The organism is Microcoleus sp. B5-D4 (assembly GCF_036705145.1).
In the GTDB taxonomy this organism is placed as follows: Bacteria; Cyanobacteriota; Cyanobacteriia; order Cyanobacteriales; family Microcoleaceae; genus Microcoleus.
In genome coordinates this window covers 1-87,940 of the sequence record NZ_JAUBTV010000022.1, presented here as the reverse complement: position 1 = coordinate 87,940, position 87,940 = coordinate 1, and the positions used below count along the sequence as shown (strand labels likewise).

96 protein-coding genes and 1 pseudogene are annotated in these 87,940 nt (G+C 46.6%); 71 read left to right on the top strand and 26 right to left on the bottom strand.

What is annotated here, in order from left to right; translation table 11 throughout:
• From QUB10_RS13400 to QUB10_RS13380, 5 genes are all read left to right on the top strand, one after another.
• Positions 1 to 592, top strand: a 592-nt coding sequence (locus tag QUB10_RS13400) for a hypothetical protein (protein WP_333202765.1), incomplete at its 5' end; no start/stop codon positions are given.
• A gap of 265 nt (positions 593 to 857) precedes the next feature.
• Entirely contained in the window at positions 858 to 1,397 is a 540-nt protein-coding gene (locus tag QUB10_RS13395) for a hypothetical protein (RefSeq protein WP_333202763.1), read from the top strand.
• A 283-nt stretch (positions 1,398 to 1,680) separates the two neighbouring features.
• A complete protein-coding gene (locus QUB10_RS13390; protein ID WP_333202761.1) occupies positions 1,681 to 2,892 on the top strand; it encodes an IS110 family transposase in 1,212 nt (403 codons plus the stop codon).
• A gap of 5 nt (positions 2,893 to 2,897) precedes the next feature.
• Complete coding sequence (locus tag QUB10_RS13385; protein WP_333202759.1) at positions 2,898 to 3,245, top strand: HNH endonuclease; 348 nt, start codon at positions 2,898 to 2,900, stop codon at positions 3,243 to 3,245.
• A gap of 39 nt (positions 3,246 to 3,284) precedes the next feature.
• Complete coding sequence (locus QUB10_RS13380; protein WP_333202757.1) at positions 3,285 to 3,536, top strand: alpha-glucosidase C-terminal domain-containing protein; 252 nt, start codon at positions 3,285 to 3,287, stop codon at positions 3,534 to 3,536.
• 35 nt (positions 3,537 to 3,571) lie between these two features.
• Here the strand turns inward: QUB10_RS13380 and QUB10_RS13375 are convergent, their stop codons facing one another.
• The gene (locus QUB10_RS13375; RefSeq protein WP_333202755.1) at positions 3,572 to 4,537 is read right to left on the bottom strand and encodes an S-layer homology domain-containing protein; all 966 of its coding nucleotides are present in this window, start codon (positions 4,535 to 4,537) and stop codon (positions 3,572 to 3,574) included.
• A gap of 50 nt (positions 4,538 to 4,587) precedes the next feature.
• Entirely contained in the window at positions 4,588 to 5,508 is a 921-nt protein-coding gene (locus QUB10_RS13370; protein WP_333202753.1) for a DUF2382 domain-containing protein, read from the bottom strand.
• Between the two features lie 490 nt (positions 5,509 to 5,998).
• Here QUB10_RS13370 and QUB10_RS13365 point away from each other — a divergent pair, with 490 nt between their 5' ends.
• The 9 genes from QUB10_RS13365 (at position 5,999) to QUB10_RS13325 (ending at position 16,867) form a co-directional block, all read left to right on the top strand.
• The gene (locus QUB10_RS13365; protein WP_333202751.1) at positions 5,999 to 6,610 is read left to right on the top strand and encodes a hypothetical protein; all 612 of its coding nucleotides are present in this window, start codon (positions 5,999 to 6,001) and stop codon (positions 6,608 to 6,610) included.
• 342 nt (positions 6,611 to 6,952) lie between these two features.
• Positions 6,953 to 8,224, top strand: a complete 1,272-nt coding sequence (iscB, locus tag QUB10_RS13360; RefSeq protein WP_333202749.1) for an RNA-guided endonuclease IscB — start codon at positions 6,953 to 6,955, stop codon at positions 8,222 to 8,224.
• Positions 8,202 to 8,918, top strand: coding sequence for a hypothetical protein (locus QUB10_RS13355; protein ID WP_333202747.1), 717 nt, complete (start codon positions 8,202 to 8,204; stop codon positions 8,916 to 8,918). Before iscB ends, QUB10_RS13355 begins: the two co-directional genes overlap by 23 nt.
• Positions 8,919 to 9,088: 170 nt before the next feature.
• Positions 9,089 to 10,093 (top strand): mechanosensitive ion channel family protein, encoded by a 1,005-nt coding sequence (locus tag QUB10_RS13350; protein ID WP_333202744.1) that lies wholly within the window; start codon positions 9,089 to 9,091, stop codon positions 10,091 to 10,093.
• Complete coding sequence (locus QUB10_RS13345) at positions 10,090 to 10,482, top strand: DUF2254 family protein (protein WP_333202742.1); 393 nt, start codon at positions 10,090 to 10,092, stop codon at positions 10,480 to 10,482. Before QUB10_RS13350 ends, QUB10_RS13345 begins: the two co-directional genes overlap by 4 nt.
• Before the next feature lie 149 nt (positions 10,483 to 10,631).
• The gene (locus QUB10_RS13340) at positions 10,632 to 11,843 is read left to right on the top strand and encodes a transposase (RefSeq protein ID WP_333202739.1); all 1,212 of its coding nucleotides are present in this window, start codon (positions 10,632 to 10,634) and stop codon (positions 11,841 to 11,843) included.
• A gap of 31 nt (positions 11,844 to 11,874) precedes the next feature.
• Complete coding sequence (locus QUB10_RS13335) at positions 11,875 to 12,834, top strand: DUF2254 domain-containing protein (protein WP_333202737.1); 960 nt, start codon at positions 11,875 to 11,877, stop codon at positions 12,832 to 12,834.
• Between the two features lie 398 nt (positions 12,835 to 13,232).
• A complete protein-coding gene (locus QUB10_RS13330; RefSeq protein ID WP_333202735.1) occupies positions 13,233 to 15,647 on the top strand; it encodes a bifunctional serine/threonine-protein kinase/ABC transporter substrate-binding protein in 2,415 nt (804 codons plus the stop codon).
• Between the two features lie 500 nt (positions 15,648 to 16,147).
• Positions 16,148 to 16,867, top strand: a complete 720-nt coding sequence (locus QUB10_RS13325; RefSeq protein WP_333202733.1) for a PHP domain-containing protein — start codon at positions 16,148 to 16,150, stop codon at positions 16,865 to 16,867.
• Between the two features lie 348 nt (positions 16,868 to 17,215).
• On the opposite strand, the gene QUB10_RS13320 is transcribed toward QUB10_RS13325, so the two are convergent.
• Both QUB10_RS13320 and QUB10_RS13315 read right to left on the bottom strand, forming a co-directional pair.
• Positions 17,216 to 18,382, bottom strand: coding sequence for a CO2 hydration protein (locus QUB10_RS13320; RefSeq protein WP_333202731.1), 1,167 nt, complete (start codon positions 18,380 to 18,382; stop codon positions 17,216 to 17,218).
• A 312-nt stretch (positions 18,383 to 18,694) separates the two neighbouring features.
• On the bottom strand, positions 18,695 to 20,209 hold the full coding sequence (locus QUB10_RS13315; RefSeq protein ID WP_333202769.1) for an NADH-quinone oxidoreductase subunit M: 1,515 nt from the start codon (positions 20,207 to 20,209) through the stop codon (positions 18,695 to 18,697).
• 128 nt (positions 20,210 to 20,337) lie between these two features.
• Between QUB10_RS13315 and QUB10_RS13310 the strand changes: the two genes are divergently transcribed.
• Positions 20,338 to 20,949, top strand: coding sequence for a Uma2 family endonuclease (locus QUB10_RS13310; RefSeq protein WP_333202729.1), 612 nt, complete (start codon positions 20,338 to 20,340; stop codon positions 20,947 to 20,949).
• A 134-nt stretch (positions 20,950 to 21,083) separates the two neighbouring features.
• On the opposite strand, the gene QUB10_RS13305 is transcribed toward QUB10_RS13310, so the two are convergent.
• Positions 21,084 to 22,958: an NAD(P)H-quinone oxidoreductase subunit F gene (locus tag QUB10_RS13305; RefSeq protein WP_333202727.1), complete on the bottom strand. Its 1,875-nt coding sequence runs from the start codon at positions 22,956 to 22,958 to the stop codon at positions 21,084 to 21,086.
• 624 nt (positions 22,959 to 23,582) lie between these two features.
• On the opposite strand from QUB10_RS13305, the gene QUB10_RS13300 reads away from it, so the two are divergent.
• The 7 genes from QUB10_RS13300 (at position 23,583) to QUB10_RS13270 (ending at position 30,491) form a co-directional block, all read left to right on the top strand.
• On the top strand, positions 23,583 to 23,894 hold the full coding sequence (locus tag QUB10_RS13300; RefSeq protein WP_006635059.1) for a carbon dioxide-concentrating mechanism protein CcmK: 312 nt from the start codon (positions 23,583 to 23,585) through the stop codon (positions 23,892 to 23,894).
• A gap of 96 nt (positions 23,895 to 23,990) precedes the next feature.
• On the top strand, positions 23,991 to 24,332 hold the full coding sequence (locus QUB10_RS13295) for a carbon dioxide-concentrating mechanism protein CcmK (protein ID WP_006635058.1): 342 nt from the start codon (positions 23,991 to 23,993) through the stop codon (positions 24,330 to 24,332).
• 280 nt (positions 24,333 to 24,612) lie between these two features.
• Positions 24,613 to 24,918, top strand: coding sequence for a EutN/CcmL family microcompartment protein (locus QUB10_RS13290; protein ID WP_172186882.1), 306 nt, complete (start codon positions 24,613 to 24,615; stop codon positions 24,916 to 24,918).
• Between the two features lie 104 nt (positions 24,919 to 25,022).
• Positions 25,023 to 26,660: a ribulose bisphosphate carboxylase small subunit gene (locus QUB10_RS13285; protein ID WP_333202725.1), complete on the top strand. Its 1,638-nt coding sequence runs from the start codon at positions 25,023 to 25,025 to the stop codon at positions 26,658 to 26,660.
• A gap of 289 nt (positions 26,661 to 26,949) precedes the next feature.
• The gene (locus QUB10_RS13280) at positions 26,950 to 27,639 is read left to right on the top strand and encodes a carbon dioxide concentrating mechanism protein (RefSeq protein ID WP_333202723.1); all 690 of its coding nucleotides are present in this window, start codon (positions 26,950 to 26,952) and stop codon (positions 27,637 to 27,639) included.
• Between the two features lie 587 nt (positions 27,640 to 28,226).
• On the top strand, positions 28,227 to 29,000 hold the full coding sequence (locus QUB10_RS13275) for a BMC domain-containing protein (protein WP_333202721.1): 774 nt from the start codon (positions 28,227 to 28,229) through the stop codon (positions 28,998 to 29,000).
• Between the two features lie 450 nt (positions 29,001 to 29,450).
• Positions 29,451 to 30,491 carry a tetratricopeptide repeat protein gene (locus QUB10_RS13270; RefSeq protein ID WP_333202719.1) on the top strand — a complete coding sequence of 347 codons (1,041 nt, stop codon included), beginning with the start codon at positions 29,451 to 29,453 and terminating at the stop codon, positions 30,489 to 30,491.
• Between the two features lie 597 nt (positions 30,492 to 31,088).
• Here QUB10_RS13270 and hemL read toward each other — a convergent pair.
• Complete coding sequence (gene hemL, locus QUB10_RS13265) at positions 31,089 to 32,387, bottom strand: glutamate-1-semialdehyde 2,1-aminomutase (RefSeq protein WP_333202717.1); 1,299 nt, start codon at positions 32,385 to 32,387, stop codon at positions 31,089 to 31,091.
• Between the two features lie 327 nt (positions 32,388 to 32,714).
• Here hemL and hisIE point away from each other — a divergent pair, with 327 nt between their 5' ends.
• A complete protein-coding gene (gene hisIE / locus QUB10_RS13260) occupies positions 32,715 to 33,365 on the top strand; it encodes a bifunctional phosphoribosyl-AMP cyclohydrolase/phosphoribosyl-ATP diphosphatase HisIE (protein ID WP_333202715.1) in 651 nt (216 codons plus the stop codon).
• 178 nt (positions 33,366 to 33,543) lie between these two features.
• On the opposite strand, the gene QUB10_RS13255 is transcribed toward hisIE, so the two are convergent.
• Entirely contained in the window at positions 33,544 to 34,806 is a 1,263-nt protein-coding gene (locus QUB10_RS13255; RefSeq protein ID WP_333202714.1) for an MFS transporter, read from the bottom strand.
• A 467-nt stretch (positions 34,807 to 35,273) separates the two neighbouring features.
• On the opposite strand from QUB10_RS13255, the gene QUB10_RS13250 reads away from it, so the two are divergent.
• Positions 35,274 to 35,780, top strand: a complete 507-nt coding sequence (locus tag QUB10_RS13250; protein ID WP_333202712.1) for a hypothetical protein — start codon at positions 35,274 to 35,276, stop codon at positions 35,778 to 35,780.
• Between the two features lie 438 nt (positions 35,781 to 36,218).
• On the opposite strand, the gene QUB10_RS13245 is transcribed toward QUB10_RS13250, so the two are convergent.
• From QUB10_RS13245 to QUB10_RS13230, 4 genes are all read right to left on the bottom strand, one after another.
• Positions 36,219 to 36,512: a TMEM165/GDT1 family protein gene (locus tag QUB10_RS13245; RefSeq protein ID WP_333082112.1), complete on the bottom strand. Its 294-nt coding sequence runs from the start codon at positions 36,510 to 36,512 to the stop codon at positions 36,219 to 36,221.
• Between the two features lie 60 nt (positions 36,513 to 36,572).
• Entirely contained in the window at positions 36,573 to 37,040 is a 468-nt protein-coding gene (locus tag QUB10_RS13240; RefSeq protein WP_333202710.1) for a TMEM165/GDT1 family protein, read from the bottom strand.
• Between the two features lie 413 nt (positions 37,041 to 37,453).
• Positions 37,454 to 38,104, bottom strand: a complete 651-nt coding sequence (upp, locus tag QUB10_RS13235) for a uracil phosphoribosyltransferase (RefSeq protein ID WP_333202708.1) — start codon at positions 38,102 to 38,104, stop codon at positions 37,454 to 37,456.
• A 252-nt stretch (positions 38,105 to 38,356) separates the two neighbouring features.
• Positions 38,357 to 38,596 (bottom strand): hypothetical protein, encoded by a 240-nt coding sequence (locus tag QUB10_RS13230; protein WP_333202706.1) that lies wholly within the window; start codon positions 38,594 to 38,596, stop codon positions 38,357 to 38,359.
• 24 nt (positions 38,597 to 38,620) lie between these two features.
• Between QUB10_RS13230 and crtH the strand changes: the two genes are divergently transcribed.
• Positions 38,621 to 40,165, top strand: coding sequence for a carotenoid isomerase (crtH, locus tag QUB10_RS13225; protein ID WP_333202704.1), 1,545 nt, complete (start codon positions 38,621 to 38,623; stop codon positions 40,163 to 40,165).
• A 297-nt stretch (positions 40,166 to 40,462) separates the two neighbouring features.
• Here crtH and QUB10_RS13220 read toward each other — a convergent pair whose 3' ends face one another.
• Entirely contained in the window at positions 40,463 to 40,903 is a 441-nt protein-coding gene (locus QUB10_RS13220) for a pentapeptide repeat-containing protein (protein ID WP_333202702.1), read from the bottom strand.
• A 530-nt stretch (positions 40,904 to 41,433) separates the two neighbouring features.
• On the opposite strand from QUB10_RS13220, the gene QUB10_RS13215 reads away from it, so the two are divergent.
• Positions 41,434 to 44,799 (top strand): EAL domain-containing protein, encoded by a 3,366-nt coding sequence (locus QUB10_RS13215; RefSeq protein WP_333202700.1) that lies wholly within the window; start codon positions 41,434 to 41,436, stop codon positions 44,797 to 44,799.
• 121 nt (positions 44,800 to 44,920) lie between these two features.
• Here QUB10_RS13215 and sipA read toward each other — a convergent pair whose 3' ends face one another.
• On the bottom strand, positions 44,921 to 45,160 hold the full coding sequence (sipA, locus tag QUB10_RS13210) for a regulatory protein SipA (RefSeq protein ID WP_333202698.1): 240 nt from the start codon (positions 45,158 to 45,160) through the stop codon (positions 44,921 to 44,923).
• A 70-nt stretch (positions 45,161 to 45,230) separates the two neighbouring features.
• Entirely contained in the window at positions 45,231 to 45,362 is a 132-nt protein-coding gene (locus QUB10_RS13205; protein ID WP_333155743.1) for a hypothetical protein, read from the bottom strand.
• A 211-nt stretch (positions 45,363 to 45,573) separates the two neighbouring features.
• On the opposite strand from QUB10_RS13205, the gene QUB10_RS13200 reads away from it, so the two are divergent.
• Entirely contained in the window at positions 45,574 to 45,780 is a 207-nt protein-coding gene (locus tag QUB10_RS13200; protein WP_333202696.1) for a hypothetical protein, read from the top strand.
• 68 nt (positions 45,781 to 45,848) lie between these two features.
• Here QUB10_RS13200 and QUB10_RS13195 read toward each other — a convergent pair whose 3' ends face one another.
• The gene (locus QUB10_RS13195) at positions 45,849 to 46,274 is read right to left on the bottom strand and encodes an NUDIX domain-containing protein (RefSeq protein ID WP_333155747.1); all 426 of its coding nucleotides are present in this window, start codon (positions 46,272 to 46,274) and stop codon (positions 45,849 to 45,851) included.
• A 288-nt stretch (positions 46,275 to 46,562) separates the two neighbouring features.
• Between QUB10_RS13195 and rbfA the strand changes: the two genes are divergently transcribed.
• The 4 genes from rbfA (at position 46,563) to QUB10_RS13175 (ending at position 49,604) form a co-directional block, all read left to right on the top strand.
• Positions 46,563 to 46,973: a 30S ribosome-binding factor RbfA gene (gene rbfA / locus QUB10_RS13190; RefSeq protein WP_333202694.1), complete on the top strand. Its 411-nt coding sequence runs from the start codon at positions 46,563 to 46,565 to the stop codon at positions 46,971 to 46,973.
• Positions 46,957 to 47,106, top strand: coding sequence for a hypothetical protein (locus QUB10_RS13185; RefSeq protein ID WP_333202692.1), 150 nt, complete (start codon positions 46,957 to 46,959; stop codon positions 47,104 to 47,106). Before rbfA ends, QUB10_RS13185 begins: the two co-directional genes overlap by 17 nt.
• Positions 47,107 to 47,133: 27 nt before the next feature.
• Positions 47,134 to 49,005 (top strand): glycoside hydrolase family 3 N-terminal domain-containing protein, encoded by a 1,872-nt coding sequence (locus QUB10_RS13180; RefSeq protein ID WP_333202690.1) that lies wholly within the window; start codon positions 47,134 to 47,136, stop codon positions 49,003 to 49,005.
• Between the two features lie 365 nt (positions 49,006 to 49,370).
• Positions 49,371 to 49,604: a DUF4327 family protein gene (locus QUB10_RS13175; RefSeq protein ID WP_333057778.1), complete on the top strand. Its 234-nt coding sequence runs from the start codon at positions 49,371 to 49,373 to the stop codon at positions 49,602 to 49,604.
• Between the two features lie 63 nt (positions 49,605 to 49,667).
• Here QUB10_RS13175 and QUB10_RS13170 read toward each other — a convergent pair whose 3' ends face one another.
• The 4 genes and pseudogenes from QUB10_RS13170 to QUB10_RS13155 all read right to left on the bottom strand — a co-directional run.
• On the bottom strand, positions 49,668 to 50,072 hold the full coding sequence (locus QUB10_RS13170) for a hypothetical protein (RefSeq protein ID WP_333082103.1): 405 nt from the start codon (positions 50,070 to 50,072) through the stop codon (positions 49,668 to 49,670).
• A gap of 355 nt (positions 50,073 to 50,427) precedes the next feature.
• Complete coding sequence (locus QUB10_RS13165; RefSeq protein WP_333202688.1) at positions 50,428 to 51,561, bottom strand: ABC transporter ATP-binding protein; 1,134 nt, start codon at positions 51,559 to 51,561, stop codon at positions 50,428 to 50,430.
• Positions 51,562 to 51,611: 50 nt separating this feature from the next.
• Positions 51,612 to 51,953, bottom strand: a complete 342-nt coding sequence (locus QUB10_RS13160; protein WP_445300763.1) for a hypothetical protein — start codon at positions 51,951 to 51,953, stop codon at positions 51,612 to 51,614.
• A gap of 134 nt (positions 51,954 to 52,087) precedes the next feature.
• Positions 52,088 to 52,324: pseudogene (locus QUB10_RS13155) on the bottom strand (HD domain-containing protein); the annotation flags it as partial.
• A 145-nt stretch (positions 52,325 to 52,469) separates the two neighbouring features.
• Here QUB10_RS13155 and QUB10_RS13150 point away from each other — a divergent pair.
• The 5 genes from QUB10_RS13150 (at position 52,470) to QUB10_RS13130 (ending at position 60,151) form a co-directional block, all read left to right on the top strand.
• Complete coding sequence (locus tag QUB10_RS13150; protein ID WP_333202686.1) at positions 52,470 to 53,093, top strand: Uma2 family endonuclease; 624 nt, start codon at positions 52,470 to 52,472, stop codon at positions 53,091 to 53,093.
• Positions 53,094 to 53,723: 630 nt separating this feature from the next.
• Positions 53,724 to 56,504: an ATP-binding protein gene (locus QUB10_RS13145; protein ID WP_333202684.1), complete on the top strand. Its 2,781-nt coding sequence runs from the start codon at positions 53,724 to 53,726 to the stop codon at positions 56,502 to 56,504.
• Between the two features lie 132 nt (positions 56,505 to 56,636).
• The gene (locus QUB10_RS13140) at positions 56,637 to 57,968 is read left to right on the top strand and encodes a response regulator (protein ID WP_333202682.1); all 1,332 of its coding nucleotides are present in this window, start codon (positions 56,637 to 56,639) and stop codon (positions 57,966 to 57,968) included.
• Positions 57,969 to 58,061: 93 nt separating this feature from the next.
• Complete coding sequence (locus QUB10_RS13135) at positions 58,062 to 59,612, top strand: thymidylate synthase (protein WP_333202680.1); 1,551 nt, start codon at positions 58,062 to 58,064, stop codon at positions 59,610 to 59,612.
• Positions 59,609 to 60,151: a dCMP deaminase family protein gene (locus QUB10_RS13130; protein WP_333202678.1), complete on the top strand. Its 543-nt coding sequence runs from the start codon at positions 59,609 to 59,611 to the stop codon at positions 60,149 to 60,151. Before QUB10_RS13135 ends, QUB10_RS13130 begins: the two co-directional genes overlap by 4 nt.
• A gap of 250 nt (positions 60,152 to 60,401) precedes the next feature.
• On the opposite strand, the gene QUB10_RS13125 is transcribed toward QUB10_RS13130, so the two are convergent.
• The 3 genes from QUB10_RS13125 to QUB10_RS13115 all read right to left on the bottom strand — a co-directional run bounded on the left by QUB10_RS13125 (position 60,402) and on the right by QUB10_RS13115 (position 62,181).
• Complete coding sequence (locus tag QUB10_RS13125; protein ID WP_333202676.1) at positions 60,402 to 60,908, bottom strand: salt stress protein, Slr1339 family; 507 nt, start codon at positions 60,906 to 60,908, stop codon at positions 60,402 to 60,404.
• Positions 60,909 to 60,980: 72 nt separating this feature from the next.
• Positions 60,981 to 61,586 (bottom strand): VWA domain-containing protein, encoded by a 606-nt coding sequence (locus QUB10_RS13120; protein WP_333202674.1) that lies wholly within the window; start codon positions 61,584 to 61,586, stop codon positions 60,981 to 60,983.
• 118 nt (positions 61,587 to 61,704) lie between these two features.
• Entirely contained in the window at positions 61,705 to 62,181 is a 477-nt protein-coding gene (locus QUB10_RS13115) for an NAD(P)H-quinone oxidoreductase subunit N (RefSeq protein ID WP_333059805.1), read from the bottom strand.
• A 431-nt stretch (positions 62,182 to 62,612) separates the two neighbouring features.
• Between QUB10_RS13115 and rplC the strand changes: the two genes are divergently transcribed.
• From rplC to prfA, 31 genes are all read left to right on the top strand, one after another.
• Complete coding sequence (gene rplC / locus QUB10_RS13110; protein ID WP_333160376.1) at positions 62,613 to 63,248, top strand: 50S ribosomal protein L3; 636 nt, start codon at positions 62,613 to 62,615, stop codon at positions 63,246 to 63,248.
• Positions 63,249 to 63,439: 191 nt separating this feature from the next.
• Complete coding sequence (gene rplD / locus QUB10_RS13105; RefSeq protein WP_190657994.1) at positions 63,440 to 64,072, top strand: 50S ribosomal protein L4; 633 nt, start codon at positions 63,440 to 63,442, stop codon at positions 64,070 to 64,072.
• The gene (locus tag QUB10_RS13100) at positions 64,065 to 64,373 is read left to right on the top strand and encodes a 50S ribosomal protein L23 (RefSeq protein WP_006634999.1); all 309 of its coding nucleotides are present in this window, start codon (positions 64,065 to 64,067) and stop codon (positions 64,371 to 64,373) included. Before rplD ends, QUB10_RS13100 begins: the two co-directional genes overlap by 8 nt.
• A 175-nt stretch (positions 64,374 to 64,548) precedes the next feature.
• Positions 64,549 to 65,412 carry a 50S ribosomal protein L2 gene (gene rplB / locus QUB10_RS13095; RefSeq protein WP_333057787.1) on the top strand — a complete coding sequence of 288 codons (864 nt, stop codon included), beginning with the start codon at positions 64,549 to 64,551 and terminating at the stop codon, positions 65,410 to 65,412.
• A 114-nt stretch (positions 65,413 to 65,526) separates the two neighbouring features.
• Positions 65,527 to 65,808: a 30S ribosomal protein S19 gene (gene rpsS, locus QUB10_RS13090; RefSeq protein WP_006634997.1), complete on the top strand. Its 282-nt coding sequence runs from the start codon at positions 65,527 to 65,529 to the stop codon at positions 65,806 to 65,808.
• 96 nt (positions 65,809 to 65,904) lie between these two features.
• Positions 65,905 to 66,264 (top strand): 50S ribosomal protein L22, encoded by a 360-nt coding sequence (rplV, locus tag QUB10_RS13085; protein WP_190657986.1) that lies wholly within the window; start codon positions 65,905 to 65,907, stop codon positions 66,262 to 66,264.
• Between the two features lie 114 nt (positions 66,265 to 66,378).
• A complete protein-coding gene (gene rpsC / locus QUB10_RS13080; RefSeq protein WP_242719701.1) occupies positions 66,379 to 67,107 on the top strand; it encodes a 30S ribosomal protein S3 in 729 nt (242 codons plus the stop codon).
• Between the two features lie 115 nt (positions 67,108 to 67,222).
• Positions 67,223 to 67,642 (top strand): 50S ribosomal protein L16, encoded by a 420-nt coding sequence (gene rplP / locus QUB10_RS13075; protein ID WP_333057788.1) that lies wholly within the window; start codon positions 67,223 to 67,225, stop codon positions 67,640 to 67,642.
• Between the two features lie 160 nt (positions 67,643 to 67,802).
• A complete protein-coding gene (gene rpmC, locus QUB10_RS13070) occupies positions 67,803 to 68,114 on the top strand; it encodes a 50S ribosomal protein L29 (protein WP_333101806.1) in 312 nt (103 codons plus the stop codon).
• Positions 68,115 to 68,152: 38 nt separating this feature from the next.
• Positions 68,153 to 68,401: a 30S ribosomal protein S17 gene (gene rpsQ / locus QUB10_RS13065; protein WP_006634992.1), complete on the top strand. Its 249-nt coding sequence runs from the start codon at positions 68,153 to 68,155 to the stop codon at positions 68,399 to 68,401.
• 116 nt (positions 68,402 to 68,517) lie between these two features.
• Entirely contained in the window at positions 68,518 to 68,886 is a 369-nt protein-coding gene (gene rplN, locus QUB10_RS13060; protein WP_006634991.1) for a 50S ribosomal protein L14, read from the top strand.
• 1 nt (position 68,887) lies between these two features.
• Complete coding sequence (gene rplX / locus QUB10_RS13055) at positions 68,888 to 69,250, top strand: 50S ribosomal protein L24 (RefSeq protein WP_333202672.1); 363 nt, start codon at positions 68,888 to 68,890, stop codon at positions 69,248 to 69,250.
• A gap of 173 nt (positions 69,251 to 69,423) precedes the next feature.
• Entirely contained in the window at positions 69,424 to 69,969 is a 546-nt protein-coding gene (rplE, locus tag QUB10_RS13050) for a 50S ribosomal protein L5 (RefSeq protein WP_006634989.1), read from the top strand.
• A 22-nt stretch (positions 69,970 to 69,991) separates the two neighbouring features.
• Positions 69,992 to 70,396: a 30S ribosomal protein S8 gene (rpsH, locus tag QUB10_RS13045; RefSeq protein WP_190657976.1), complete on the top strand. Its 405-nt coding sequence runs from the start codon at positions 69,992 to 69,994 to the stop codon at positions 70,394 to 70,396.
• A gap of 122 nt (positions 70,397 to 70,518) precedes the next feature.
• Positions 70,519 to 71,067, top strand: a complete 549-nt coding sequence (gene rplF, locus QUB10_RS13040; protein ID WP_333039622.1) for a 50S ribosomal protein L6 — start codon at positions 70,519 to 70,521, stop codon at positions 71,065 to 71,067.
• A 2-nt stretch (positions 71,068 to 71,069) separates the two neighbouring features.
• A complete protein-coding gene (gene rplR, locus QUB10_RS13035; RefSeq protein WP_333202670.1) occupies positions 71,070 to 71,432 on the top strand; it encodes a 50S ribosomal protein L18 in 363 nt (120 codons plus the stop codon).
• 162 nt (positions 71,433 to 71,594) lie between these two features.
• The gene (gene rpsE / locus QUB10_RS13030) at positions 71,595 to 72,143 is read left to right on the top strand and encodes a 30S ribosomal protein S5 (protein ID WP_190745441.1); all 549 of its coding nucleotides are present in this window, start codon (positions 71,595 to 71,597) and stop codon (positions 72,141 to 72,143) included.
• A gap of 146 nt (positions 72,144 to 72,289) precedes the next feature.
• A complete protein-coding gene (gene rplO, locus QUB10_RS13025) occupies positions 72,290 to 72,736 on the top strand; it encodes a 50S ribosomal protein L15 (RefSeq protein WP_333070037.1) in 447 nt (148 codons plus the stop codon).
• Between the two features lie 103 nt (positions 72,737 to 72,839).
• Positions 72,840 to 74,144, top strand: a complete 1,305-nt coding sequence (gene secY, locus QUB10_RS13020) for a preprotein translocase subunit SecY (RefSeq protein WP_333074732.1) — start codon at positions 72,840 to 72,842, stop codon at positions 74,142 to 74,144.
• A gap of 5 nt (positions 74,145 to 74,149) precedes the next feature.
• Positions 74,150 to 74,734, top strand: a complete 585-nt coding sequence (locus QUB10_RS13015) for an adenylate kinase (RefSeq protein ID WP_333059810.1) — start codon at positions 74,150 to 74,152, stop codon at positions 74,732 to 74,734.
• A 293-nt stretch (positions 74,735 to 75,027) separates the two neighbouring features.
• Positions 75,028 to 75,252, top strand: coding sequence for a translation initiation factor IF-1 (infA, locus tag QUB10_RS13010; RefSeq protein WP_006276978.1), 225 nt, complete (start codon positions 75,028 to 75,030; stop codon positions 75,250 to 75,252).
• A 368-nt stretch (positions 75,253 to 75,620) separates the two neighbouring features.
• Entirely contained in the window at positions 75,621 to 75,734 is a 114-nt protein-coding gene (rpmJ, locus tag QUB10_RS13005) for a 50S ribosomal protein L36 (RefSeq protein ID WP_015178722.1), read from the top strand.
• Between the two features lie 84 nt (positions 75,735 to 75,818).
• Positions 75,819 to 76,202, top strand: coding sequence for a 30S ribosomal protein S13 (gene rpsM, locus QUB10_RS13000; RefSeq protein WP_006634981.1), 384 nt, complete (start codon positions 75,819 to 75,821; stop codon positions 76,200 to 76,202).
• An 84-nt stretch (positions 76,203 to 76,286) separates the two neighbouring features.
• Positions 76,287 to 76,685, top strand: a complete 399-nt coding sequence (gene rpsK / locus QUB10_RS12995) for a 30S ribosomal protein S11 (RefSeq protein WP_332978136.1) — start codon at positions 76,287 to 76,289, stop codon at positions 76,683 to 76,685.
• Positions 76,686 to 76,859: 174 nt separating this feature from the next.
• Positions 76,860 to 77,804: a DNA-directed RNA polymerase subunit alpha gene (locus QUB10_RS12990; protein WP_333202767.1), complete on the top strand. Its 945-nt coding sequence runs from the start codon at positions 76,860 to 76,862 to the stop codon at positions 77,802 to 77,804.
• Positions 77,805 to 77,929: 125 nt separating this feature from the next.
• Positions 77,930 to 78,280, top strand: coding sequence for a 50S ribosomal protein L17 (gene rplQ, locus QUB10_RS12985; RefSeq protein ID WP_190657966.1), 351 nt, complete (start codon positions 77,930 to 77,932; stop codon positions 78,278 to 78,280).
• Between the two features lie 29 nt (positions 78,281 to 78,309).
• Positions 78,310 to 79,152 carry a tRNA pseudouridine(38-40) synthase TruA gene (gene truA / locus QUB10_RS12980; protein ID WP_333202667.1) on the top strand — a complete coding sequence of 281 codons (843 nt, stop codon included), beginning with the start codon at positions 78,310 to 78,312 and terminating at the stop codon, positions 79,150 to 79,152.
• 139 nt (positions 79,153 to 79,291) lie between these two features.
• Positions 79,292 to 79,747, top strand: coding sequence for a 50S ribosomal protein L13 (gene rplM / locus QUB10_RS12975; protein ID WP_015178725.1), 456 nt, complete (start codon positions 79,292 to 79,294; stop codon positions 79,745 to 79,747).
• Positions 79,747 to 80,157, top strand: coding sequence for a 30S ribosomal protein S9 (gene rpsI, locus QUB10_RS12970; RefSeq protein ID WP_106147490.1), 411 nt, complete (start codon positions 79,747 to 79,749; stop codon positions 80,155 to 80,157). The genes rplM and rpsI overlap by 1 nt, the downstream gene beginning before the upstream one ends.
• Positions 80,158 to 80,462: 305 nt before the next feature.
• Positions 80,463 to 80,771, top strand: a complete 309-nt coding sequence (gene rpmE / locus QUB10_RS12965; RefSeq protein WP_333202664.1) for a 50S ribosomal protein L31 — start codon at positions 80,463 to 80,465, stop codon at positions 80,769 to 80,771.
• 218 nt (positions 80,772 to 80,989) lie between these two features.
• Positions 80,990 to 82,084: a peptide chain release factor 1 gene (prfA, locus tag QUB10_RS12960; protein WP_333202662.1), complete on the top strand. Its 1,095-nt coding sequence runs from the start codon at positions 80,990 to 80,992 to the stop codon at positions 82,082 to 82,084.
• A 15-nt stretch (positions 82,085 to 82,099) separates the two neighbouring features.
• Here the strand turns inward: prfA and QUB10_RS12955 are convergent, their stop codons facing one another.
• Positions 82,100 to 82,537 carry a hypothetical protein gene (locus QUB10_RS12955; RefSeq protein WP_333202660.1) on the bottom strand — a complete coding sequence of 146 codons (438 nt, stop codon included), beginning with the start codon at positions 82,535 to 82,537 and terminating at the stop codon, positions 82,100 to 82,102.
• Between the two features lie 227 nt (positions 82,538 to 82,764).
• Between QUB10_RS12955 and QUB10_RS12950 the strand changes: the two genes are divergently transcribed.
• Genes QUB10_RS12950 through QUB10_RS12940 form a run of 3 tightly spaced genes read left to right on the top strand, consistent with a single transcriptional unit; the run spans position 82,765 to position 83,939 of the window.
• Positions 82,765 to 83,130, top strand: coding sequence for a helix-turn-helix domain-containing protein (locus QUB10_RS12950; protein ID WP_006634971.1), 366 nt, complete (start codon positions 82,765 to 82,767; stop codon positions 83,128 to 83,130).
• 51 nt (positions 83,131 to 83,181) lie between these two features.
• Positions 83,182 to 83,529 carry a helix-turn-helix transcriptional regulator gene (locus QUB10_RS12945; protein WP_333181016.1) on the top strand — a complete coding sequence of 116 codons (348 nt, stop codon included), beginning with the start codon at positions 83,182 to 83,184 and terminating at the stop codon, positions 83,527 to 83,529.
• Between the two features lie 44 nt (positions 83,530 to 83,573).
• Complete coding sequence (locus QUB10_RS12940; protein WP_333202658.1) at positions 83,574 to 83,939, top strand: helix-turn-helix transcriptional regulator; 366 nt, start codon at positions 83,574 to 83,576, stop codon at positions 83,937 to 83,939.
• Between the two features lie 241 nt (positions 83,940 to 84,180).
• Here QUB10_RS12940 and QUB10_RS12935 read toward each other — a convergent pair whose 3' ends face one another.
• Together QUB10_RS12935 and QUB10_RS12930 are read right to left on the bottom strand one after the other, a co-directional pair.
• Positions 84,181 to 84,987 carry a pentapeptide repeat-containing protein gene (locus tag QUB10_RS12935; RefSeq protein ID WP_333202656.1) on the bottom strand — a complete coding sequence of 269 codons (807 nt, stop codon included), beginning with the start codon at positions 84,985 to 84,987 and terminating at the stop codon, positions 84,181 to 84,183.
• A gap of 240 nt (positions 84,988 to 85,227) precedes the next feature.
• Entirely contained in the window at positions 85,228 to 86,088 is an 861-nt protein-coding gene (locus QUB10_RS12930; protein WP_333202654.1) for an Rpn family recombination-promoting nuclease/putative transposase, read from the bottom strand.
• Positions 86,089 to 86,287: 199 nt separating this feature from the next.
• Here QUB10_RS12930 and QUB10_RS12925 point away from each other — a divergent pair, with 199 nt between their 5' ends.
• Positions 86,288 to 87,544, top strand: a complete 1,257-nt coding sequence (locus tag QUB10_RS12925) for a UvrD-helicase domain-containing protein (protein WP_333202652.1) — start codon at positions 86,288 to 86,290, stop codon at positions 87,542 to 87,544.
• 42 nt (positions 87,545 to 87,586) lie between these two features.
• On the opposite strand, the gene QUB10_RS12920 is transcribed toward QUB10_RS12925, so the two are convergent.
• Positions 87,587 to 87,805, bottom strand: coding sequence for a hypothetical protein (locus QUB10_RS12920; protein ID WP_333202650.1), 219 nt, complete (start codon positions 87,803 to 87,805; stop codon positions 87,587 to 87,589).
• Between the last annotated feature and the right edge of the window lie 135 nt (positions 87,806 to 87,940).

The window sequence follows — 87,940 nt, the reverse complement described above, 5'->3', positions numbered from 1 at the left end:
GCCCTCTACTTCAGCACATCAGCCCCTCAAAACTTTTTCAACTTCCTCCCGTACAAATCAACATCAAAATCGGAGTCAAAGCATGAGCTTACAGTTACGACTTTTTGGCGGTGGTCAATCTGACGCTGGAAAAATGACCAGCAGCGGTAGCAACCACGCGATAGATAAATCCAAGGTGCTAGCAGCGACCGACGCAGCCACCATCTCGCCGACTAACCCCGGCAACTTTGACTCAATTCGATCGATTCCGGTCGTGCCGTCGCCGCGCTACTTCGATCGCGAAGAAGCCGACAAGCTCAAAGAGTTGGCAAAGCAAAAAACTGAGGACGCTCGGCACACAAAACGGAGTTACAAGGCACTGGGGAAAATTGAAGCAGCCGATAAGACAGTGCACAAAGAGCATCGGAAATACGAGGGAGTAGTTGCCGAAAACGAACTCGGCAAAGTGCGGGCCAATGCTGGATTAGCAAGGAAACTGCACGGACTGCGGCCCGGTTATGCACGACTGGGTTTAGGAATTGACAAAGCAGACAGCGATGCCCGCACCCGTATTGACGCCATTACTGCCAAACTCACCGGGGGAAATAACTAATGCGAGCGATGTACTTGGCTAATTATTTTCTTAGCGGGTGCATCGCTGCTAGCTTCCTTGGCTGGTTAGCGTCTTTGCACCCATCTGCGCTCCGAGTCGTTTTGTTTTTACTTGCGGCAGTTGCAATTGTTTGGGGGTTAAGTTGGTTGCTTGACTACTCTGTAAGCAATTTGCTTAAAATCTCAGTTGCCGATTTTCAAGCTTTGTTAATTGGTGGATTAGCTGTAATGTTAATCGGTTTTGGGGTGTTCTTATGCACTTAAAAATGTTTGCATTATCTGGAACAGCATTTGCTCTGTGGTTAACTCCTTTAACCGTACTTGACAAGCGCATCGGCTGGCACAAGTCATTACAAGGATTAAGTTTGTTTGTTGGTGTTGCTTGCGCCGCACAAGCGGCAAACATTGCCCGCCAACTTTCAGCACAAGAAGAAATTGAAACCATAAAAACGCGCGCAATCACTGCCGACGTTATTGATGAAATCTCGACATCTGCTTATATTTCCCAGCAAGAACGCCAACAGGAAGCAGAACAAATTTTGAACGGCGCGCCGGAACGTTCCGATGATGTGGGACGGCTAGAACGCTTGATGGCACTAACTTGTGAAGAGCCGGAACGACTAGAACGTTCCGAACAAATTTCGTTAACAAAGGAGGATTCCGACTTGTTAGAACGAATTTTGCAATTGAAGGCGCGCGGATACGGGAAAGCAAAAATAATTTTTGAATTGTGGGGAGTGAACAAAGGGGGAAGTGCTAAATACAAGCTTGCTGAATCTGAATACAATCGATTAACTCAAGAATAAACCGCCTGATGATGGCCGTTTGGAATCAGCGGCCGAAACTCCCCTTATTAAGGGGAGTCGCGGATCGATTCCAACCCGAACCGCCAATTAAACAGGATGCGGCTTAGGGCTTTCGGATGGAACCAAGCTGTTGTGGCTTTTGCACGTTCATAAGCTCGGCCGCCGCCAATTAATTGTTTTCTCGCGCACTTAGAAGCTTTAAGAGTGAAGTAGGCTCATGTGGCCTTTGGGTGATTCATAAGCTGCTGCTGCGAGATTTGGAAACCTCACCCTAAAAAATGGAATGACTCAAATTATTGGCTTGGATATTAGCAAAGCCTCGGTTTCGTGCTGCTTAATATCACAAAAAATTGACGAACCGCGCGAATTTTATTACCGCTACAATTTCCACAAATTCGCGGCTACAGCGCACGGGATTAGTGAGCTACTTGCACTAATTGGATCGGAATCAGATAGGCAAGACACGATCGCCATCATGGAACCGACCGGGATAAACTACCAGATTCTCTGGGGCACCCAATTGGCACGGGCGGGAGTAGAAGTGCGACTGGTCGGGCATAAAGAGCTTCGCTCGTTCCGTGAGCATCACCTGGGTTTGCCAGATAAAGATGATGATGCCGACGCGCTCGCCCTTGCGATTTACGGCTGGGATTACATCGACACGCCGCGCCGATTTGTGCAAATGCGCGATCGCACAATCGTACAAATTCGCCGCCTAGTCCTCAGACTCGCGCACCTCAACCGGGTGCAATCGCCGATCATTAACCGCGCCAGACAAGATTTAGCTTGGCAATTCCCAGAAGCGGCGCTGATTAAATCGCTACGGTCTGGTGAAAAAGTGCCATTGCTTTGGGGTTGGTTGTGCGGCGAGCGGCAGTCGGTAAAATACGATCTGCTGTTGGAGCGGTCGATCGGACTGGGGATAACTAACGAATTGAGGAAACACGCCGCCCGCATCTGCGACTTGCAGCGGGAAGAAATGATTTTAGAGTTTGAGCTGTCAAAACTTGTGGGCGAGGCAAAGTTCTTACCGTACCGTAAAGTATTTGCCCGGTTTGGTTTTGGCCGCCGCGTTGAAGCTTTGTTACTCAGTCAGATTTACCCATTTGAAAATTACCTCGCTGCTGACGGCAAACCCGATATCAAAATTCGCAAAGGCAGGCGATCGGGAAAACCGACAAAGCGGCATTTATCGCTTCGCCGATTCTGTAAGGCTTTGGGGTACGCACCGTCGCAAGAATCTAGCGGCGACTTGCAAAAGTCTAAAGTTGTTGGCGGCAGCGATTTATGCCGGAAAGCTCTTTGGCAGTGGATTTTTACCAGAATTGAAGTGAAGCGTGCTCGCATGGCTAACGATATCGGCGATCGGCTCGGCGAGATTATGGACGAGGAAAAAGCCAGCGGCCGACCGGTGCGGTTGGTGCGATCGCGCGTAGCGGCCAAAGCAGTCAAGCTGTTGTTTAAAGAACTTGTTCGCGAGCTCGTACACTCCTAAAATATATGCACAACGAGTCAAGAAGATTATTGGGTGAAAGCGATTACCTCCCAACACCAGAAGAGGAAGAAGACTTTATTTCTCAGTGGTCTGCTGAATATGATGACAGGCTTAACGATTTAGCGACTGGGGGGAAGTGGGGAGTCTATCAAAAATATTTGTACTCTTCTCACTGGCAGTTATTGAAAAACCAAGTTGTAGAGCGAGATAGATTTTGCCAACATTGTGCAAGTGGCGTAGATTTGCAGGTTCACCACTTAATTTATAGGGGTTGGTACCAAGAACAGTTGAGTGACTTAATATTGTTGTGTAAACACTGTCACGCCAAAATTCACAGCGAAAAGAATTACTAGAGTGAACGTGCAATCAGCATCCGCAAGCAATGTCCTGAGTTGGGTAGGGGCAAGTGGCAAATTCTGGAAACCGACTCTCCCTCGGTGTTAGCCCACTGCTGCGACTGGCAAGGCAGGACGGTGATTGCTGTCCACAATCTAGCCGACAAACCTTGTACCGCTACGCCCAAATCTCACGAATACAGCCATCTGTTCGATTTATTTGGCGATCGGCTCTATGAATCTCTCGATGCTGACTCGCCCTCTATTCCCTTAGAAGCCTACGGCTATCGCTGGTTTCGAGTCAATTGAATCCAGGCGTAAAAAAGTTAATCTTGAGGGGAGAACTAGCGACGTGGACTGTTAGGAATGTACTTAGCAGTATTCTTGTCTGGAAGCGGTTCTATCTGACCTTGATTGACCAAAGCTTGATGAATTAGGGCAGTAGCACTACCCCGACTGAGCAACTCGTTCGGATTAAGAACTCTGGGATCTGGATAGTTGACCACTATCTTTGCCTTTGTCGCTGCTGCCACTGGCTCAACCGCATATTTAGGAAGTTTCTCGGCATCTTTATAGTACGAATTGAGAAAATCTAATGCCGAATTTTTAGCAGGCGCAGTTGCAGCTTTTGTCGTTGTTGGTGGAACAGCCTTAGCCGGTTTAGGTGCGGGCGCAGCCGCAGGCTGCTGCCTTGCCACTACAGGTAATAACGGCTGCATCAAAACAGTCGCTGCCAGGGGAAATGCCAAACGGTTCCTAGCAATTCGACGTTTATTTACTGGAGTTGGCTTGGCTGCAGTTACAGCCGCTTGATCAGTTTTGACAACAGGGGGATTGTAATCCATATTTAAACCCCTCATTAACACAACTAATGCTTGTGCCTTAGTCAAGGGCTGCTTCGGACGAAACTCCTTTCCGGGAAAATCATTCATAAATCCCGTTTCATAAGCTTCTTTAATCGGAGTTGCTGCCCAGTAGTTTTGAGGCACATCCTTAAAGTAACTTCCACTGGGTATCTTTCTAATGCTTGCTCGATTAAAAGCTTGGTGGATCATCGCCGAAAATTCATCCCGATCCACAACCTGTTTTGGTCTAAAAGTTCCGTTTACATATCCGGTAACAATCTCTTTTTCAGCTAAGGAATCAATAAACGGACGCGCCCAGTAATTCGGCGGTACATCAGGAAATTTTGATTTAGCTTGTTGAGCAGCAACTTGCTGGGAACTTAGCACAAAACCAGTGCCACTGACACTAACGGCTAAAGCTAAAAAGGCTACGCTGATTGACGGTAAATACCTGCGAGTAGACATAATAAATTTCCTCCTGATTTTTGCATTTTTAACGATATTCTTTGGCTGAGTTAAAGCGGATTACTTTTTTTTGGCTCCGAATCCGATTCTGTTTTTACCTCTAACTCTTCGCGACGCAGAGTTTCCGTTGCCTCAACCGTATCTTGCTCAACTTCTTTTCTGACTTGCACTTCCTCGCGCACAAACGCTTGCTTTTTGATATCCACACTTTCTTCGTAGATTTCAAAATGTGCCATTTCTTCTTGCTTGAAGGCGGTATCTGGAGTTACTCGACTCCCTGCATATTCAGGAGTAGTGTGCTCAATCACAACTCGCTCTTTTTCTACAGGAACTTCCAGTTGTACCGTTTTGGTTTCAACTTGTTTGCCAATTATTACCTCGCCTGTTTTGCGACGGGTTTTATCTGCAACTAATCGTTCTTCGTACAGTTTGAGTTTTTGATGATCCTGTTCGTTCATCTGATACAATTCGGGCTCTCGCTCGTAAGTGTAGGTATCCCGGTCATAAGCAGCATTACGAGTTTGAGGCGAGACTGAATGCGTTCTCGAAACTGGAACAGGCCCTTCTAAAGGTAATGAGGCTTCTACTGGTACAGACGCTTCTACTGTTGAAGTACGATAAATACCCCGCACTTGTTCTTCATAATCGTAATCAACTGCTGTCCCATGCTCATACCTGGGTAGTTTTTCTACTTGGTCTTTACTCTGCAAACCTGTAGCGTAAACGCGCCGCCCATTAACATCAACGCGACAAAGAGCGATGGGAAGTAAAACTTTTTTGCCAAAAATCCAAGAACCAGTCTCTACCACAAAATAGCGGAAACGTCCTGTCTCATCTACTAGCACAGTATCGATCGTGCCCATTTTATCATCGGTATTTCCGGCATACACCTCCGCCCCTTTGATATCGTCGCCATCAAAAGCTGCTTGGCGGTAGTTGGGATTAAAATCCTCAATTTTGTAAAGTAACATTGTTGTTTCCTGTACTATCTACATCCACTTGTGTACCTACTTTAGATAGATATCAGTTCTAATACTTCCTTCTTATGAATGATTCAGCAAATTGAAAATCATCAAGATAGCGAGATTTTTTTATATTTTTCTATCTTTAGGTAGATGAATTTATATTTCCTGTACTCAAGGGGATAAATTTATCTAATGATTCGTAGGTTGGGTGGAGCCAACCTACAACGTTTCTGCCAGCAACTCTCACAAGGATTTATTAGGTTTTATGATCACCTTAACTAGGGGATATCCTACAAAGTTAAGGGCATCTATAAACGAGCTGCTGGTTTTTTTTTAAAGGAAATTTCCATTTTATGAGCGAAGTTACTACTTTTGATATTTAGAATTTTTAAGTTAAAAATATTATGCCCATCGGTAGATATTCTGGTAATGATGATTAAGTAAAATTAAATTACCTTCAAGAAAAAAAATGACTTAACGCAGGGGTTAATCTTTTATGACTTATCCAGATCGATCGGGCAGTCCACTCACTGATCCTACAATCGTCAATCCGCTGGTGGATTACCACGATCAAGTGAGGTGGGGGCCAATTTTGGCAGGAATTGCGATCGCTCTGGGCACTCAACTAATTTTAAGCGCTTTGGCAATGGCGATCGGATTAACCGCAGGTGCAACAGGGGCGGATGCAGGTTCCGTTGGTATTGGGGTCGTAATTTGGTCGATTATCAGTTTGCTGATTTCCCTATTTTTGGGCGGTTGGGTGATGGCTCAAAGCTGCGGCCCGATGACCAAGAAAACAGCATTTTTGAATGCAGCAATTCTTTGGGGAGCTACATTAGCACTTAGTGCTTGGTTATTAGGAAGCGGGATATCGGGTGCTGTTGGCGCTGCCGCTGCTAATGCTGGAGAAATTGCCAATCAAGTACAACAACAGGGCGGCGTTAATATACCCAATCAAGCGCCGAATGTAGACCCAAATCAAGTTCGCGATGTAGCTGGTAATACAGCTAAAGCTACTTGGTCATTTCTACTTGGCTCTTTGCTGAGTTTGGCAGCGGCAATGATTGGTGCAGCTCTTGGCGCTCGCAAACCTCGCGTTTATGCTTGATTAGCGATGATGAAACCTGAAAATTCAACAAGCACAGGAGCGAGTCGAAAGATTTTATACCATTGTGATGATGATTCATCCTTTCTTGGAGAAGGTCAATCACCCGGCGCTGCTCGGAGTACCGAGACAGCGCGGGCACAGAAATTGCCGAGTTGACCAGTCTAAGTGGTTCGCCCACTACGTTTAAGGTAAGCGTTCAAGTACCTACCAGAAAATGCGTGCTAGTTTTCTGCTCTAGAACTTAAAAGTTAAACAGGTGTAAGGGTTAAGCCAGTGCTTTTAAGATAGTTACCGACCTTAAACATTGACGAAGCAAACATTACCCCATAAGGGAGGACTTAAATGTCTAATTTGGTTTTTGTACTTGATACCAAAAAACGACCGCTCAATCCAATCCGCCCAGGATTGGCACGTAAATTGCTAACTAATGGCAATGCCGCTGTTTTTAAAAGGTATCCATTCACGCTAATTTTGAAAGTAGAGGTAACAGTACCGCAAAAACCAATCACTCTCAAAATAGATCCTGGCTCTCGAACTACTGGAATTGCCTTAATACAAGGACAAAACGTAATCTTTGGTGCAGAGCTAACACACCGAGGACAAGCTATTAAAGCCAGTCTGGAATCTCGCCGTTCATTGCGTAGAGGCAGGAGGAATCGCCATACTCGCTATCGTCGGGCCAGATTCTTAAACAGGACTCGCCCGAAAGGGTGGCTGGCACCAAGTTTGCAACATCGTGTCGAAACAACACTGACATGGGTGACTAGATTGATGAAACTAGCCCCCATTGCTTCTGTCGCTCAAGAGCTTGTGCGATTTGACTTACAGCAATTAGAAAACCCAGAGATTTCTGGGATTGAATACCAGCAAGGCGTTTTATGGGGCTACGATATCCGTGAATACTTGCTAAACAAATGGGACAGGAAGTGCGCTTACTGTGGTGTAATTAATACACCGCTACAAGTCGAACACATTCATCCCAAAGCCAAAGGCGGAGCTAATCGCATTTCTAATCTTTGCCTTGCTTGCGATGCTTGCAACAAAAAGAAAGGTACTCAAGATATTGAGCAATTCTTGTCTAAAAAGCCAGAGATTTTGAAGCGGATTCTATCTCAAGCAAAACGTCCGTTAAAAGACGCAGCAGCCGTTAACTCAACTCGTTGGACATTATTTAATCGACTCCGTACAACTGGCTTGCCTGTTTCTACAGGTAGTGGTGGCTTAACGAAGTTCAACCGCATTCAATTAAATTTACCTAAAACTCATTGGCTAGATGCAGCTTGTGTCGGAAAGGTTGAGTCATTGAAGATTTTAACAAGCAAGCCACTATCGATCAAAGCAACTGGTCACGGGACAGGTCAAATGTGCCGCACTGGCAAATTCGGCTTTCCATCTCGCTATGTTCCCCGGTTTAAGTTTGTTAAAGGTTTTCAAACGGGAGATATTGTCAAAGCGATTGTAACCTCTGGTAAAAAAATTGGTACATACGTTGGACGTGTGGCCGTAAGAACCAGTGGTTCATTCAATATTTCCGCATCAGAATTGGTGTCAGGAATTAGCCACAAATATTGTTCAATTATTCAACGAAAAGATGGTTACTCGTATGCAGCATAAACATTTTTTCCTCTCGCCGCTGACCTGGGTACAAGTACAGCGGGAGTCTCCAAGGGGGAAGAAAGATGAAATTGCCGCCGCTTATGGGATGGATTTGCAACAGCCAGCCCGAAAAGGCGAGGTTTTGGCAATTTTTGGGTTAGCGCTAGGCGGTAGCAACGCAATGAGAGCTGGTTTGGGCTTTTTACGCAACGTACCGCTGGCTGGCGCGATGATTGGTGCGAGTACGAATGCTACGATGCTGTACGCGCTGGGATATGCGGCGCGCCAGTTTTACGAAGCCAAACTGAGGGAAGAGACTGAAGAACCTGGAACCGAAACGCTGCAAGCGATCCAGCAACAAAGCGAGAAATATCTCGATGTTGCGATCGCCCAGCAAGCAGCGATGGATCAAATTATGGTTCACATGATTTTGGCAAGTTATCCCAACAAAAACTGGGAAGATATTCTGCCAGAATTGAAGGCATTGCAATTAAATGCTGATTCTCTCCAAAGGATTGCTGCTAACATCAAGTCCCCCAAACCATTGGGTGCATTGTTAGAGCAACTTAACCCCGACTTTGCAGTACCGCTATTAGCTCAATGCCGTCGCATTGCCGAAAGTAGCGGAGAGGTTTCCGAAGCAGAACAGAAGGTGCTGAATGCGATCGCACAAAAACTCAACGGTCAAGATGTGGCTGCGATATCCACTTGAAAAAAATTGTTGGTGCGTTAGCTTTCTGCGTAACGCACCATCCCCAATATTTACTGTGGCTGTGTAAGTCCTAAATTAGCCTCACATTACAGAAATCTACAGGCTTAAGATAGAGTTTGACATGGCTAATTTTAATACTATCAATAACGACTGATGCAAGAGGAACTTTTATGACAGCAGAAATATCTGGAGTCTGGGACAAGATTGAGAGCATGATCAATGACTTCATTGTCCTGCTGCCTAATATGGTACTAGCGTTCCTTGTTTTTGCAATCTTTTTCTTTGTTGGAAGGTCAATTAAGAGAGCGGTCAGGCGGCTTACCCGCAACCACCGCCAATCCCGAAATTTGGGACTGGTGTTGGGAAGGTTAGCGCAGGGTATTACTGTTTTGGTTGGTCTGTTTATTGCCTTGTCGATTGTAATTCCCACATTTAAAGCAGGCGATTTGGTGCAACTGCTAGGAATTAGCGGGGTAGCGATTGGTTTTGCCTTTCGCGATATCTTACAAAACTTCCTAGCTGGTATCCTAATTCTTTTGACGGAACCGTTCCAAATAGATGACCAGATTGTGTTTAAAAACTTTGAGGGAACGGTAGAAAATATTGAAACTCGCGCTACAACAATCCGAACCTATGATGGTCGCCGGATTGTAATTCCCAATGCCGAATTGTTCACCAATTCTGTTACTGTGAATACCGCCTTTGATCAACGCCGGATGGAATACGACGTTGGTATCGGCTACGGCGATGATATTCACCGAGCCAAGCAGTTAATGATGGAAGCTATGCACAGTGTGGATGAGGTTTTGAATGACCCTGCTCCTGACGTGTTGCTGATGGAACTTGCAGGAAGTAGCGTCAATATCCGCGCTCGATGGTGGATTGCTCCGCCGCGACGAATTGACGATCTGCGATCGCGCGACAAGGTACTTTCTGCGATTAAGGAAAAGCTGACTGCTAATGGCATCGACTTGCCCTTTCCTACGCAGCAAATTTTGTTTCACGACCAAACCGAAGAGACGGATGGCGATCGCAAACGTCAACGCGAAGGATGGCCCGCTGGTAATGGCGAAGTTCCTAAACCCCGCAGCATCAGCGGTTCTCTGCAAAAACTCATTGAAGTGCGATCGCCACAAGACGGCAACGGACAATCGCCACCCCACCACAACTCATGAAAAATGTCAAGTTAAGCAAACTTTGGGATTCGCTGCACTCTAGCTATTGGTTTATTCCGACGTTGATGGCTGCGGGGTCGATGATTTTGGCGATCGCCATGCTGACACTTGACCGCACGGGTAATATACCAAACTGGAGGTGGATTTACACGGGTGGGGCCGATGGTGCGCGATCGGTTCTCTCATCGGTTGCCAGTTCAATGGTCAGCGTTGTTGCTACAGCTTTTTCCATTACTATTGTGGCGCTTCAGTTGGCGAGTTCAAATTTTGGCCCCCGATTGCTGCGTAATTTTATGCAAGATACGGGCAATCAAATCGTGCTTGGCACTTTCATTGGCACGTTTATAACAATCGAACATGAAAACCCCGTGACTTTAGTCCGGGGATGAAAGGGAGAAGGAGGCTGTAGCCTCCCAGCATCTTTCATTAGATTTCAGGATTACGACCTAGGGTGCAACTATGTAAAGCTTTGTGAACAACTTTGGCGACCTTAAGCTGATGCTGGTAGCATAAGGAACATCGTGATGAGGTCGAAGTCATGCTAGTTTTTGAGTTCAAAGCCTACGGAAAAAAGCAGCAATTTGAGGCTGTAGACGAAGCAATTAGAACAGTGCAGTTCATCCGTAACAAAGCATTGCGCTTTTGGATGGAAAACGAAAAAGTCAACAAGTATGACTTGAATAAGTACAGTGCTGTTTTAGCTAAAGAATGGACGTTTTGCGATGAACTCAACAGCATGGCTCGACAATCAAGCGCAGAAAGAGCGTGGTCGGCAATCGCCCGATTCTACGACAACTGTAAAAAGAAAATCCCAGGAAAAAAGGCTTTTCCGCAGTTTCAGAAAGACAATCGGTCGGTCGAATATAAAACGACCGGGTGGCGGATGGCAACTGACCGAAAATCTATCACTTTTACCGATAAAAAAGGCATCGGAAAACTCAAACTAAAAGGGACGCGCGACTTACATTTTTATCAGCTTACCCAGATTAAGCGAGTACGCTTAGTCAAACGAGCCGATGGATACTACATCCAGTTTTGCGTTCAAGTTGACCGTTCCGAGAAGATTGAAGTTACAGGTAATGCTATTGGATTAGACGTGGGGCTCAAAGAGTTCTACACAGACTCTAATGGCGTTGCCGTCGAAAATCCGCGTTTTCTGGGCAAAGGAGAGCGCCGACTAAAGAAAGCTCAAAGGCGGCTTTCAAAGCGAGTCAAAGGTTCAGAAAATAGAAAAAAAGCTAGGGTAATTCTAGGAAAACGCCACCTCAAAATAAGTAGACAACGCAAAGATTTTGCCGTGAAGTTGGCAAGATGCGTTATCCAGTCCAACGACTGTGTAGTCTATGAAGATTTGAGGATCAAGAATATGGTGAAGAATCACTGCTTAGCTAAATCAATTAACGACGCATCTTGGTATATGTTTCGAGTGTGGATGGAATATTTCGGTAAAGTATTCGGAAGGATTACGATTGCCGTGCCAGCCCACGGGACGAGTCAAGAATGCTCTAGCTGCGGAACCATTGTCAAGAAAAGTCTATCAACGCGAACTCACGCTTGTCAGTGTGGATGTGTGTTAGATCGCGATCACAACGCAGGTAGAAACATCCTAAGTCGGGGATTGAGTACGGCGGGGCACGTCGGAACTTGGATCTTAGATCCGAACGCTTGTGGAGAGTTGACCGCTACCGATGTTGAAGTAATTCTGCATCGGCAAGTCGATTCTGCGAATCAAGAATCCCCTCGGCTTTAGCCAGGGGAGTGTCAATTACTGTTTACTCGTATTGCGAACCATTCATGCAGAAGGAGAAGGATACAGTCTCTTTGTACCCCAACTTTCGGTTACAGTTGGTACCGGATTGGCAATTGCCAGTATCGGCGTACTGATTTACTTTATCCATCACGCATCAACCATTATTCAAGCGTCCCATGTAATTACTCAGGTTAGTGGCGATTTAGACAAAGCTCTAGATCGTCTGTTTCCCGGAAAAATCGGAGAAGGTAAGGCGAAAAAATCGCGACAAGTGGGAGAAATTCCTGCAAATTTTGACTCGGAAGCAAGTCCAATCAAAGCCACTGGCGAGGGTTATTTGCAAGCAATCGATGACAACGAATTAATGAAAATTGCCCGTCATTACAATCTGCTTGTACGTCTTAAAACTCGACCGGGAAAGTTTATCGTCAAGGGCAGCGATTTAGCGATGGTTTTCCCGGAAAAACAGGTGAATCAAAGCCTGAACCAAAAAATTAATGATGCTTTTATTCTGGGCAAAGAACGGACTGAATATCAAGATGTAGAATTTCCGATCGATCAGTTAGTTGAAATTGCCTTGCGTGCGATTTCTCCTGGTATCAACGATCCGTTTACTGCGATTCGGTGTATCGATCGACTCAGCGCCGGATTATCCCGCCTCGCTCAAAGGGATTTTCCCTCCCCCTATCGCTACGACGATGAACATAATTTGCGCGTCATTGTTGAACGAGTGACGTTTGAAGGGTTAGTTGATACTGCATTTAACCAAATTCGCCAGTACAGTAAATCAGATGTGGCGGTAACAATTCGCTTATTGGAAGCTATAGCTTGCATCGCCACTTACACCCGCAATTCCAAACAACGAGAAGCTTTACGCCGTCACGCGGAGATGATTTTAAATAGTAGCCGCGAACAAATCTCTCAGGAGCAAGACCAGAAAGATGTCCAAGAACGGTATCACCAAGTCATTAAAGCTTTAGGAGAGGATTAATTGGGTAGAGCAGAATTATGGTAATAACAGCAGCTTTGCGATCGGCTCCTAATACTTTAGCTTTAACCGGGCTGATTGCCATTGGTTTAGCTCTGCGGTTTTTTTGCTGCTTTTGTACTCAGTAAGTTAGCAGAAAGATAATTGATAATTAGCGATCGGCATCACTAAAGTAATGTATAATTGCTGACAGTTAAGCTGTTCATCATTTAAATTTTCGAGGCTATCTAAGCAAGTATTGGGTTTCAACCTCTGAAACACGCATTTTAAATGCACAACAGCTTATAGTTTTTTGATATACAGAGAGACGAATTTGATATGTTGCTAAGCTGTATCTGACAGCAAAAAAGCTTATAATCAACATTAAAGGCCGCAGCCTGTCAAGAGGTGTTGGAAAATTTATGTGTGTCAACTTAGGGCATATCCTGCATGAAAGCTACGAAATTATCGCTTTGTTGGGAGAGGGAGGGTTTGCTAGAACCTACACGGCTGTACAAATAAACAAACCTAATAATCCTCTGTGCGTTGTTAAGGAAATTCCTTTTCCCCCATCGAACGATGCGCGCGTCTTGGAGAGGGCAAGGCAGCGATTTGAAAGGGAGGCTAGCGCTTTGTGCCGTCTCGGCAACAACTCGCGCATTCCCGAATTATTCGATCGCTTTGAAGAAAACGATTATTTTTACTTAGTACAAGAATACGTTAAAGGACACCCGCTTATTCAAGAACTCGCTCCTGGCGATCGGTGGAATGAGAAAAAAACTGTTGCTTTGTTGCGGGAAGTTCTGGAAATATTAAAATCGGTTCACCAAGAAAAAATTATTCACCGCGATATTACACCTTCTAACTTAATTCGGCGCGAAACAGATCAACAAATTGTTTTAATAGATTTTGGGGCGGTCAAAGAAATCAGCACTTTTACCTCTAACTCTACAGGTGAAATATTCACATCGCAGGCGATCGGCACCAGCGGTTATATGCCTGCCGAACAATACAAGCCACAGTCTCTCCCGCAACCCTACAATGATATTTATGCAGTAGGAATCATCGCGATTCAAGCCCTCACCGGGCGGCGTCCCACCAATCTGCCGCAAGACCCCGAAACTGGTGAAATTGTCTGGGATTATTTAACATCTGAACCGGTTAGCGACAAGCTTAAAAATATTTTAACCAAGATGGTGCGTTTCCACTTTCAAGACCGCTACCAATCTGTGGATGAAGTTTTGCAAGACTTGGATTTGTCGATCGTCCCAGGGCCCCAGGTACCCAAAACTTCGCGGAAGTTGCGATCGGGCTTTCGCTGGCTGCTGTTAGGCGTTGCGGGAATTGCGGCTTTTGGGGCGATCGTACTTTTAATCCCCAGAATTTCCCCGCTAATCCCCAGAATTTCCCCGCAACCAACGCTGGCTACACCCTCCGCAGATGGTGTAAGTTCCGGCGAAAAACTCCTCGTGCAAACCTCCGCCTTGTGGTCAAAACAAAGGGGAATCAATGAGTTTGCCGACTCAAATTATCCCGAAGCTTTAAAATTGCTCAAACAGTCCTGGCGGGAAGACCGCAGAGATCCAGAAACTTTAATTTACATCAACAATGCTTTACTGAAGGCAATCAATGCAGAATATTATACGATCGCAATTGTTGTCCCTATCCGCCGCAATCAGGACGGCAGCATCCTCAACGCAAATTTAGCAGAAGAACTGCTTCGTGGCATTGCTCAAGCTCAAACCGAAGTTAATTTAGGTCTTCTGGCTGCAAATGAGAACAATAAAGATTTTCCCGGTCAAGGCTTTCTCGAACCAAAAGCTATTAAAGGAAAAGGTCTCAAAGTCATCATTGCTGATGATGGCAATATCAAATCCTACGCCGTTCAAAGGGCTAATTATCTGGTCGCTCAGCCCGATATTCTAGCAGTTATCGGACACTACACCAGCGACATGACTGTGGAAACAGTAGATATTTACAATCGAAATCAACTCGTCGCCATTTCTCCGGGAAGCACCACAGAAGAACTGACGCGAAAACCTCGAAAATTTTTCTTTCGGACGGCTCCGACAACTAGCATAGAAGCTGAAGCTTTAGTAAATCAACTGCTCTTGGTCGGTGAGAAAAAAGCCGCAGTATTTTACAATCCCAACAGTCCGTTTAGCGCTTCTTTGTGGGAAGAATTCAAAAAGCAATTTGAAGCCAAAGGAGGCTCGACTTTTAGAATCAGGAAGTATTACGATTTATCTAAAAATAATTTAGACGCCGAAGCAGCAATCACAGAAGTTGAGAAAGCCGGAAAAACAGCCTTACTTGTCATTCCCGACGGTCAAGTCACTACAGCCCTAGAAAATGCGATCGAAATGATTAAAGCTAATGGCGATCGCAATTGGATTGTCGGGCCCTGGACTCTGTACGAGCCGAGAACGTTAGAAGTAGCCAAAGAGCTAAAGTCTGTTGAAAAACTGGGCATATCTGTGTTTTGGCATCCGTTAATAAGTTTTGACAAAAAATTTCCGCACAACGCTGAAAAATTGTGGGGAGGCCCGGTCAATACTCGATCGGCTTTAACCTACGATGCCGCCCGGACGCTGATTAAAGCCCTAGAAATGCAGCCGGAACCAAGCCGCGAAGGAATGCAAAAAACCTTAGCCGATCCAAACTTTAAAGCCGAAGGAGCCTCCGGTATAATTGAATTTGACTCGAAGACTGGAAATCGGAAAAACCCTCCTAAACGAGTGGCGCATATTGTGCCGTGTTCTAGAGAACAGTTTGGAGTTACATTTGTGCCGATCGAATTTCCCACAGCCGCAGCCGCAGGTTTAAAGTGCGATTGAATTGATATAGGAATCCTTGCAGGAGTCGTAAACTTTTTACCCCACCCCAACCCTCCCCTTATCAAGGGGAGGGAGTAAGAAATTCACAAATAATTTAGGATGGCTATATCTTGTGGCATTTTCCACAAACCTTTTAAGGGCGGGCAGGATGCCCACTCCACAATAAAATTTAGTCTTTGTGGAACAGGCCGGAAAGCCTGTTGTTAAGAATGATGCAATGTGTGGGAGGAATTGATATCTTGTGGCATTGTCAATGAACCCTCCGGGACGAGTTTTACCAAATATAATTGCCTGAAATCAATAATCTCATAACCCCACCCCCACCCGACAATAAAATTCTGGATAGAGAATTGTGCAAGATGTGCGAGTGAATTGATATCTTGTGCCGAACGCAACAATCCGCCAGATGTTTCAATCCTACAGCCGACTATTGCCACCGGTGCAACATATCAATTTATTAGATATATTAAACAAGGTTAGTTTTTTTTATAATAACGCTTATGGCTGTCAATCTCGCTTCCCCAACAAGTTCTAGTCTCAAACCAGAAGCCCAGAATATCTCAGCACTCAAACAAGTCTTTCAGACAATTGATGCCGATAGCTGTCCGGGTTCCTATAATTTTCATATGCACACAGTCTACTCCGACGGGCGATTGCAGCCAGAGAAATTGATGGAACAAGCCATAGCCCGCGGCCTCAAGGGCTTAGCTATCACCGACCACCACAGCACCGAAGGCTACGTTAAAGCTCAAATTTGGCTGGATAATTGGAAATTAAACCATCCTGACAAAAATAGTGAAGCACCTAGTCTCTGGACAGGCGCTGAAATTAATGCCGAATTACTCAACAATGAGGTACACATTCTCGGTTACGCCTTTGATCCGCAACATCCCAGTCTCAAACCTTACTTGCGAGGTAAAAGCACTGAAGGCACTTATTGTTATTCAGCAGCCAGGGTAATTGAAGCTATTCATGAAGCAGGAGGTTTAGCAGTTCTAGCACATCCTTGCCGGTATCGATCGACTGCAGATAAACTAATCCCAGAAGCAGCCCGTTTCGGCATTGACGGTCTAGAAATTTACTATGCTTACGGTAATCCAAATCCTTGGAAACCGAGTCCCAAACAAACTGCTTTAGTCAAGGATTTAGCAGAAACTTATGGTTTGCTGGGAACTTGTGGCACGGACTCTCACGGCCTGAGTCTTCTCGTCCGAATCTAGATAATTCGGAAATAAGAAGTGCTTTATCCTGTCATTACCAGTCTAAGCGTTAGCGGATATATCTCTTATGAAAGCAATCACAATGACCCAAAAACAAACAGTTTACCATGTCATATTATGTCCGCTAAAACAACCATTATAAAATGGGTTCGTAGTGAGGACTTCAGTCCTCATAAAAGTCTGTGGACTGAAGTTTTTACTACTTGCCTTATAAGGGCTATTTTACGGGACATGAGATCATTAACGATGCCAGGATGAGCTTTCGCCCTCCAAAAGAAAGCAATTGCCAAACCAGGTAATATTGTTGTAACTCCGAGAGACATTGAGCCCTAAAAACCAGTCGCCCTTCTAGCGTTCGGGGAACAACTGACAGGCCCTGTTAGTTGGCTGATTTGCCCAATCCAAGCGAGAATTCCCAAATCGATCCATCCAACCTTCCAAATAAGCTCGATTAGCCTTTCTTTCCTCTGGATCGGAGGTATTCATGGGATGAGGTGCTAAACCCAAAATAGTCGCCGTCGTTACGCAAAACATCGACTTTTGAAAACTCTGACAAATTTGCACCCGTACATCGTCTTCACCGCGACAGCTAGTGCGATAAACTTCGTGCAAATACTCCGGCAAATAATGGCGCATATCTTGCATCAATTGAGTTGGCGGAATCCCAGCACCTCCAATCGGTAAAGGGTCAGCAAACAAAGCCCCGTAGGCAAAATCTTTTTGTTTTTCCGGGATTTGATGGGCTTGAGCGTTGTAGGAAACTGTGCCAAAAAAAGCTGTGCCCCGAAAGAAAACAGCCTCTACATAAGGCACAGCTACATCTGGTAAAAATGTTAAGTTAGCCGAGGCAGGAATGATATCGTAGACTTGACCGTGAATTTTGACGCTGTAAGTAATTGGCAGACTGGCGGCTGCTACTAAACCGGCTTTAACAAAATTAACAACGTCAGAAATAGACTTAGTTTCCCCTCGATCGTAGGAATCAGATAAGTCGATAAACAAATCGCTCATTACCCGCCAAAACTGACCGAGACCGGTGTAATAAGCCAGCATCCGCACTTGTTCAGGCAAAAAATCAGGAAAGGTTTTGTTGAGTCCCTGCATGAAAAAATTGCCTTTCAATTTAGCAGCGATCGCCTTTTCGACCAAACTGCTAAATTCCGGGGAATCCAAATAACTATCCAAACCACCGCCGCCGTGCCAAAGCATTGTTCTCATGCAATACTCAGCATACTCAAAATTAATGCGGTCGTGCCACAAATAGCGAATTAATTTCGGCAGCGTCACCTCTCCATTGAAATATTTAAAAAACGGAAAAAGCACTAAAAACTGTTCTTCTGCAATATAATTGAGATTGCGAGAATAGGCATCTAAAACAATAGCATAACTTTTCAGCACGCCGACAACTTCAACTACATTTTCCGTAGATTCAGGCAGTAAAGCTTGGCCTGATTCCAAGATGTCAATGTATGCGGATAGGGGATGGGAAGATGGTTTTAATACGGTACTTTTCATTTTTATTTAACCTTAATTGAAGGAAGGCACGACACGGATTTGAACACGGATACACTGATGAATGGAATAGGTAGGGACACGGCAGTGCCGTGTCCCTACAGCCGTCTGCTGTATTTTATGGGATTGAAAACTGCCATAGGACTAAAGTCCGATGCTACTGATATCTTGCACCATTCTCAATTAGCCCTAGGGGCGGGTTCGCCAACAGCCTTAAAGCTTGCAAATAGGTTATATAAACCCGCCCGACCCCACGAAAAATCCTCTTATTGATATTGCTGCAAGATGTCAGATGCTACAAACTTAGGTCATATTTTATTTCAAGTTTTGAGCAATAACTTTAACTTGGGGTGGCACATTAGCTACCATTCCGATCGCAGTTTTTTCGCTCAAAGCAACTAAAACTCCAGGCTGCACTCCCATGATTGCAATAATTATTGCTAAAACCAGCGAAGGAATGCGATCGCGCCAGCGGACTTGCGGCAAATTTACCACCACATCCGAAAGGCGGCCGAAAAAGGCGCGGTTGACCATAATTAAAAAGTAAACTGAAGTTAAACCAGTGCCGATCATGCAGAGCAAAGTTTGCAGGGGAAACACTGGCAAACTGCCCCGGAATATCAAAAATTCAGCAATAAATCCAGCCAAACCCGGAATGCCGGCACTTGCCATCACGCCGAGGATCATTAAACTGCCAATCATCGGCAAACCGCGATCGGGATTAAACAAACCTTTGAGCACATCGATGTTGCGGGTGCCGGATTTTTTGTAAACAATGCCGACGGTTAAGAATAGCAGCCCCGAAATTAAACCGTGGCTAACCATTTGCAAAACAGTTCCCAGCATACTAATCGGAGTAGCTGCGGCGCTAGCTAACAAAATGTAGCCCATGTGAGCGATCGAACTGTAAGCTACAATTTTTTTCATATCTTTTTGGGCGATCGCGCAACTCGCCCCGTAAAGCACGCTTACCACCGCCCAACTCGCCAACCAAGGTGCCGCCACCGCCCACGCATCTGGAAACAAACCCAAACCAAAACGCAGCATCCCATAAGTTCCCAGCTTCAAAAGCACCCCCGCCAGCAGCACAGATACCGGCGTCGAAGCTTCTACGTGAGCATCCGGCAGCCAAGTATGAAAAGGCACCAAAGGCATCTTAATTCCAAAAGCCAGCAACACCCCTGCCAGCAAAACAATTTGCCTTACCAAAGGCAATGGCAATCCTCCTTGCAAATGCGATGCGCCCGCTGCACCAACCATATCGAAACTAGAAGCACCACTAAGCCAACCAGTACCCAAGAAAGCCGCCAGCAGCACAATTCCCGAAAATGCAGTATAGATTAAAAACTTAGTAGCAGCATAACCCCGGCGCTCGCCTCCCCAAATCGCAATTAGCAGGTAAAGCGGAATCAATTCTACCTCAAAAAACAGGAAAAACAGCAGCAAATTTTGAGATAAAAAAGCCCCTGTTACGCCGCCGGTAATTAACAGAATCAAAGAATAATAAAGTCGAGGTCTGCGGATCGACTCATCCGTAGCGTAAATAGCTACCCCTGTCAGCAGAGTATTTAAAATTACCAAAGGCAGAGCCAAACCATCAACACCGAGATTGTAATTCAATCCCAAAACATCTATCCAAGGAATGAATTCCGCAAACTGCAACTGACTGGTACTGGCATCAAACTGAAATGCCAAAATCACCGAGAGAATAAAAGTTATACCCGCAATGGCGATCGCGACATTCCGAACTATTTTAGAACTCACTGAACCGGGCCAGAGCCCAATCAGGGCAGCGGCCAACATTGGTATCCAGATTAAAGCACTGAGCATCAATTAAAACTTTCCTTTATTACGCAGTTTTTAGAACTATATTTAACATTAACGCAAACCAACTACATATAAAAGCGATCGGCTGATTTTCTTGTTAACATAGATTCAAATGTCTCTGGAATCCTCCTATGACCTCAAGTCTTACAGATCGAGAAGATTTGCAAATTAAATCCGGTTCTCCTTCCACCCGCCTCACCGTTGCCGACTTGGAACAACTGCAAGGTATACTCTCGGAAGCACATCTCGACTACCAATTAGAACTGGTAGACGGGAAGATTATCCTTATGGGCCCATCAGACATTGTATCGAGCGAAATTGGGGCAGAGTTAGTCAGTCTTTTGCGTAACTGGGTCAAACCTCGCAAACTCGGACGAGTGTTTGAGTCCAGCGGCGGGTTTATTCTCCCCAATTCAAATCTTACAGCACCGGACGTTTCGTTTGTGGTAGCCGATCGCCTCAAACAAAGTAAAAGGTATTTTGCCGCACTCGTTCCCGACTTAGTTGTAGAAATCAAATCTCAGTCCGAGCGCCTCAAACCCCTGCGAGAAAAAATTTTATCATTTATCGAACTCGGAGCAAAAGTAGGAATATTAATCGACCCTGACAAGCGCACAATAACAATTTACACTCCCCAAGCAGAGCCAGTGGTATTGAGAGACGGCGACATGATTTCAATTCCCGAACTTTTGCCCGGTTGGGAAGTTCCAGTGACCGAATTGTGGCCGATCGAGTTTGAGTAAAACTCGATAAAAAAGCAGACAAACCCCGAGTAAAATTATCTGCGTTCATCCGCCCTCATCTGCGGTTTAAGATTAAATAACATCAGACCAAAAGCAGACAAACCCCGAAAAATTCATCTGCCAACCACTGCGGTTTAAAACTGCCAAATAATCAACGCCAGCAACACCGCAACCCCCCCCACAATAGTCAACACATAAAACTGCGACTGACCGGTGCCGCTGTACTTCAACCCTTCACCGCTGAAAATTGTGGCAAAACCGAACAAATTCACCGCCCCATCCACCACATACCTATCAGTCCAAGCGCTGATTTTAGAAATAAAAGCCACCGCCCAAACGACAGTCAAGCGGTAAACTCGATCGATATAAAAATCGTAAGCAAACAAATCCTGCAACGCCGGCACCGGCAGCCGTACCGGTCGAGGTAAAACCCCGTACCAATAAATCGCCACCCCAACCGCAACGCCTATCAACCCAGATAACAGCAACAGCGGTGTATCCAGCGTCTTCAACAGCAAATTTAAAGTATCAAAATCCCCCGTTTGCGCCCAAGGCCCAGTCCAACTAATTAACAGTTGCCACTGCTGCAACATCCAAGGAACCAACAGCCCCATCACTGTCAAAATTACCATCGGCAAAGCCATCGGCCAACCAACTTCTGGAGCTCTGCGAGTTTTCGGCTGCGGTTTCCCCACAAAGACTAAACCGAATATGCGAGTTAAATTTAGCGCTGTCAAACCGTTAACTAAAAGCAGCACTATTACCAGCCACAAAGGCACCGTCCAAAAACCGTTGAGCCAGCGTCGCATTGCCCAAAAGTTGCCCAGAGGCAACAGCGCTACCATCCCCGCAGCGCCTACTAAATAAGCCGTAGTCGTGGCAGGCATCTTCGACCACAACCCACCCATTTCTGTTAAATCTTGAGTGTTAGTTGTGGTAATAATTGACCCTACGCTCATGAATAATAGGCCTTTGGCGATCGAGTGCGCCAACAGCAACAGCAAAGCAATGTCAACTTGATTTAGCCCCACGGCGATAAACACCAAACCCAAAGAGGCGCTGGTAGAATGCGATAGTGCTCTTTTGATGTCGATTTGGGCGATCGCCACCAAGGAAGCGCCAACAGCAGTCACCGCACCCAACACCACGAGTACCGCATCCGTCACGGGCGACAGCGCCAAAACAGGCTGAAGTTTAATCAAAACATAAGCCCCAGCGCCCACAACTACCGTATTCCGCATAATCGAAGCCGGGTTTGGCCCTTCCATCGCCTCGTCGAGCCATAGATGGAAGGGAAATTGAGCGCACTTGGCCGTAGGTGCGGAGATTAAAGCCAAACCTAAAAGAGTCGCCACTAGGGGAGACAAAGTTGCAGTTTCCGCCCATGTTTCCAAATCGGAAAAATTCAAACTTCCTGCTAAAGTTGAAAGCGTCACTACTCCCATCAGCAGTGGCACGTCTCCTACACGCTTGGTTAAAAACGCATCTCTAGCGGCTGTTACTACCAGCGGTTGAGCGTACCAAAACCCGACTAGCAAGTAAGTTGAAAGCGTCAGCATTTCCAACAAAGCGTAAGTTAGAAGCAGCGAGTCGCTAATGGCAATGCCGCTAATTGCCGCTTCAAAAAAACCCATCAGCCCAAAAAATCGAGCTAGCGCCCAGTCTTTTTCCATGTAGCCTAGAGCGTAAATTTGTGCTAGCAAACTCAGAACACTAACTAACTCCATTGCTCCGACGCTGAGGGTGGAGATTTCTATTGCAAAAGACAAATCTAAATCGGCTGCTTGCACCCAGTGCACGAGCAACTGTTGGGGTGGTTGATCCCAAGTCGCTGTAAAAATAACTGACCCGTGTATGAAAGCCAACACAGTCATTAACAAATTGAAGTAAGCTGCAGGTCTCGGCCCTGTTCTGCGAATGGTGCCGGTAGACCACGGCAAAGTTAAAATTGCGCCTATCAAGCCATATAAAGGTACCCACCAACAGGCTTGGAGGAGAAATTGAGTCATTTAATTTATCCCTTAAACTTCAAATTACGGGCTGCCTTTATACAAAAACAGTCGCGGGCGATCGCGCGAGACCCTAAAACTTTCACTAAACCCGATCGTATAGTTGTGGCAAAATAATTTGCACTCCAGATTAACTATACATTAAAGCATCAAAACTGATAATTATCTCAAGACAAAATTACTGGTTGAGCACACGAGGCACTCAAAGAAAAAAATGCCTGCCGATGGGTCAAGACTGCCTTTTTTGCCGATTTCCCCGCGATCCCCCTTTTGGAATCCCCAAGTTTCCCGGCCGCGATGAGCTCCGGCTTCACATACCGAACTCTACTTTATGAGTATTCTTACTTACTTTAATCCCCCCTCGCCGTCGGCATCTACCCCTCTTTAATATTAAGATTATTAAATAAATATTAAATTATTTTAAGTAACATAAAAAATTTTAATTTTTGTTATTAAACATTATGATGTTAGTTTATATTGTCAAGGTGGACAGCTTCCCCTATTCTTATAGGATAGGAAGCTTTACACTGCCTTACTAAAAAATGTGGGCCTCCCCGTCCAAATTTTTAGATTTCTCAAAGATTTGTAACGGTAATTTCGCTCATCCTCAAAGGAGATTCAAAAATGTCAATTGCCGTGGGAATGATTGAGACAAAAGGTTTTCCCGCTGTGGTGGAAGCTGCCGATGCTATGGTCAAAGCTGCCCGCGTTACCCTCGTGGGCTATGAAAAAATCGGCAGCGCCCGCGTCACCGTAATTGTGCGCGGCAACGTGTCGGAAGTCCAAGCCTCAGTCGCAGCAGGAGTGGAATCCGTCAAGCGGGTGAACGGCGGAGAAGTCGTCTCTACCCACATCATCGCTCGCCCCCACGAAAACCTAGAATACGTTCTGCCGATTCGATATACAGAAGCAGTAGAACAGTTCCGAGGCTACTAAGTTCTTAGCGCACAAAAATTTCGTTAAAGAAAAATTTGTGCGATCGTCAAAAATTAACTGTTTAGTTCCCCAAATATTCAATCAGGAGTAAAACCAATGGCAATTGCAGTTGGCATGATCGAAACCCTAGGCTTCCCCGCAGTGGTAGAAGCCGCTGACGCGATGGTCAAAGCAGCCCGCGTCACCTTGGTAGGCTACGAAAAAATCGGTAGCGCTCGGGTTACGGTCATTGTAAGAGGAGATGTCTCGGAAGTGCAAGCTTCTGTCGCAGCCGGAGTAGAGTCAGTGAAGCGCGTTAACGGCGGACAAGTGATGTCTACCCACATTATCGCCCGCCCTCACGAAAACTTAGAGTACGTGCTGCCGATTCGCTACACCGAAGCTGTAGAACAGTTCCGTGAAGGCGTCAGCGGCATTCGCCCTCTCAACAGATCATAAGATAGGCGATTCCCTACGGGATAGCTTCGCTTCACGGCTGTTAGGGGCGTTTGGTAATTAAAAATTAAAAATCGCGATGTTTTTGATTTAGCATTTTTAATTTTTAATTGAGGTGGGTATGGGATATTGGTTATTAGTCATCAGTCATCAGTCATGAGTGATTAGTTACTAGACGAAGCTCTAAAAGGCGGACAGCGGACTGAGGACAGAGCTAATTAAAAAAAGACAAGTGACAGTGTAAAAATGACAATTACCAATTACCTATTACCTATTACCTAAAATGCAAATGGCCAAAGTTCTCGGCACAGTTGTCAGTACCCAAAAAGAGCCGACACTGAGAGGATCGAAATTTCTACTGCTGCAATTCATCGATGAGGAAGGTTCGCCAGTTCCCGGCTATGAGGTAGCCGCTGACTGTGTGGGCGCTGGTATAGATGAATGGGTTTTAGTAACCCGAGGCAGCGCAGCCCGGATCGCGCCCGGAAGCGAAAACCGTCCGATCGATGCTCTAGTAGTAGGCATTATAGATACTGTCAATGTAGAAAACCGCCTCATTTACAGTAAAAAAGACGACCCGTACCGCTAGTTGCCACCGTTAGCAGTTAGCAGTTAGTGGAAGAATAACTAACAACTAACAACTAACAACTAACAACTAACAAAAAAATTTTTCAGCTTAGGAGAACTTAATTTATGGCAGTCCGCAATGTTGCGGCTCCCCCGACGCCTTGGTCGAAAAACTTGGCTGAGCCCAAAATTCACGACACCGCCTTCGTACATTCCTTTTCTAACATTATTGGGGATGTGCATATCGGTTCTAATGTGATGATTGCCCCCGGGACATCTATCCGCGCCGATGAAGGCACTCCGTTTTATATCGGAGAACGAAGCAATATTCAAGACGGAGTAGTGATTCACGGCCTAGAACAAGGCCGAGTCACAGGAGACGACGACAAATCCTATTCTGTGTGGGTGGGGAAAAATACTTCCCTCACCCACATGAGTTTAATTCACGGCCCGGCATACGTGGGCGACGACTGCTTTATCGGCTTTCGCTCTACGGTGTTCAATGCCAGAGTGGGCAACGGCTGCATTGTCATGATGCACGTACTAATTAAAGATGTGGAGATTCCCCCCGGTAAGTACGTACCTTCGGGAGCCATCATCACTAATCAAAAGCAAGCCGATCGCTTGCCTGACGTTCAAGATTCTGACATTGAATTTGCGACCCATGTCATCGGCATCAATGACGCTCTGAGAACGGGTTATCGCTGCGCTGAGAACATCGCCTGTCTAGCACCAATTCGCAACGAGCAAACTAAAAACTCCAATATGACTCAAACCAAATATTCTACCCATGCCGGCACCCAATTGAGTTCAACTCTGGCCGATAGCATCCGCAATTTATTAGCTCAAGGATACAGCGTGGGAGCCGAACACGCCGACGCACGCCGCTTCCGTACCGGTTCTTGGCGTACTTGCGGCCCGATTTCCTCAACCCGTGACTCAGAAGTAATCGCGGCTTTGTCAGCTTGCATGGCCGAGCACCAAGGAGAATACGTCCGCTTGATCGGGATTGACACCAAAGCCAAGCGCCGCGTACTAGAAGAAATCGTCCAAAGACCGGGAGACAACGGCTCTAACGGTTCTAACGGTGCGAAAACTCACCAATCTAACGGTAAAGTTGCACAACAAGCTTCATACCACAATAGCGGTTCCGTGTCAAGCGGAAAATTGAGTGCCGAAACAGTGACTCAGGTTCGTGGCTTGCTAGCTCAAGGCTACAAAATTGGCACGGAACACGCCGACGCGCGCCGCTTCCGCACCAGTTCTTGGCAAAGCGGGGCTTCGCTGCAAGTGAAAAACGAATCTGAGGCGATCGCCGCTTTGGAAGCTGTGATGAACGAGTACCCGGGCGAATACGTGCGCTTGATCGGGATTGACCCGAAAGCTAAGCGGCGCGTGGTTGAAGAAATTATTCAGCGTCCCGACGGCCCAGTTGCTCAATCGGCTAAGCCGGCAGCAACATCGGGATACAAAGCAGCTTCGACTGGTTCGGCCAGTAGCGGCAGTTTGACCGGCAAGACGATCGACCAAATCCGCAACCTGCTTTCCCAAGGCTACAAAATTGGCACGGAACACGCCGACGCGCGCCGTTTCCGCACCGGTTCTTGGAACAGTTGCGCCCCGATCTCATCCAACCGCGAAGCCGAAGTGATTTCTGCCCTCGAAAGCTGTCTCAAAGAACACAGCGGCGAGTACGTCCGCTTGCTGGGCATCGACTCCAAGGCGAAGCGCCGGGTGCTCGAAGAAATTATCCAACGACCTTAATTTGCTAGGTAATTAGCTTGTTTCTCCCGTTAAGCCCTCGCGTTGGGGCCAACGGGAGAAACCCCAGCGGATTGAAGTTGGATTTGAGATAGTTAAAAAGCTCGAATGAGAAATGTTGGTCAAAATCTAGAATCTTCGGAAAGTTTCTATAAAACGTTAAAGCATCAAGCTTCTCAGTATTAGTAAATTATCGTTTCTTAGATTGACATGGTTAAATTTATCAGTCGAGAAAACCCATAATTTAAAGTCGTTTTATCGAAAAAAATAGCTCCTTTCATGGTGAAGTCGAATGTATTTATCGCCCCTGCAATTAAGTAGCAACTCTCAGATTTTGATGAGTGGCGATGTAGTTGTTCATGAGGGTGCGGCGATCGCCCCTGGAGCAATCCTGCAAGCAGAGCCCGGAAGCCGGATCTCGATCGCCGCCGGTGCCTGTATCGGTATGGGAGTTATCCTTCACGCCCGTGAAGGTACTCTGGAAATCGCGGCGGGCGTTATTCTGGGTGCAGGGGTGCTGGTGGTAGGTGCGGGAACGATCGGGGAAAATGCCTGTATTGGCGCCGCGACGACCCTAATCAATCCTTGTATCGACAAAATGCAAATTATGCCAGCAGGTTCTCTAATGGGAGATACCAGCCGCCAAGTCGCCCCAGAACCAACAGCAGCAGCGCCAACAGCAGCGCCAACAGCAGCGCCAACATCACCAGAAACCCCCGAAGCCACTACGCCACCAGTCGATCGACCGATCGAGCGGATCGAGCCGCCACAACCCGCCCAAACACCCCCTCAAACTGCGCCGGAGACTGCCCCAGACCCGCCGGAATCCACCGCCGCAGAGCCGCCCCAACCAGGGGAAACGCCAACTATTCTGTACGGTCAAGCTCACATCAATCGGCTGTTGGGGACGCTGTTTCCGCACCGGCAAGCTTTTAATCGATCGGAGGAAAACGGCCAAACTCTATCGGGCGGTTCCGGGTAGCCTTGATACTCCCGATCCCTAAAGGGACGGGGATTCTTGAAGAGTTCGTATTTGAACTTTCAAAGGCGAAATCAAACCGCCTCTACCCACTCAGCTTAGACAAATCCCAACTTTGCGTATACTTTTAGCTTTTGTGCTTTCGGAGTCCACCACTAATGCCAGATAGGTACGCTCAACAACCTGCCTTTTGTTTGCCCTTTAACTATTCCGAATCAAGTCGGATATGTCCGTTGCCGGGATTTCACCGCACGCTTGTTGTTTCAACACGCAGATGGTTATTCTTACTTGCTGCTTCTTTTATACCACATATTCAATTTCAATGCGGTTAAAACCGCTACCGACTTATCCCCGTGGCTGAAGCCAGGGGCTTGCGTCTCATTTTTCGGTCATTTCGGCAAAAGCCAGCTATGCTAAAGGCAGAAAGATCAAATATAAATAGGTAATCTCATATTATTGGTAGCTCAGCAATTTGTAAGGCTTTGCCGCAGCAATCAGTGTATTGTAGCTCGTGCAGTCTGTCTTCTCATCTGAGAAACTAAAACTATCAACAAATTTTTATTTTGGGAAGTTTCTAAGGGTAATAGAAGATGGACGGACAAACAGATCGTAACAGTCACGAAGAGCGATCGCAGCGCCAGGAATACTTCAAAGACACTGCTTTGGGTTTGGTATCCACCAAGAGTTTTCCGGCAATTGTGGGGACTGCTGACATGATGCTGAAGTCGGCAGGAGTGATTTTAGTAGGATACGAAAAAATTGGTTCCGGTCACTGTACCGCGATCGTCCGGGGCAGAATTTCGGATGTGCGTTTGGCTGTGGAAGCTGGAGCTCAAACTGCCGAACAGTTCGGGCAGTTTGTTTCTAAGTTGGTGATTGCTAGACCTTTGGCTAATTTGGAAGTGGTTTTGCCGATCGGCTTTCGGCTGACTGAACTTTCGGAAAAAGGCAGTTATTCTCGGCTTAGCAATCAGGCGATCGGTTTGCTCGAAACCCGGGGATTTCCGGCAATGGTCGGTGCTTGCGATGCTATGCTCAAATCCGCAGACGTACACTTGGCAGCTTACGAGAAAATTGGCGCCGGTTTGTGCACGGCAATTATTCGCGGTGCAGTTGCAGATGTAGCAGTAGCCGTAGAAGCGGGGATGTACGAAGCTGAGAGAATTGGCGAGTTGAACGCGGTGATGGTAATTCCGAGGCCTTTGGAAGATTTGGAACAAACTTTACCGCTGGCGAGTTGCTGGATAGAGCAGCGTAAACCTGTGATGATGCCCATGTCGGTTAAGGAAAAGGAACAAGAATTGATCGAACTTCCAGATTTAGAGAAATTGAGAGTTTATGTGGAAGAGGAAATCAATCGGTAATTGGTAATTAGGCAACAAAAGTTTGTAGAGACGTACTGCCGCAAATACTGAGACGAAGTTTGTCAAAAAAATATAGAGTTTACTCGGTAGGACTGCGGGCAACAATTTATACTGAGTAGCGGTCTCAAACTTAATTGGGCGATCGAGCCGATCGCCGCCGCATCAAGAGACACCGAGCACCAAGTAAAACTAGACTTTTGAGATTAAGTCGATCGGGTAAACAATCGAACTGACTAATAAGTAAATCCAGCCGAGGTGCAGAGCCTTTCAACAGGATTTAACTACTGTTAAAATAAACCCAAAATCCTGTTTACGGTAGATTGCCGGGAATTATTGAAGAGTGACTCTGACCGCAGGTGGATGCTCTTTCAAAAGATTAACGGCTGTCGAACTCAAAACTGACTGCACAGGAATCAACCCCCAGAATCAAGCAATCCTGAAAGTTGACCTATGAACCTCAAACAATTTTACAAGCGCGGTTTGCACAGCGCCAAGAAAGGAAACTATGAAGCGGCACTTGAGGACTTCGATCAGATACTGCAAGTCAATCCCGCCGATGCCAAAGCCTACAACAATCGCGGCTTGGTTTACTATTACATGAAAGACTACCAAAAAGCGATCGCAGACCTCAGCCAAGCCCTAGATATCAATCCTAATTTCTTCGAGGCTTACTTGAATCGAGGCAATGCTTGGCGTCATCTCGGAGAACACGAAAAAGCCATTGACGATCTAAACTGTGCTTTAGCAAATAAGCCTAACAGCCACGCTATCTACAACAACCGGGGACTTGTACTTGCTAATTTAGGAAATTACGAAGAAGCAATAGAAGACTACAATCGAGCTCTATCTATCAATTCCAACAATTATAAAACCTATTACAACCGGGGGCGCGCTTACTACCTTTTGGGAGAAAAAGAGGCAGCAACGGAAAACTTTAACGAAACGCTGCGGTTGAATCCTAAATATATCAAAGCATACATAAATCGAGGTCTCTGTTACCACCAATTAGGAGACAATACGCAGGCGATGGCCGATTACAACATTGCACTCGGCATCGATCCACAAAATGTTTATGCCTATTATAACAGAGGTTGCGTTCGCTATAAATTAAAACAAATGCAGTTGGCAATTGAAGACTTTGACCAAGCAGTAAAACTCGATCCGAACTATGTTAAAGCTTATCTCAACCGGGGTTTAGCGCTGTATAAACTTGGAGATGTTGCGGCAGCAAATAAGGATTTTTACCACGTAATGTGCATTAATGCTGAAGCTTATGTATACTACCAAGCCCAGCGGTGCACGCCTGATATTAATTCGTACTTCAAAGAAGCGCCGCAGGTGGAACTTAATAATGCTGTAGAATACTACAACACAACTTTAAATACGATGTCAACTTCCTTAAGTTCCGCAGCATTAAACGCGGTATGGAATCAAGAAGATTTGGAGAACAGAGAATCGATTATCTGTGAAGGTGAATTTATTAATGATTGATTTAGTCAGTAGTCATTAGTCCTTAGTCATTAGAATTATTGCATAAATCATTGAGCGACAGGAAAACGGCTGATGCAACGCAGAGGCATTTAAAGATACTTTGTGAATGTATAGCAATCCTTGCAGGAGTCTTAAATTTTCGACCCCACCCCAACCCTCCCCTTATCAAGGGGAGGGAGTAAGAAATTCATAAATGACTTAGGATGGCTATAGCAATCCTTGCAGGAGTCGTAAATTTTTTACCCCACCCCAACCCTCCCCTTATCAAGGGAAGGGAGCAAGAAATTCACAAATGATGGGAGGATGGCTATATGCAATTCAAGTCTCATGAGTCAGCAGTCATTACTCATTCGTCATTAAGTAGGTCATCGGAAAACAAACAATACCTCAGAAACCCGGTTGCTTCGTATATTTATCGTGAGTCGTCGCAAAATCTCGTAGAAACCGGGTTTCTAGCCCCCTGCGTAAGCCATGATCAAGAGGTTTTTAACGCGGCTTGGGTAGCAGTTAACAATTAAAGTCCTTACTGCCAACAAACAGCAAGGACTTTAATTATTTATTCCTGAGTTTTAAGGACGAATGTCCTTACTACACAGGTTAAATAGTTGCCATCACTTCACGCGCTGCCGCCAAAGTTCGATCGATATCTTCGTCAGTATGAGCCAAAGAAGTAAATCCCGCCTCAAACTGCGAAGGAGCCAGATAAATTCCGTGCTCCAACATTCCCCGGTGAAAGCGGCTGAACTTCGTCAAATCCGACTTCTTCGCATCCTCGTAATTGTGAACCGGGCCAGCCGCAAAAAACAAGCCAAACATCCCGCTAATTTGCCCGCCCCAAACCGCGTGTCCGGCTTCCTTAGCAATTTTTAGCAATCCGTCAGACAGTTTTTTAGTAATCTTATCCAACTGTTCGTAAGTGCCGGGTTTTTGTAGCAATTCCAAAGTCTTAATCCCAGCAGTCATCGCCAAAGGATTTCCCGAAAGCGTACCCGCTTGATACATCGGCCCAGCAGGAGCCACCATCCCCATAATATCCCGCCTTCCCCCGTAAGCACCCACCGGCAAACCGCCACCGATAACTTTACCCAAAGTAGTCAAATCCGGTATAACGCCGAATCTTTCCTGAGCTCCGCCGTAGGCGATGCGGAAACCGGTCATTACTTCATCAAAAACTAACAAAGCACCGTTATCTTTAGTAATTTCCCGCAAACCTTCGAGAAAACCTGCATCCGGGGTAATAAAACCGGCATTCCCCACCACTGGTTCCAGAATTACGCCTGCTATCTCGCCGGGATTTTCGGCAAATAAAGCTTTGACTGCTTCTAAGTCATTGTAGGGAGCGTTGAGGGTATTGGCAGTAGTGGATTTCGGCACGCCCGGAGAGTCGGGAAGGCCCAGAGTTGCCACGCCGGAACCTGCTTTTACCAAGAACATATCGGCGTGCCCGTGATAGCAGCCTTCAAATTTAATCAGTTTATCGCGTCCGGTGAAAGCTCGCATCAGCCGCAAAACGGCCATACAGGCTTCGGTGCCGGAGTTGACAAATCGCACCATTTCAATGCTGGGAACCGCATCAATGACCATTTCGGCGAGTACGTTTTCCAACAGCGATGGTGCGCCGAAACTCGTACCTTTTTCTAAAGATTCGTGCAAGGCTTTGATGACTTCCGGGTGGGCGTGGCCACAGATGGCAGGGCCCCAAGTGCCTACATAGTCAATGTATTGGTTTTCGTCAACATCCCAAATGTAGGCTCCTTTTACCCTGTCAAAGACGATGGGCTGTCCGCCTACGGATTTGAAGGCGCGGACGGGGGAACTGACGCCACCGGGCATCAACTTCTGGGCTGCAGCGAAAATTTCTTCTGATTTGGTCGTTTTCAAGGTTGTGGAAACCAATGTTTTCTCCTTAGTGAACGTCTGTTGTTGGTAGAATAATTTTATAGCCAGTTCAACATAAAGGTTAGGTCGATTCAAGGAAACTATTCTAGTAGATTTTAGGGTACAAACCAATCAGTAGCAATACTAGCTTGGGTTTTTTAGGCTTTGTCGCACTAGCACCGAGCGCCCTAAAATGTAATTTTTTGTAAAATAGTTCTTGACAATTTAGCCATCCCTTGCTCAATCTTCTCTCTTCCTCTGCGTCCTCTGCGTTCTCTGCGGTTAATAAAAAAACAATCTCCGACAGGAAAGCGTTAATCTATCTTACCAAGTTGAAATAAAAGTATGTCTACTACTGATTTATCGAGTTTGAGCCGATCGATCCCAATTGAAAAGATCCGTTACGACGATCGCGGTTTAGTGCCTGCGATCGTCCAAGATTATTTAGACGGTACAGTGTTAATGATGGCCTGGATGAATCGGGAGTCCCTGCAAAAAACGCTCTCTACCGGGCAAACTTGGTTCTGGAGTCGTTCTCGTTCCGAATTGTGGCCCAAAGGCGCGACTTCGGGACACATTCAAAATGTCAAAGGGCTGCGTTACGACTGCGATAGCGATGCTTTGCTGGTGACAGTCGAACAAGTCGGAGATATTGCTTGTCACACCGGAGAAAGAAGTTGTTTTCACCAAGTTGATGGGGAAATTTCACCGCCGCCAGGGGATATGTTATCTCAATTATTTGCGGTAATTTGCGATCGGCGCGACAATCCTAACGAAAGTTCTTATACTTGCAAGTTGTTCGAGGGCGGCGACAACAAGATTCTCAAAAAAATTGGCGAAGAGTCGGCGGAAGTTGTGATGGCTTGCAAAGATGACGATAAAGAGGGGATTGCTGGGGAAGTTGCGGATTTATTTTATCACGCTTTGGTTGCTTTGGCTCACCATCAAGTTGATTTGAGAGCAGTTTACCGCAAATTGGGCGATCGACGAAAATAAATTAGTTATTGGTTATTGGCCAAACAGGGCATTGGCCAAACAGGGCATTGGCCAAACAGGGCATTGGCCAAACAGGGCATTGGCCAAACAGGGCATTGGTAGCAGCAACAAATGACTAATGACTAATAACTAATGACTAATAACTAATGACTGCTGACTAATGACTAATGACTAATAACTAATGACTGCTATTTTTCAACATTCGATCGAGCTTTTGCAAAATAACCACAGCCGCAATCACACTAAAAGCCAAACCCAACCAAAAATTATCCGCCGCCCATTTACCCCGATCCAATGCCAAACCGCCCAGCGGCGGCCCGATTAAATAGCCGATCGCCCAACACTGAGAACTAACCGCCAAATACACGCCCCGCAAAGACTCCGGCGCTAAATCCACCACCAAAGCCGAAGCAAAAGGCGTATAAGCAACAGTCGCCACCGACAAAAAGCTCAAGCCTAAAACAGCTAACAATAGATTGCCAGTTGCAGCCATTCCCGTCAAGCCGATCGCGATAAATCCCATTCCCCATAACAGCGCAGAAATCATCAAAGCTTTCGGATGGGAAAACGGCCTCAAAGCTTTAACCACCGGCAGTTGCAAAGCCACAGTTAAAAACGTGCTAAAAGCAAACAAAACCGTAATTGTACCTGTAGAAAAGCCTTTTCCCGATGTCCCCACCGCGACAAACTTGCTAAAATACAGCGGCATTGTGGTTTGGATTTGGGAAATATATAATGTGAACAGGGTATTTACTAAAGCATAAACTAGAAGACTTCGATCGCTCAGCGCCACCATCCAGCCATTTTCCCGATTCTTTTTGCCTCTATCCCCTGGATTAGCTGGTTTGTAGGTTTCGGCGATCGCGATCGCAACTACTGCAAACAGCACTAAAAACGAGATACCATCAATAATAAAGAGCGATCGATAATTCCCCGTTACAGCAATCAACAAACCGCCCAAAATAATCCCAACTTGCAAACCCAAATTATCAGCAAGCCGCGTCAAAGCAAAAGCCTCCTGTCGCTGTTCGCCCTCAGTTAAATCCGCCACCATCGTCTCGGTTGGAGGCCAATACAAACCCACACCAAAACCCATCAGTAAATTGCCCGCAATTAAGCCAGCGAAATCATTAGTCGCCGCCAGTACAAAAGAAGCTGCAGCCGAAATAATTGTCGCCAGCAATAAAGTTCGCCGCCTTCCCCAAAATTTAGAATCGCAAAAAGAACCGCCCAAAATTCTGCCGAATATTCCCGAAACTGAACCGCTACCCAAACCAATCCCAACAGCAGTAGCAGATAAACCCACGCGATCGACAAAAAATATCGGCGCGTAAAATAAAGTAAAACCGGTGCCGCTTTGGGAGAGGAATCTGCCGGCGGCCAGAATCCAAACTTGAGGGGGGAGACGGGGCAACCAAGAGGATAATTGAAATTTAGGCATATACACTTAAATTAGGAGTTATTTCTGGACGCTGAAACCTGGTTTTTTATAAAAAATACGTTACGGTGTTTAATCAGGATCAATCGGTTTTAGATTTTAGATTTTAGATTTTAGATTTTAGAGGCGACCCCACGGATAAAGGCGGGGGCTTGAGGATTTTAGATTTTAGATTTTGGATTGATTCCACGGATAAATCACGTGGCGGGTACCACCTTTGAAATTCTTGGTCAAAAACCGATGTCTTTGGTTGCAGTGCATAATTCCTGTGAGTAATTATTAATTTATTCCGTACTTTTTCCGAATTAGTATTAGTTAACCGAGGTGATGACAAACATAAGGGAGCTTAACAATTCTTCAGCGTCTGTTACACAAAAGTTACCATTAATTTAAAAATACTTAACACGATTTGAGAAAAAAGTTAGTTAAACTCTAGAAAAGGCAGAAGAAAATTTTAGAGGCTCAATTATATGACAGCTATTACAACATCAAGAGTGGAATCAATCAAACCGCGCTGGCAAGCAATTGTCATGGTTGCCCTAATTTTCTGGCTCAGCGTTAGCCTGATTTTGGATCTAGTAATTATGCCCAGTCTCTACGTATCTGGCATGACGACATCACCGGAGTTTGCAACAGCCGGCAATTTAATGTTCTGGGGATTCAACCGCGTTGAGTTAATCTGTGCGGGCGTGGTGGCAACGGGTTTGATGGTTTTGAGCAATTTAGTCGGTGACTTCGGCAAGCGCAGCCGCACAGCAATCTTATTATCATTGGTACTTCTGGCGATCGCCCTGATTGACACCTACGCCCTGACACCCCAAATGAGCGCCTTGGGAATGCAGCTAAATCTGTTCGATTCCGCAGCAGAAGTGCCCGCCGGGATGAATCTACTGCACCAAGGCTATTTTGCATTGGAAGCGCTGAAGTTGGCTGTCGCCGGTACGCTGCTGGGTTGGTGCTACCAAAACCAAGTTTAATCGACATAATACTCAGAGGTTGAGTTGAGAAAAAAAACTCAACCAGCAGCGGGGGGCGTGAATTCACGCCCCCCGCTAATTTTTTAAATTTTAGCTTTAGCGATCGCAAACACCGGATTTGATATTCAGCGGCGTTAATCTGTGTTTATCTGCCTGTATCTGCGGTTAAAAAAAGAGAATTTCTTGGGCCGCAGATGACAATGGATTCACGCTGATTCACGCAGATGAAGATAAGAGAGATATGAATAATCTCCGATGCTAACAGATTTGAGATAACTATATTTTCAAGTTTCCTGACCCGCCCAAAAACGGAGACAAGCCCCCAAATCCTGTTGTGGAGAACTCAACATTTTAGAGTCTGGTTCAAACTCCCAGATTCATCTGTGAAGTAAATCTAAAATCTAAAATCTAAAATCTAAAATCGACTGACGGCCGGCCCTACTCGGAGGCTTCCGGTAAATCTGCTTTTGGCCACAGCAGGCGCAAGCCCATCACCGCAAATCCGATCGCCGCGAGTCCCTTTACCAGTCTCTCCGGCAACACTTCTGCCGTGCTGAAGCCAATGCCCACGCCGATTAAACTCGCCAGCAGCAGCGCCGACGCCGTACCGAAAAATACAGCCCGCGGCGAGTTACAACTACTGCCCAGGGCGATCGCAGCTAATTGACTTTTGTCTCCCAATTCTGACAAAAACACTGTAATAAAACTGATTCCCAAAAGTTGCCAGTCCATGTTTTTTTAGTTCTTAGTTAGCTATTGTAGAAATCTCGGAATTACCGACAAGGCAGACAATTAACCCAGCACTTCCCACAGCAGAACCGCCGAAATCGCCAGTAAAATCACTCCGGCTGCTCTCTCCAAAGTTCTCGGAGCAATCCGACTAGCCAGCCACCTTCCCAGCAACACCCCCAGCAAACTGGTTGCTATCAAAGCCGAACCCGCACCCGCAAACACGATCCAAGGATTTCGAGATTCAGCCGTCATCAGCAAAATCGCGAGCTGAGTTTTGTCTCCAATTTCAGCTAAAAAAATAGTTGCAAAAGTCGAAGCAAAAATTGCCCAGTGCTTGGGCTTCAGTTTCTTTTGTTCCTGACAAATATCGGGATTTACAGTCACTGAGAGTTCTGCGGACTCCGGGGTTAAAGCAGCACAAATCTCAGTAACCTCTTTTATTTGTAGTTGTACCTGTTGTGGCAAATCATAATTGAGGTTTACTGAGTCAGAAGCAGACAAGCTTGGCGGAACAGAATCAAGTTTCACGGGCAATGAGTGCTAAACGCTATTTATTTTTGACTTGTACTTTTGATTCTAACTCTCTCGGTGCCTGCTTTTACCAAACCAGGGTCAATCGATTTTAGATTTTAGATTTTAGATTTTAGATTTTAGAATTGAAGCATTGAAGGATTGACCCCACGGATAAATTCGGGGGCAAGTTTCATCGGATACAGGTTTTTTATTTCTGGGTCCTGAGTTTGCGCGTTGGAATGAATCACGTGGCGGGTATCCTGGATGCTTGATTGTCATCTTTTTCCCCCGATATTTCAGCAACTGGTTCCTGGAACCACTCACCGCCCCCAAAAAGGCCTACAAGCCCCCAGACTTATCTGTCGAGTCAATCGAAAATCTAAAATCTAAAATCTAAAATCGAAAATTGATTGACTGACTTACTCGCTTCATGTGCCGTAAGTTCGATCGCCCGCATCTCCCAAACCAGGTACAATAAAGCCCTGTTCGTTGACTATTTCGTCGATCGTTGCCGTGTAAATCATCAAACTTGGGTACTCTGCACTCAGCCTCTTCAAAGCCGGAGGAGCAGCCACCACAGAGATAATCCGAATTAAGCTCGGATCAATTCCCCGTGCAGTCAATTCCTGCATAGTCGCTATAATCGTCCCGCCAGTCGCCAGCATCGGCTCGCTAATTATCACCCGCGTTTCCGGGATAAACTGCGCCGGCAATTTGTTCAAATAACAAATCGGTTGCAGCGTCTCCTCATTTCTTGCCATGCCGAGGTGGTAAACCGACGCCAGCGGCACAACCGTCTGAATTCCTTCTAGCAGTGACAAACCCGCCCGCAAAATCGGTACCACAACTAACGGAGCTTCTGGGTTGATAAAAGTCGCCGGACATTCTGCCAAAGGCGTTTGCACCGTTGTTTCCACTGTCGGCAGCCATTCTCGAATCGCCTCGTAAGCCAGCCACCTTCCCAATTCTGTCATCGCAGAACGAAAAAGTACCGAGGGGGTGGCGGCGTCGCGGGCAACAGCCAGCCAGTGTTTAATTAATGGATGCGGAGGAACGTAAACGCGCAGTTGCAGGGACATTAGGAAATTGGGGAGATTGCTAGGTTTGAGGGATTTTATGCGGTGCGATCGATCAGCTTCGTTGGCGTAGCCCCCGTAGAGGCGGGCTTCGCCAACGGGCGATCGATCGCTCTGTGCAACTTATCACATCCTTGAGGGCGCATACAAGCCAGAGATTGAGTTAGAACCCATTCGCCGATCGACCTCCATCCGCTTATTGAAATATTTTTCTAATAGTATTGACATTAATTAGCAACAAGGCTATATTGATTTTTAGTGTTCTCCTCTCAAAGGATCGGCAGACGGGGGCAGTCGGCAATGGTAGACTGTTCCCGCATTTTTTTGGGAAGCAGGGGCATCGGCCAAACAGGGCATCGGCCAAACAGGGCATCGGCCAAACAGGGCATTGGGCATTGGGCATTGGGCATTGGGCATCGGGCATTGCCGAACTTCGGTCTTCTTGACATCCGTTGCCGAACTTCTTGCTTCGGGAGCGATCGACTGTAAAATCATAGAATTATTAAGATTTTTAACCGAATGTCAGCTCCTACCCAATCCCAGTTATTTTCTCCCAACTCCCGTCCAACAGAGCAAGAGTTTGATGTGATTGTCATCGGTTCCGGCATTGGTGGACTCGTGACAGCCACCCAGCTAGCCGCTAAGAAAGCCAAAGTTTTAGTGCTCGAAAGCTATACAATTCCGGGGGGTAGCGCTGGATATTTCGATCGAGAAGGCTACAGATTCGATGTCGGCGCTTCTATGATTTTTGGTTTCGGACAGCGCGGCACCACCAACCTCCTCACCCGCGCCCTGAAAGCAGTCAACGTCACCTTAGAAACCATTCCCGACCCCGTACAGCTTCACTATCACTTACCCAGCGGCTTGGAACTTGAAGTTCCCCAAGCTTATGACAAATACTTGCAAGAATTAACAGACAGGTTCCCTCACGAACGCGAAGGAATCCACAAATTTTACGGCGAATGCTGGAACGTCTTCAACTGCCTCAACGGCATGGAATTGCTATCCCTAGAAGAACCCGGATATCTCGTCCGAGTCTTTTTTCAGAATCCTTTAGCCTGTTTGGGATTAGTAAAATATCTGCCTCAAAATACTGGCGACATAGCGCGGCGCTACATAAAAGACCCTACTTTGCTGAAATTTATCGACATGGAATGCTACTACTGGTCTGTAGTACCCGCAGACTTGACGCCGATGATTAATGCCGGAATGGTATTTTCCGACAGGCATTACGGTGGCATCAATTATCCCAAAGGCGGAGTCGGTCAAATCGCCCAAAAATTAGTAGAAGGATTAGAAAAATGTGGCGGGAAAATTCAATACAAAGCTAAAGCGAAAAAAATTATCACAGAAAACGGCCGCGCTGTCGGAGTCGAGCTAGCAACCGGCGAAGTTTACCGGGCAAAGCGGATAGTTTCTAACGCCACGCGGTGGGATACTTTTGAGAAATTGCTGCCCGCAGAAGAGATGCCGGCCAGCGAGAAGAAATGGCAGCAGCGCTATCAAAAAGCCCCCAGTTTCTTGAGTTTGCATTTGGGAGTCGAAGCAAGCGTAATCCCTGCGGGTAGTGCCTGCCACCACATTTTGTTAGAAGATTGGAACCAAATGGAAGCGCCGGAGGGAACTGTTTTGGTGTCAATTCCGACGGTGCTAGACCCGGATTTAGCTCCCGCAGGATATCACATAGTCCACGCTTTTACTTCGAGTTGGATGGAAGAGTGGGAAGGACTTTCGCAGCAGGAATATGAGGATAAAAAGGAAGAGGCTGCAGGGAGAATTATTGAAAGATTAGAAAAGATTTTTCCCGGTTTAGATGCCGGTTTGGATTATATGGAAGTGGGGACGGCGCGTTCTCACCGCCGCTTTTTGGGGCGCGAAGACGGAACTTACGGGCCGATTCCGCGACAGAAGCTAATGGGTTTGCTGGGAATGCCGTTTAATCGAACTTCTATGCCTGGTTTATATTGTGTGGGTGACAGTACGTTTCCCGGACAGGGTTTAAATGCAGTGGCGTTTTCTGGGTTTGCTTGCGCGCACCGAATTGCGGTTGATTTGGGTTTTTAGTGGTAATGGTAGGGTGCGTCAATCGATTTTAGATTTTAGATTTTAGATTAAAGAATTGACTTGCGCGAGATAAATGCGGGGGGCTCTTCTGATTTTCGATTTGAGATTTGGGATTGATTCCACGGATAAATCACGTGGCGGGTACCACCTTTGAAATTCGTGGTCAGATTGTTCGCTTGAAATACGATAGAAAATGTGAGGCTTCGGGGCAGCCTACAAAAATACTAAAAACCCGGTTTCTGGGGAGAAACCGGGTTTTTAACCTCAAAATTGGTGTTTTCCATTCTTTTAACGAGTTTACTGGTCGTAGCTGCCGCCGACGCCGATTTGGGTATTGTAGATTTTTGCATCAGTGATGGTCATATCTTCCATTGATGCGCCGGATACGTCAGCGGTGTTAATGATAGCCGCTGTCAGATTTGCCCGATCGAGGTCTGCGTCATTTAAACTGGCATTAGTCAGGAAAACTGCGGTTAAGTTAGCACCCGTCAAGTTAGCACCCGTCAAGTCAGCACCTTCGAGGTTGGCACTAGATAGGTTTGCGCCTCGTAAATTTGCTTCTCTCAAATCAGCACCAATTAAATGAGATCCCGTTAAATCTGCTCCTGACAAGTCGCACTGAAAACATTGCCCGGTTGACAATAACTGTTTGACGTGAGCGGGATTTTCAGCGCGAGCCGGGCCGGCCAAGAGTAGGGGAGTAATTAAAAAAGTAGCGGCTAATAGATTGCGTTTCATAATCTCTTTTCCTCACAGACTCTGTATTCAAGTTCTTGTCTTGATATCTACAATCGTACCATGGTTGTTTTCGCAAGTTGCGATCTAATTCACACATTGGCTGTGATATCGATTGCCCTCAACAACGCATACATGGTCTCGACCAGCTTGCAAAACTTTATTTCGCAAAACTTAACACTGCCGAACTTAATACAGTGCCTTTTTGTAGTAACCTTTTCTAGGTTAGCTAATACAGCAAACAGATGCGTCTTTCTGAAGAGGGAGATGATTCGCAATGCTATGGATGATTTTAGCCGATAATCTTATCGCAAAAAGTTCACAACAAATACATTATTTTTAATAAATGTGTCACGGGATAGAAAATTTAACTTAAAATAAAGATAAGCTTCTAACTTTATAGGTAGAGGAAACGCAGTCACTGGCCTGATCCCCAGTCCAAGCTCTGCTGCATTTTTAACAATAAATTTTAATTAGGTCTCAGCAGCGCCGTAAAAATCCACCTAGTGCTTGGAAATCAGCGCTTTTTTGGAATGTCGCAGAGTCCACGCGATCGCAAAACTCAATTAAATATGCTCAAAAACGATTCATCCAAGTATTTGCCAACCTTAGCTCAAGTAATTGACCGCTACCCCTTGACAGTGGCGCCCGATACCCCACTAGCAGACGTAATTACCCTGATGGGCCAACGGCGCCCAAGTTGCTCTCTAAACGCAGCCATTCCACCAACCGATATCTATCAGCAACTAACAGAAATCGCAAATCTCCCCACTAAGAGTGCATTCAGAGACGCGACAGGTGTCTGCGTCTTTGTCGTGGAAAAATCACTCTTAAAATTATCCTCGCCCTGTGCTCCACATTCTCAATTGCAAGGAATCTTCACAGAAAGGGATCTTGTAGATTTGATTGCCTCGGGCAAAAACTTAAAAGGTGTCACCATCGCAGAAGTGATGAGGCAGCCTGCAGCAACTCTGACACAATCGGAGACTCAAGACATTTTCAGCGCCCTAATTCTGCTGGGGCAACGAAGAATTAAGCATCTCCCAATATTGGATAGTGAAGGTCAACTCTTAGGAGTAATTACCCCGGAAAGCATTCGCCAAGCCATGCTCAAACCGGCAAATATCTTAAAAATGCGCCGGGTGAAAGAAGTAATGACCGCACAAGTCATTCAAGCACCTCGCTCCGCGTCAGTTATGAGTTTAGCTGAGTTGATGGCGCAGCACCGCGTTAGCTGCGTAGTAATTACTGAATCAACAGAATTATCGAGGGATTCACCGTTCCCTATTCCAGTAGGTATAGTCACAGAACGGGATATTGTGGAATTTCAAGCTTTAGATATAGATTTGTCGCAAACGATCGCCCAAACTGTGATGAGTACCCCTTTATTTAGCCTCAAGCAAGAAGACTCGCTGTGGGTAGCTCATCAGGAAATGCACCAGCGTTTAGTCCGCAGGTTGGTAGTAACGGGGGAACGCGGAGAACTAGAGGGAATAGTTACTCAAACCAACATACTGCGCGTACTTGACCCGATGGAAATGTCCGGGGCGATAGATGTTCTGCACGATTCAGTGACAGAAAGAACTAGGGAATTGCAAAAAGCGATCACATCCCTCAGCTTGACTAACGCCAGACTAGAAAGCGAAATTGCTACCCGCGTTAGGGCCGAGGCCAGACTCCACCTTTTAGAATCTGCTGTAGTGAACGCTAACGACGCAATCGTGATTATGGATGCCGGAGATAGCGATATCTCCGACCCCACCATCATCTATACCAACGAAGCTTTTACCCAAATGACGGGCTACCTACCCGAAGAAATCATCGGACAAACCCCCAGTTGCTTGCGCGGCCCAGAAAGCGACCCCACCCAAGTCGATAAAATTCGCCGTGCTTTCTCTCGCCGAGAACCCCTACGCCTAGAATTGATCAACTACCGCAAAGACGGTTCAACTTATTGGGTGGAACTCAACAGCGTACCCATTGCCGACAACTCCGGGAACGTTACCCACTGGGTGTCGGTGCAGCGAGATATTACCGATCGCAAGCGCATGGAACAAGCATTTTTTGAAGAAAAAGAACTCGCGTTTGTTACTCTACAATCGATCGGCGATGCCGTAATCGCTACTGACGCCGACGGCTGCATTTCCACCCTGAATCCAGTGGCCGAACAACTCACGGGTTGGTCTACCTCGGAAGCTAAAGGTTTGCCCCTCGCCAGCGTGCTGAGAATAGTTGACGAAACTACCAGGCTGCCGATCGAAAATATCGCCGAAATCGCTTTGTCCGAAGGTCGGATTGTTGACCAAGGGCGCAACAATTTGCTGATTGCCCACAACAACACCGAATTTGCGATCGACCACTGCGTCGCCCCCATCCACGCTAGCAGCGGCGAAATTGTCGGGGCCGTCGTTGTGTTCCGAGATGTCACCCAAGTGCGAACTCAAGCGCGGCAACTCACCTGGCAGGCAACTCATGACCCCCTGACGCAATTAGTCAACCGCCGGGAATTTGAGTACCAGCTAGAGCACGCCCTACACGGCGCTCAAGGTTACGGGCAAGAACACGTAATGCTTTACCTGGATCTCGATCGCTTCAAAATAGTTAACGACACCTCCGGTCATGCTGCAGGGGACGAACTGCTTCGCCAAGTCAGCCAGCTATTTAAAAGCAATATCCACAAAACCGATATTTTGGCGCGTCTCGGCGGCGATGAATTTGCCGTACTCCTGTACAATCGTCCCGTCGAACGAGGATTGAATGTTGCTGAAACGCTGCTGCGAAGCATTCAGGGCTTCCGCTTTGCGTGGCAGGACAAAACTTTTTCGATCGGCGTCAGTATCGGTTTGGTAGCAATCAATCCCAAAACAGCATCGACATCTGCGATTTTGAGCGCGGCTGATATGGCCTGCTATGCTGCTAAAAATAAAGGTCGCAATCGGGTACAGGTTTATCAAGCCGGCGATCGAGAATTAATCAAACAGCACGGCGAAACCGAGTGGGTGGTGCAAATTAATCAAGCATTAGAAGAGAATCGCTTTTGCTTGTACTCTCAGCCGATCGTACCTTTGCTCAACTCTCCAACCACCGGAACCCACTGCGAAATCCTCCTGCGCCTCCAGTTGGAAACTGGTGAGTTGGTGTCGCCGATGGCGTTTATTCCCGCTGCAGAACGCTACAACTTGATGCACGCGATCGACCGCTGGGTAATTCGCACGTTATTTAGCAATTTATCTAAAATTTTCACGGCCAATTTATTCGTCCAAGACCCTGCAGTAGGCAGCGATAAAATAGTTACCTTCCCTGCTTGCTCTCTTTTGTCTAATCCGCAATCCTTATTTGGCAAATATCCCAACCTTTATTCAATCAACCTTTCTGGGGACAGCCTCAACGAAGAAAAGTTTATCGAGTTTATTCAGGAACAGTTTTCTATCCATCAAATACCGCCCCAAATAATTTGTTTTGAAATTACCGAAACCGTGGCGATCGGTAATCTCAGCAAGGCAGCCAGCTTGATTTGGCAACTCAAAGAACTAGGCTGCCAGTTTGCCTTGGACGACTTCGGCAGCGGGATGTCTTCCTTTGCTTACCTAAAAAGCTTGCCGGTTGATTATCTCAAAATAGACGGCAATTTTATTAAGAATATTGTCGATAATCCTATTGATGTCGCAATGGTGGAAGCTATTACCAAAATCGCTCACGTCATGGGAATTAAAACTATTGCGGAGTATGTTGAAAATCAAACAATTATGGATAAACTCAATGAACTTGGGGTAGATTACGCTCAAGGTTATCATTTGGGAAAGCCTCAACCTTGTAACTTCAAATCTCCGATTTTAGAGGAACTTCTGGGGGAGTTTCCTGTTAATTCTTTGGCTTTTGAGGCTAAGCTGGCTTGTTGAAGAAGGAAGTTCGGCAACGGGCAAGCAATGGGATTTAACGGATTTAAGGGAGGGATGTTGAGGGAACAAGGAAAAGGGAGATGTTAAGTTGTGATCTCAATTCCCCATTCCCCATTACCCATTACCCATTACCTTCTACAATTGTTTCTGCTGCTTCAATGTACTGACTGTCTAACAGAAAAGCACCTTTTTCAAAGCGAATTCCCCAATAATTGCCGGGACGGCGATCGATCACAATACCTTCAGCGCCAATCGCAATTAAATTCGCGGGCCGCAGCATCGGCATCGGTTCAGCAGTTTTGACGTAAGGCGGCATAGCCACCACTCGGACTTTTTGACCGATTGTAAATTCTTTTTCCATGAGTTTTATTTTTTTTTGCTATCGGCATAATCTAATCGTAACTGGGAGTGCGATCGAGAGCGATGAAATTTCAGACAGTATCTTTCATGCGTTTAGCCAACAAACAATCCTCAAAGCTAAAGGATTCTTCGTCTAAAAAGCTGGAGATTGCCATGAAGTAGGCGTAAGCCGGGGCGTAGCCATCGCGGCTTCGAGAGAACATTCAAGTTCAGCGGACTTGGACAAGAGGGCCGCTTTTATATAGTCAGGCAAATAATCGACCAACTGATGAATAGCTTCTGGAGACAGGTGTTGCGTGGCGATTGTTTGATTCATAACTCTCTGATTTCAAGTTTTGATTCTTTAGTTGCCTCGCCCCGGTTTGCAATCGGCAAAACCAAGTGCTTCGCCCTGCGAGGAAATTAGCAATTGCCATGGACACAACAATTTCGATCGGATATTCAATTTCCGCAGCACGGGCGATGAGGGCGGCACGAATTCGTTCTGGAAGGTATTTTAGGATGGCTTCGGCATCAGCAGCAGATAGTTGTTCCAGAGTTGTTGATTGTATGAGTCTAGTTTTTCGGTGGGATTTGAACGTTGTAGGGCGGCTCAGTTGCTCTGTGAATAATGGCTTCTAGCTCTAATAATAACGCAGGGTTGCTCCATGTTTCAGTCCCAGCACAGGAAAAATATTGTGTATGACTTTTTATTTTAAATATTCCTGCAAGAATTTCCAAGCCATTTGAGTACCCTCGCCTGCGTTGACTTTCCCAAAATCTACATCTTTTCTCAAAACTACAAAACCCACACCTTCTTTGATTTCTATTTGCTCACAATTCCTAATCCTAGCCAAAAACAAGTGATTTTCCTGTATAACTTTTTGATTATTTTGGGTCTTTTGGTGTAGAAAAGTTGTGATAAATTCTATTGTGTAATTGGTTTCGAGGCAAGTTTCTTCCTCCAGTTCTCGCACCGCTGCCTGCTTTGGACTTTCTCCAACGTCCACGCCACCACCAAAAGTAGAAAGCATCCCTTGACTTGCAATACCTACAATATTATCTCGCAGTTGTGCCACAATCTGACCGTTGGGGAGAATTAGAAAAATGCGAACAATTGACTTAGGAATATTCATATTAGATGTTTTAAAATGTATAGTTTAGTTAACTTGGTTTACTTTGTTTCAGTCCCCTCGCCGGCAAAAAGTAGAGCATAACACGGATGAACACGGATACACGGATGACTTGAGTCATCTGACTGTTTGCACAATTGGCTAACTTGACTATCCTCCGTGTATTCGTGTGCATCCGTGTCGTGCTGATTCTCATTTTTTCCCCCGATCGCCCGTAACACCCGATACCGATCGCGCTACAATTGTCAATCGGGATGAAAATGGCTGATCTAAAAGTAGGGGATAGTTTCTATGGCTACAAATCGTCGCATTGAGCGTGTAGCTTCAATGATTAAACGGGAAGTCAGCCTGATGTTGCTGAACGGCATTAAGGACGATCGGGTAGGTGCCGGTATGGTTAGCGTTACCGATGTAATTGTTTCGGGAGACCTTCAGCATACAAAAATTTTTGTCAGCATCTACGGTACTGATGAGGCGAAGGCTGAAACTATGGAAGGTTTGAAATCTGCTACTAGCTACGTCCGCAACCAGTTGGGCCAACGGGTGCAACTGCGCCGGACGCCGGAAGTAGTATTTCTTGAAGACCGTTCTTTGGAACGGGGCGATAAAATGTTGATACTGCTGAATCAGCTTTCTGCCGATCGCAAACCGGATCTTCTAGATCCCGAGGAAGAATTCACTGAGGATGAAAGTCCCGATTGAAGCAAGAAGGAAGAGGGAAGAAGGAAGAGGGGAAGAGAAGGAGATAGGGAAAATTCCCAATGCCCTGTTTGGCCGATGCCCGATGCCCTGTTTGCCCGATGCCCGATGCCCGATGCCCGATGCCCAAATCTAAAATCTAAAATCTAAAATCTAAAATCGAATGATTGACAATCTTTCCTTACCAGAACTGGTAGCCCAGATGTTCGTGGTGCGCGCTTCTGGCTGCTTGTTCGACCACCAAATTCGCTATCGGGAATGGGAACCAACTGCCAGCAAACTCCGCTATTATCTGGAAAAGTTGGGCGTCGGCGGTGTGATTTTGGTCGGGGGAAGTGCTGCAGAGTTGGCAGTTCGATCGCACCAATTGCAGTCTTGGGCTAAGTTTCCGCTACTGCTGGCGGCGGATATTGAGGAAGGTGTCGGCCAGCGGTTCGCGGGGGCGACTTGGTTCGGGCCGCCGATGGCGATTGCTGAAGTGGCGCGACACGATGCAGGTAAAGCCGATCGATATGCTGAACAAATGGGCGCTGTCACTGCGATCGAAGCTAGGGCGATCGGTCTCAATTGGATTCTCGCACCAGTGGTTGATGTTAACAACAATCCCGACAATCCTGTGATTAACGTCCGCGCTTTTGGCGAGACACCGGAAATTGTGGGGAAATTAGCCGCTGCTTTTATTCGCGGCGCAGGTGATCACCCGGTTTTGACTACAGCTAAGCATTTTCCCGGCCACGGAGACACGGCGGTTGATTCTCACTTGGAATTGCCGGTTTTGCCACATTCGCCAGCGAGATTAGCCCAGATTGAGTTGCCTCCTTTTGTTGAGGCGATGGCTGCTGGGGTCGATGCTGTGATGAGTGCTCACTTGCTGATTCCGGCTTGGGATGCGGAGTTTCCTGCTACTCTTTCTCGCAAAATTTTGATTGGGAAGCTGCGAGAAGAGTTGGGATTTGAAGGTTTGATTGTGACGGATGCTTTGGTGATGGGTGCGATCGCCAATAAGTACGGCGCTAATGAAGCTGCTGTTTTGGCTGCTGAGGCTGGTGCTGATGTTTTGCTGATGCCGCTTGACCCGGAAGGGGCGATTCTCGCTGTCTGCGAAGCTGTCACTCAAGGGCGGATCCCCATAGCACAAATCAAGGAATCTGTCAAGCGAATTTGGAAATCGAAAATCAAGGTGGGTTTGCCGATTTCTGACCCCCCCCAACCCCCCCTTGCTAAGGGGGGGAGCAAGAATTTAGAATCGATTTCTGACGCCCCCCAACCCCCCCTTGCTAAGGGGGGGAGCAAGAATTTAGAATCGATTTCTGACGCCCCCCAACCCCCCCTTGTTAAGGGGGGGAGCAAGAATTTAGAATCGATTTCTGACGCCCCCCAACCCCCCCTTGCTAAGGGGGGGAGCAAGAATTTAGAATCGATTTCTGACCCCCCCCAACCCCCCCTGGCTAAGGGGGGGAGCAAGAATTTAGAATCCATCGAGTTGATCGACTTAGGTTTGCTGGCAACTCCTGATGCCAGGGCAACTGCTGCCGATATTTTGCGAGATTCTTTGAAATTTGGCGGCAATCTACCTTTGCAGGTTGCAAAACCCCCAGAAAACCAGCTTTTGCTGAATTTGATTGTTGTAGATGATGTTTTGGGGTGTGAGTTTTTGGGCAACCACACTCCGGCGATCGCCCTTCCCGAACAGTTTGGTTACGAATTGCAACTGATTGACGATCGCACAGGGGCGATCGCTGATAATACAGGTGCAGAGCATTTTTATCCGACATTGCTGCAAATTTTCATTCGCGGCAATTGCTTCCGAGGCAGTGCTGGTTTGACTGAAGCAGCTCAAGATTGGTTTAAGAAATTATTAAAAACGGGAGAACTGCAAGCTGTGTTAATTTACGGCAGTCCCTACGTTTTAGAGCAATTTTTGCCACACTTGCCTCCGAGTATTCCTTATGTATTTTGTTTTGGGCAGATGCCGGCAGCGCAATCTCTCGTTCTAGAAGTGCTATTCGGCATTGACGCAACTGGTAAGGCTTGAGTTGCCCGACTTCTGAATCTTTCCTTTGCTGCTTGCTGCGTTAGGAGTTAAATTCATCAACCCGGTTTCTCGCGAGAAATTCTGCCTTTGGTGGCGAAGTATCCAGAAACCGGGAATTGGACGGCGGTTCCTAAGTTCTAAATTGAGCTTTCCAGCAGATCTGCCTGCTTGTGGGGAAAATGTGCTGCGTCTCCACATCCTAAGACAGATCTCATCACTTATTGATAATTCGTATAATTTATTTTTATTTACGGCAGTGAATTGTATAGCTGTATACGGACAAAATTTAACTTCCATATTCGTAAGTTTGGACTATATTATTACCAGGGCCATAAAATTTTTTAGTAAAACATTGAGGGCGCATTATGATTCACTCCACTATTCCCCAAATCCAATACTCTTTAGATGTGATCCAAGATGAAGCACGTCACCTCGTCCACGAGGGCGTGCTGAGCCGCCAACAGCCCATCTACACGCTGTGCCAATTCATTCCGCCCCGGGAATGGGCCTGTGTAGAGTGCGAGTTAGAAAAATGCGACTTCTTGCTGCGCGATCGCATTGCCGACCTGATCGGTTCTGAAAAATGGGACAATGACTAAAGTTTGGTTCTCTTAAATTAAGTTGGCAAGTAAACTCCGGCTGTGTTAAAGACTCTTGATTCTTTAATACTGGGAATTTTCGGCGCGCAAATTTTCCAACTCGGCCCTCAGCGCTGCCATGTGTGCAGTTAATTCTTGAATCTCTAGCTTTACGTTAGGCTGTACAACCGAATCGGGAGGAGCATCAGTCGCTGCATCTGATTGCTTGGGCGAGACAGATTCATTGTCTGCATTCTCCCGATCGCCCGGTTGAGAGAAAATAGTATCTACAAAATTCCGGGCTTCTCGCTCAGTCATTTCTCCTTTTTCCAGCAACTCATCGGCGAGTAACCCCAAATCAGACTTCAGTTTGTCAAGATTTTCTTCTCGCTTCAGAGGATCTTGCAATGTCTCAATTAAAAAGGAAGTTGCACCTAAAGTTAGGTGAAATCCTGTTTGCAGCATTTGAGGCAGGTTGTCGGGATTCATCTAAAAATGCCGCTAGAACGTTTTTCTGAGTTTTTGGTTCGCTAGTTGCTCCCAAGTCGGGGCGTAAAGCCGCTTCTTAGCGCGAAGATGCTGGCGTTGTGGGTCGCGATCGCCCCGATTCAGGAAATATCAGCTTTTGGGGGGACGTTTTACCGTTGTGCCAATACTAATCGTATCATTACTGCGTAAATTAATAAATGTCAAGTGTAAACTTTTGTAACTACGAATCGAGACTTTCCCACAGGAAGGCTCAGTCTATTTTAGATTTTAGATTTTAGATTGAACAGGACTTAGGCACTGCGACTAAAAAAACCCCGGCGACTGATTACCCGTGCGTAAGTCCTGTTCAATCCAGTTAAGGATACAGCGCTTCACCGGTGGAGGGGTCAAATATAAATAGTCGATCGAAGTCAAGCTGTACCGTCAGCCGATCGCCCGATCGCAAGCGAACACTCGCAGGTATTTGTAACTGTACAGTAGTTTCAGCACTCAACAACGGCAAACTCGCCCGAATTAAAGTTTCTCGCCCCAGAGGTTCCACTACTTTTACCTCTACATCAAGAGGGACTTTTTCTAATGCCCAAACATCGGTTTTCAAATCATCATCTTCTACTGTTTGTGGCGTAAAGATTTCTATATTTTCTGGACGGATGCCCAAATCAAATCCTTGTCCTTCTCTCGCCTGCAATTTTTTCTGAATGGAGGGCGGACAGGGTAAATATTGATTTCCCACTTGAAAGGATTCGTTAGTATAAATTGCAGGAAAAATGTTCATGGCGGGATTGCCTAAAAATGTGGCAACCATGCGGTTAGCTGGTTTTGCATAAATGCTTTGCGGGTCTCCAATTTGTTGAATTTTTCCCCCATTTAAGACTACAATCTTATCAGCTAAAGTCATCGCTTCCACTTGGTCGTGGGTGACGTAAATTGTGGTAATTCCTAGCCGTTGATGCAGTTGTTTGAGTTCTGCTCTAGTGTCGTCTCGCAGTTGAGCATCGAGGTTAGAAAGCGGTTCATCTAACAGAAATACTTTCGGTTCGCGGGCGATCGCCCTTCCGAGTGCTACCCGCTGCTGCTGTCCGCCTGATAGCTGTTTGGGCTTGCGCTTGAGGAGGTGGTCGATCGAGAGCGATCGGGCTACTGTTTCGACTCGTTCTTGAATTTTAGTCTGGTCAACATTCCGCATCCGCAATCCAAATGCCAAGTTTTCTGCGACAGTCATGTGCGGATAAAGTGCGTAATTTTGAAACACCATTGCTACATCCCGCTGTCTAGCAGGAATGTTGTTAACTAAATTATCTCCGATGTAAAGATTGCCGGAACTTGCGGTTTCTAAACCGGCAATTGTCCGCATAATTGTGGATTTTCCGCAGCCGGAGGGCCCGACTAATACCCAAAATTCCCCGTCCGGGATTTTGAAGCTGATGTTTTCGATCGCGGTGACGTTTTGGTAGCGTCGGGTAATATTTTCTAAGCGAACATTTGCCATTTTTTAATTGTAATTTGTAATTGATAATTAGTGTTTTTTACCTTCATAATTCAGCCTTCAGAAAACTGTTCCAATTCTAAAACTGTGCGATCCAATTCTTCAGCTATAGGCGTTAACTCAGCTTTGCGGAATGCTTCTACTAAAGAACGATAATACCAGAGAGAACCGTCTTTGCCACCTTTGAAGCGTTCCCAAACAGTATCTCCTAATTGACGGGAATCTTTCAGGATCGATCGAACATTATAAAGTTTATCAGCAGCCGAGACTAATCTGACCGAGGCAGAAGCCGTAGAAATGCGATCGATATAAGCTTGTTTTCGCTGTCGCCAAGGGGGTTTCGGCGTCTCGTCACTGTCGGTACAGCCGTCTACAATCGCTGTGACCGAAAGCATCCAGGATACCCGCCACGTGATTCATCCGTCCAGAAATAAAAAACCTGTATCTGATAAACAAGCCCCCGAATTTATCTCGCGCAAGTCAATTCTTCAATCTAAAATCTAAAATCTAAAATCTAAAATCGATTGACAGTATCCCCAAAGCGGCGGCGGATGGCTTCGCGGGTGGTGGCGCCGCCTTGATCTTCGATCGCATCGTGAAGCAAAGCTGCGATCGCCTCATCTTCATTTGCCCCATATTCTAAAGCTATACTAGCAGTGCCCAACAAATGGGCAATGTAGGGAACGCCGGAACCTTTGCGAACTTGGGTAGCGTGCAATTCGGCGGCATAGGTGAGGGCTTCTGAAAAACGGTTTGATAGAATCATGAAAGTCACCTTTCTGAATTGCTATGATATATAAATTGTCGGGCTAAGTTGAAAAGACAAAATCTACCAATTTCAATAAGATCGTAAAGATGCGATCGAGAGCGATCGCTTGTAAACTTATAATCGTTAAACAGAGGTTGCGACCATGACAGCTACTATAATTATACCAAAAAAAGCCGAGCAAAACTCAGAGCCAGAATTACCGCAAAAATCAGAAAATATAGCAGGAATTTCGCCAGAATCTGAGCCTAAAAAAGTCATATCTCTTGAAGATTTTTTAGTCAGACCTGCTGATAGAATGGAATGGGTTGACGGCAACTTAGTGGAGAAAACAGGAATGACATTCAAGCACGGTCTCGCTCAAGTTAATCTAGCTACTTCCTGGAAAACTTACAAAAATTCCAGCGGACAGGGAGGAGAAGTTGTTACAGAAGTCCTTTGTCGCACTAGCAAGCAGGGTCGCCGTCCCGATGTTGCTTACATTACTCCTGAACTGCTGCCACAATCAGGCAATTTTACAGCATTTTCCCAAAGTTTTCCTTTGATAGCCGAAGTTGCTTCCCCCGAAGATAGCGGCGAAGAGTTATTCGCAAAAGCTCAAGAATATTTGGAATCGGGATGTTTAGAAGTTTGGTTGTTGTTTCCTGAAGCTAGATTAATATTTGTCAATGCAGGGCAACGCTGGCGGTTGTTTAATGCCGATGAAGTTGTTAACACTCAAAGTGTGCTTGCAGGTTTTAGCGTAGCGGTCAGTGAATTGTTGGCTTGAGGAATTTGTTAAAATAATTTATTAAAATCCTAAAAAGAGAAACTCACCGTGAGAAACTTTAGCTTAAAACTGGGTTTAATGAGAATGTCGGAATGATCAAATCGAGTTTAAGATCGACCTACAGGTAACTTTGAAGTATTGATACAATTAACATCTAATCAGGGGACTGCGGCATAGACTGAAAAGGGCTGACCCTAAAGGGTAAGCAGATTCATCCCACGACTAAAAGCCCTGGGCTTTCTTTGGGATTTTCTGTAAACGGTAGTCTTCGATGGGAATTGGGTTGAGAGATTGTTGGTGGAGTGCGTGCGATCGCCTTTAAATTTGAGCCCGAACGATCGCCCGATTTACTAAAAAAAACCCTCGGCTAACAGATCGCCCGCTGATCACAACCTCCGGGCAACTCCACCAACCAACGGCACATCAACCAACGAGGGCGATTGTTGCACTTCCGTGAACAATAGAAAACCACTAGCAACTTGCTAATACGACTGTTTGTTGGAGGTACAAAATTAATTGTTAGCGTCGGTGTCTAGCCAGGAATTTAAGCACCTTGAAAGACCCTACCAAGGTGGATTGAACATCAAGCTAGCAATTCCTCAAAGTCTATTTTCTAGAGAAGCTACTACCATGTCTCTGCCAAACTCATCCCTGAATCTATTTAAACCTAAGCGCAAACTTTCCCTGCGATCACTCTTGATTGTCCCGTTTGTACTACAAATCTTCGTAGCAGTTGGATTAACGGGATATATTTCTCTGAGAAATGGACAGAAGGCAGTCAATGAAGTTGCCAGTCAGTTACGACAAGAGATGAGCTATCGCCTCAATCTGGAAGTTCTAAACTATTTGGAAAAACCTTATATTGCCGGACAAGTGATCGTAGCTGCGGCCCAAGAAGGTCAGCTTGATTTAACAGATTTCACCAAACTGGAACGAACTTTGTGGCGGTTAGTCAGCCAAAATACCCTCGAAGACGTGCAAATTGGTTTAGAGGATGGCACGAGTATTGCCCTAGATACAACAATCAATGACGGCATCGTTTCTCGCCTCAGTGGTGACAAAGCGCGTCTACCTCAACGCCAATTCTACAAACTTGATAATCAAGGTCAACGAGTCGCACTGCTCAAAACTCAGGCAGAGTTTGACCCTCGGACTCGACCTTGGTATCAAGTTGTACAGAAAGCTGGAAAATCAGCCTGGACATCTGTGCCCTACCTCAGCAGTTCATATAAATCGGCTACGCTGGCTCTATCCCAGCCGATTTACAATCGCGATGGAACGTTACTAGGCGTGGAAAAAAGCACCTTTCGGCTGGACAAGATTCATCGTTTTCTGAGCGAGTTGAAGGTGGGTCAAACGGGACAAACGTTTATCGTAGATCGATCGGGCAATCTGATTGCGAGTTCAAAGATCAGTCAGCCTTACATTATGGATCTTAAAAATGAGGAGTTGCAACAAATTCCTGCCGTCAAGTCTGAAAGTTCTGTAATTCGTGCCACAGCGCAAGCTATCCTCGATCGATTTGGCAACTTCAACGCTATTGCACAAAATCAACAGCTTGATTTTATGCTGGCAAACCAACGGCAGTTCGTGCAGGTTTCCGCCATTCGAGACGAACGAGGTATCGATTGGTTCAGCGTCGTTGTGGTGCCTGAATCAGATTTCATGGCACAAATCAATGCCAATACTCGCACCACAATTTTGCTGTGTCTAGGGGCTTTGGTAGTGACGACTATACTGGGTCTTTTTACTTCGCGTTGGATTACCAAACCGATTTTGCAGCTACAAAAAGCCAGTCAGGCGATTAGTTCGGGACAGTTGGATCAAACACTTCAGGTGCAAGGTATTAGTGAATTAGAATCGCTGGCAGATTCATTTAATCAGATGGCAGGTCAACTCAAAGCCTCCTTTATCGAACTGGAAAGCCGTGTCGAGGAACGCACCGCAGAACTGAAAGAAGCAAAACTTGTAGCCGATGGCGCAAACCAAGCAAAAAGCGAATTTCTTGCCAACATGAGCCACGAACTCCGCACTCCCCTCAACGGTATTTTGGGCTATGCTCAAATCCTCAACCGCAGCAGCGCATTGCCAGCGAAAGAACGTCATGGGGTAGAAATCATCCACCAGTGTGGTTATCATTTGCTGACGCTGATTAACGATGTGTTGGACTTGTCCAAAATTGAAGCCGGCAAATTAGAACTCACACCTCAAGCGATTCACTTTCCCTCATTCCTCCAAGGTGTCGCTGAAATCTGCCGCATTCGTGCCGACCAAAAAAACATTGACTTCGTTTACGAGCCCGATCCACAGTTACCTGAAGGGATTTTTGCCGATGAAAAACGGCTGCGTCAGGTGTTACTCAACTTGGTGGGAAATGCGATTAAATTCACCGACAAAGGTTCTGTCACGCTGAAGGTTGCCGTAGTTGAGAATCCTCCCAATCCGTCCACTCCCTCTTTCAAATTTCAAGTTGAGGATACGGGTGTAGGAATTGCGCCCAATCATTTGGAGAAAATTTTTCAGGCTTTTGAACAAGTGGGCGATCGCCAGCGCCAAGCCGAGGGCACCGGTTTAGGACTGGCAATTAGCCAAAGAATTGTCCAACTTATGAACGGACAAATCCAAGTTAACAGCCAACCCGGAGTCGGGAGTGAGTTCTTTTTTGAGGTGGAACTGGCGATCGCCACCGATTGGGTACAGCAAAACTCCTTCACAATAGGAAAACAAATTATTGGTTACGAAGGACAACGACGCAGCATACTTGTGGTGGACGATCGTTGGGAAAACCGAGCCGTTCTCTTTAACTTGTTAGAGCCACTAGGATTCCAAGTTAGTGAGGCAGAAAATGGACAAGCAGGATTGGAAAAAATACGACAGTCTCAACCTGACTTAGTGATTACAGACTTGGCAATGCCAGTCATGGACGGCTTTGAGCTGCTCAAACAAATTCGCAGTGCAAAGGATTTGCCCCACCCGAAGATCATTGTCTCTTCTGCATCAGTTGCACAAGCCTATCAACAGATGAGTTTAGATGCAGGGGGAAATGATTTCCTGGCAAAGCCAGTGGAAGTCAGTGAATTATTTAACCTCTTAGCCACTCATTTGGAATTAGAATGGAAATATGAAATAACAGGCTCCAACGACTCTGCACAATCCACTCCAACCACTGCATTAGAAAACCCAGAAGGGATGATTATTCCTTCCCCTATAGACTTAAAAAAGTTACTAGAATTGGCACAGCAAGGCAACTTAAAACGGCTACGATCGCACACAGAGCATATTGCTCAATCTAACCCTCTCTACGCTAATTTTGCCTCAAAAATTATTCAGTTAGCCAAGCAATTTAAAGCCGAAGAGATTGAAGAGTTGCTAGAACAACACCTCCGATCAAATTCGCTAGCATCGTCATGATAAAGTCTCCTTCAATCTGCCACCAATAATAAGCACGCTTTTCAGTTTTTCGGCTCACAGTCAACAGTCAACAGTCAACAGTCAACAATCATTCCGGTGCAACCGGAATCGATCTCACAGAGAAGAAAGCCGATGTCTAGTCCTGAATTAATTTTGGTGGTGGATGATACCCCTGCCAACTTAGAAGTGGTTTGTGAAACCTTAAGTGATGCGGGGTACGAAGTAGCAACCGCAATCAACGGCGATCGCGCTCTTAAGAGAGTCCAAGCTTATCCTCCCGATCTGATCTTACTCGATGTTCAAATGCCAGGAATTGACGGCTTTGAAACCTGCAAACGTCTGAAGGCAGATCCGAAAACCGCAAGTATTCCCATCATTTTTATGACCGCTCTCTCCGATGCCGATAGTAAGGAGAAAGGATTTGAATTGGGTGCTGTGGACTACATCACCAAACCCTTTCAAGAACAGGAGATGCTAGCACGGGTAAAAACTCATTTGCAGCTACGGCAGTTAACTAAAAATCTCGAACAGCGTGTAGCTGAGAAAACCGCTGATTTAGAAGCAGCACTCACACAACTGCAACAGTCTCAGGTTCATTTAGTCCACACCGAAAAAATGTCTGCTTTGGGGAATTTAGTGGCGGGTGTCGCGCACGAGATTAATAATCCGCTTGGCTTTATTGCTGGCAATCTGAAACCCGCTCAGGATTGTATTAAAGACCTCTTTCAAGTTATCGCTCTCTACCAAAAAGAACTCCCTTATCCAAGTGCCACGCTACAGGCATTCGTGGAGGAAATAGACTTGGAATACTTACAAGAGGATTTACCCAAGTTAATTGATTCGATGCAAGAAGGAGTCGATCGCATTCACACAATCAGCACCAGTTTAAGAACTTTCTCGCGTTCTGATTGCGATCGCCCCATTCCTTACAATATCCACGACGGGCTTGACAGCACGATCTTGATTCTCAAGCATCGCCTCAAAGCCAACGAATGTCGCCCGGAAATTGAAGTGATCACAGACTATGGCGATCTGCCACAGGTAGAATGCTTTGCCGGACAGTTGAATCAGGTATTTATGAATGTGCTGGCAAATGCGATCGATGCCCTTGAGGAATCAAATCAAGGACGCAGTTTTGCTCAGATCAAAGCCAAACCCAACCAGATTACTGTCAAAACCCAATTGTCGGAATCTCAGGCAGTGATCCGAATTCAGGATAATGGGATTGGCATTACGGATGCGGTGAAGCCAAAAATTTTTGAGCATCTGTTTACCACCAAAGGCGTGGGGCAAGGAACAGGGCTGGGATTGGCGATCGCTCATCAAATCGTAGTCCAGAAACACTCTGGAACTTTACAAGTCAACTCAACTTTAGGTCAAGGTACAGAGTTTGTGATTTCAATTCCGGTGAAGGATCTCGCTGTAAAAGACATTCAGGCAAGGATCTGCGTTGACACAGCATAAAAAATCATTGCAGCGGCAGCATAAAGATGATTGATATCTTAAAACCATCCAAACTATTGATATAGTAGTACGCGGTGCAAAAAACGATAAACCATGACAGCCACAAATCTCGTCAATAAATTTGAGTACAAACCCCTATATAAACCAAATCAATTAATTTGTGGAACGGGGCAAACAGCCATTGTCAGCGGCTGGACAGTAAAAAGTGCGATCCTTTCCAAGGGCTCCGCTAACGGCAAACATTTACAACCCAACGAATTTGCTGTCATCGGACAACTGTACTCGCCCACCCGCGGCATCAACTTCTTAATTAGAAACTTGCTGTGCAATCCCCACGTCCGCTTTTTAGTAATTCTCAATGCTACCAAAGAAGACCGCAACTCCGGTGCCGCAGCCTGCTTGATAGACTTTTTTCGCAACGGATTTGAAGCCGGCAAAAGCGATACTGGTAGAGATTGCTGGCTAATTAAATCTTCAATATTTGGCTACATTGATATTGAAATAGCAGCAGAAGCCTTAGAACTATTGCGTCATTCAATAGAATGGAAAGAAGCCAAAAACATAGCAGAAACAGTGACTATTGTCAAGTCTTTTGCCCAAAAAGAATCTGTTGAACCTTGGGGAGAACCCGTAACTTTTCCGTTAGTCGAAATCGTTCCGACTGTACTCCCCGGTCAGAAATACGGACACAGAATCGAAGGCAAAACTATCGCCGAAACTTGGGTAAAAATCATCCACCGAATTAAGACCACCGGCACCCTGCGACCGACTGGTTATGACGGACAGTGGCAAGAATTAATTGACTTAATGGCAGTGATTACAGATGAACCTGCGGAGTTCTATTTTCCTGAACCGAATTACTTACCAATAGACCGTGATTTCCTCGAACAGTACAAACCGCAAATGCTGGAAGATGCCCCGTATAGCGAAGGCATTAAATATACCTACGCACAGCGGATGCGGTCGTGGTTTGGACGAGATCAAATTGAAGAAGTTATTGCCAAACTAATTAAAGAAATTGACGCGGCAAGTGCTGTAATTAGTTTGTGGGATGCCGGCGGAAATATTAACAGAAGACCTGATGGTTCCTCAGACCACCAGCACAGCGGCAGCCCTTGTTTAAATCACATTTGGGTGCGAGTTGTGGACGGTGAAATATCGCTAACTGCAACTCTCCGCAGTAATGATATGTTTGCGGCTTGGCCGGCAAATGCAATGGGCTTGCGGGCTTTGCAGCAGCACATTCGAGATGAAATTGCTCGGCGTTCCGATTATAATTTGACGATGGGCCCGTTGGTAACGCTGAGTCAATCTGCTCACTTGTATGACGATACCTTTGAAAATGCCGATCGACTTATTCAAACCCAATATGCTAAAATCTGCGAAGATAGAGACTTTTTCGATGCAGCAGGCAATTTTTTAGTTGAAGTAGCCGACAATCAAATAGTTGTCACGCAAACCACCCCGGGCAGCGGCGAAGTTGTCACCTGTTATTCTGGAAAAAACCCTCTCAAGTTAGTGCGAGAAATTTGTGCAGCTTCCCCGGCTATCAAAGGCGAGCATATTGGTTATTTGGGAATAGAATTGCAAAAGGCGGCCGAGTGTCTGAAAACCAGCAACCAATACATTCAGGATAGAAAATGAATTTAGAAGAAGAAAGACCGAGTTGGGACGAATACTTCTTAATGTTAGCAAAATTGGCCGCTACTCGATCGACTTGTCTGGCTTTTCCTGTAGGCGCGGTGATAACTAAAAACAGGCAAGTTTTAGCAACGGGTTACAACGGTTCGCCGTCAGGTTCGGCACACTGTACTACTCAAGGCTTCTGCTATCCTGGTTTGAGTAGTTGCGACGCCAGTAAAACTTTACCATCAAGGGCGGTTCACGCCGAAGCAAATGCGATCGCCAAAGCTGCCAAACACGGTATATCTACTGCTGGGGCTAGTATTTACGTCACCTTAGAACCCTGCATCTATTGTTTGAAATTAGTCATTGCCGCTGGAATTAGAGAAGTGTTTTACGAAACGAGTTTTAACAGCGGAGAAAAAGCTGCTTTGAGAGATACTTTTATCAGTGAAGGTATTGTTGAGTTAAAACAAATTCAGCTATCTGAAGATACAGCAAAAAAAGCGGCTTTGTTTTTGTTGAATCCTACGTCTGTTCTCAAAGATGCTATTAGTTGAAACTAGCTACAGCGGTTCTTAATTAAGTGAAATTCCCAATATGTAGGTTTGGTTGAGGTTGCGAACCCTACGTTTCACTTCGCCCAACTCTTCATTTAAAATAAAGTGTTCGGCGAAGCGTAGGGTTCGCTATCGCTCAACCCAACCTACTACTTTTACTTCTGCTTCTGCTTCATATTTTTTACATTTTGGAATGATAGTTTAACAGTAAATCCTCAACCGTCAACCGCCAACCGCCAACAATCAACATTCAATCAAACTCATTCACAGCTTGCAAATAGTCGATCGCCGCATCTATCCTCGAAGAATACTTAAAAGCAAACTGATCGAACCAATATCCCTCATCGGAATTTTTATCCAACTTTTTCAGCCAAACCTGAGCTTGCCTAACTTTCTGTCTGTGCGTTTGTACCTCCAACTGCGGCCCCGCGACTTGTTCTGCTGGTTGCGGTTGCAGTGAAGCGACTTCCTGAGCTTGATTTTGTGCTTCGTGCTCAGCCTTAAGCGGTTCCAGTGAAGCGACTTCCTGAGCTTTATTTTGCGATTCGTACTCAGCCTTAATTTGAGCTAAATCCTTATCTAAAGAACCAGCATACAAATTTATATCTGATGTTTTAAATGTTTGATTTGACGGCACTGCTGCTTGTGGCACAGGCGCTTGTGCTTGCACCGGCGTCTGACTTTTCAACTCAGCATTTTTTTGAGATGCTTGATACTCTGCCTTAAGTTCACCTAACAGGCGATCGATAGATTCCATAACTTAAACCCCCTAAAAAATGCTGCTGGGTCAACTGGCCCAAATATAATCGCGTGAACTTCGCCTGCCTCCTCAATCAGTTATTGCATTCAGCAATACCTCTGTCAGGGTCATTCCTTCAATATCATCCATCGTCACAGTATCAACGATATCGAATTTAGCGCCGGCGCTTTGCAGTTCGTCATCCAATATCTTGAGAAACTTAGTTGCTTCCGGCGCATTCCCTACTTGAATGAAAGAAATCGCCAACTCTTCATCTCGATCAAGCTTCCGCGAAGCCTCTATAATGGTTTTCATCACTTCTTTGCGATCGTCCGGTTCCCCGTCCGTCACCACTAATAATGTTTCCCCATTTTGCTTGGTCTTACCGGATGCTTTGCGCTGAAAATAACTGTTCAGGGCGTCTTGCAGAACAGCAGCTAAATTCGTAGTTCCCGAAGGTTCGTTTTCTTGGAATATTTGCACGACTTTAGCTGCTGTTACGTTATCATAGCGCTTGAAGCGACCGGAAAACACATAAACTGTTATGCCATCAGGATCGAGTTCTTCGCATTTATTCGCCAATGCGATCGTCGATTCTTGCATGAGCGCCCACCGACTTTTACCGCCCATCTGGTCTTTTGTGTACATACTGCCGCTTTTGTCAATAATGATGGTATAATCGCGGTTCTGAAGCATAAGATTTTTCCTGTTAATTAAGTTTTTCCCAAAAATAGCAAAACCAGCGAGCAGAAGCTGTTGAGCTTTAGTTGCTCGCTGCGTTTTTTAGTTGATTTGCGATCGCAAATACCGGAATTTAAGCTGCAACTAAAGCATCTTTAAGTGGCTTCCAGCTAAAAGCTCGATCGCCCCCCATCTCAACTGCTATTTTAACTCGCGGTTCTAACGTCGGCAAAACAGTCAAATACTCAATCTCCTGACTCGACAAAATCTGCCCTTCAATAATCCACAGCACCAGTCCTTTTGCTTTAGGTGGCAAATTGTCTAATTGAGTTTTCAACATCGGCGGCACGTAGTACGTATAACCCACAGCCCCTTCATTGCCAGTAGTTTTCTTGCCCAAATGCGGCGGCCGCACCCCGTGAACCCCCGTTAAATACATCGCCAAATCACCCAAACCCCGCGCCGAAATCGTGTACCCACCGTAGCCCGCAGCCCTCAGCCTGCGGAGGTAGCGCCCCTCAAATCCTCCTTCTAAAGGAACGTACAGGGCCAGCGACCCCGACTTTTCCAAATCCCGAATCAGATCAGATCCCGTCGTAATCAGTCCCATAAATTTGTGTTTCCTGCTGTATCAAAATTGGGTCGATCGCTGCTTGCGAGCTGGAAATATTATAAATCCTAAAGTTGAGGCGAAAAATTCTCATCGCGGCCTTGACAAACGGCAAACACTTCATGTACTATTGTGAATTGTCGCCGTAAAGGATACTGAGTGGTTTGCTGCTCAAGTCCTGGCGCAAACAAGCAAGACCGAGACAAAACTCGGAGATAAAGCCGGTAAAAAGCCGCGAATCTCAACCCTTGCAAGACTTCCACAAGCTCGCTCCCAAATTTAAAACTCAAATTTTAAACACCGAGGAAGGCTGTTGGTTGATAACAGTTAATTGCAGGAACACTGAAATAAATGTTTCTGCACAAGAGCAAGCGGATTGACGTAAATTTCGCAATCCGAAACCTCTTGCGTAAATAAAAGGAAGAAAATCCGTGTCTGTAGGCATTCTTGGCACTAAACTAGGCATGACTCAAGTGTTTGACGCCGAAGGGAGAGCCATCCCCGTCACCGTCATACAAGCAGGGCCTTGTACAGTAACTCAAATCAAAACAAAACAAACTGACGGCTACGGTGCCGTTCAAGTTGGATACAACGAAGTCAAACCAAAGGCTCTCAACAAGCCAGAACTAGGACACCTTGCCAAGTCGGGGGCGAATCCATTGCGCCACTTGCAGGAATACCGCTTGGAAGACACCAGTTCATTTGAATTAGGTCAACAACTAAAAGCAGATACTTTTACACCGGGACAAATAGTAGATGTCATCGGTACCAGCATCGGTAAAGGTTTTGCAGGTTTTCAAAAGCGCCACAACTTTAAACGAGGCCCCATGTCTCACGGTTCCAAGAACCACCGCGAGCCTGGATCGATCGGGCCTGGAACTACTCCCGGTCGCGTTTATCCCGGGAAAAGAATGGCAGGACGTATGGGCAACGTTCAAGTCACCGTCCGCAAACTAACAATTATCCGGGTGGATACAGAGCAGAATTTGCTGCTAATTAAGGGAGCAGTTCCCGGCAAAGCTGGCGCCTTAGTCAATGTTGTGCCTGAGAAAAAAGTAGGACGTTAGTCAGTAGTCATTAGTCAGTAGTCAGCAGTCAGTAGATAGTGGTTGGCCGTTAGTAGCAAGCAATAACTAAGAACTAAAAGCTGAAAACTAAGAGCTGAAAACTAAGACCTGAGAACAGACAACAGACGACAGACAACAGACAACAGACAACTAAACAACAGACAACTAACAACAGACAAAGGACAAAAGATATGGTTAATTGTGTAGTCCGAAATTGGCAAGGCGAAGAAGTTGGAGAAACAACTTTAGAACTGCGCGTAGCCAAAGAAGAAAATGCGTCTCACATCGTTCACAGAGCATTGACGCGGCAACTGAATAACGCCCGTCAAGGAAATGCTTGCACCAAAACTCGATCGGAAGTCAGAGGCGGTGGCCGCAAACCCTGGCGTCAAAAAGGCACCGGCCGAGCCAGAGCAGGTTCTATCCGTTCTCCGCTGTGGCGGGGGGGCGGTGTCATCTTCGGGCCAAAACCGAGAGACTTTGAAGTCAAAATGAACAAAAAGGAACGCCGTCTCGCTTTGCGGACAGCATTCCAAAGTCGCACCGAAGACATCATTGTGGTTGAAGAATTTGCAGAGCAATTTCCGAGACCGAAAAGCAAAGAATTGCTGAGTGCGATCGCCCGCTGGGGCATCGAACCCGATACAAAAGTTCTGTTAATCTTGCCAGAACCGCAACCAAACGTCTACTTATCCGGACGCAACATCGAATTAGTAAACGTCATCTTGGCAACATCCCTGAATGTTTACGACGTTCTCGCGGCTGACAAAATTATCGTCACATCTACAGCCATAGCTAAAATTCAGGAGATTTACGGTGAGTAAAATCGACCCCCGCGACTACGCAGATTTGATCCAGCGTCCGATTCTCACCGAGAAAGCTACCCGAATGATGGAATTAAATCAATTCACATTCGACGTAGCCCCCAAAGCGACAAAGCCTCAAATCAAAGCTGCAATCGAAGAACTATTTAAGGTCAAAGTCATCGGCGTCAACACCCAAAACCCGCCGCGCAAAAAGCGTCGAGTTGGCAAATTCGTCGGCTTTAAACCTTGTTACAAGCGAGCAACCGTAACTCTGACCGACGGAGACTCGATCCGCAAACTCCTATTCCCAGAAGTCTAGACGATTTTGGATTTTAGATTTTAGATTTTAGATTTTAAATTGCGGTTAACTGGTGGAAATTCTCGAACCAGAAAACTCGTAAGTTAACCAAAGATCGCCAATCTTCAACCTAAAATCTAAAATCGATAAACGTCAAATCCAAAATCCAAAATCCAAAATCTAAAATAGATCGATTATGGGCATCCGTTCTTACCGACCTTATACCTCCAGCACCCGAGAACAAACCGTCTCGGACTTTGCTGAAATTACCAGATCAGAGCCAGAAAAGTCTCTAACCAGCAATAAGCACACCAAACAAGGCCGCAACAACCGAGGCGTCATCACCTGTCGCCACCGGGGAGGCGGTCACAAACGGCTGTATAGAGACATCGACTTCCGCCGCGACAAACACAGCATTCCCGCTACCGTCAAGGCGATCGAATACGACCCCAATCGCAACGCCCGCATCGCCCTCCTGTTCTACAAAGACGGCGAAAAACGGTACATCTTGCACCCGCTCAACTTAAACGTCGGTACAGTAATTGTCTCAGGCCCAGACGCGCCGATCGAAATCGGTAACGCCCTCCCCCTGAAGAACATTCCCCTCGGTACCAGCATCCACAACGTCGAGCTAGTACCCGGAAAAGGCGGACAAATCGTTCGCTCCGCCGGCTCCAGCGCTCAGCTAATGGCAAAAGAAGGTAGCTACGTCACCCTCAAACTGCCATCCGGCGAACAGCGCAAAGTCCGCGCCGACTGCTACGCCACCATCGGTCAAGTAGGCAACACAGACGCCAGAAACATCAGCCTCGGCAAAGCAGGCCGCACCCGCTGGAAAGGTCGCAGACCCACCGTTCGCGGTAGCGTCATGAACCCGGTAGACCACCCGCACGGCGGTGGCGAAGGCAGAGCTCCCATCGGACGTCCGGGGCCTGTCACTCCTTGGGGTAAACCAGCTTTGGGTGCAAAAACTCGACGCAAAAACAAGCGCAGCGACGCTTTAATCGTCCGGCGCCGCCGCAAAGCTTCCAAGCGCGGCAAGGGCGGCAGACAAAGCTAGTCAATCAGTCAGCAGTCTTCAGTGCTTAGTTATTAACTGCTAACTAATGACTGAGGACTGATGACCAATGACTGCTTAATTCTGACTAATGACTCCTGAATTACTAAAAAAATCATGTCTCGATCGCTAAAAAAAGGCCCCTTTGTCGCAGATGCTCTGATGACAAAAATCGAAAAACTCAACGCCGCCGGCCAAAAACAAGTAATTAAAACTTGGTCGCGCTCTTCCACAATCCTGCCCCAAATGGTAGGTCACACGATCGCCGTTCACAACGGCAGACAGCACGTACCCGTCTACCTCACCGACCAAATGGTAGGTCACAAACTCGGAGAATTTTCCCCCACTCGCACCTTTAGAGGTCACGCGAAAAGTGGTGATAAAAAGGCGAAAAGATAGCCGAATTAGGTGACAGGTAATAGGTAGTCGGAAAAAAAATTACCAATTACCAATTACCTTTTGCCCAATTACCAATTACCAATTACCGAAATCGAAATGGCTATAGATACCACATCCGAAATTAAGGCGATCGCCCGTTACATCCGGACATCCCCCTTCAAAGTGCGCCGAGTCCTCGACCAAATTCGCGGCAAAAGCTACCAAGAAGCGCTGATTTTACTCGAATTCATGCCCTACCGCGCCTGCGAACCAATCGTCAAAGTTTTGCGATCGGCAGTAGCAAACGCCGAACACAACGCAGGATTGGATAAATCCAAGCTAGTAGTGTCTCAAGCTTACGCAGACCAAGGCCCAGTCCTCAAACGCTTTAGACCCCGCGCTCAAGGTCGCGCCTACCAAATCCGCAAGCCAACCTGTCACATTACCGTAGTAGTAGCTCCGCTCGTAGAAAACTAAACCAGGGAAAAACGTAAGAGGTAATAAACAGCTTAAAGTTGAAAAAAATGGGTAATCACAAATTACCAATTACCAATTACCAATTACCAATTACCAATTAACTCATCAACTATTATGGGCCAAAAAATACATCCAATTGGTTTTCGCCTCGGCATTACCCAAGAGCACCGCTCTCGCTGGTTTGCCGATCCCAAAAACTATCCAGAACTCTTGCAAGAAGACTATAAAATTCGCAAGTACGTTCGTAAAACCCTCAGCAATGCTGGGATTTCCTCTGTCAGAATTGAGCGGAAAGCCGATCAAATTGACCTAGAAGTGTTCACAGCCAGACCAGGCGTTGTCGTCGGCCGCGGCGGAGCAGGCATCGAAACTTTGCGCGTCGGTTTGCAGCAGCAACTCGGTAGCAACCGCCAAATCCGCATCAACGTCGTCGAAGTCCAGCGAGTAGATGCCGATGCCACACTGATCGCGGAATACATCGCTCAGCAACTAGAACGGCGCGTATCGTTCCGCCGAGTAGTCCGCCAAGCAATCACCCGCGCCCAAAAAGTCGGCATCCAAGGCATCAAAATTCAAGTCAGCGGACGCCTCAACGGCGCAGAAATCGCCCGTACCGAATGGACGCGCGAAGGAAGAGTCCCCTTGCACACGCTGCGGGCAGACATCGACTACTCCTACTGCACTGCTCAAACCATCTACGGTATTCTGGGCATTAAAGTTTGGGTTTTCAAAGGCGAAATTATTCCCGGACAGGAACAAGAGGCTGCACCAAATGCAGCAGTGCCCCGCACTAAACAAAAGCGCCGCCGCCAGAACTTTGAAGATCGATCGAACGAAGGCTAGCTAATTGTTAACTGTTAGTTGTCACTTGTTAATTGTCAGTTGTTCCAAACCAATTAGCAATTAGCAATCACCAATTACCAATTACCAATTACCAATTACCCAACTCCCTTTCGCCATGTTAAGCCCTAAAAGAACCAAATTCCGCAAACAACAGCGCGGGCGAATGAGCGGTGTTGCCACCCGCGGCAACACAGTTAGCTTTGGCGACTTCGCGCTCCAAGCCGTCGAACCCGCCTGGATCACTTCCCGCCAAATAGAAGCCGGACGGCGCGCCATGACCCGTTATATCCGCCGGGGTGGCAAAATCTGGATTCGCATTTTTCCCGACAAACCAGTCACCCAGCGCGCAGCAGAAACCCGGATGGGTTCTGGTAAAGGCTCACCTGAGTTTTGGGTTGCCGTGGTCAAACCGGGCCGGGTAATGTTTGAAATTGGCGGCGTAAGTGAAGAAACTGCCCGCGAAGCAATGCGTTTGGCATCTTTCAAATTACCAATTAAAACCAAGTTCATCACTCGCGAAGAAGACCAGTCATAGCGAAGAGCGAAGGTAGAATTAGGTCTGTATTAATCAGCATTTTAAACGGCTACAGCATTTTAAAATCTGGCTTTCATAACTTTTCTTTCCTTCGACCTTCAGCCAAGCGAGACAATTCTGTCTTCTGTCATACCGCTCGCTAACGAGAAAGCACACAATTATGTCTTTGACCAAGATTAAAGAAGCTAGAGAATTAAGCGATGCCGCAGTAGCAGAGCAAATTTTAGCCGTCAAGCGCCAACTAATGGAATTGCGGCTCCAGCAAGCTACCGGCCGCATGGAAAAGCCTCACCTGTTCAAGCACGCCAAACACCGCCTAGCTCAATTGATGACAGTTGAACGCGAGCGCCAAATCGTTGCTGAGAAAGAAGCAGCAGCAAAATCAGCCGCAGCTAAACAGGTAGCACAGCCTGCTGCAACCGCAGCAGTCAGCCAAGAGTCAGAAGCAGCCGAGCCGACGATCGCACAGTAGCTAAAAACAAGTCAATTGCACAACAAAAATAGGTAGCTATGGCAATTAAAGAACGAGTTGGCGTAGTAGTCAGCGACAAGATGGATAAAACCGTCGTGGTAGCAATCGAAAACCGCTCCTCCCACACCAAATACGGCAAAATCGTAGTCCGCACAAAGCGCTACAAAGCTCATGACGAAGAAAATCAGTGCAAATCGGGCGATCGTGTCCGCATCACTGAAACTCGACCACTGAGCAAAACCAAACGTTGGACGGTTGCTGAGATTTTCGGGACAAAAAACGGCTAACAGTTAATTGCGATCTCGCGCCCGCCCGATCGGTACTTGATTAATCAATTAGCCGTCAACAGTCAACAGTTAACAGTCAACAGTTAACAGTCAACAGTTAACAGTCAACAATCACCATGATTCAACCCCAGACATACCTCAATGTCGCCGACAATAGCGGAGCCCGCAAACTGATGTGCATCCGCGTATTGGGAGGCGGCAACCGTCGCTACGGCGGAGTCGGCGATGTCATCATTGCCGTCGTCAAAGACGCCATCCCCAATATGGCCGTCAAAAAATCAGATGTCGTTCGGGCTGTCATTGTCAGAACCCGCAAAGGTTTGCGCCGCGACAGTGGCATGAGCATTCGTTTTGACGATAACGCCGCCGTTATTATCAACGTAGACGGCAACCCCAAAGGCACTCGCGTCTTCGGCCCGGTAGCCCGCGAACTGCGCGACAAAAACTTTACTAAAATCGTTTCCTTAGCCCCGGAGGTACTTTAAAATGTACGGAAAAAAGGGTAAACCAACTAGCGAACTGCGGCGCTACAGAATGCACGTCAAAGCAGGCGACACCGTGCAAATAATTACTGGCAAAGAGAAAGGAAAAGTCGGAGAAATCTTAAAGACATATCCTAAAGTCAGCAAAGTAATTGTTAAAGGTGTAAACATCAGAACAAAGCACGTCAAGCCCCAGCAAGAGGGAGAGTCCGGGAAAATACTCACGTTTGAGGCTCCCATTCACAGCTCAAATGTCATGCACTATTCCGAAAAAGAAAAAATAGCTAGCCGCGTTTGCTATACATTTAGCGAAGACGGTCGGAAACTGCGACAGCTCAAAAAAACCGGAGAAATCCTCGATAATTAGTCATTAGTCATTAGTCCTCAGTCATCAGTCAACAGTCAACAGTCATCAGTCAACAGTCAACAGTCAACAGTCAACAGTCAACAGACAACTGACAACGGCCAACTAACAACTGACAACTGACAAAAACCAATTCCCTGACCAAGCCCAGGGACAGTTAACGAAACACAAAAACTATGCCGGACAAACTCAAGGTTCTTTATCAAGGAAAAATCGTTCCCACACTGATGGATCAGTTTAAATATACTAATATCCATCAGGTTCCCAAACTCGTCAAAGTCACAGTGAACCGCGGTTTGGGAGAAGCATCTCAAAACGCTAAGGCACTCGATTCGTCGATCAACGAGATCGGGATCATCACCGGGCAAAAACCAGTGGTGACGCGGGCGAAAAAAGCGATCGCAGGCTTCAAAATCCGCAAAGGAGTACCCGTCGGCGTTATGGTGACGCTGCGTGGCGATCGGATGTACGATTTTCTCGATCGGCTGATCAACCTCGCACTCCCCCGAATCCGCGACTTCCGCGGCATCAGCCCCAAAAGCTTCGACGGGCGCGGTAACTACAGCTTGGGTCTGAGAGAACAGCTAATTTTTCCAGAAATAGAATATGACCGCATCGATCAAATTCGAGGCATGGACATTTCAATTATCACCACAGCAAACACCGACGAAGAAGGACGCGCCTTGCTTAAAGAAATGGGAATGCCGTTCCGGGACAACTAAGCACTAGAGTAAGAAGCAAAAGATGGCAGCTAACGATACCATAGCAGATATGTTGACGCGCATTCGCAATTCTTGCATGGCGCGCCACCAAACAACGCAAATTCCAGCTACAAAAATGACCCGCAGCATCGCCCAAGTCCTCAAAAGTGAAGGCTTCATCGGCGAATTTGAAGAAGCAGAAGCAGAAGGGGTCAAGCGACATTTAGTGCTTTCTCTAAAGTACAAAGGTAAAACTCGCAAGCCCATTATCACGGCACTTAAGCGAGTCAGCAAACCAGGACTGCGCGTTTACTCGAACCGTAAAGAATTGCCCAGAGTGTTAGGCGGAATTGGCATAGCCATTATTTCTACCTCCAGCGGCATTATGACGGATAGAGAAGCTCGACGCCAAGGTTTGGGCGGTGAAGTGCTTTGTTATGTTTGGTAGTCATTAGTCATTAGTCATTAGTCACTGGTCGTTGGCAACAGACTCAAAAATCAATCACTAAGGACTAATAACTAAGCACTAATAATCAAGGACTAATAACTAAAAACAAAGGACAAAAAACTATGTCGCGAATTGGCAAGCGTCCGATTAGCATCCCCACGAAAGTCACCGTCACCCTAGACGGTCAAAAAGTAGCCGTCAAAGGCCCTAAAGGTGAACTTTCCCGAGTTATCCCAGCCGAAATCCTCATGGGAATTGAAGGCGAGACTTTACTCGTTACCCGCCGAGACGAATCTCGCGTCGCCAGACAACTGCACGGCTTGTGCCGCACCCTAGTCGCCAACATGGTCGAAGGTGTATCCCAAGGTTTTCAGCGGCGTCTCGAAATTATCGGCACAGGTTATCGGGCACAGGTTCAAGGACGGAACCTGATTTTAAACGTCGGTTACAGCAAGCCGGTGGAAATGCCCCCTCCAGAAGGCATCACAATGGCAGTTGAAGGCAACACCAACGTCATTGTCTCCGGCATTGACAAAGAACTCGTAGGCAATACAGCAGCCCGCATCCGCGCGGTGCGTCCGCCCGAAGTCTATAAGGGCAAAGGCATTCGCTACAGCGGCGAAGTTGTCCGGCGCAAAGCTGGTAAAACAGGCAAAACAGGTAAGAAGTAACCATGAAGCTTACTCGCAAAGAATCAGTCCAGCGCAGACACCGCCGCGTTCGGCGCAAGGTGTTCGGCACCGCCGAACGTCCCAGACTAGCGGTATTTCGATCGGATCAGCACATCTACGCTCAAGTAATCGACGACACCGCCCAGCACACTTTGGCCGCCGCGTCAACCCTCGACCCAGAATTGAAGTCTACTCTCAGTTCTGGCGGCAACTGCTCCGCGAGCGTGCAAGTCGGTCAGTTGATTGCCAAACGCTGTTCCAGCGCTGGCATAGTCAAAGTCGTATTCGATCGCGGGGGCAACCTCTATCACGGTCGTGTCAAAGCCCTCGCAGAAGCAGCTCGCGAAGCGGGGTTAGACTTCTAGAGGGGGTAATGGGTAGCGGGTAATGAGTAATTAAAAAGTAAAAAGTCAAAAGTTGAAAGTGAAAAGGCAAAATCCAGATTTCTTCTATTTTTACTTTTTACTCAAACAATTACCAATTGCCGATCGCCTTTCACCAATTACTAATTCCCACAGGACAAAACTATGGCAGAACAAAAAGAACAGCGCAACAAGAAAAAAAGCAGCAGCAACAACAAAGGGCGCGAAAAAGAATCCGAATGGCAAGAACGGGTTGTTCAGATTCGGCGCGTTACCAAAGTAGTCAAAGGTGGTAAAAAACTCAGCTTCCGCGCCATAGTCATTATCGGCAACGAACGCGGTCAAGTTGGAGTAGGAGTCGGCAAAGCTAGCGACGTAATCGGTGCCGTTAAAAAAGGCGTCGCTGACGGCAAAAAGCACCTAATTGAAGTCCCCCTCACCAAATCTAACTCCATCCCTCACCCCATCAACGGTGACGGTGGCGGAGCTAAAGTGATGATGCGGCCGGCAGCTCCCGGAACCGGGGTAATTGCAGGGGGAGCAGTGCGAACTGTTCTCGAACTAGCAGGAGTCCGCAACATCTTAGCCAAACAGCTAGGTTCTGGAAATCCCTTAAACAACGCCCGAGCCGCAGTCAATGCCCTCTCCACCCTCCGCACCTTGTCCGAAGTTGCTCAAGAGCGCGGAATTCCAGTAGAAAATCTCTACGGTTAGGACACGCGAGAATGGGAAACTGTAAGTTTTGAGTGTTAAGTGCTTGCGGTGAAAATAAAAAAATCCGCAACTTAAAACTCACGCACTCAAAACTACTGCGTACCCGCTCTCTAAATACCAATTACCAATTACCAATTACTAAAACTATGAGATTGCAAGACGCCCGACCCAAAGCAGGCTCCCAAAAGCGCCCCCGACGCTTGGGCAGAGGTATTTCTGCCGGTCAAGGCGCGAGCTCCGGCAAAGGGATGCGCGGTCAAAAATCTAGAGCCGGTAGCGGCACTAGACCCGGTTTTGAAGGAGGTCAAAATCCTCTCTACCGCCGTCTCCCCAAGTTGAAAAGCTTCCCTCTAGTGAACCGGAAAGAGTACACTACCATTAATGTAAGTAAATTAGCATCGCTGCCAGCAAACACAGAAGTTACTCTCACCTCTTTGATGCAAGCGAAAATTGTCAATACTGACAACGGGCCGCTGAAAATATTAGGAGATGGCGAACTGAATGTGCCTCTGCAAGTGCGCGCCTCGGCTTTTACCGCAGGTGCTCGCACCAAAATTGAAGCGGCAGGCGGAAGTTGCGAATTAGTTGCGTGAAGATTTGAGGTTTGAGAGTATGTCCAAATCTCAAATCCTCTCTTCTTGCTATCAGAAAATGATTTAGTCGAAAATCCCAAATCTAAAATCCAAAATCGTAACTATGGACGTTAGTAGAGAAAAAGCACCAACTGCACAAGAGACGTTCATGCAGATGGCTCAAGCTGCTGGTTTACGAGGCCGCATCCTCGTAACCCTTGGCTTACTGATTTTAGTACGCCTGGGTGTCCACTTGCCAGTCCCCGGCATCGATCGAGTCGCCTTTGCCCAAAACGTCCAAAATAGCCCTTTAATTGGCTTTTTGGATTTGTTCTCAGGAGGCGGCTTGTCAGCTTTGGGGATTTTCGCGCTGGGGATTTTGCCCTACATTAATGCTTCAATTATTGTGCAACTTCTAACGGCGGCTCTGCCAAGCTTAGAAGACTTGCAGAAAAATGAAGGGGAAGCAGGGCGGCGCAAGATTTCTCAAATTACTCGCTACGTTTCTTTGGGCTGGGCAATTCTGCAAAGTATTGGCATTGCGATTTGGGTCAGCCCTTTTGCTCAATCTCCATCGCCTTTATTCATAGCACAAACTGCTTTGGCTCTGACGGCCGGCTCAATGTTTGTAATGTGGATATCGGAAGTGGTGACGGAACGAGGTATCGGGAACGGAGCCTCGCTGCTGATTTTTATCAATATTGTGTCGGTATTGCCGCGCTCTTTGGGACAAACTTTTGAATTGGCTCAAAGTGGGGACACGCAAGTTGTCGGCCGTGTAGTCGTTCTGCTGCTGGTCTTTTTGGTGACGATTGTCGGGATTGTTTTTGTTCAGGAAGGTACTCGCCGCATTCCGATTATTTCGGCCCGCCGCCAAGTCGGCCGCAAAGTTTATCGGGAGAGCCGGAGTTATCTGCCCCTGCGCTTGAATCAAGGCGGAGTGATGCCGATTATTTTTGCATCTTCGGTGTTGATTGTGCCTTCTTTCCTCGCTCAGTCTCTCAATAACCCGTTTTTGGTTCAAGTTGCTAATGTTTTGAGTCCGAACGGGCCGGCGCCTTGGGCTTACGCGCTGTTTTATCTGACTTTGATTCTGTTCTTCAGCTATTTCTACGCTTCGTTGATTGTCAACCCCGTAGATATGTCTCAGAACTTGAAGAAAATGGGCGCCAGCATTCCTGGAATTCGTCCGGGTCAGAAAACGAGTGATTATGTGGAGAAGGTTTTGAACCGTTTGACTTTCTTGGGAGCGATTTTTCTCGGTCTGGTGGCCATTGTACCAACTGCTGTAGAAAGCGCGATCGGTGTGCAAACTTTTAGAGGTTTTGGCGCAACTTCCCTACTGATTCTAGTAGGTGTGGCGATCGAAACTGCTAAGCAAATTCAAACTTACGTCATCTCCCAGCGATATGAAGGAATGGTGAAGTAATCGCAATGCAATTTATTTTCATGGGGCCTCCAGGGGCGGGAAAGGGAACTCAGGCTCAGATATTAGGCGCTCTCTGGAAAATACCCCACATTTCTACGGGCGAAATCCTGCGCGCCTGCGTGGTGGCGAAAACGGCCTTGGGTCTAAAGGCGCAAGCCTACATGGACAGGGGTGAGTTGGTTCCCGACCAATTGCTGATGGATATCGTGCAGGAACGCTTGAATGAACCGGACGCTAATGCGGGCTGGATTCTCGACGGCTTTCCCCGCACTGTTGCCCAGGCAACTTTTTTAGACAAACTGCTGCAGGAGCTTAGCGGTGCCGAGGGGAGTACATCGAACCCAAAATGTGGTCTCAAAGCTGTTAATCTCGACGTGCCTGACGACATTTTGGTGTCTCGCCTGCTGTCGCGGGGCCGGCAGGATGACAATGAGGAGACGATCCGCCGTCGGTTGCAAGTTTATCGCGAGCAAACTGAGCCTTTGATTGATTTTTACAGCGGCCGTCAACAGTTAGTTGCGGTTGATGGCGATCGAGCAATGGAATTAGTCACCGCAGAACTGCAACAATCTCTCTCGATCGACTCTTGAACCCTCTCAATACAGCTTGTTACTCACAAGCTTTTGCTAAGATATGTTAACTAGGAGCTTTTTGTGCTATCAGGTTTTGTGAGGGTTGCTAGAGACCGGATTGAACTCGATACTAATTGCCACAACTTTACTCAAGTAAAGCTAAAGCGAGCGGTTGGTTGAGTCAAGAAGTCGATCGAGTCGCCCTAATTATTGCCCCCCGTTCCCGTTGGACTCCTACCAGTAAATAGGTTTTGAGGCTCACGCCGGGACACTCCTAGTTAATCAAATGTAGAGTTGAGGTAAATACCAAATTGTCTAAGCAAGATTTAATTGAAATGGAAGGGACAGTGACGGAATCCCTGCCCAATGCGATGTTTCGCGTTGACCTAGATAATGGGTTTAACGTGCTGGCTCACATTTCCGGCAAGATCCGCCGCAACTACATCAAAATTCTGCCTGGCGATCGCGTCAAAGTCGAATTGACTCCCTATGACTTGACCAAAGGCAGGATTACTTATCGCCTTCGGAAAAAATAGGCTTAGATAAAACTTTCTAAAAACTAATTCTAAGTTTAATTTAGAGAGAATTTGGTAAAAAGCTTCAAATTTATGCTATAATGCTACGTTTGTAGTGTTGCCGAGAAGGGCGTCAACAACCCACCGGTGTACCGGGTTAAGTCATTGTTACACCGTAAAAGTATCGCTCGCCAACACTCTGGCGCAGGCGAACTTTACCCAGCAATGGGAGTGGGTGCAAGCGGGCTCCTTCATGAAACAACCCGCACTTTATACAATTTAATCGAGGAGAGGTCTACACCTTGCCCAGCCTCTCCTCCCACCGCTCTACGGGCAGTCCCAGCGTGCCTGCTCTCCGGTAGAGCGGGGTTCTCCAGGCAGGAAGAAAGATGAAAGTTCGAGCATCTGTCAAAAAAATTTGTGAGAAATGTCGCGTCATCCGCCGTCGCGGTCGAGTGATGGTGATATGCACTAACCCGAAACACAAACAACGCCAAGGTTAGAAAAAAAGGAAGATTGGGCACTGCACGCAGGTGCATCCTAATTGAACATTGTAGCCAAACAGGAAAACTAGGGAGACAAAAAGTGTGGCACGGATTGCCGGGGTAGACCTTCCACGCGATAAGCGCGTCGAAATAGGTCTGACATACATTTACGGAATAGGCTTGTCGCGGGCCCAAAAAATTATCGCTGCAACAGGCGTAAATCCTGACACTCGCGTCAAGGATTTAACAGAGGCCGACGTGACAGCTCTGCGGGCTCATGTAGAAACCACATACCAAATCGAAGGAGACCTCCGGCGCTGGGAGTCAATGAACATCAAGCGCCTGATGGACATCGGAACTTATCGCGGTCGGCGTCACCGTTTGGGTCTGCCGGTGCGGGGACAACGAACCCGTACCAACGCCAGAACCCGTCGTGGCGTCCGCCGAACAGTTGCGGGCAAGAAAAAGGCACCTTCCAAGAAGTAACATCTTTTTGGGAAAAATACGCTGGGGGCTGCTGGCTCCTAGCGCTTCGGGACATTAGTTGAGAGAAACGTTAAAGAGACTAATATGGCGCGACCACAAACAGGCAAGAAATCTGGTGCAAAAAAGCAGAAACGGAATGTACCCAATGGGGTAGGCTACATCCAGTCTACCTTTAACAACACGATTGTAACTATTACCGACCTCAACGGCGAAGTGATATCCTGGGCATCGGCAGGTTCCAGCGGTTTTAAAGGAGCTAAGAAGGGAACTCCCTTTGCCGCTCAAACAGCAGCAGAAAGTGCTGCCCGCAGAGCCAACGACCAAGGAATGCGCCAAATAGAAGTAATGGTGAGCGGGCCAGGAGCAGGTAGAGAAACTGCAATCCGGGCGCTGCAAGGGGCGGGACTGGAAATCACCCTGATTAGAGATGTTACCCCAATTCCTCACAACGGCTGTCGCCCTCCCAAGCGGCGTAGAGTCTAAAACGATTTGAGATTTTAGATTTTAGATTTTGGATAATGGCTAACTGCTTAAAGTCAAAAACTAATGGTTCTAACTGTTGCCCCGTCCATCCAAAATCCGAAATCCGTTCAGGGGTATGCTCTGCAATCTAAAATCCAAAATCAAAAATCCAAAGTGGAAAAGGGAGGTCACTCCGTGGCGCAGTTTCAAATTGAATGTATAGAGTCTAACACTGACAAAGACCGCAGTCAGTACGGAAAATTTGTCCTGGAACCGCTCGATCGCGGTCAAGGAACAACTGTTGGGAATGCGCTTCGGCGAGTTCTGCTGTCAAATTTGGAAGGAACGGCAGTAACTTCAGTCCGAATCGCGGGCGTCAATCACGAGTTTGCCACGATCGAAGGGGTACGTGAGGATGTTCTAGAAATTCTCCTGAACATGAAAGAGGTCGTCCTCAAAACTCATTCTCAGCAGCCGCAAATCGGCAGGTTGCGGATTGAGGGGCCTGTAACAGTAACGGCCGATCGATTCGATTTGCCGTCTGAGGTGGAATTGATCGATAAATCGCAGTACATTGCAACTCTCTCCCCAGGCTCAGTTCTGGAAATGGAATTCAGAATTGAAAAAGGCATCGGATACCGAGCAGTAGACCGCAGTCGGGATGATGGGTCGGCTTTGGATTTTCTCCAAATTGACGCCATCTTTATGCCGATTCGCAGAGTCAACTACAGCGTTGAAGATGCTCGCGTAGGCGGGACGGTCGAGAAAGATCGGCTGATTATGGAAATCTGGACTGATGGCAGCGTGACTCCTCAAGAAGCTCTGAGTCAATCGGCCAACATCCTGGTAGATTTATTTGCACCTCTCAAAGACATCACCCAAGATTCTCTCAAACCAGAGTATCCAGGTGAAGCCGATCCTACTAGCCAAATTCCGATCGAAGAATTGCAGTTGTCCGTCCGGGCTTACAACTGTCTCAAGCGGGCTCAGATCAACTCAGTCGCAGACTTATTGGATTATACCCAAGAAGACTTGCTCGAGATCAAAAATTTCGGGCAGAAGTCCGCAGAAGAAGTGATTGAAGCTTTACAAAAACGCTTGGGCATTACCTTGCCACAGGAAAAATCAGCTAAAAGTTAATCAACGGGTAACGGGTAAAAAAGTTCTGAATTTTAAGTAGGTGAGTTTTTCAGTTAAAGAAATCACCGCTCAAAACTCGCGGACTATCCCGGCGCCCAATTACCAATTACCAATTACCAACTGCTATGCGTCACCGCTGTCGCGTCCCCCAACTCAACAAACCGGCTGACCAGCGCCGCGCCCTGCTGCGCTCGCTGACCACCGAATTAATCCGCCACGGTAAAATTACTACCACTCTCGCCCGCGCCAAAGCGCTGCGCCCAGAGGCGGACAGAATGATTACCCTGGCAAAAGATGGCTCCTTGGCCGCTCGCCGGCAAGCTATGGGCTTTATCTACGACAAACAGTTAGTACACGCCTTGTTTGAAGCAGCCCAAGAACGGTACGGCTCGCGCAACGGGGGCTACACCCGCGTAGTACGAACTGTCCCCCGCCAAGGAGACAATTCCGAAATGGCGATCGTTGAACTGGTTTAATTCAATTTTGGGTTGGAGATTTGTGATTTATGACTGACAATCGAAAATCCCCAATCGAAAATCCCCAATCGATACAGCGCGTTGCTCTGGTGATCCAATACCTCGGCACTAACTTTCACGGTTGGCAGCGACAGCCGAACCAGCGTACAGTACAAGAAGAAATTGAAACAGCAATATCGACTGTTCTGGAACGCCCGGTAACGCTGCACGCTGCCGGGAGAACCGATGCGGGAGTTCACGCCGCTGCTCAAGTAGCGCATTTTGATGCCTGCGGCCCCATTCCGGCTCACCGCTGGGCAAGCGTTCTCAACTCTCGACTGGCAAAAGATATTTTAATTCGAGCTTCGGCAAAGGTGGAACCTACCTGGCACGCTCGGTTCTCAGCCAGTTGGCGGCGCTATCGCTACACCCTTTATACAGATCCGACCCCTAATTTGTTTGTGCGTCCTTTTGCTTGGCACTGCTACCACGCCCCTGTGGATGAATCTTTGATTCAGACAGCATTGACACCGCTCATCGGGCGGCATCACCTGGCTGCTTTCCACCGCGCGGGGTCTGCCCGCCCCCATTCCTGGGTGGACGTACAAGCGGCCGAGTGTCAGCGTTCTGGGCCTCTTATCTATATTGAGGTTCAGGCGAGTGGGTTTCTATACGGGATGATGCGGCTGCTGGTGGGGTTGCTGGTGCAGGTGGGTCGCGGGGAAAGGCCGATCGACAATTTCACAGATATCTGGGTCAACGAACGCCGAGAAATGGTAAAATATGCCGCTCCCGCTCAAGGTTTGTGCCTGCTGCGGGTTGGCTATTGTGAATTTCCCTTTCCCCCAGAGGTCTGGTACGACACCCAGCCAAAATTAGTCATTAGTCATTAGTCATTAGTCATTAGTCATTAGTCATTAGGTAACTACTAATAAAAAACTAAGGACAACTAACAATTAAAAACTGACAACTGACAACTGACAACTGACAACTAACAACAGTTAACAGTTAATAGACAACTAACAACAAACAATGAACAAAACTTACGTCCCTACTCAAGACTCCCTAGAGCACAAGTGGTACGTGGTCGATGCCGCCGACCAGCGACTCGGCCGTCTGGCAACTGAAGTTGCCATGTACCTCCGGGGGAAACACAAACCGACTTACACTCCTTCTATGGATACCGGCGACTTCGTAATAGTCATCAATGCGGACAAAATCGCTGTTACTGGCAAAAAACGCACCCAGAAAATCTACCGCCGCCATTCTGGAAGACCGGGCGGCATGAAAACAGAAACTTTTGCCAAATTGCAAGCACGTTTGCCCGAAAGAATTGTCGAAGAAGCTATACGGGGAATGCTGCCTCACACTTCTCTGGGCCGACAACTGTTTACTAAACTCAAGGTGTACGCTGGCCCAAACCACCCGCACCAAGCTCAAAAACCAGAAGAATTAATTGTTCACACGATTCCGGGAGGAAATGAGTAATGCAAGCAACAGATACCGGCCGCGCTGTGTACTGGGGTACCGGCCGCCGCAAGTGTTCAGTAGCGCGGGTGCGCTTGGTTCCCGGCACTGGCATATTGACTGTCAACGGTAAAGAAGGGGATTTGTACCTGCAATTCAACCCAACTTATTTGGCGCTCGCTAAGGCCCCTCTGGAAACTTTGGGTCTGGAAAATGAGTATGACATTTTGGTGAAAGTTGAAGGCGGTGGCTTGACAGGCCAAGCTGACTCGATTCGCTTGGGTGTCGCTAGAGCACTTTGCCAATTAGACCCGGACAACCGCAAGCCTCTCAAGACTGAGGGCTATTTGACTCGCGACCCGCGGGCAAAAGAACGGAAAAAGTACGGTTTGCGGAAAGCTCGCAAAGCTCCTCAATACTCGAAGCGGTAATCGAGGTTCGGCAGCCGATTGTGTAACGGATGTAACGGATGTAATGGAAGTTCGGCAACGGATTTTTTAACGGATGTAACGGATGTAACGGAAGTTCGGATTGACGGAAGAAGGAAGAAGGAAGAAGGAAGAAAGAAAAGGCAAAAATTATCTATCCAGATTTTATCTGCCTTTTTTTGAAGTTTATTTCCGATTCCTGATTCCTGGTTCCAATAGATATAAGGCAAAATTCCTGCTGTTGTTGGTGTACAAGTCCTGCGGCAGCTAAAATGGTTGTAAAGTCAAAAATTAGAGAGTAAAAAACAATGGCAAAAGAAGGCATTCACCCTGAGTGGTATCCCGAAGCTCAGGTTTATTGCAACGGGGAACACGTGATGACGGTTGGTTCGACTAGACCAAAGCTTCAAGTTGATGTTTGGTCGGGAAATCATCCTTTTTATACTGGCACTCAGAAGATTATTGATACAGAAGGTCGTGTGGAACGCTTTATGCGGAAATACGGCATGACCGAGGTAGAAATGCCGAAGGCAGATGCTTCATCTGGACCGCTGAAAATGGAAGATCCCAAAGCAGATGCTTCTAAGGCTGCTGGTAAAGGCAAAAAGAAGAAGTAGCCGGATTGTCATTTGTCCGCAGTTTGTTGAGAGTAGTTCTTTCTACTGGCAACTTACCGCCCTCGGATTTTAGATTTTAGATTGAAGACTTCGCTATGCAGGCAGTTGAGTTCTATCGAGTGGAGTTTGAGCGAGATTCTATCCCAACTGTTCTTCAAATCTAAAATCTAAAATCTAAAATCTAAAATCTAAAATCGATTGACAAAGGACAACTGACAATGGCTGAATCTTATTTGCTGGATAAATTGAAGTCGGTAGAGCAAACTTTTAATGAGTTGACTCGCCGCATGGCTGACCCGGATGTGGCTAGAGACAATCAAGAGTTTCAACGGGTAGCGAAAGCTCGATCGTCCTTGGAGGAAGTGGTCGATACTTTTGCTTTGTGGAAAACCACTCAGGAAGATTTGGTGGGCGCGCGACAGGTTCTCAAGGAAGCCGCGGGCGATCGAGATATGCAAGAAATGGCTGCGCTGGAAGTTCAGGAACTTGAGGTGAAGCTGGAGAATTTGGAAAGTCGTTTGAAGGTTTTGCTGCTCCCCCGCGACCCGAACGATGACAAGAATATTATGCTGGAAATTCGGGCGGGTACTGGCGGTGATGAGGCTAGTATTTGGGCTGGAGATTTGCTGCGACTCTATTCGCGCTACGCTCAAACTCAAGGCTGGGTGGTGAAGTTGGTGAGCGAGTCGCTGGCGGAAATGGGTGGCTTTAAAGAGGTAATTCTGGAAATTACAGGCGACAGCGTTTACAGCAAGCTGAAGTTTGAGGCGGGAGTACACCGGGTGCAGCGAGTGCCTGTGACTGAGGCGGGCGGCCGGGTGCATACTTCGACGGCGACGGTGGCTGTGATGCCGGAGGTTGATGATGTGGAGATTCACATCGATCCGAAGGATATTGAGATGAGCACGGCTCGATCGGGCGGCGCTGGCGGTCAAAACGTGAACAAGGTGGAAACTGCTGCGGATTTGTTTCACAAGCCGACGGGAATTCGGATTTTCTGTACTGAGGAGCGCAGTCAGTTGCAGAATAAGGAGCGGGCGATGCAGATTTTGCGGGCTAAGCTCTATGAGATGAAGTTGCGGGAGCAGCAGGATGAGGTGAAGTCGCGGCGTTTGGCTCAGGTTGGTACTGGTTCGCGATCGGAGAAGATTCGCACGTACAACTATAAGGACAATCGGGCTACCGACCACCGTTTGGGGGAGAATTTCTCGCTCAATAGTGTTTTGGAAGGTGATATTGAGGGGATTATTCAGACTTGCATTTCTCAGGATCAGCAGGAACGTTTGGCTGAGTTGGCTGCTTCTACTAATTGATGGAGTGATGGGGGACTAGGCGCATTGTTTGCTGAGCCTCAGTTCCCTTGTTACGCGGGAGATCTGGTTGAGTAGGGCTTCCCAAATTGCATCGGCGATCGCCACTGGATATTTGAAATGTTCGAGGTCGTATTGTACAATGACTTCTAGGGGTGCTAGGATTTGCTGGTTTCGACAACTGGCAATTGCTGCGATCGCCTCTTGTTGCCATCTGGCAAATAGTCTGTAGCTGAAAAAGGAACTGCATTTTTGTCCTTTCTTGTTCAGGTAAACAACTATTACTTGATGTTGTTTGGGGTAGACTTTCACTATGCGGTTGACCGGCATTCTCAGGGCTTCGGCTGCTTCCATTTTGGAGATTTGCCAGCATTGGGGTTTTAGCCAACCCGAGGCTGTGAGGCTTTGACGGGTGCGGCTGGGCTTGTGAGTTTTTAGATTGCGTCTCTTGGTCATTTTTACTTTCCCTGATGTCGGTCTTCGGTTTCAAAGTTCGATCGGGCTGTCCCCTTATGTTGGGTTCCTCGCTCAGAACCATTTGTTTAGCGACTCCTTGGGTCTATCAAAACTTAAGTTGTAATTATTAGTTTACTTGCAATCCTTTCCTGTGTCAAGTGTAATTATGAATTGCAAGTGGAAAATTTAGGAGTTGGGAAGTAAACTGAGTTATGTGGGATTAAGTAGTGACGGCAGTTGTGAACGCAGAAGCTAAGAAAAAATTGATCGAGATTGTCAAACTAGCTCGCGGTTCGATGAGTCAGCGGGCATTCGGCAAGCTTCTGGGCGTCTCTGCGACTGCGGTTCAGTTGTGGGAAAAAGGTCAGAGCATCCCAGATACAGAAAATTTGGCTCAGATTGCTGTGAGGGCGGGGTTTACACTTGAAGAGCTGCTCGCTCATCTGGAAGGCAAACCCATGCGTGAACCGGTAGATACTAACGATCTGCTGAAAAAAATTCAATGTATACCAATTAGTGAGTTAGCCGTGGTTGGTAGAGCCGTGATGGATAGACTCGCGGCGGCGGCTGAGTCGTCTGGGAAATATAGTTGATGTATCACTTCGTAAGTAGACTGGTAGATACGGTTGAGTAACCTTCGAGTCGTGAACATCCAAAATAGACAAAAACTTAGTGAAATTATCAAAACAGCTCGCGGGACAATGAGTCAGCGAGCCTTTGGCAAGCTTTTGGGCGTTTCTGCTACTGCTGTTCAGCTTTGGGAAAGGGGCGATACTGTTCCAGAAACGGAAAACTTGGGTAAGCTCGCAGCGAGAGCTGGTTATTCGCTGGAAGAACTTCTGAGATTTTTGGATGGGAAGCCAGTGTCAGATCCGTTAGATATTCAAGATATTGTCAAAAAAATTCAGTTTTTGCCTCTGAGTCAGGTGGCGCTAATTGGTAAAGCTGTCGCGGAGAGATTCGCTGCGTCGGCTGAGGCTGCTGGGGAATGAGTATTAGGCAGATTTATCTGTAAACTAGGAATTGTGGTTATCTGGTGGCTGATACTGTGGACGCAGAAGCTAAGAAAAAACTGAGCGAAGTTGTGAAGCTAGCGCGTGGCTCCATGAGTTTTAGCGCTTTTGGTAGGCTATTGGGAGTCTCTGGGTCTGCTGTTCAGTATTGGGAGAAAGGACAGGTGCTCCCGGATACGAAAAATTTGACTCAGATTGCGGCAAGAGCGGGCTTTACGATGGAAGAGTTAATGGCTCATCTCGAAGGCAAGCCAATGCCGGAACCTGTTAATACCAACGAGCTGCTGAAGAAAATTCAATGTATGCCACTGAGTGACTTAGCAGTGATTGTTCGAGCTGGTATGGAGCGACTGGCGGCGGCTGCTTTAGCCTCTGGGAAGTGTGGTTGAGCTGGTTGGCGTAAAGTCCGATCGCCCTTAAAAATTTCTACCACTCGTGCCTATCACAAATCGAGTAATTTGTCAAGGCAAAATCTACTTTGTTACGGAGTGCGATCGCCCTTATGGACTGACGCACTCCAAGCAAAGAAACCGGGTTTTTTACCGAATCTGCGGGATACAACGCGTCTTATCGTAAAAAACCCGGTTTCGGGGCCCCTATGCGATCGCCCTTATGAAAAAACCACTCGCCCTATCCCTGACTCAATATGTCTAAAAACTCTTGGACAATGCGATCGGGTTCTTCTGTGCATCTGTTAGCGTCGCAATAGTGGATGATGCTGATACCGTGAGATGCAAACAGGCGATCGCGCGTTTCATCTTTTTCTGTGTCGGGATGCCATATTTCCAGAATACCCCATTTGCCTTGGTGGAATATGAGGAAATCTGGTTCTTGGTTTTGTCGGCCTGCGGGTGTGGTGAGGCGGGCTTTGGAGTTGGGGAAGAATAGGGTGTTTGTGCGATCGAGGGCTTCGGCTATTTTTACTTCTTCTTCGCAGCGAAAGCGCAGATCGTTCCAGTGATAAATCCGTTCTTTTGTGCTAGACAAAATTCCCTGGTTATGCGCGTCTTCAGCCTTGATAATTTCATCTGATGCCGTCTTATTATCAGATATAATTGCACCGTGTAAATCTGCTGATGAATCAGATTCACTTAAGTTTGCGAATAATATTCTGGCTCCGCTTAAGTTAGCACCGCTGAGGTTAACTCCGATAACTTGAGTTCGATGTAATGTCACTTGATGTCGTCGCAAGTATCGTTTAAAAACCGAGCGTAAATTATTTTTTTTTACCTTTTCATCAAAAGCCTCTGAGAGTTGTTTCCAGAGTTTAGCTGCCAGCGCTTTTATGTATTCATCATTATATTGAGAGAGTTGAGAAATTTCTTCATAGGAATGTCTGCCTTCCCAGCATTGTCTGAAGATGAGCTCTTGCACGTCGTTTAAGCCTTCGCCATCGAGGAGAGTTTCTGCGATCGCGATTGCTTCATCAACGGTCATGGCTTAAGTTTCCTTAAAGTATATATTTGGTGAAGTTTTGACAATAATACCATTTTTTTATGATGCTGTATAGAATCCGATCCCCCCTAAAGAGGGCGGGCACGGGGAGTAGGGGTCGCACCGCCCCTACAATGGGGGGACAAGACTCTTCTCAAAGTCCCCCTTCTTAAGGGGGATTTAGGGGGATCGAGATATGTGCAACGACCCATTAAATTAATATAAGAGGCTATATCTTAGGAATTAAGGCTGATGTTCATTCAACCAATTGGTTAAATCTGAGGCTTCTGAAAAGTCCAAAAGCGCCTCTCCTAAATCCTCTAATTCTTCTACGGATAAAGTCTGAATTTGTTCGCGGGTTTCAGATGCGATCGCACCGATGCGTCGAGTCAACTGGCGAGTGAGGAACGACAGCGCCTCATCTTTCCTTCCTTCAAGGAGGCCTAGTTGTCTTCCTTCAAGGAGGCCATCTTCGCGAATTTCTTGGTAAATCACAGAACCGCGCATAGTTTCCTTCCTAAATAGTTGTCTGATTAAGTCTTTTTCAAATCTCAAACCTGCGAGCACTTGGGTACAAGCGAGTAAATCCGCTTGTTGGGTAGGTTCTTCTATTGTAGCAATCTGAGTAGCTATTTGCTCTAACAAAGTTCGTGGCGAGTTGGTTTGGGATAGTGTCGCCAGTGGGAGCAAGCCGGGGACGGACAGCAGTAAAGCGGGGTCTTGCTCCCAGAGGCGAATAACTCGATATCCGTGTCGGGTGTTCACGTCTGTGTACTCGGATACAAAAACTTGTTCTGAGGCTGTTTGCTGCAAAAAGATTACTACTTGATTGATGGAACAGGAGTATTGCCGTTTCAGCCTGACGTAGTAGTCTAGCATTCTGAAGGCGATCGGCGGGTCGGAGTAGGGTCTGGTTTCAAATTCCAGATGTAGGATTTGGTTATCCGTTTGCAGGAATACGAGAGAATCGGCTCGGATGGGTTCTTGAATTAGCTCGGTTTTGAGTACCTGAACAGTGGTGGGCTCGTCTATTGGTAGTAGCCAGTGGACGAAGGCGGCGGGGAATTTTTCGGCTAGATATTTGCAGGTGTTGTCGTAGGCCAAGGAAGTTGGGTTGTGAGGGTTGATTAGAAGAGTTTAACTCTAGCGGCATCTACCTGAGAATAGATTTTAGGGCGATTTGGGGAAAGTCCTTACTTTTTATCACTTTTTGTCACTTTTTCTCACTGACACAGATCGGGTCGTATTGGTAAGCTGATTTGAATAAAGAACACTCGACAAAAAGAATATAAGGAGAAAGATTGTGGAACAGTGGATTAACTTCGAGCAATCTTTTAACCAGCGTTTAAATAGCCAAGATTTAGACGAACAACAGACTAAAGCTAGAAACACCAAGCTTGAAGGTCATGCTTTAGTTAGAGGCGTTGCAGGTTCTGGCAAGTCATTAGTGTTGCGGAATCGTATTGAAAAACTAATCGAGGCAGGATATAACGATATTTTGGTATTGTGCTACAACCGCTTCATGAATGGATGGATTGATTCAATAATAAAAGAAAAAGGCTTGAGTTTAAAAGTAGAGAGTCGAACTTTTCATAGTTGGGCTTATCGCATTGGATACGATTACAATTGGGATGAAATTCCTGAAAAGCGGCAGCAAATTATTGATCTAGTTAAAACATATTATAATGCCAACCCCAAAAAGCGTTATAAAGCAATTCTAATTGATGAAGCTCAAGATTTTTATGATGAATGGTTTATGGCGATGTTATCTGCTGTAGATCCCGACACAAACTCTATCTTTTTTGTCTATGATAACACTCAGTCAGTTTACGGTCAGCCACATCGAAGAAAGCGAGAGTGGACTTGGAAGAGTCTTGGATTTGATATTCCTCCACGTCGTTCGCAAATATTTGATATAAACTATAGAAACGCGCCAGAAATTATAGAATTAGCTTGGCAGTTTATATGTCCTTATTTAGCTAGTGCTAATATGAAGACAAGTAAACGTTCAGGTTCTAATATCGGTAGTATTGTCGAACCACTCAAAAAGTCTTCTCGCAGTTCATCTATTAAGCCAATGCTTGTAAAAAGTGATATGTCTCCAGATAATATAGCTAAACAGGTTAAACTGGCATTGAGCAGTCATCCAGTATCTTCAATCGGAGTTTTATTGCATCCACAAGAGTCAAGATTCTTTAAATCAGAAATTAGTAGATGCCTGGGAGAATTGGGTGTTCCCCATCACGCTCCAAAGGGTTCTCCAGACCGAGGTAATAACCTTGTAAACCGACCTTTGGTAATAGTCGATTCTTGGAATGCGCTGAAAGGAGTTGAGTTTGATGCCGTTATTATTGCTGGCGTTGACCAAGTGGAAGAATTATCAGATCCCGATAAAAATTTTCAAGAAAAAGCAGGACTTTATACAGCAATAACAAGAGCAAGAGATCACGTAGTTATGTTATACCAAGATGAAACTCAAGTTGTGCAGCAACTTCAAAACATTTTGACAGCACCGGATGTTTTGGAGAGTGACTCAAATGCAAATGCTCAGGCTGCTTAGTGTGCAACATTAAGTCCTAGGATAGTAGGACATTTCTTAAGTTCATCTGATAACTTTTAGCTCCGCGATCGCTTCATTAACTGTACCTCGAAACACCTTGCCAGATTGATAGTCTTGTTTTCCTTGTGCAATATTAGCAGCAATTTCGGTGCGACGGCGATCGCTAAGCCTCCGGTGCATGATGACAAGTAAAGCAGTTTGTTCGTCTATAGACAATGTTTCGATCTCGTCTAAAATACGGTCAAATGTTGAGGTTTGCATAGTAAAGAGTATATTGACCAAAAGCTTGCTCTAAATCTGCAATTCTAGACTCTCTGATAACCCACATTCCGCACCCCCAACTGGCACATACGCGGATTGAGGGGGTAAAAGTGAATCATCCGAGACAAAGCGTGA

What these genes read in the sequence shown, in the direction of transcription:
- QUB10_RS12920 (WP_333202650.1), bottom strand. Translation starts at nt 87,805, where the DNA reads ATGCAAACCTCAACATTTGACCGTATTTTAGACGAGATCGAAACATTG.
- QUB10_RS13115 (WP_333059805.1), bottom strand. Translation starts at nt 62,181, where the DNA reads ATGGGACTGATTACGACGGGATCTGATCTGATTCGGGATTTGGAAAAG.
- rpsI (WP_106147490.1), top strand. Translation starts at nt 79,747, where the DNA reads ATGCAAGCAACAGATACCGGCCGCGCTGTGTACTGGGGTACCGGCCGC.
- QUB10_RS13125 (WP_333202676.1), bottom strand. Translation starts at nt 60,908, where the DNA reads ATGGAATCTATCGATCGCCTGTTAGGTGAACTTAAGGCAGAGTATCAA.
- QUB10_RS13295 (WP_006635058.1), top strand. Translation starts at nt 23,991, where the DNA reads ATGGCAATTGCAGTTGGCATGATCGAAACCCTAGGCTTCCCCGCAGTG.
- QUB10_RS13310 (WP_333202729.1), top strand. Translation starts at nt 20,338, where the DNA reads ATGACCTCAAGTCTTACAGATCGAGAAGATTTGCAAATTAAATCCGGT.
- QUB10_RS13315 (WP_333202769.1), bottom strand. Translation starts at nt 20,209, where the DNA reads ATGCTCAGTGCTTTAATCTGGATACCAATGTTGGCCGCTGCCCTGATT.
- QUB10_RS13175 (WP_333057778.1), top strand. Translation starts at nt 49,371, where the DNA reads ATGATTCACTCCACTATTCCCCAAATCCAATACTCTTTAGATGTGATC.
- QUB10_RS13280 (WP_333202723.1), top strand. Translation starts at nt 26,950, where the DNA reads ATGTATTTATCGCCCCTGCAATTAAGTAGCAACTCTCAGATTTTGATG.
- QUB10_RS13215 (WP_333202700.1), top strand. Translation starts at nt 41,434, where the DNA reads ATGTCGCAGAGTCCACGCGATCGCAAAACTCAATTAAATATGCTCAAA.
- sipA (WP_333202698.1), bottom strand. Translation starts at nt 45,160, where the DNA reads ATGGAAAAAGAATTTACAATCGGTCAAAAAGTCCGAGTGGTGGCTATG.
- rplE (WP_006634989.1), top strand. Translation starts at nt 69,424, where the DNA reads ATGCCGGACAAACTCAAGGTTCTTTATCAAGGAAAAATCGTTCCCACA.
- rplF (WP_333039622.1), top strand. Translation starts at nt 70,519, where the DNA reads ATGTCGCGAATTGGCAAGCGTCCGATTAGCATCCCCACGAAAGTCACC.
- QUB10_RS13365 (WP_333202751.1), top strand. Translation starts at nt 5,999, where the DNA reads ATGACTTATCCAGATCGATCGGGCAGTCCACTCACTGATCCTACAATC.
- rplR (WP_333202670.1), top strand. Translation starts at nt 71,070, where the DNA reads ATGAAGCTTACTCGCAAAGAATCAGTCCAGCGCAGACACCGCCGCGTT.
- QUB10_RS13165 (WP_333202688.1), bottom strand. Translation starts at nt 51,561, where the DNA reads ATGGCAAATGTTCGCTTAGAAAATATTACCCGACGCTACCAAAACGTC.
- QUB10_RS13230 (WP_333202706.1), bottom strand. Translation starts at nt 38,596, where the DNA reads ATGATTTTACAGTCGATCGCTCCCGAAGCAAGAAGTTCGGCAACGGAT.
- QUB10_RS13395 (WP_333202763.1), top strand. Translation starts at nt 858, where the DNA reads ATGTTTGCATTATCTGGAACAGCATTTGCTCTGTGGTTAACTCCTTTA.
- QUB10_RS13185 (WP_333202692.1), top strand. Translation starts at nt 46,957, where the DNA reads ATGAAAGTCCCGATTGAAGCAAGAAGGAAGAGGGAAGAAGGAAGAGGG.
- QUB10_RS13220 (WP_333202702.1), bottom strand. Translation starts at nt 40,903, where the DNA reads ATGAAACGCAATCTATTAGCCGCTACTTTTTTAATTACTCCCCTACTC.
- QUB10_RS13370 (WP_333202753.1), bottom strand. Translation starts at nt 5,508, where the DNA reads ATGTTACTTTACAAAATTGAGGATTTTAATCCCAACTACCGCCAAGCA.
- rplB (WP_333057787.1), top strand. Translation starts at nt 64,549, where the DNA reads ATGGGCATCCGTTCTTACCGACCTTATACCTCCAGCACCCGAGAACAA.
- rpsK (WP_332978136.1), top strand. Translation starts at nt 76,287, where the DNA reads ATGGCGCGACCACAAACAGGCAAGAAATCTGGTGCAAAAAAGCAGAAA.
- QUB10_RS12935 (WP_333202656.1), bottom strand. Translation starts at nt 84,987, where the DNA reads ATGACCGTTGATGAAGCAATCGCGATCGCAGAAACTCTCCTCGATGGC.
- QUB10_RS13180 (WP_333202690.1), top strand. Translation starts at nt 47,134, where the DNA reads ATGATTGACAATCTTTCCTTACCAGAACTGGTAGCCCAGATGTTCGTG.
- QUB10_RS13325 (WP_333202733.1), top strand. Translation starts at nt 16,148, where the DNA reads ATGGCTGTCAATCTCGCTTCCCCAACAAGTTCTAGTCTCAAACCAGAA.
- secY (WP_333074732.1), top strand. Translation starts at nt 72,840, where the DNA reads ATGGACGTTAGTAGAGAAAAAGCACCAACTGCACAAGAGACGTTCATG.
- QUB10_RS13170 (WP_333082103.1), bottom strand. Translation starts at nt 50,072, where the DNA reads ATGAATCCCGACAACCTGCCTCAAATGCTGCAAACAGGATTTCACCTA.
- rpsE (WP_190745441.1), top strand. Translation starts at nt 71,595, where the DNA reads ATGGCAGAACAAAAAGAACAGCGCAACAAGAAAAAAAGCAGCAGCAAC.
- rpsH (WP_190657976.1), top strand. Translation starts at nt 69,992, where the DNA reads ATGGCAGCTAACGATACCATAGCAGATATGTTGACGCGCATTCGCAAT.
- QUB10_RS13245 (WP_333082112.1), bottom strand. Translation starts at nt 36,512, where the DNA reads ATGGACTGGCAACTTTTGGGAATCAGTTTTATTACAGTGTTTTTGTCA.
- upp (WP_333202708.1), bottom strand. Translation starts at nt 38,104, where the DNA reads ATGTCCCTGCAACTGCGCGTTTACGTTCCTCCGCATCCATTAATTAAA.
- hisIE (WP_333202715.1), top strand. Translation starts at nt 32,715, where the DNA reads ATGTCTACTACTGATTTATCGAGTTTGAGCCGATCGATCCCAATTGAA.
- rpmC (WP_333101806.1), top strand. Translation starts at nt 67,803, where the DNA reads ATGTCTTTGACCAAGATTAAAGAAGCTAGAGAATTAAGCGATGCCGCA.
- QUB10_RS13145 (WP_333202684.1), top strand. Translation starts at nt 53,724, where the DNA reads ATGTCTCTGCCAAACTCATCCCTGAATCTATTTAAACCTAAGCGCAAA.
- QUB10_RS13140 (WP_333202682.1), top strand. Translation starts at nt 56,637, where the DNA reads ATGTCTAGTCCTGAATTAATTTTGGTGGTGGATGATACCCCTGCCAAC.
- rplQ (WP_190657966.1), top strand. Translation starts at nt 77,930, where the DNA reads ATGCGTCACCGCTGTCGCGTCCCCCAACTCAACAAACCGGCTGACCAG.
- QUB10_RS12955 (WP_333202660.1), bottom strand. Translation starts at nt 82,537, where the DNA reads ATGACCAAGAGACGCAATCTAAAAACTCACAAGCCCAGCCGCACCCGT.
- rplP (WP_333057788.1), top strand. Translation starts at nt 67,223, where the DNA reads ATGTTAAGCCCTAAAAGAACCAAATTCCGCAAACAACAGCGCGGGCGA.
- QUB10_RS13330 (WP_333202735.1), top strand. Translation starts at nt 13,233, where the DNA reads ATGTGTGTCAACTTAGGGCATATCCTGCATGAAAGCTACGAAATTATC.
- QUB10_RS13285 (WP_333202725.1), top strand. Translation starts at nt 25,023, where the DNA reads ATGGCAGTCCGCAATGTTGCGGCTCCCCCGACGCCTTGGTCGAAAAAC.
- rpsC (WP_242719701.1), top strand. Translation starts at nt 66,379, where the DNA reads ATGGGCCAAAAAATACATCCAATTGGTTTTCGCCTCGGCATTACCCAA.
- rplM (WP_015178725.1), top strand. Translation starts at nt 79,292, where the DNA reads ATGAACAAAACTTACGTCCCTACTCAAGACTCCCTAGAGCACAAGTGG.
- QUB10_RS13160 (WP_445300763.1), bottom strand. Translation starts at nt 51,953, where the DNA reads ATGCTTTCGGTCACAGCGATTGTAGACGGCTGTACCGACAGTGACGAG.
- rpsS (WP_006634997.1), top strand. Translation starts at nt 65,527, where the DNA reads ATGTCTCGATCGCTAAAAAAAGGCCCCTTTGTCGCAGATGCTCTGATG.
- QUB10_RS13345 (WP_333202742.1), top strand. Translation starts at nt 10,090, where the DNA reads ATGAAAAATGTCAAGTTAAGCAAACTTTGGGATTCGCTGCACTCTAGC.
- rpsQ (WP_006634992.1), top strand. Translation starts at nt 68,153, where the DNA reads ATGGCAATTAAAGAACGAGTTGGCGTAGTAGTCAGCGACAAGATGGAT.
- QUB10_RS13355 (WP_333202747.1), top strand. Translation starts at nt 8,202, where the DNA reads ATGGTTACTCGTATGCAGCATAAACATTTTTTCCTCTCGCCGCTGACC.
- rplV (WP_190657986.1), top strand. Translation starts at nt 65,905, where the DNA reads ATGGCTATAGATACCACATCCGAAATTAAGGCGATCGCCCGTTACATC.
- QUB10_RS13150 (WP_333202686.1), top strand. Translation starts at nt 52,470, where the DNA reads ATGACAGCTACTATAATTATACCAAAAAAAGCCGAGCAAAACTCAGAG.
- QUB10_RS13120 (WP_333202674.1), bottom strand. Translation starts at nt 61,586, where the DNA reads ATGCTTCAGAACCGCGATTATACCATCATTATTGACAAAAGCGGCAGT.
- QUB10_RS13250 (WP_333202712.1), top strand. Translation starts at nt 35,274, where the DNA reads ATGACAGCTATTACAACATCAAGAGTGGAATCAATCAAACCGCGCTGG.
- rbfA (WP_333202694.1), top strand. Translation starts at nt 46,563, where the DNA reads ATGGCTACAAATCGTCGCATTGAGCGTGTAGCTTCAATGATTAAACGG.
- rpmJ (WP_015178722.1), top strand. Translation starts at nt 75,621, where the DNA reads ATGAAAGTTCGAGCATCTGTCAAAAAAATTTGTGAGAAATGTCGCGTC.
- rplO (WP_333070037.1), top strand. Translation starts at nt 72,290, where the DNA reads ATGAGATTGCAAGACGCCCGACCCAAAGCAGGCTCCCAAAAGCGCCCC.
- QUB10_RS13135 (WP_333202680.1), top strand. Translation starts at nt 58,062, where the DNA reads ATGACAGCCACAAATCTCGTCAATAAATTTGAGTACAAACCCCTATAT.
- QUB10_RS13195 (WP_333155747.1), bottom strand. Translation starts at nt 46,274, where the DNA reads ATGAATATTCCTAAGTCAATTGTTCGCATTTTTCTAATTCTCCCCAAC.
- QUB10_RS13015 (WP_333059810.1), top strand. Translation starts at nt 74,150, where the DNA reads ATGCAATTTATTTTCATGGGGCCTCCAGGGGCGGGAAAGGGAACTCAG.
- QUB10_RS13300 (WP_006635059.1), top strand. Translation starts at nt 23,583, where the DNA reads ATGTCAATTGCCGTGGGAATGATTGAGACAAAAGGTTTTCCCGCTGTG.
- QUB10_RS13290 (WP_172186882.1), top strand. Translation starts at nt 24,613, where the DNA reads ATGCAAATGGCCAAAGTTCTCGGCACAGTTGTCAGTACCCAAAAAGAG.
- prfA (WP_333202662.1), top strand. Translation starts at nt 80,990, where the DNA reads ATGGCTGAATCTTATTTGCTGGATAAATTGAAGTCGGTAGAGCAAACT.
- QUB10_RS13205 (WP_333155743.1), bottom strand. Translation starts at nt 45,362, where the DNA reads ATGTTCTCTCGAAGCCGCGATGGCTACGCCCCGGCTTACGCCTACTTC.
- rplN (WP_006634991.1), top strand. Translation starts at nt 68,518, where the DNA reads ATGATTCAACCCCAGACATACCTCAATGTCGCCGACAATAGCGGAGCC.
- QUB10_RS13275 (WP_333202721.1), top strand. Translation starts at nt 28,227, where the DNA reads ATGGACGGACAAACAGATCGTAACAGTCACGAAGAGCGATCGCAGCGC.
- QUB10_RS13270 (WP_333202719.1), top strand. Translation starts at nt 29,451, where the DNA reads ATGAACCTCAAACAATTTTACAAGCGCGGTTTGCACAGCGCCAAGAAA.
- crtH (WP_333202704.1), top strand. Translation starts at nt 38,621, where the DNA reads ATGTCAGCTCCTACCCAATCCCAGTTATTTTCTCCCAACTCCCGTCCA.
- rplX (WP_333202672.1), top strand. Translation starts at nt 68,888, where the DNA reads ATGTACGGAAAAAAGGGTAAACCAACTAGCGAACTGCGGCGCTACAGA.
- QUB10_RS13375 (WP_333202755.1), bottom strand. Translation starts at nt 4,537, where the DNA reads ATGTCTACTCGCAGGTATTTACCGTCAATCAGCGTAGCCTTTTTAGCT.
- QUB10_RS13200 (WP_333202696.1), top strand. Translation starts at nt 45,574, where the DNA reads ATGGACACAACAATTTCGATCGGATATTCAATTTCCGCAGCACGGGCG.
- QUB10_RS13320 (WP_333202731.1), bottom strand. Translation starts at nt 18,382, where the DNA reads ATGAAAAGTACCGTATTAAAACCATCTTCCCATCCCCTATCCGCATAC.
- rplD (WP_190657994.1), top strand. Translation starts at nt 63,440, where the DNA reads ATGGTTAATTGTGTAGTCCGAAATTGGCAAGGCGAAGAAGTTGGAGAA.
- QUB10_RS13390 (WP_333202761.1), top strand. Translation starts at nt 1,681, where the DNA reads ATGACTCAAATTATTGGCTTGGATATTAGCAAAGCCTCGGTTTCGTGC.
- truA (WP_333202667.1), top strand. Translation starts at nt 78,310, where the DNA reads ATGACTGACAATCGAAAATCCCCAATCGAAAATCCCCAATCGATACAG.
- iscB (WP_333202749.1), top strand. Translation starts at nt 6,953, where the DNA reads ATGTCTAATTTGGTTTTTGTACTTGATACCAAAAAACGACCGCTCAAT.
- QUB10_RS13130 (WP_333202678.1), top strand. Translation starts at nt 59,609, where the DNA reads ATGAATTTAGAAGAAGAAAGACCGAGTTGGGACGAATACTTCTTAATG.
- QUB10_RS13305 (WP_333202727.1), bottom strand. Translation starts at nt 22,958, where the DNA reads ATGACTCAATTTCTCCTCCAAGCCTGTTGGTGGGTACCTTTATATGGC.
- QUB10_RS13385 (WP_333202759.1), top strand. Translation starts at nt 2,898, where the DNA reads ATGCACAACGAGTCAAGAAGATTATTGGGTGAAAGCGATTACCTCCCA.
- QUB10_RS13350 (WP_333202744.1), top strand. Translation starts at nt 9,089, where the DNA reads ATGACAGCAGAAATATCTGGAGTCTGGGACAAGATTGAGAGCATGATC.
- QUB10_RS13340 (WP_333202739.1), top strand. Translation starts at nt 10,632, where the DNA reads ATGCTAGTTTTTGAGTTCAAAGCCTACGGAAAAAAGCAGCAATTTGAG.
- rpmE (WP_333202664.1), top strand. Translation starts at nt 80,463, where the DNA reads ATGGCAAAAGAAGGCATTCACCCTGAGTGGTATCCCGAAGCTCAGGTT.
- QUB10_RS13255 (WP_333202714.1), bottom strand. Translation starts at nt 34,806, where the DNA reads ATGCCTAAATTTCAATTATCCTCTTGGTTGCCCCGTCTCCCCCCTCAA.